Genomic DNA, 115,343 nt, shown 5'->3' with positions numbered 1-115,343 from the left:
TGGAAAGTGAAGAGGAAATGGCCGAAGAAAGAAGGTTGATGTACGTCGGTGCGACTCGTGCGGAACAAAGGCTGTACTTAACATGTGCAGGCTCACGTACAATCTTTGGACGTACTGGTTATAATGCACCGTCTCGCTTCTTGCGTGAAATTGACGAAGATGTAATCGAGCAAGTTTCCAAGTCAGGTGGTGCTTCATACCGCGATACATCTTTACCATTTGCAACGAATCGTTATGATCGAATGCCGACGAAACGTTCATTAGGTGCTGTGCAAAATCCTGCGTCACAAACTTCACGTCTTGCAAACACAGGTGGCAGTCAATTTGATTGGAAAATTGGTGACAAGGCAAGTCACGGAAAATGGGGCATTGGCATGGTCGTTAGTGTAAAAGGTGAGGGAGATGGCATGGAATTGGACATTGCATTCCCAGCACCAACAGGTATTAAACGTTTATTAGCAAAATTTGCACCGATTCAAAAAGCTTAGGAGGATATTAAAATGAATGAAATTGAAAAAAGAATTGCACAGCTAGGTCAGCTTCTTCATGAGTACGGTTATGCGTATTATGTGCAAGACAAGCCACTAGTGGCGGATAGTGTATACGATCAACTTTTGCACGAATTAATCGCACTTGAAGAAGCGAATCCGCAATTCATTTATCCTGATTCTCCAACGCAACGTGTCGGTGGAGCGGTTGTTGAGGGCTTCCAAAAAGTGACGCATCAAACAGCGATGCTTAGTCTTTCCAATGCATTTAATGAAGAGGATTTACGTGATTTTGACCGAAAAATCCGCCAAGCAATTGGAGATAATTTTTCGTATGTATGTGAGCTGAAAATTGATGGCCTTGCTATTTCATTACGCTATGATAACGGTGTATTTGTGCAAGGAGCAACACGTGGCGATGGCTCTGTTGGTGAGGACATTACGATGAACTTAAAGACAATTCATGCCATACCACTACGCTTAAAAGAACCATTAACGATGGAAGTACGTGGGGAAGCGTATATGCCGAAAAAATCATTTGAAAATCTCAATGAAATACGTCGTGAAAATGAGGAAGAGCAATTTGCGAATCCACGTAATGCAGCAGCAGGATCTCTCCGTCAGCTAGATCCGAAAATAGCAGCAAGTCGTAATTTATCAACGTTTATTTATTCGATTGGTGGAGATGGCGAGGCATATGGCATTGATGGGCATGGTGAAATGCTCGATTATTTAGAGCTCCTTGGTTTCCCATCAAATAAAGAAAGACAATCATGTGCAACAATTGAAGAGGTTTTAGCGTTTATAGAAAAGTGGACAGAAGCACGTCCAAATTTACCTTATGAAATAGATGGTATCGTTATTAAAGTGAATTCATTTGCACAACAGGATGAGTTAGGTTTTACAGCAAAATCTCCACGTTGGGCAATTGCCTACAAATTCCCTGCAGAAGAAGTCGTTACAACGCTTGTAGATATCGAGCTAACGATAGGGCGTACAGGCGTCATTACACCAACAGCCATTTTAACACCTGTTCTTGTTGCGGGTACAACCGTGAGCCGCGCATCTCTTCATAATGAAGATTTAATTCGTGAAAAGGATATTCGCATTAACGACACGGTCATTGTAAGAAAAGCAGGGGACATTATTCCGCAAATTGTTGGTGTCGTGCTTGAGCAGCGCCCAGATGATACGATTCCATATACAATGCCAACCCATTGTCCTGCATGTGATGAGGAAGTTGTTCGCGTTGAAAGTGATGTGGCATTGCGCTGTATTAACCCGTTATGCCCGGCGCAAATTGCTGAGGGTATAAAGCATTTCGTGTCACGTAACGCGATGAATATTGACGGCTTAGGTGAAAAAGTGGTCGAGCAACTACTGCGTGAAGGTTCAATTAAAGATGTAGCAGATCTATATTTATTAACGATTGAAATGCTTCTTCCACTTGAAAGAATGGGGCAAAAATCCGCAACCAATTTAGTCGAAGCAATTGAAAAATCAAAGAGCAATTCATTAGAAAAGCTATTATTTGGTTTAGGTATTCGACATGTGGGTGAAAAAGCAGCCAAAATATTAGCAGAGCATTTTGAAACGATCGATCCATTAATGGAGGCGACAGAAGAACAATTAACGGCTATCCATGAAATTGGTGATAAAATGGCGGAATCCATCGTTGCCTATTTTGCGAATGAACAAATTCAACTATTAATAAGCCGTTTAAAAGATGTCGATGTGAATATGAATTATACTGGTAAAAAAGTAGTCGTTGAGGTCGGTGCCAATCCATTTGCAGGAAAAACGATCGTGCTTACTGGGAAACTTCAACAATTGACACGTAATGATGCGAAGGCGAAAATAGAACAGTTAGGCGGTATTGTTGCAGGAAGTGTAAGTAAGAAAACAAATCTTGTAATCGCTGGTGAAGATGCGGGCTCTAAGCTAGAAAAAGCACAAAGTCTCGGCATTGAAATTTGGGATGAAAACCGCCTAATTGAACAATTACACTAGTAAAGGAGGTTTATTCTCATGAAAAAATATCGCTGGGTGCCGGCAATGCTTGCTATTTTGCTTCTCGCTGCATGTGCACCGAAGCCTACACCAAACAATGAGTTAACTCAGGAATCTGATTCGGAAGAAGTAGAAACGACAATAATCCCAAATAAGCAAATAAGCGATAATTACTATAAAACATTGATTCCTTATAAAGAAAGTGCAAGCCGTGGATTAGTCGTATCGAATATTTTTACAAAGTACGATATGAAAGAGGCCGAATTAGGTTTAATGCGTGTGTCTCAAAATAAATTTGATACCGAAAAATACTATTTTCAAGAGGGACAATATTTATCAGAAGAAATGTTAAAGTATTGGCTAGCTCGTCCAAATCAGACGAAAGATAAAGGACCTGAATATCAAGGACTCAACCCATCGAGCATTGATGAAGCGACAGGGCAAGAGATGGAGGCGACGGTTAGAGCAACAGAGGCGCCAGTGTATTTAGCACATTTAATCGAACAAAATTACTTAACAAAAACAGACAACAATAAAATAACGCTTTCAGGTATTTCCATTGGCTTGGCATTAAATTCAGTCTATTACTATCAAAAAGAACAGTATGGAGAATTTTTCGAGCAAAAAATCCCGGATGAAGAGCTAGAAAAAGAAGGGAAAAAGATTGCGCAAGAAGTGATTAATCGACTTCGAGCGCGTTCAGAGTTGGCTGAAGTACCGATTGTCATTGCACTATTTAAGCAAGAAGAGCGTAATTCGATTGTTCCAGGTACATATTTTGCCTACAATTCGGTTGATGCGAACCAATCGGCTTTAGGAGATTGGAAAGACGTTCATGAAAAATACGTGAAATTCCCGATGTCCTCACCGGATGAAATGTACCGTGATATGAACAAGGATTTCTTAAACTTTAAGCAAGATGTAGACAAATATTTCTCGAACTTCACAAGTGTATTTGCAACAGGTTTTTATCAAAATAAAAAAATACAAAAGCTTGATATCGAAATACCCATTCAATTTTATGGGACAGCTGAAATTACAGGATTCACACAATATTTAACTGGATTACTGCTGACTCATTTACCAAAAGATTTATTAATTACGGTTAGTATTACTTCGGTTAACGGACCAGAAGTATTAATCAAAAAGGAACCGAATAACAACGAGCCATTTATTCATATTTATGATTAATGATTGAAAAGAATGGAGAAAACCATTATTTTAATTTTAGGATTAAGATGATGGTTTTTTCACATTTTACTAACTAAAAAAACACTTTAACTGTTTATTGCATTAAATTGGTAAAGAACACCTGTAACTTCCTACAGTTTGCTGAAATTTTCGTCGGATTTGTGATTTTTACAGGGAAAAATGGTATGATTATTGGCATGGTTTATATTCGTTCAGTGGTGTTCTAGCACGCACTGAATGAATATAAAGCCTCGGCGGATGTCACAGATATTTTAACTTAATTCAGCAGAAGTCCCCTACTTCTATAAGTGGGGGATGAATGCCAAAAAGGCAATTCTATTCAGTGGGGGTTCAAACCCCGGCTGAATCAAGTTAAGCCCCGGCGGATGCCACAGATTTTTAAGGGAAGTTTTTCGAGCGAGCTCGAAAAAATCTGGACGCAATTACGCCGAGGCGTAATTGATAGAAATGAACTTAGGGTGTTAGCCAAGTTCGTCGCGTTCATGCGACAACTTCTAACTGACCTGCATCGTGCAGACCCCAATTCTAAATCTGGACAAAAGTTAGCCGTGGCGTAATTGATTCGAAATTTGGAGGTGTAAGAAATGGCGAAAATATCTAAAGAAGAAGTAAAACACGTAGCGCACTTAGCTCGCCTTGCTATTACAGAAGAAGAAGCAGAGAAATTTGCTGAACAACTTGGCAAAATTACAGACTTTGCAGAGCAGCTAAATGAATTAGATACAACGAACGTAGAACCAACATCACATGTTTTACCACTTGTAAATGTAATGCGTGAAGACGTAGCTAAAGAAGGCTTACCAATTGAAAAAGTAATGCTTAATGTAAAGAGCCAAGAAGCAGGTCAAATTAAAGTACCATCAATTATGGAATAATTTAAGGAGGGACATGTCATATGACAGTATTTGAGCGCACATCAGCACAATTACAAGAAGCTTTAAAATCGCGTGAACTGACAATTACAGACTTAACAAGCGAAGCATTTGCTCGCGTGGAAAAGTTGGACGGAGATGTTCAAGCGTTTTTAGCTTTAAATAAAGAACAAGCAACTGCTCGTGCAGCAGAGCTAGATCAAGTTCCTTTCGAGGAGCGCGGACCACTTTTCGGTATGCCGATTGGGGTTAAAGATAATATCGTAACTGAAGGATTAGAAACGACTTGTGCTTCTAAAATTTTAGAAGGCTTCATGCCAATTTACGATGCAACGATTGTACAAAAACTTCGCGATGCGGGTATGGTAACAATCGGTAAATTAAACATGGACGAATTTGCAATGGGTTCTTCAAACGAAAACTCAGCGTACAAAACGACAAAAAACCCTTGGAATCTTAACCACGTACCAGGCGGATCTTCAGGTGCATCGGCAGCAGCAGTAGCAGCAGGTGAAGTACCATTCTCATTAGGTTCTGATACAGGTGGTTCAATCCGTCAACCAGCAGCTTACTGTGGTGTTGTAGGAATGAAACCTACATACGGTCGTGTGTCTCGTTTTGGTTTAGTTGCATTTGCATCTTCTTTAGATCAAATCGGACCAATTACACGTAACGTAACAGACAACGCGTTATTATTAGAAGCAATCTCAGGTGTAGATGAAATGGATTCTACTTCTGCTGATGTGCCAGTACCAAACTACGCAGCAGCACTTGATGGCAACATTAAAGGCTTAAAAATCGCCGTTCCTAAAGAGTTTTTAGGTGAAGGTGTTGGCGAAGTAGCGAAAAAATCTGTATTAGATGCATTAGAAGTATTAAAAGCACAAGGCGCAACAGTAGAAGAGGTTTCACTTCCTCACTCTAAATACGCATTAGCCGCTTATTATATTCTTTCATCATCAGAAGCTTCATCTAACCTTTCTCGTTTCGATGGTATTCGTTACGGTTACCGTTCAGAAAATGCGACAAACTTATTAGAGCTTTACAAACAATCACGCGCTGAAGGTTTCGGTGATGAAGTAAAACGTCGTATCATGCTTGGTACGTATTCATTATCAGCAGGTACGTATGATGCATATTACAAAAAAGCACAACAAGCACGTACATTAATTAAAGCGGATTACGACAAAGTTTTCGAAAACTACGACGTAATTATTGGACCAACAGCACCAACACCTGCATTTGAAGTAGGTGCGAACGTTGAAGATCCAATGACAATGTACGCAAATGATATTTTAACGATTCCTATTAACTTAGCAGGTGTACCAGCAATTTCGATCCCATGTGGATTTGAAAATGGTTTACCACTAGGTTTACAAATTATCGGTAAACATTTCGATGAAGAAACAATTTACCGTGTTGCTTATGCATATGAGCAACAAACAGACTTCAACACACAAACTCCAGCATTATGGGAGGTAAAATAACATGAACTTTGAAACAGTCATTGGTTTAGAAATTCACGTGGAGTTAAAAACAAACTCGAAAATTTTCTCGGCTTCACCTAACTTCTTTGGTGCAGAGCCAAACACAAATACATCTGTAATTGAACTTGGTTACCCAGGTGTTTTACCAGTATTAAATAAGCAAGTAGTAGACTATGCGATGCGCGCTTCTTTAGCGTTAAACATGGAAATCGAACAAGAAACTAAGTTCGACCGTAAAAACTACTTCTATCCGGATAATCCGAAAGCTTACCAAATTTCACAATTCGATAAACCAATCGGTAAAAATGGTTGGGTTGAAATTGAAATTGAAGCAAAAGACGGCAAACCGGGTTACAAGAAAAAAATCGGTATTACGCGCCTTCATATGGAAGAAGATGCTGGTAAATTGACACATGCTGATGGTTATTCATTAGTAGACTTAAACCGTCAAGGAACGCCACTTGTGGAAATCGTATCTGAGCCAGATATCCGTACACCAGACGAAGCGTATGCTTACCTTGAAAAAGTGAAATCAATTATCCAATATTCGGGCGTTTCTGACGTGCGTATGGAGGAAGGTTCTTTACGTTGTGATGCGAACGTTTCGTTACGTCCATACGGTCAAGAACAATTCGGTACAAAAGCTGAGCTTAAAAACTTAAACTCATTCAACTTTGTACGTAAAGGCCTTGAGCATGAAGAAATTCGTCAAGCGCAAGTATTAATGTCAGGTGGCGAAATTGAGCAAGAAACACGCCGTTATGATGAAAAGACTGGTAAAACATTGCTTATGCGTGTTAAAGAAGGAACGGATGATTACCGTTACTTCCCAGAGCCAGATTTAGTGCACCTTTCAATTTCAGATGAGTGGGTTGAGCGCATTCGCCAATCGATTCCAGAATTACCAGATGCACGAAAAGCACGCTATGTAGAAGAGTTAGGTTTAACTGCATATGATGCGACAGTACTTGTTATGAACAAGGAAATTTCTGATTTCTTCGATGCCATGACAGTTGCTGGAGCAGATGCAAAACTTTCTGCTAACTGGTTAATGGGCGATGTTTCAGCTTACTTAAACGCAGAGCAAAAAGAATTAAAAGATACAGCATTAACACCAGAAAACTTAGCAGGCATGGTGAAATTAATTTCTGACGGCACAATCTCATCTAAGATTGCGAAGAAAGTATTCACTGAACTTGTAACAAATGGTGGGGACGCTGCGAAAATCGTAAAAGAAAAAGGCTTAGTCCAAATTTCAGACCCAGAAGTAATCCGTGGTTTCGTAACAACGGTTCTTGATGCGGATGAAAAATCTGTAGCAGACTTCTTAGGCGGTAACGAACGTGCAATTAAAGCACTTTTAGGCCAAATTATGAAAGCTTCAAAAGGACAAGCAAATCCACAATTAACAAATCAAATCTTAATGGAAGAAATTAATAAACGTTAATTTCTTTAAAGGAAAAACGATGGTATAACGCCATCGTTTTTTTTCTGTAATAAATCCGTTATTTAATAGCCAATTGCAACACCCCACCGAAACTTTCTGATGTTTTTCCAATAAAATTAAATCAAAACTTCGAATTCCCAAAATCCACTTTTGAAAGAAATCCAAAATATGCTATTCTAACAATAAATAGGAGGCGATAAAATGAAATTAATTAAGGGAGATGCAATCCGAAAAAATAAGCAGCTGATGAAAAGCTTTTTTCAATTGAGTGAAGAAACGTTTCAACTGCAATTTGAACAATGGGCACAGCTCGGTTATTGGAATGATAGTTACTGTTGCTATGCATTTGAAGACAAGGGGGAAATTGTCGCGAATGTTTCGACGAGTATAGGGACAATGATTTTAGATGGGCGAGCGTATCAATCCATACAAATCGGAACCGTTATGACAAAGCCGGGCTATCAAGGGCAAGGGTTATCTGGAAAATTAATGGAAGTTGTAATAGAAGATGTAAAACAAGCTCAGTTTGTGTACTTGTTCGCAAATGCCACGGTCCTTCAGTTTTATACGAAATTTGGCTTCGAAAAAAGACGGCAGGCGACTTATCATGTGCAAACAGTAGATTTAATATTGCAACCAACAGAAGTGAAGAAGCTTGATATGAATGAACCGAAAGCACGCGAATTATTGTATGAAACGACTAAACACCGGTTGCCAATTAGCGTGAAAATGAGCATGCTTCAAAACGAAGATATTGTCATGTATCATGCATTAACACAATATAAGGACTGTATTTACTATGTACCAAAGTTGCAGGCAATTATTATTTGTCAGGAGGAAGATGGGGTACTCCAACTAATTGATATCATTTCAAAGCAGCCTGTACATATAATAGAAGTATTACAAAGCTTACCGATTACAGCGCCAACGATTCAACTTTTATTCACACCGGATGAACTTTCTATTCCAGTTGTCCAAGGTGTTTTTGAAGATGATGGCGCGATGTTTGTGAATGAACAATGTGATATGCATTATCCGAATGATGTGCTTTATCCTTATAGTGGGTTAGCTTGAGGAAGTTGAGTAGGCTGATAAATTAAACCTTAATTAATGCAATACAAAATCTTTGTAAAGCAGGTGAAGTGAATGTGGATTTTAAGTGGGGATATAGGTGGTACGAAATTGGCACTCGCGATTTCGAAAGTAGAGGAACCAGCAAAGCTCGTAAAACAAATAGAGGTGAAAAGCCCACAGCAGTCTGACGCGTTATTTCAAGCAATGATTGATGGATTTCAGGGCATGCTTGAAAATGAGCTTGGAGAAGTATCAAAGGTTGCGGTCGGTTTACCAGGCGTACTTGATATTGAAAAGGGAATGGTCATCTACCAGCAAAATTTACCGTGGCGCGATTTTCCACTAGTTGCGAAACTGCAGGCACAATACCCGAATGCGGAAGTTAAAATGGAAACGGATATGACGACAGCGGCAAATGGTGAGTATAAAATCCGCCATTTTCAAAAAGAAACGATGATTTATCTGACCGTTAGTACCGGTATTGCTTGTTGTACGATTCATGCGGGAGAAATGTTGCGCGGCGCGGGTATACCAGGCGAAGTTGGATTTTCCTTAACGCGTGATGGCGAGTATTTAGAGTGGATCGGGTCAGGACCTGCATTGCAAAAAATGGTACAAGATAAAACAGGCGATGATGTAACACTCGAACAGTTTTTTAAGCGCTATTATGAAAATGATGCGCGCATTATGCCGATCATCCAAACTTGGCAAGAAGAAATTGCCCATAAGATTCATACATTCTTGATGTTACTCGACCCCCATGCCGTTGTACTTGGTGGAGGTGTCATGAACCATCACCCACAAATGGTACAAGAAATCGCCGAAAAGGTGGATGCTTACTTCACATTACCGTTTTTCGAACATAAAAAAGGACGGATTCAAGCAAGTATTAACAAAGGCAATGCTGGTTTAATAGGGGCAGCGTTACTATAGAAAAGTAGTATTGAAAAGAGGTATTGCATGTATATAGGGGAAAAATGAATCTGCCCAATAGGCCCTTTTGACAGCAAAATAATTTGAAGGAGAAATGCCAAAACGTCGCTAAGTGATACGTTTTGGTATTTTTATTTTGTATACGAGGTGTAATTGATAAATTATAAAATAGTTTGTAACGTTTTCGTATTTCGGAAGTTATATAAGTAGGGAGGGGGAATAGAAGTGGATTTTGAAGAGATTTATAAGCTATATTTTCAAAAAGTATATTTATATCTTATTTCTTTAAGCCGTAATGAAAAAATCGCAGAAGAGCTTACGCAAGAAGTTTTCTTTAAATCGTTAAAAGCTATAAATAACTTCGATGGCTCTAAAGATATTCAAGCTTGGTTATTTACAATCGCCAAAAATACATATTTTACGCACTATAAAAAATCAAAGCGACAAATTGTTTCGGAAGAAGTAGAAGAGTCAAATACTGGCGTATACCTCGTACAGCATTTAATGAACGAGGAAAATGCATTTGCTGTTCATCAATTTTTACATTCGATGGAGGAACCTTATAAAGAGGTTTTTTCCTTACGTGTTTTTGGTGAATTATCATTCGAGAAGATAGGGCAACTTTTTGGTAAAAGTTCGGGATGGGCGAGAGTTACCTTTTTTAGAGCAAGAAAGAAAATTATAGTGCATATGGAGGAAATGAATTATGAACGAGATTAAATGTACAATTATTCAAGATCTATTACCTCTTTATATTGATGAAGTGGTTAGCGACGATACGAACGCAATGGTGGAAGAGCATTTAAAAAGTTGTGAGAAATGTAAAAAGGAATACCAAGCTATGACGCAAGATGTTTATATTCCTTTGCAAACTGAAACGTCTCTATTCAAGCGGATTAAGAAAAAGTGGAATTATAAAAAATGGGTAGTTGCAAGCACATCCATCGCCTTAACAGTTGCTGTATTATTTGGTGGATTCTATTATGTCATGCATTATGAAACAATTATTCCTTATGATGAGAAACTAGTAAAAATTGAATTGGAAGATCAAGTACTGCAAGTACTTTATTACGGAGAAGATTATTATGGTTTTCATGGGGCAGAGCCAAGTTTAATGGAAATTGATGGCGTGGAAAAGAATGTCATGTTTTTTTATTTAACCGAAACAATTGCTAATTCGCCTTCACGTAATCTTTTTAGTAAACACATATCAAACGAACAAAAAGAATCTGTAGTAGGAATGATTTCTCCAGATGACCCACAAATAGTAGATGCCATTTACTATACACCCGTAGATATGGACATATTATCAGAGCCTAGCACGGATTCATGGGATGTATTATTAGAAGGAGCCACGTTAATTTGGGAGAAATAATATGACAAAAGCGAAATCAATAATTGCTTTTTTTATTATCATGTCGGTTTTTTTATTTATTGGAGAAAGCCATACTTTTTTCTTGAAAACTTTCAAGATGAGTATGTGCAGGTAGGCTATTACTTGGAAACTGGTGATTCAGAAATTGAAATGCGAAATTTGATTTTAGCAAAAGCAAACGAGTTTGATACTGAGGTATTTGCGATTCATAAAGAAGATAAAGGGGCTTTTACGAGAAAAATTACGATTTATGGAAATGTAACAATACAAAAGGCATTAGAAAAAGATTGGGGCATTAAGGAGGGAACTGTCACATCCTTTTTCTCTGGAGAAACAACTTTTATTTTTAAGCCGTTCGAATATAACAATTGAAGAAGCATTAAAATCGGTAGGGATGCAGCATGCAATAAAGCAAAAAGTATATTCACTTTCAGGTGGTGAACAGCAACGTATTGCATTAGCAAGGCTCCGTTTAAAAAGTTGCAAGCTCATATTAGCAGATGAACCAACAGGATCCTTAGACCGTAAAAACGGACAAATCGTTATGGATATTTTACACCAACTAAATGCAGGAGGAAAAACAGTACTAATCGTTACGCAAGATGAAAGTTTAATTCGAGAAAGTGATCTAATTATTAAATTGACATGAAAATAGGATATTATTAATTTGATTCCGCAAAGAAACTTTTCTTGAAGTCATCCGTATAAGTTAGTAAGGGCGGTGGGATAATGGAACAACGAGTGACACTTATTATGGATAATTTAAAGAGCGTTGAGAAATTTGCAAAATGGTCAGTGGATAAGCGAATCCAATTTCAAATTGCATCCTATTACTCATCAAAGCAAGTGACGTTTGATGAGAAGGGCTTTAAAGAAGTAATAGACATTATCAAAAAAGAAACAAATTGGTTGTCCTATATACGATCAAGCCAATTATTACAATATTCCTATGCAATGATTTTCAGTGATGATTTACAAAAGGAACAAAAAGTGAAAGAAGCACTACAGAATCAAAAAGTATTGCGAGATGCAAAATTCCCAAACAGCATATTTAATTATATTGCAGCGTTATTTTTGAATGAAGAAAATCCACAAGAACATGCACAAAATGCGCGAAAGCTTTATGATGAAATGCGTAAACAGCACCGTTTCCTAACATCAACGGATGATATCGCGATTGCGGTTTTATGTACGAAAGATGCGGATAGTGATTCTGTAACTCGTGCTACGACGATGCGGAAATACTACGATGAATTACGTAAAAATAAGTTTTCTCAAGGAAATGAATTGCAAGCACTTTCGCAAATTTTAACATTCATTGATGAAAATTATATTGATCATTTAGTGCCGTATATTTTAACAATTCGTGAAAAATTGCAGAAGCAAGGCATTAAAATAAAGCCTCAACTATATGTTCAACTTGGGTTATTAGCTATTTTACGCATTGGTGAAAATCAATTAGAAGAGTTGATCCATATATATCAATTGCTTATTAAGGAAAAACATTTCAAATGGTATAAAAATGAGGCGTTTTTGATTGCTGTACAACAAATGCTAACAACAATGGATCAGCAAGAGGTTGGGCTATTATCGATGGTATCAATCGAAATTATTTTACAAATGCAACAGGCAGTTATGATGGCATCCATTGCAGCAAGTACGGCGGCAGCGAATTCGAGTAATAACTAAAAGAGGGGTATTCAGCAACTAACTGAATACCCCTCTTTAGAATTAATTACGTTCTTCTTTTAAAATGCGTTGTGTTTCATGAAACTCTTTTTCAATTTCTGCATTATGTTTATAAGTAGCTAAACTTACAATAAAGGCAATAACTAAACAAACGATGAAGCCTGGTACGATTTCGTAAAGCATGCCAGATAAGCTCGGTGTACGACCCCAAATGAATGCTACTAATGCACCCGCAACCATTCCTGATAGTGCGCCGTAGTTTGTTAACTTTTTCCAGAATAATGATAGTAAAATAATTGGACCAAAGGCAGCACCAAAGCCAGCCCATGCAAATGCAACAAGTCCTAAAATTGTACTTTCGGGATTCCAAGCAACAAAAGCAGCGAAAATAGAAACGCCCAATACAGCCATACGACCTAAAAATACATAGTGTTTATCTGATGCTGACTTATTGAATAATGCTTTATAAATGTCCTCAATAAGTGCAGAAGATGTCACGATTAATTGAGAAGAAATTGTACTCATAACAGCTGCTAAAATTGCCGCTAAAACAATCCCTGCAATAAACGGATGGAATAGAATTTGACCAAGTACAATAAATACAGTTTCAGGATCCTTTAATTCAAATCCTTGTTGTTGGAAATAAGCAACCCCTACTAATGATGTCGCAAGGGCACCAAGTAAACTGAAAATCATCCAGCCAATTCCGATACGTCGCGCACTTTTTACTTCTTTGATTGAAGAAATGGCCATGAAACGTACGATAATATGAGGCTGACCAAAATAACCAAGACCCCATGCAACCGATGAAATGATCCCAGCAGCCGTAGCAGTAGCTGGTAACAAATTCAGCATGTCTGGATTTACTTCTTTAATCGAATCAAGTGTAGCACCGAAGCCACCTGTTAAAAATATACCAAATGTAGGAACGGCGATTAAAGTAACGACCATGATAAGCCCTTGAATAACATCCGTATAACTAACCGCTAAGAAACCACCGAATAATGTGTAGGCTACAACAACAGCGGAAACGAATAATAATCCCGTATGATAGTCCATTCCGAATGAACTTTCAAAGAACTTTCCGCCTGAAACCATTCCAGATGATACATAGAATGTAAAGAATACTAAAATAATAATCCCGGATGCGATACGAAGCAATTTCGTATTATCGCGTAAACGATTATCTAAATAACTTGGAATTGTAATCGAGTTATTCGAAACTTGTGTATATACACGTAAACGTGGTGCAACAAGTAACCAGTTTAAATAAGCGCCAATTGTTAAGCCAACTGCAATCCATGCTTCAACTAAACCTGAAACATAAATCGCACCAGGTAAGCCCATTAACAGCCAACCAGACATATCCGCAGCCCCAGCACTTAATGCAGTAACCGTAGCACCAAGTCCACGACCACCCAGCATATAATCTGTTAAATTACTTGTTTTACGAAATGCATACCAACCAATGCCAAGCATGACAAGCATATAAATAATAATAGCTAAAAATTGATAGCTGTACTCTGACATAAAAACAGCTCCTTTGTATTTTTCTTTAGCAGAATACCTACATCACTATATGTTATGAAAGAATTGTGAATTTTAACTTGATTCAGCAAATATCTTCTACTTCTATAAGTGGGGATGAATGCATAAGAGATGCAATTCTATTCAGTGAGGGTTCGAATCCTCAGCTGAATCAAGTTAAGCCCCGGCGGATGTCACAGATTTTTAAGGGAAGTTTTTCGAGCGAACTCGAAAAAATCTGGACGCAATTACGCTAAGGCGTAATTGATTTTCTGCTCAGTAGGTGTCAAAAATTTTAAATGAGCTTTCCAATAGAGCTCTGAAAAAAATGAACAAGAGATGCCTAAAGCGAAATAGATTCATAACAATTCATTCATTTTAACATGTAACTTTAGACCCTCTCAACGCAAAATTTAGTAGCACTCTAATATTATTTTTTTCTTTTTGTCACGCGTCCTAGTAAGAAGGCACCAGCTGCAACAGCAAGAACTGTATTTGATTTTTTATTGAAAACTTGCTTTGAAATGAGCGAAAGATTTTGCGGACGCTCTGCAAGTCGGCGCATAAAGTACCCGTACCAATCATGACCAAAAGGAACATACGTACAGAAGTTATAGCCTTCCCCGGCAAGAGATAATTGCAACTCTTTACGGAAGCCATACAGCATTTGGAATTCAAATTTATCGTACGGAATATTATGCGTTTTCACAAATTGCTTTACATGATTAATGACATTGTGATCATGCGTTGCAATTGATGTAAATTTCCCATGTAATAAATGATATTCAATATGCTCGATATATTTGCGGTCAATCTCTTCTTTTGCTTGGAAGGCAACCGAGCTATCCTCCTTGTAAGCACCCTTAACAATGCGTAAACGGTAGTCTTTATAGCGATCTACGTTTTCATCTGACTCAAAGAAATAAGATTGAATAACGGTACCGATGTTGTTATATTGTTCGCTTAATTTTTCAAGTAGCTGGAAAGAAGGATGTAGGCGTGCATAATTTTCCATATCGAAGTTAACGAAAATTTGATAATTATATGCAGTAGCAACGATCTCTTCTAAGTTGTCATAACAAAAATCATAATCAATATCTAAGCCTAATTGAGATGGCTTTAATGAAATATGAGCTTGTAAATTATCACTGTGAATACGCTCAATGACTGTTAAAATTTGTTCCTTTGCTTCAAGTGCAGCAGACTTTTCAAAAACGAATTCCCCTAAATTATCAACTGTACATGAAATACCTTGAGCATTTAATTCTTTAATACTTGCGACTACTTCATCGATATTTGTACCTGCAACGACACTTTGCGCCCCAAGTTTAAAACCGTATTTTTGTGCAACAGAATTTAAAGTTTGGTTCTCTGAAAGAGCAATAAAGAAATCTTTTAACGTCATATTTAAGCAACCCCCTGTGAATTTAATATTATGCTAACGTTGAAGTGAGTATATATTAAAAAAATAAAAAAAGGAAACACTAATTTAGAATTTTCTAACTTCTAAGCGGAGAAATTGAGTTATATCAACGTTTTTTTATACTAAAAAATTTTTACTAGAATAATAAAAAGAGGGAAATTTCGCAAAATTGAGAAATGACGCAAAGAAATTTTGCGGTTCTAAACAAGTATGCTGTACTCTGACGTAAAATTTGCTTCGAAGCACGAAAAAAATCAACATTTTGACCTAAATCAAAATGTTGATTTCATGAAAGTGAAGCATTTTATTTTCGTTTCAAGCGATATTGTAAGCCTTGACGGTGAATGCCGAGCGATTTTGCCGTTTGTGAAATATTTCCATCATTCAATTGTAGCGCATGTTGGATATAATGATCTTCCACTTTTCGCATATATTCATCAAGCGGCTGCAATTCTTGATGGGAAAAATCAAACAGATTAGCTGTATCATGTGAAATCGGCTGTGCTTGATTCAATTTCCACTTGAAATAAGCGGGAACGAGCGTCATATCAACAAACTCCTCATTTGTCAGCAATGCGCTAATATCATCAAGAAGAACTTCAAGCTCTTTTAAATTGCCTGGCCAATCATATGTAAGAAAGAGCTCCTCCACTTCCGGGGCTAATCCCTTCACATGAATCCCGTAGTTGCTACGCCGGCGCGCAAAATAATCATCGATGAACGGCTTAATATCTTCGCGACGTTCACGCAATGATGGTACTTGAATCGTTAAATTTGAAAATAAATAATATAGATTTTTAGAAAGGCGTCCATTTTGAATTAAATCAATCGGATCCTCACCAATACTCGCAATGAAAACATGATGGCGATCTTGATGAGATTCTAATAATTCAATAATGCGTTCCTGAGCAGGCATGGATAAAAATTCAATTCTTTCCGCAAAGAATGTATATTTTTTTTCTTCTGCAATGTATTTTTCGATTTGTGTAAGTAGTGTTTCCTCATTACGACGGCAAATAAGTGTAATAAAGCGATCGTTCTTTTCGACAAGTTCGTGATGAATTCCCTCAGCAATCATATCTTTACCCGTGCCGGATTCCCCAACAAGCATGACCGGAATCCGACCAAAAGCCGCAACTTTCGCTTGTTGAATCACTTGCTTCATCGATTTCGAAACAGCGGTAATAATATCAAACGTTAACGGAGCGCCATAGCGGCTGAGCGGTCGGTCCATTAAAAATTCTTGTTGTGTTACATCGCGCGAAAACTGAATAGCAATTTTTGTTTCGTCATTTAGGGTAAAGGGGTAATAATCATTAATCATGGATACTTCTTCACCTTGTGCATTCCAAAACGTTTGCTTCACATGACTAATTACTTGACCAGAAGCCAAAACTTTTTGCAGCATGTTTTGCTCTAAATTAAAATCCAGTGATTGCGAGACAAAGCGCTGTGTCACTTGTTCAAATGATTCACCAGTAAGATCTCGCATTTTTTTATTAAAGACGATCACACGTCCATTATCATCAATCGCACAAAGGCCGATGTCGATTTTTTCTGTAATAAATTCAAAAACATTCGTAATATCAAGTTGTTTCATACGGTGCAACCTCCTTACATATATCTTAGCATGGAGCATCAAGAGTAAGATATTTTTTTATTATTTTAGCAAATGTATTTGTACCGAAGCAAAGCGACAGGTACAGAAATACCGATGTATAATTGAACTTTTCAGAAAAATGTGTTGATTTTAGCAATGAATTATTGCACAATGAACTTGTAAGCGCTTCATAAGGCGCATAAAAATAATGCACTAACCATCGGAGGTAATGATAAATGATAGATTACAAACATGAACCATTTACAGATTTCTCGGTAGAAGCAAATAAAAACGCATATTTAGAGGCGTTATCAAAAGTAGAAGCACAATTAGGCGCAGAATATCCACTCATTATTGGTGGCGAGCGCATTACGACTGAAGATAAAATCGTTTCATATAACCCAGCAAACAAAACAGAAGTGATCGGTTCTGTTTCGAAAGCTTCACAAGAATTAGCTGAAAAGGCAATGCAAGAAGCGGATAAAGCATTCCAAACATGGAAAAAGGTAAAGCCTGAAATTCGTGCGGATGTTTTATTTAAGGCAGCAACAATCATTCGTCGCCGCAAGCATGAATTTTCAGCATGGTTAACAAAAGAAGCAGGGAAGCCTTGGAATGAAGCGGATGCGGATACAGCTGAAGCAATTGATTTCCTAGAATATTACGGACGTCAAATGTTAACAATGAAGGATGGTCGTAAAGTAGAAAGCCGTCCGAATGAATACAATCGTTATGATTATATTCCACTTGGGATTGGTATTGTCATCTCGCCTTGGAATTTCCCATTTGCCATTATGGCGGGTACAACGGTTGCGGCTGTTGTAACGGGTAATACAGTATTATTAAAACCAGCTTCTACAACACCAGTAGTTGCGTATAAATTTATTGAAGTGCTTGAAGAAGCGGGCTTACCAGCGGGCGTTGTCAATTATGTCCCAGGAAATGGTGCTGAAGTAGGGGATTATTTAGTGGATCACCCGAAAACGCGCTTCATTAGCTTCACGGGTTCACGCGATGTTGGTTTACGTATTAATGAGCGTGCATCAAAATTAAATGAAGGCCAAATTTGGATTAAGCGTGTCATTGCTGAAATGGGCGGTAAAGATACGATGGTTGTGGATAAAGAGGCGGATTTAGAGCTTGCTGCACAATCAATCGTTAAATCGGCATTTGGCTTCTCAGGTCAGAAATGTTCTGCATGTTCACGTGTTGTCATTGTAAAAGATGTGTATGATCAAGTAGTTGAGCGTGTAGGCGAATTAACGAAAGAACTGACAATTGGTGATCCAGTCAATCCATCGAATTTTATGGCGACAGTTATTGACTCGGCGGCATTTAAAAAGATTAGTGAATATATCGAAATTGGTAAAACGGAAGGACGTCTTATTGCAGGAGGAACTTCAGATGATTCAGTAGGTTACTTTGTGAACCCTACAGTATTTGCAGATGTTGATCCAAAAGCGCGTATTATGCAGGAAGAAATTTTCGGTCCTGTCGTAGCGATGACAAAGGCGGAAACATTTGAAGAAGCGATTGCGATTGCAAATAACACAGAATACGGCTTAACAGGTGCAGTTATCACGACAAATCGTATGAATTTAGAATATGCGCGTGATGAGTTCCATGTAGGAAATTTATACTTTAACCGCGGTTGCACAGGTGCGATTGTAGGCTATCAACCATTTGGTGGCTTCAACATGTCAGGTACGGATTCAAAAGCAGGCGGACCTGATTACTTAACATTACACATGCAAGCAAAAACAACTTCGGAAACATTCTAATAAGTAGAAAAGCACATCTCGGTTTAATACGAGATGTGCTTTTAACGTTTATTGCGAATTATTTAGCCCATTCTTTCGCTTGTGCTTCTGTACCGAAGACGAAGTGACCAGGGCGAGCTTCAATTACTTTTGCAGCAGGATCGTGCTCTGTATGTTTGTAAGGGATACGTACACGATTGCGCTCATACTCAGGGTTTGGCTGAGGAACCGCTGATAGTAATGATTTTGTATATGGGTGGATTGGATTATTGTAAATCTCATCCGCAGAGCCAAGTTCTAAAATTTTACCGCGGTACATAACAGCAATACGGTCTGAAATGTATTTAACCATTGATAAATCATGGGCAATAAATAAATACGTTAAGCCGCGTTCTTTTTGCAGTTGCTTCAATAAGTTAACGACTTGCGCTTGAATCGAAACATCCAGCGCTGAAATCGGTTCGTCCGCGATGATGAAGCTAGGGTCTAAGCTAAGTGCACGGGCAATTCCGATACGCTGACGTTGACCACCAGAAAATTCATGCGCATAGCGGTTTGCATGCTCACGCGTTAAACCTACTGATTCAAGTAATGAACCAACTTTCTCACGTCGCTCTGCTTTATTTTTATAAAGACCATGAATGTCGAATGATTCAGCAATAAGTTCACCAGCTGTCATACGAGGATTTAATGATGCATATGGATCTTGGAAAATCATTTGCATTTCTCGGTTAAACTGCATTAAATCTTTACGTGATTTGAGCTCTGAAATATTGCGACCTTTAAACGTAATTTGACCTTCTGTAATGTCATAAAGGCGGATAATTGAGCGACCTGTCGTTGATTTACCACAACCAGATTCTCCAACTAATCCTAAAGTTTCCCCTTCATAAACATCAAAGCTAATACCATCAATCGCTTTAATCGGATCTTTTGCTGTACCGAAATGTTGTTTTAAGCCTTGTACTTCTAAAATTTTATTTGCCATTTGCTTTGCCCTCCAGTTCATAGCCTTTGATGCGGCGTGCGATTGCATCAGGGAGTGGCATTTTTGGTGCATCTGGGTGTAAAAGCCATGTTTTCGCAGAATGTGTATCCGATACTTTAAACATCGGCGGCTCCATTTCAAAATCGATTTTCATTGCATGCTCATTACGAGGTGCAAATGCATCGCCTTTTGGTGGATCAATTAAGTTTGGAGGTGAGCCTGGAATTGCGCGTAATAGCTCGTCCGTACTGTTGTTTAAATCGGGCATTGAACCAAGTAAGCCCCAAGTGTAAGGGTGTTTAGGATTGTAGAAAATATCCTCTACTGTTCCGTACTCAACAATTTGTCCAGCGTACATAACAGCAACACGGTCAGCGATATTGGCTACAACACCTAAGTCATGGGTAATGAAAATAATCGACGTGTTCGACTTCTTTTGGATTTCTTTCATTAACTCTAAAATTTGCGCTTGGATTGTAACGTCCAAAGCTGTTGTGGGCTCATCGGCAATTAATAGCTTCGGATCTGCAGCAAGGGCAATTGCGATAACAATACGTTGACGCATACCACCAGATAATTCATGTGGGTATGCGCGGTAACGCTTCTCCGGGAAAGGAATTCCTACTTGGTCTAGCAATTCAATTGCACGTACTTTTGCAGCATCGCGTGAATTCACTTTTTTATGCTTCAATAACACTTCAGTAATTTGCTTACCAATGCGCATTGTTGGGTTTAAAGCAGTCATTGGATCTTGGAAAATCATCGCGATATCATTTCCGCGAACCGCCATCATTTCTTTTTCAGTTAAAGGAATAATGTCTTTTCCGTGGAAATTAATTTGCCCACCTGCATAAATACCAGGTGGCTGTGGAATTAGCTTCATTAAAGCGTTACTCGTAACAGATTTACCAGAGCCTGATTCTCCAACGATGGCTAAAGTTTCGCCTTCATATAATTCAAAACTTACACCTCGTACAGCTTGGACTACACCAGCGTACGTTTTGAAATTAATACGTAAGTCTTTCACTTCTAATACTTTTTTCTTCATCTCGTACACTCTCCTTATTTACGTAATTTCGGATCAAGTGCGTCACGGAGCCCGTCTCCAACTGCGTTAAACGCAAAAATTGTTACCGAGATTAATAGGGCAGGGAACAATAATCGCCACGGGGCAGATGTTAAAGCTTTAAAACCTTCAGAGGCCATTGTACCCCAGCTGGCTAAAGGAGCTTGAACACCTAAACCTAAATAACTTAGGAAACTTTCTGTGAAAATTGCACTTGGAATTGTCATTGTCATTGTTACTAAAATCGCACCCATCGCATTTGGGATAAGGTGGCGTTTAATAATATGCCAATTGTTTGCGCCTAACGTACGAGCAGCTAAAACATATTCTTGGTTTTTAATTTTTAACACTTCACTTCGAACGATACGCGCCATATTTACCCAACCGGTAATCGACAGAGCAATAATCATTGGCACTAAACCAGGCTCCATTACTACAAGTAAAATAATAACAACAAGTAAATAAGGAATGGCAGTTAACACGTCAGCGATACGCATCATAATATTGTCGACACGGCCACCTGCAAGACCGGCAATACTTCCCCATAACACACCGATAATTAAATCAATGGTAGCAGCAGCAATACCGATAAATAATGAAATTCGAGCACCTTCCCATGCACGAACGAATATGTCACGAGCAAGGTCATCTGTACCAAACCAGTGTGTAGCAGATGGTGCACTATTATATAAACCTACACTTTCTTCATAGTTGTAAGATGAAAATACAGGAGCAAAAGCTGCCATTAATGTAATGAAGATTAATATAATTAAGCCAACAATCGCCAGTTTATTATGAGAGAAGCGATAAAATACTTCCTTCCAAAAGGACACTTGTTTTTTTGCGAGTGCGTCAGATTGTTGCGTTTGATTTCCGACAACTTCAAACATTTCAGGTGCAATTTTTGGAATTTGTTGTTTGTCTAAATTCATTATTTTTTCGCTCCTTTCAATTTAATACGTGGATCAATCACGCTATATAAAATATCTACAATTAATACAGCGAATAATAAAATAAGTGAGTAGAACACAGTAGTTCCCATAATTACTGTATAGTCACGGTTTGTAATACTTGTTACGAAATGGCGACCAAGTCCAGGAACGGCAAAGATTTGTTCAATTACGAAACTACCTGTAATAACTCCTGCAAAAAGAGGTCCTAAATACGTCACTACTGGTAATAGTGCATTACGTAGTGAATGTTTGAACACAACTGTCCACTTTCCAAGACCTTTTGCACGAGCGAGTTTCACGTAATCACTATTGTTTTGCTCAAGCATACTTGAACGCGTCAATTTGGCGATGAAGCCTGCGTGTGTAATGGCAATCGCAAATGACGGTAAAATCGTATAAGCGAAACCTTTCCATCCACTTACCGGGAACCAACCCGCTTTGAAAGATAAATAATATTGAAGTAAACCTGCCAAAATAAATGACGGAACCGAAATTCCTAACACGGCAATGATTGTAGCCGCATAGTCTGGAAGTTTATTGTGATACAGGGCAGATATGACACCTAGTAAAATCCCAAGACCAATTGCTAAGATCATTGCTTGAAGACCTAAAGCAAGAGATACAGGGAAACTTTCAGCAATAATGTCATTCGTTGATCGTCCTGTGTACTTCATGGATTCACCAAAATCAAAAGTCATCGTATCGACTAAATAATCTTTGTATTGGATATACCAAGGATTATCCAGTCCATATTTTGCGTTTAGTTGTTCTTCAATTGCAGGTGGTAGGTCACGTTCACTCGCGAATGGACTACCTGGTGCAAGTTGCATTAAGAAAAATGTCGCAGTAATAATTAAATACATTGCTAGAACGATATAAAGTAATCGTTTAATAATAAATTTTACCAATGTCCGTACCTCCTTTATTAATTACATCTCGGCTTTTTTTAGCCAAGGTTGCTACTATATTAATGGTAGAAACCCGCCGTCAAAAAATGTACTATTTTGAAAATTCTTATATAGCAGGAAAGGCTGCTTGAAACAAATGAATGTTTCAGCAGCCTTCCTACTTGAAAAAGACAAGCATCTCATGTGTTCGCATGAGTTTATTGTATAAAGTTTACGAGAGGTTATTTCTTGCCCTCGTCCTCATCCTCATTTTGAATATCTACGTATTTCAGGTTGATGCTACCAATTGCATTAGGAGCCATATTTTTAACCTTATCCGCAACAACATTTAAGTTTGTTTGGAAGTAGATTGGTGCTACAGGCATTTCTTCCATTAGAATAGCTTCTGCTTCTAATAATTTTTCTAAACGTTTAGCAGAGTCTGTTTCTGTAGTAGATTCTTTCAGTAACTTCGTATACTCTGGATTGCTCCAACCAGTTTGGTTATTGCCGTTCTCTGCACTGCTGTACATTTCTAAGAATGAGTAAGCATCGTTGTAGTCAGCAGACCAACCCATACGACCTACTTGGAAATCGCCATTGTTGATTTTGTCTAAATATACTTGCCATTCAGCATTATCAAGCTTAATTTTGATACCTAAGTTTTTCGTCCAACCTTGTTGGATGAATTGTGCGATTGCAGAGTGTGATTCTGAAGTGTTATAAGAAACTTTAATTTCTAAATCAGCAGCGCTTGCAATACCTAATTCTTTAAGACCTGCATCTAAATACTTTTTCGCTTCATCGTAGTTTGCATCTTGGAAATAACCTTCGTCATCGCCGAAACCTGCAACCGAGTTTGGAACGATACCAAGTGCTGGCTCTTGCTCACCTTTAGTGATGTTTTTAACGATTCCTTCACGGTCGATTGATAAAGATAACGCTTTACGAATGTTTTCATTTTGCATAACCGGATCTTTTGTATTTAGTTTGTACCAGTAAATACCTGATAAATCAGATACATTTAATTTATTTTCAGATTTTAAGCGCTCGATTGAATCAAGAGAGATTCCGCCGAATGGTGCGCCTAAGAAGTCAACTTCGCCACTATCAAACATTGTCATTTGTGTCGTTTCAGACTCAACCATTGCAACGTTTACTGATTCAATCGCTACATTTTCAGCATCCCAATACGTATCGCGTTTTTCTAATACGATTTCGCTTGCGTGTTTCCAAGATGCTAAGTTGTATGCACCATTTGATACATAAGAATCAGCTTCTGTGAACCATTTTGGATTCGCTTCAGCAGTTGCTTTGTTAATTGGGAAGAAAGTTTTGAAAGCTGTTAACTCTAAGAAATAAGGAGTAGGCGCTTCTAAAGTAACTTCAAGTGTTTTTTCATCGATTGCTTTAACTCCTACTTCTTCAGCAGTACCTAAACCGTTATTATAGTTTTCTGCACCTTTAATTGCATAAAGGATTGATGAATATTCAGAAGCGTTTTCTGGATTTAAACCCCATAACCATGCAAAGGCAAAGTCTTCAGCAGTTACTTGTTCACCATTTGACCACTGCGCATCACGCAAAGTAAATGTGTAAGTAAGTAGGTCATCAGAAACTTTATAGTCTTCGGCAGCTGCTAAAATAGGCTCGCCATTTACCATTGTTGTTAAACCTTCAAATGCGTTTTCAATAATTACTCCAGAAGTAGTATCTGTTGCTAATTGTGGATGTAATTTTGGTGGTTCAGATGTAATTAATACGTTTAAATTTTTTGCTGCGTCACCTGATGCATTTTTGTCTGTGTCTTTTGACCCTTCATCGGTACCACAAGCTGCTAAAAATGCAGAAAGAGAAAGAGCCATTGCTGGTAATACTACTTTGTTGTACTTCATTAAATAGTCCCCCTAGAAATTCATGTAAATTAAATTTTCTGATAATATTTTGATGCGTTAATACAATATATCAGAATATTGTTGATAAAAAAAGACTGTTTAAGAAAAAAGTTTTGAAATCAAATAAGTCCAATAATTCCGAATATTATCAAATTTATATTATATTTTAAAATAGTTTACCTATATACTAATTAACCCTTGAATTACTTTGAATTCAAGGGGAATATGCTCGAAAAATTCATTCATTTTGAATTTTCAATCTACTATAGTTTGTAACAAAATAGACACAATTGATCTATTTCATCGAAGATTCAAATTTTATTTAACTTAATTCAGCAAATGTATTTGTACCGAAAGCGAAGTGGCAGGTACAGAAGTTCTCTACTTCTATAAGTGGGGGATGAATGCCAAAAAAGGTAATTTTACTTGCGTGGGGGTTTAAACTCCAGCTGAATCAAGTTAAGCTCCGGCGGATGTCACAGATTTTTAAGGGAAGTTTTTCGAGCGAGCTCGAAAAAATCTGGACGCAATTACGCCGAGGCGTAATTGATTCTGGATATAATAATGTTTAGGCATAAATAATCTTTCACTTTGTCATGAAAAGCGTCAAAATGGACTTAGTATATATAGGGAGGGAATTGAAATGAAAACAGAACAACAATATTTTGAAGAAAGTAAAGAAATGAAAGTTTATATGGAGGATATGTCGCAGCTAAAAGAACAGAGCTTTGCTATTTATGAAAGTTTTGAAGTGGCGCAGGAAGATGCATTTATCGAAAACTTGAAAAATGCAAATGTCCATATTTTAGCGATTACAGAAGATTGGTGTGGAGATGCGATGCTAAACAATCCAATCATCCGAAAAGTTGCAGAAGCTGCAAATGTTGAAATTCGTACAGCATTGCGTGATGCAGACACAGATTTAATCGATCGTTACTTAACGAATGGTGGACGGGCAATCCCAATCTATATCATTTTAAATGAGATGGGCGAAGTGCTAGGAAAGTGGGGACCGCGTGCACCACAGTTACAACAATTCGTTATGGATAATCGCGCGCAGCTACCAGATAAGGAAGATCCTAATTTTGAAGAGGCACAAAAAGCGATGTATGAAAACTTCCGTATACAATATACAGAAAATCCGCAAATGTGGTCATATGTATATGAAGATTTTAAAAAGACTGTAGCAGCAATTTTATAGTTTAAAGAAAAGATTCCAACATAAATTCTAATAAAGTATGTGCTTGCATGGCTGGCTAAGCAGATGAGTCACACAGCTTTGTTGTCACAAATCTGTACGACTCATCTTTGTGCTTTGTGCAAGGCCAGCCATTATAAAATTTTGCCTACTGAAGCTTTCTTTATAAAGTGCGCCGCTACCGTGTGAGGCGGCGTTTACTTAATTAATTGTCCTACTGAATAGAAATTTTAAATCCTTTCTTCATTTTTTTAATATAAATACCGGAACTTAATAATACATATGCAAAATAAAATTTTTTAAAAGTAAAAGCATGCTCAAATGGCATTTTTAGCAAGTATGAATACAAATTTTACTATGGCAATATTTGATTCAGAATGATGAAATAATAACTTAGAATTTATAGAAGCAGATACTTAAATAGAACGAGTTGTGTTTATGTTAGATACTTTAATTGATTATATATAATTTTGTCGTATGAAATCGAGGTTCCTACTATATTATAACGGTAGGAACTTATTTTTGATTGGAACGTATATATTGAAGAGGATTACGCGAATAACTAAGCAACAGTTGCAATTTATAAACATCCAACAGTATAATTTTAACAGGATGAAAAAGTGAATTACGGTGAAAAATAATAAATCAGGATGAGATAATTATGAAACGAGCGCGAATTATTTATAATCCATCTTCTGGTCGCGAAGTTTTTAAAAAACATTTACCAGAAGTATTAGAAAAACTAGAAATAGCAGGATATGAAACATCATGTCATGCCACAACAGGTGCGGGAGATGCAACAAATGCAGCAATAGAAGCTGTAAAACGAGAGTTCGATATCGTGATTGCTGTCGGTGGTGACGGTACATTGAATGAAGTTGTTTCAGGCGTTAGTCAATGTGAGAACCGTCCGAAAATCGGGTTAATTCCAATGGGAACGACGAATGATTTTGCACGTGCTGTTCAAATTCCACGGAAAATTGATGAAGCAGTAGACATTATACTTGCGGGTGAAACAATCCCAGTTGATGTTGGAATATTAAATGATGAACGTTATTTCATTAATATTGCTGCTGGAGGGCGTATTACTGAACTGACCTACGAAGTGCCGAGCAAAATGAAAACAATGCTTGGTCAGTTAGCTTACTATTTAAAAGGAATTGAAATGATTCCTTCCATTAAAGCAACGCATATGAAAATTGAAATGGACGACGAAGTATATGACGGCAATGTCATGATGTTCCTATGTGGATTAACAAACTCTGTGGGAGGGTTTGAGAAAATTGCCCCAGACGCATCGATTAATGACGGCTTATTTACGGTCATGATTTTAAAGGAATGTAATATTGCTGACTTTATTCGAATTGCATCACTTGCGCTGCGAGGCGAGCATTTAAATGATGAACGCGTTATTTATCGGAAAGCAAGCCGTGTCAAAGTTACATCTGAGGAAGAGGTACATTTAAATTTAGATGGCGAGTACGGTGGAGATGCTCCGGCGGTTTTCCAAAATTTAAAGCGTCATATTGAAGTATTTGTGCCAATTGACGAAATTCGCGAAGAAGATAAAATCAAATAAATGAATGAAAGCTTGTAGGGACATAATGTCTTTACAAGCTTTTTTCTATTGAATGAATTTATGGGATGAAATGATTTTTGAGAATTTAAGCGTTCGAAATGTCATGAGATGGGTATAGTAATGAAGATAGTGCCTCTGGACGCAATTACGCCAAGGCGAAATTGATTCGATTGCATGAAAGGAGAAAATAAATTGATCAATGATTCTGCTGTATTTTGGAGCCGTATTTTAACTGAAGTTACGCTATCATTTCATATTATTTACGCAACAATTGGCGTCGGTGTGCCAATTTTGATTATGATTGCCCAATGGATTGGAATTAAAAATAATGATGAACACTATATATTAATGGCAAGACGTTGGGCGAGAGGTTTTGTTATTACCGTTGCTGTTGGGGTCGTGACAGGTACTGTAATCGGTCTGCAATTATCGCTATTATGGCCGAACTTTATGCAAGTGGCAGGTCAATTAATCGCGTTGCCACTGTTCATGGAAACATTTGCGTTCTTTTTTGAGGCAATCTTTTTAGGGATTTATTTATATACATGGGATCGTTTTGAAAATCAAAAAAAGCATATGTTGCTACTCATTCCCGTAGCGATCGGGGCATCCATGTCTGCGGTTTTTATTACCGTGTTAAATGCGTTTATGAATGCACCACAAGGCTTTGATATTGTCGATGGACAATTAATCAATATTCAGCCACTCGTCGCAATGTTCAACCCAGCTATGCCAACGAAAGTAGCGCATGTATTGCTGACTGCTTATATGACTTGTGCGTTTTTATTAGCATCCGCTGCAGCATATCGTTTATTGCGCGGCTCCAACCATGAATATCATAAGAAATCACTTTATTTACTGATGAAATTAGGCTTTATATTTGCGGTAGCAACAGCTATTGTTGGTGACTTTTCAGGCAAATATTTAGCGGAGTACCAACCAGAAAAGCTGGCAGCAGCAGAATGGCATTTTGAAACAACACCGAATGCACCGCTTGTATTGCTCGGTGTGCTGGATGATGGTGAAGTGAAATATGCATTGAAAATTCCATATGCTTTAAGTATTTTGGCGCATAATAATCCAACTGCGGAGGTAATCGGACTTGATCAGTTTCCCGTAGACGAACATCCGCCATATTATATTCACTATTTATTTGATGGCATGGTAATGATCGGCATGTTTATGGTGGCACTTTCGCTCATTTATTTACTTGCACTATGGCGCGGCTGGACATTTATTCAAACGAAATGGTTTAGGTGGATTGTCGTCGCAGGTGGGCCATTATCAGTTCTAGCCATTGAATTTGGGTGGTGGCTAGCAGAAGTAGGAAGACAACCTTGGCTATTACGAGGGATTATGCGTACAGAACAGGGTGCAACAACGAGTGAATATGTTGACCTCATGTTAATTTTATTCTCGTTACTTTATTTTATCCTTGCCATTGGTAGTATTCTCGCATTGCAACGTATGTTTAAAAACAATCCAATTGAAAATGAAATAGCGAAAAGGAAAGAGAGGGACTTCGTATGAGTTTAGAGCTTATTGGAATTTGCGTACTTTGGGCTTTTCTTTTCGGCTACGTTATTATTGCTTCGATTGACTTTGGTGCTGGATTTTATAATGCGTATAGTGTGTTAACGAATCGCTCGGATATTTTAAGTGATGTCATTAAACGTTATTTATCACCTGTGTGGGAAGTAACGAACGTCTTTCTCGTATTTTTCTTTGTTGGGATGGTCGGCTTTTTCCCGCAAACCGCCTTTTATTATGGCACGATTTTACTTGTGCCCGTCAGTATTTCGTTAATTCTTTTATCGATTCGTGGTGCCTACTATGCGTTTGAATCATATGGAATGGCAGGGCATAAAGGCTATGCTACAGCTTACGGTTTAGCTGGATTATTAATACCGGCTTCATTTTCAGTGGTATTCACTATTTCCGAAGGCGGCTTTGTGGAAATGGTGAACAATTATCCACAGTTGAATTATAAGGCTTTGTTTACGAGTCCATTAACGTGGAGTATCGTCGTTTTAAGTATTGTTGCCGTGCTTTATATTTCAGCGGTGTTTTTAACCTGGTATGCGCATAAAGCAAGAGATCATAAAGCATCGATCTTAATGCGCAAGTTTGCATTAATTTGGTCGGCACCGCTCGCAATTGCTGCGGTTGGGATTATTGTTGAGTTTCGCGGACATAATTCATTCCGCTTTGAAAAAATGGCGAATGTATGGTGGTTATTTGCGATTTCGGCCATTCTCTTTTTTATTACGACATGGTTATTATGGATGAAGAGAAACTATGGCATGATGGTTATCTTATTATTTAGCCAATTCGCGCTAGCTTTCTTTGCATACGGCATCTCTCATTACCCGTATTTACTGTATCCGTATTTGACGATTCATGATAGCTTCACAAATAAAGAAATGGCGATTGCGTTAATTATCGTGTTTATATTGGGCGCGGCTTTATTAATTCCGTCACTCGTTTTATTATTCAAACTGTTTGTATTTGATAAAGCCTATGTTCGTGGAATTCATGATGAGCATGTATAGGAGGAAGCAGCAATGAGCGGATTTCTAATTTTTGTCGCACCATTTATTGTCGTTGTGCTCGCATTATTTCTTGCATTTTATACAGCACCGAAAGATAAATTAAGTAACAAACAATAAATAGCGCCTCCCTTCACGCATACATCAAATGTGAAGGGGAGGCGTTTTTTCGATTCATAAATGCGGGTTAAGCGTGCAAAAGGTCGTTCACATGGTACAATAAAAGAATTGAAAAACGAGAGGACGAATATGAAATGACTGCACCAATTAATAAAAATGATCGCACGACTGTCTATATAGAAGATTTAACGCATGATGGCAATGGTGTCGCAAAAATAAATGGTTACCCACTCTTCATCCAGGGAGCGCTACCTGGTGAAACGATGGAAGTGCATGTAGTAAAAACATTAAAAAATTATGGCTTTGCTAAAATTATAGGCATTACCGAAAAATCACCGGACCGAGTAGATGCGCCATGTGACTATTTCGCACAATGCGGCGGCTGCCAATTGCAGCACCTTTCGTATGAAGGACAATTAAAATGGAAGCAAAACATGGTTGCCAACGTAATGAAGCGTTTAGGGAAAATCGATGCGCCGGTACTACCTGTAAAAGGGATGGACGAACCTTGGCATTATCGTAATAAATCACAAATTCCATTTGGATTAGGCGATTCAGGACAAACAGTAGCAGGCTTCTACAAAATGAAATCTCATGCGATTGTCGATATGGAACGTTGCTTAATCCAAACGGGTGAAGCCGATATGATGATGGCTGATTTTAAAGAGAAATTAGCAACTTTAGGCATTCGCCCATATGATGAGCAATCGAACCGAGGCATGCTACGCCATGTTGTAGTACGCAAAGGACGCGCAACAGGGGAAGTCATGATTGTGCTCGTTACCAAATCACGCAAATTCCCACAAGCAGAAGCCGCGATTGAATTGCTTCGTGAGCTTGTACCAAATGTTACGTCGATTGTCCAAAATATTAATGGCGAAAAAACAAATGTCATTTTCGGCAATGAAACACTTACACTTTGGGGCAAAGATACGATTGAAGATACGATTGGCAATGTACGCTTTGAAATTTCGGCACGTTCTTTCTATCAAGTAAATCCGCTCCAAACAGAGGTGCTATATAAGCAAGCATTGGACTATGCACAGCTAACAGGCAATGAACGTGTCATTGATGCATACTGCGGTATCGGCTCGATTTCACTATTTTTAGCGCAGCAAGCAGGGCATGTAATGGGCGTTGAAATTGTGCCACAAGCGATTGAAGATGCAAAGCGCAATGCAGAACTAAACGGCTTTACAAACACCTATTTCGAAGCAGGCCCAGCAGAAGAAGTGATCCCTCGCTGGTATAAAGAAGGTAAGGAAGCAGACGTGTTAGTCGTCGATCCACCACGTAAAGGCTGTGACGAGGCATTACTCAACACAATCATCGAGCAGAAGCCAAAACGTGTCGTGTATGTTTCTTGTAATCCTGCAACACTAGCGCGTGATTTACGTATTTTAGAGGATGGTGGGTATAAGACGCAGGAAGTACAGCCGGTTGATATGTTCCCGCATACGACGCATTGTGAAGCGGTGGCGTGGTTGGAGTTGGTTTGATTTAATATGTAATATAAATAAAAGCTGTGCCGAAGAGCCAATTATTACAATTGGACATTTCGGCATGGCTTTTTTAATTATAATTAATTTGAAGAATTGTATCGATGCTTGGTGCAGGTTGTTCCGATGGTGAAATTTCGTTTTTTTTGCTGTTCTGAAAAGGATTAAATATTTTGACGTTGAAGTTATTGAATTAACGATATAATGAATTTTAAAAATTCAACTATAAAAATAGCGAAATTAAATTATGAGGAGTGAGGCTTGAATGCTAAGTATAGAGGATTATATCTCTCGAAGGAAAAAGGAAGATAAGCTCAACGAATTTGATATTGATGCACGTACTCAAAACATGAAAATTTGCGTTGATTATATATTTGAGTATTTCACTAACTATCTGAATATCACGGAAGCTGAAGAAAAAACGATATTGCATAATGAAAAGCTAGAGAAATATTGTAAGCAGCTTAAGGAGTATGAGCCTGAGGTTAGAGAATGGGCTGTTGGTATTTATAATGAATGTGGGAAACAAATACACAAACATGTTGGAACAATTATGAAGAAGAATGAGTTTTTCTTTCTGTACAATGCTGAAAGTGAATTTAGAAATGCTTCATATGATTGCTATTAACAACTCATTAAAAAGTTGCCGTTTCTTAAGGACCAGACCGAAATGCTATTTCTTTTAATAAGGGATTATCACAAAGTAGAGAGTAAGAAAAATTTTAATATTGAACATTCATCAATATCAGAAGAAATTACTGATTGGATTGATACAACGTGGGAAAAGCATCAGGTTAATCTACTTGCATTTGCTTATAGTTGGATACACCACTTTTTTGATAATGAAGATACTTGGCCAGCAACTCATAGAAAGAAAAGTAATCATAGCTGGAGAAAGTACGATTATAATTACAAGCAAAAAAGCAATCTTTTTAATCTCGATTCCTTGTATAGAAAGATGCCGAAAAAGTCTTTTACTAAAGGCAGGAAACAGGAATTCGAAATATTGTTAATGTATTATTGGCTTCAAGATATAGAAGGAGATAACGATTATTGGCAGGAGTATTTGGAGGTGATATTGCCTGCTTTGAAAAAAAAAATATTGACAAAAGGTTGTACTCTTGAATATATGTCTAAATCAGCTTCAAGAAGATAACTAATTCTGCAATATTTAACAAGGTACATAAAATTTATCGATTAACAAAATTAGAGGATATTTTAGATATTCAAAGATAATTGGGTGTACACGTTGAAAATACAAAAACAATTGTAAATGAAGTACAAGTAGGTAGGGATGAACCTTATAGTTGTTAGAATAGTCAGAAATACAAAGGGGGTATGGGAGGTGAAAAGGTAGGGGTCATTTAATAATTAATAGTGCTATAAGAAAATCCAATTAATAATAAAGACAGTAGCTTTAAATAAAATGACTAGATTTTCTTTTCAATTTAAGGGAATATCCATTTATGTGGATAAGCATTCAATAGACGATTTACTTTTCGTTAAATTTATAACGAAACGGAAGGACAATTGGAGGAGGGACATACGTTGAAAAATAATTCATTCATCAATCGGGCATTTCACTTTATGAAAGTATCACTGAAAGGTATCTCACAAGTTATTTTGATAGAAAACTCCATTACTGGAGCTATTATTCTGCTTGCTATTATGATCTCTTCCTTTTCTTTAGGAGTTATTGCTATATTATCGGCAATGATTGGTACATTACTAGGGAAATTGGGCGGTGCCGATAAAGAGATTATTAATCAAGGATTATTTGGTTTTAACTCTGTGCTTACAGGTATGGCACTGTACTTGTTTCTAACTGGTCCATTCCATTGGATCTTCTGTCTAATCGGCGCCTTCCTTGCTGCCATCATAACTGCCGCATTGATGCATGTTATGAAAAAGACGGACATACCGGTTCTAACATTTCCTTTTATTATATTAACTTTGTTTACCTTGCTCATATCTTACCGATTAAGCGCAGTCCATACGAGTAATGCACTCGTACCTCAAAGCTTATGGCAGTGGGAGTTAGATATTACAGGACCATTTAATTTGACAGAAGGGATCTTTACGGGAATCGGACAAGTATTTTTCCTCGATTATACAATATCTGGGCTTTTGATTTTTATTGCCGTTTTTATTGCTGGTTGGCGACTTGGTCTTTATGCTTTTTTAGGAAATGCAGCCGCTTTATTAACCGCTTTAATACTAGGAGCAGAACGCTCATTAATATTCGTTGGTTTGTACGGCTATAATGGTATTTTAACTGCCATCGCAGTAGCACTTATATTTAATACGAGTAAACAGCGACTTTCTTATGTTACAGGAATTATTGCAGCATGTTTGACTGTTCCAATTGCAGCTAGTCTCCATACATGGCTTCTGCCTTTTGGTCTTCCTCCATTAACCATGCCCTTTGTCTTAAGCACATGGATATTTCTTAGCGCAAGGAAAGTACTGCCGAAATTATAATTTGATTTAAGCATGCAAGAAGAAATGCAGAAAACGGGGTTAATAGATCGCATCCACATAATAGCGACGATATATTGTGAAGCGGTGCTTGGTTGGGGATGATTTAATTTAATAAATCGAAAAAAAAGGGCTGTGCCGAAAATCCGATTAAACATTGAGATTTTCGACACAGTTTTTTAGTTGTATTTGCACTGGATGCAAGTTTAATTACAATGAAGTTTAACAGAGCGAATTATTTAAATGCCTTCATTCCCTAGACATACCTATTAGTTACATATAATTATTATTAGTGATCTTTTTGCTTCGTAATATCCAACGATTTAGGAATTAAAAAGAAAACAATAACTGCTACAATCATCATTATAATTCCACCGATTAAGGCTGTTGTTACAAAAGAGTCGTTAAACGCAGCTATAGCTTCTGTAGCAAGTTGAGTAAAGCCCGTTATTTTAGCTACCTCAACAGCACCTACAACGGATTCGTTAGCAATTTGCGCGAATTCACCAACAATTCCATCGGATGAAAATGCTGTAATATCTAAATAGGAGCGATAAAGCAGTGATGCAAGACTCCCAAGAACAGCGATTCCAAACACGTTACCAAGATCATACATAGATTCTTCAATTGCAGCAGCATTCCCTGCTTTTGATGTTGGTGTTTCCAACATTATGAGAGCAGAAGCAACCGCTAAAGAAGCAGTACCAGCTCCAACTAATATTAGTGCTACAGCTAAAGTTGGATAGGTTAACGGATGTCCGAAGAAATACATAACGAACATACCGATAGCTGCAATTCCAATTCCAATTGGTAGTACAATTTTTGCCCCTAGACGTGCGGCTAACCATGGAGCTAATGGAGCGAAAACCATTGCTCCTAATGCCATTGGTAACAGATAGAACCCTGCTTTAAATGGTGAAAGTCCTTCAACGACCTGTAACCATTGGGCAACTAATAAGAGGACAGATGCCATTGCAAACATAGTCATGAATGCTGCAATCGTACCAGCTGAGAATGATCGACTATTAAATAACCTTACATCAAGCATTGGGTCAGAGCTCGATAAATTACGTCGTACAAATAATATAAGCATAACGAAGGCAGCTACAATAACAATCCATGGTGTTAATTCAGAAAGCCCTTCTTTTGAGAATTCTTTAATACTCCAAACAAATGCAATCATACCTGCGACTGATAAAAAAGTAGACGGTATATCCCAGCTATGAGCTTGTGAAGTGGATACCCGTGACTCAGGTAGTAAAAATAGACCAGCAATGACAGCGATTATAGCGAATGGAACATTAATTAAAAAGGCTGAATGCCATGAAAAATATTCAAGTAAAGCCCCTCCAATAATTGGGCCAAATATAGCACCCACAGAAGAAACAATCGACCATACAGCCAGTGCTGTTGCTCTTTCTTTAGGATTTTCAAAGATTACACGAATCATGGAAAGAGTCGTTGGCATAATTAGAGCACCAGCAATTCCGAGAAGAAATCGAATAGCAATTACATAGGATGCACTTTCCGCAAAAAATATGAGTAAAGATACTAATCCGAATAGAGTGAACCCAGTTAGTAAAGCTTTTTTACGCCCCCATCTATCAGCTAAAGTACTCAATGGAATAATAAAACCAGCTAAAATGAGCGAATATATATCAACAATCCATAACTGCTCGGTAGCGCTAGGCTTTAAATCTCTTACAAGATCAGGTAAAGCCATAATGAGAATCGTCATATCCATCATTACAACGAATAAACTAGCTGCAAGAACAATCAAAGCGGTCCATCGTTGCTTTGGTGTCATCATATCTGATGTTTTCGAAAAAAATGAAGCCATCTTACTTTTCCTCCTTAGATACGCTTTTATAACAAACCGACTGTACGGTCTATAAAAGGAGTGTAACTTATAATATTTAATTTTTCAAGTTAATGATACAAATATTTTTGGGGCAAATAGAAGAATGGAAGGAGGATAAACCATAAAAATGAAAACGTAATTGTATATGTTATAATGGATGATAATTTCTTCATAGTAGGAGTGAAAAAGTTGAGAGAAAAGATATTAAAGGCAGCAAAAGAACTATTTATTAAAAATGGCTATAATGCTACTACAACTGGGGATATTGTGAAGTATTCTGGCAGTAGTAAAGGGAATTTATATCATCATTTTAAAACAAAAGAAAATCTCTTTTTGGAAATTCTAAATAATGAAGATGCACAATGGTATGCAAAATGGCGCGAAGAAGAGAAAAAGTGCCAGAGCAATAGAGAAAAATTTTATCTATATAACGAATTATCCTTGAAAACGGAGTTCTATTATCCGCTGCAAACGGCAATAATGGAATTTTACACTGGAGAACACGAATCAAAACATAGCGAAGAAAAAATAAACGAGCTTGAACAACAATATGTAAATACTTACTATGAGATATTTAGTGCGGGAAATAGAGAAAATGAATGGGCTATTGAAGATGTAGAATCTGTTAGTCAAATTGCTGCGACAACGATCAATGGAATTATTACCTTTACTAATAAAACAGATATCAAAAAGAGAATGGAGCTTATGGAGCGTTTTTCTCAAATATTTTTAAAAGGCGTAGAATAAAACATGCACCGGTGCACAAATAACTCTGATAATAAAAATACAATAAGTGAAGTTGAAGTCCTATGTAGAATTGCATGGGGCTTTTTTAGTTGGATAGAAAAATGTATTGGTACCCGTTACAAGTTGTTTTACATATTCCAACTATGCACTTTAAGAATACATAGAAGTAATAATGTTGCCTATTTAATTATTTTGCAACCAATGTACTTCCTCGTTCGACTTTATTGTGTAACGGAGAGGAGAGCCGAAATGGATATCGCAAAATTAGTACACAAAGCTAAAAAGGGGGAAGATGAAGCATTTGAACAACTGATTAGTTCAGTTCGACAAAAGTTGTATCGGACAGCCTATGCATATGTTAGAAATGAACAGGACGCGCTTGATATTTATCAAGAAACAATTTATACAGCTTTAATTTCAATAAAGACGTTAAAAAAATCTGAAAGCTTTGTTAGTTGGATTACAAAAATTTTAGTTTTTAAAGCGATTGATTTTATTCGAAAAGAGTCTCGCCATTTTTCTACAGATGATGAGAAAATATTTGCTGCATTAATTGCACCTGAAAATGATGATTTTATATTGCATTCAATGGACCTATCAGAAGCCCTAAATTTCTTAAATCCAACCGCAAAAACCATTATTTTATTGAGGTACTATCATGATTTGTCTATTAAGGAAATTGCCACAATCATGAATTCTCCCGAGGGAACGGTCAAATCCCATTTAAGTAGAGCGAAAAAGGAGCTAAGGCCCATTTTAAAGGAGGACTATCTCTTATGAATAAAGACAAATTCAGTAATTCAATCGACAATATAAATGTCCCTATCGAAAAGTTAAAGGAAAGAGAGAAAATAGCTATATCTCATGCCAAGAAAAAAAGAAGAGTTGGAAGTAAAACAAAACGTTCATTGTTAGTTGCATGTGGGTTATGTGTTTCTTTGCTTGGCTCTGGATTTGTTTCCACAGGTATGGCGGGAGCGTTATCCAATATTCCACTAATTGGTCCAATTTATAAAGACTTTAGAGATATTGCTTTTAATAAAATTGAACGTAATCAACTCGCAACAATAATTGATAAACAAGATAGTCAAAACGGTTTAACGATGACCGTAAAAGAAGCAGCCTATGATGGTACTCACTTAATGGTATCCGTTGTTTATACAGGTGAAAAAGTACTTTCGTTGCAAGATGAAAAAGTTGGTTTTTCTTCTTTAACAATCAATGGACAACCCATTGAGGTATCAAATGGTGGAACGGGGCAAGACGATATAAACCCGAATACAATTATTGAGCATCATGAATATACATTTGTTAATTACGATGAATACGGCGATGAAATTGAAGTTGCGGTCCACGGAGAAAATTTATTTGGCTTTGAGGGGGAGTGGGAGGTAGCTTTTCCGCTTGAAAAAGTAGCAGGCGAAATCTTTGAGTTCTCACCACAAGTATCTGCACAAACATTGGATGAAGTGTATACGATAACAGCAGAAAAAGTGACATTTAGTCCTCTCACAACAAGAATTGATTTAAGTGTTGATTATCCTGTTGAAATGAATGCAAATGATACATGGCCGTGGTTTGAAATGTATGTACTAGATGACTCTGGACAAAAGTATGAAGGATTGACGTTACAAACTGGTGTGGTGCCAGGGAATTACGGTCATCAGAATATCCTCACATTGCCTCCATTAGATACGATACCTGAATCATTTACACTTAAACCAGGTCGTCGAAATAGTGAAGGTTATTTGGAAGAAATTAAGGAATTAGAATTGGTAATTCCTTTAAATAAAAATAATGAATGACCTCGTTTGTTTTGTGAATTGTTAAGCGCGGCATAGTTGGGGGCAGTTTGATTTATTAATTAGTAAAATAGCTGTGCCGAAAATCCGATTATTATTGGAATTTCAGGCACAGCTTTTTGTTTGAGACTTATGAATTGTATTCTATTAACTGTATTGATTCTACATCTGGTGCAGGTTGTTTCTCTAACTCCGACCAAACGACTAACATGCAGAAAACAAAAAACAGATTGACAATTCATTTGCCCCCATCATATAATGCAAGTAATTACTTACATGTATAAGAGAGATGTGATGAAAGATTGGAGAAAGAAACAACTTCCGAACGTATTATAGAAGCAGCGATTGAACTGGTAAGTAAAAAAGGGTATAAAGCGACAACCACAAAAGCTATTGCTGATCTTGCTGGGGTCAATGAAGTAACAATTTTCCGCAACTTTGGAAACAAACGTGGCATACTCAATGCCGTTATTCAAAAATTCTCCTATGGGCCCCTGTTACAAAAAGTCATTCAAGAACAGGCAACTTGGGACTTAGAATACGACTTGTATCATTTTTCAACGCAGTATCAAAACTATATGTTTTCCATTAAAGAGTATGTACTTATTTCTTTCAAAGAAGCAGGCGCTTTTCCTGAAATTGATCAAGAAGTTGCCAAAATACCTTTATTCATCAAACAAGAATTGGTCGCGTATTTTTGTGAAATGGAGAAAAGAGGGAAGTTGACGGATGTTGATATTGAAGCTATCGCTATGACATTCATCCATTTAAATTTTGGACATTTTATATCACGCGCGCGACTTGGTTCAAGTGTTACGAAAATTTCAACAGAGGACATTTTTAAAACGTCCATCTCAATTTTTTCTAGGGGTCTAACTCCCTAGAAAAAATTTTATTATATATGCAAGTAAGTACTTACACTCAGGAGGGGTTTAGATGAAATCTTTAAAAGCATTGTTTCACATTCGAGAGACGTATATCGGGATTGCAGCTGCGATTGCTTTTCAAGTTATTTTTTTCAGCGTATGGATGACTGCTTATGATGGAGTTAATGATCGTATGGACCAATTGAAGATCGGTCTTGTTAATGAGGATGAACAATTGGGAATCGAAATTACAAACCAACTGGAAAACCAGCTTCCTTTTCAAATTCAATCATACACATCAATTGAAAATGCAAAATCGATTATGGATGAGCGACAAATTGACATGATTATTCAAATACCTTCATCCGTAACAACATCGCTTGCATCAGGAGAACAAGCACAGATCGTCTATTGGATTAACCAATCAAATGCAACTCTAGTGAAAACAATGATGGAAAACACCGCTGTCCAGCTAACTAATCAAATGAATCAACAATTCTATCCTGTTCAAATCAATGAAGCACGTTCTCAATTCATACAACAGCTTCCTTTATCGGAGGAATCAGCTTTAATAGTGGAAGATGCAGTGCTATTTTTGTTAGACTCCTTAGATAGTCATCCACTGTCTAGCTCCATTAAGAAAACCAATGAAGTAGATGGTTTTGCAGCAAATTTTGTCCCATTGATGATTATTCTATCGTCTTTTGTTGGGGCAATGGTGATGATTATGCAACTGGAATTAGCTACCCAATCCATTCAGGAAACAATTTCAAAATGGAATATCTTCATAGGTAGACAAATCATTCAGGTTGGGGTCGCATTATTACTCCCTTTGTTGACGATTGGGTTAATGACTGCCTTTCACATCACAAGTCAATTAAGCATTCCAACACTCTATCTATTCCAGTTCATTTTATTTTGGGCTTTCTTATCTTTTGCACAAGTTTTTGTTGTGTTGTTCGGCAATGCCGGCATGGTTTTCAATATTTTGGCGTTGTCGCTACAGCTTGTAACATCTGGCGTACTCGTCCCACGAGCTGTGTTATCCGATTGGTATATGAAAGTCGGCTCTATACTTCCTGCTACTTACGGGGCTGATGGCTATTATACAATTATTTTCGGAGGCAGTGACACAAATATTTATGAGAATATGTCATCGCTTTTTGTAATAATTATCGTGACTTTGTTGCTTTCAATTGGAGCTGTATTTTTGAAAAAACAAACGAGCTTGAACAACAATATGTAAAAACTTACTATGAGATGTTTAGTGCGAGAAATAGAGAAAATGAATGGGCTATTGAAGATGTAGAACCAGTTAGTCAAATTGCTGCGACAACGATCAATGGAATTATTACCTTTACAAATAAAACAGATATCAAAAAGAGAATGGAGCTTATGGAGCGTTTTTCTCAAATATTTTTAAAAGGCGTAGAATAAAACAACATGTCTAAGTTTACCTTGAATAAAACATGCACCGGTGCTCAAACGATCTAAACTATAATAAATACTTCAAATAACGATTAAATGATATACCTTACTTCCTCTGTTAGAGATTTCACCCAATTATTAAGCGTCTTTTTAAACTTTTCATTTTCTAAAAACCTTTGAGGTGAAGCATGCATGAAACCGACCTCCAAAATGATTTGCTATTTGATTTAGTTGGGCGAATCATCTGATTGTCTATATAATTAATTTTAGAGGGGGGAGGAATCCATATCAATATTAAACTTTCACCTAAAATAATAGTTATAATGATTACTTCGCTCATAGTCATACTTAGTGGTGGCTTTTTAATTTTGTATAATAACAAATTGTCGGCAACTGATGTATTAGAAAACGCTAATTTCGATGCGGAAAACCGAACTGTAACAATTCATACGATCAATACGGATAAAGAGGATATATTTACAGAATTTAAAATTTCAGAAGAGGCACAGCGAGAAGTTTTAAAGGCTTTTGAAAACGCAAAATTTGAAAAAATAACAAGTTTAAACCCGGTTGATTACGATTATCGAATTACCATTTCATTAAACAGGGGTTACCCTATGTACCTTGATTCAACTAAGAAATCATTAACTCTGATTGATACAAAAGAAAACTATACGATAATAAATGAGACAGATCTTTTTGATATTTTAAAAAAAGCAACAAAATAACAATGGCTGTGCCGAAATTCTGATTATTATTGGAATTTCAGGCATAGCTTTTTGTTTGCGACTTTGGAATTGTAATCAATTATCTGAATTTCCCCACACCTGATGTAGGGTATTTGAAATAGATTGAAAATCGGAATCATCTCATATAAAGTTTGTTGTGGTGTTTACACTTCGTATTTCGGGCAACATTCATTTATAATCAAACATCATAAGGAATGGAGCGAAACAATATGTCAGAACCAACAATTTTAGTCGTAGATGATGAGGCGGATTTAGCTAATCTTCTAAAGGCGAGTCTCCAAAAAGAAGGTTTCAAATCTATTCACACAGCTGGTACGATCTCAGAGGCGTGGATAAGCTTTCAAAAGGAATCGCCAGACATCGTGTTACTTGATGTCATGCTGCCAGATGGGGAAGGGTATGATTTATGTCGTCGTATTCGTGAAATTTCGCATGTACCAGTACTCTTTATGTCAGCCAAAACAGAAGAAATCGATAAAATTTTAGGTTTAGCAATTGGTGGAGATGATTATATTCCCAAACCTTTTAGCCCAAAAGAAGTTGCTTATCGTGTTAAAGCGCAACTCCGAAGAGCAGGCTATCAGACTCAAGATACTACATCTATGCTTGTTACAAAAAAGGACGTACTTGAAGTTGGTCCATTCTTGATGAATGCAGATGAAACGGAAGTACATAAAGAGGAGATATTGCTAGAACTAACTGCTAAAGAGGTTGGTTTAATGGCTTGCTTCATGCGCAATCCAAATCGAATTTTAAGTAAAGAAACTTTAGTTGAACGTGTATGGGGAGAAGATTTTTTTGGCTCGGATAATACAGTCATGGTGCATATTCGACGTCTACGTGAAAAAGTGGAGAGCGCCCCTTCTAATCCAATTTTCATTACTACTGTTAAAGGGTTAGGCTATAAATTTGTTGTTCCAAAGTAAGGAGGCTCACTATTTATGAAATGGAGACTTACTGCACAGTTTTTATTAACTGTGTTATCCATCGCGGTCATTGTGATTTTCGTTAATACAGCTATTTTCATTAGCCTGTTCTTTTTTCAGCAGTCAACCAATTTTCAAGCACCTGAAGTGACGAATAACGAGCAATTTACGCGGGATTTTGAGCAATACATTCAATACCATAATGGCGCTATTTCCTTTGATGCCAAGGGTTTGCAGCTATTGAAGGAACATAATGCATGGGTCCAAGTATTAAACGAAGACGGCGATATGATCGGCGGACATACTGTGCCCGACAATGCATTATCCCACTACTCACCGCTCGATTTAATCCAAACTTATAAATACCGAGAAATCGATTCATCGACAACTATTTATATTGGAGGAAATGATGAATTAAACTATTTAATCGGTATTCAAGATAGAAATGTGTCGCGTATAGTATGGAATTTTTCAATGTCATCTTTTTTGCAGATTATTGGAAAGTACGGCTTAGCTATTGTCATTGCTGATTTACTTGTGACTGCGCTTGTTGGTTGGCTTTTTGGTCGTGCACTGACAAAACCACTCTATGCGCTAATTGAACAAATCCAGCATTTAAAAAATCGCAAACATACACAAATAAAAACGCCAAAAGGGCTGTATAAACCAGTTGTCTCTAATTTAAATGAGGTGTCGAGGGAACTCGCTGCGCATGACTTGGAGCGAAAACGTCTTGAAATAATGCGTGAGGAATGGATCAGTAATGTGTCACATGATATGAAAACGCCACTCGCTTCTATCCGTGGCTATTCTGAACTATTACGTGAAGGCAATATTACGAAAAGCGAGCAAGCAGAATATGCACGTATTATTGAAAAACAGTCACTCCATATGCAGCATTTACTAGATGATTTAAATTTAACTATGAGACTACGCCATCAGCAACTACCATTGCAACTGCAAGACACGAATATCGTGCAGTTTGTACGTGAAATTGTAATCGATATACTGAATATGCCACAGTACGAGCAGGCAAATATACAATTTGATGCATCTTCACAAATCATTACACATAATATCGATGCTCATTTTATGCGACGTGCGATTGTGAACTTTTTATCGAATGCATTGTTACACAATTCACATGATGTGGAGATAAATGTCCATGTGGATACGGATTCTATCATCATTTCTGATAACGGCAAAGGGATAGCAGAAGAAGATCTTGAGCATATTTTCGAACGCTATTACCGTGGCACAAATACGGAGCATACTTTAGGCACAGGTCTTGGCACTGCTATCGCCCGAGATATTATTGAAGCGCATGGTGGTAAAGTTTCCATCACCTCAAAAGAGAATGAAGGTACTACCGTTAATATTTACTTTAAAAAGAATTAAGTTACTTACAAAAAAAGATGCCTCGAAATGTCCGGGGCATCTTCATTTATTATTTTAACTTTTCTTGTGCTTTCTTTGGTATCTCATCAAATTGTACTTCATTATAAGACGATACTTCCTTTTCTTTTTTAACATACAGCTTTAAATAGGCATCTTTACGTAAGTTTTTAGTAGCTGAAAACTTCAATATTACTTCTTTTCCACTCTCATCGTAAGACGGTAGCTCGTACCAATAAGTGTGGGCTATTTCACCTGTATTTAATTTATATTCTTCTACTTCACCGTCTGTTGCTATTTGGACGTAGTATGCATCCTTGTTTATTCGGTTAAAATCGACTGTGATTAATGCTACTAGCGCTGCAACGAATAGGAGAAGTGTAGCTCCTATTCCAGTATATACCTTTTTCATATTATTTCGCTCCTTGTTTTACAATTTTATAAAATGAACGCACCGTAAAAATGTAGTAAATTGCATAGATTGCTGTGTACGCAAGCATCCATATAATTACAGGCTTTGTAATATCCATGTTAAATAGCTGTGAAAGTGCTATTAAAGCAAATATGCTATGCAATATCCCGACTAGAAGTGGTGCACTAAAAATTACTGCTACTTGCCCTGCAATGGTTTTGACCATTTGCTTCCCACTAACGCCGATTTTATTTAAAATCGCATATTTTGCTTGGTCTTCTTCTGCTTCGGTTACAATTTTGAAATAAATAATGCTACCTGTAGCCGCTAAAAATACAAGCCCTAAGAAACTGCCCACGAATAGTAATGAACCTAAACTAGCGATGCTTTCTTCATAGCTTTTAGGGACGCTTGTAAACGTTCCTTGTTGCTCAGGTGACAACTGATCATAAATGAGTTTAGATATGTCTTGCTGCTTTAAATCATTTTTCATGCCGACAACTTGCAAAACCATATGTTCCGCGTTTGTCTTTGCAAATTCCTGATCATTTACTACAAGTACTGTGCCTGCTGGGTAAAAATTCAGCACACTTTCCGTATTCATTTTTTTGACATGGAATGATTCCCCGTTTTCTAATTGAAGTGTCTCACCCGTAAAATTATGTGAAAAACGTTCGTCATACATCGTGTCTAGTAATACCGTTGCACCATCCGCTACATGAAGCTCACGGTCTACACTTTGCAACTTCGCTAACTGATTGTAATCCGATTCTTTCATCAATGTGTATTCAAAAAATGCAAATTCATTATTGACCCGTAGACTTTTCACGTTTAGCGCTTCGTTATATACGACATCTTTTTGTGGGAAATCAACTGTTTCTCCTTCCCACATGAATGTATTAGGCATTGTGAGTCGCATAGAACTTTCCGTATTGTAGTAAATCCCAAACACTGCACCACCTGCTGTAATCGTTGTGGCACTTAAAATAGCAATAATTGATAGAGATTTTGCGTTGCCACGAATGCGGTAAAGTAATTGAGACACCCCAATTAAATTAAGCCCTTTCCATGACCATGCCGTCGCCTTTTTCAATGCGGTTAACACGAAAACACTTACACTATGGAACAATAAATATGTCCCGACAATTGTTATGCCAATTACGAATAACGGTGTGCCGAGTATTGTGAGAAAACGCCAAATCGAGCTTGTAAAAATATCTGCAACGGATGTATAGTAGCCAAATCCGACAAGTAACGTACCTACTATTGCTGCAAAAATAGATGCACGTGGCATTTTTTCACCCTGCTTTTCAGCATGAAATAAATCGATTAGCTTGAATTGATAGATTGTACGATACCCTTGTAATGAGGTGAATAGGAATAATAGAGCGAAAACGATTGCTGTATTCAGAACAGCTTGTCCTGAGAAGGTGAAATTTGCCACAACTTCATAGCCCATCAATCGCACTAAAATGGTTAGTAAAATTTTCGACATAAAAAATCCCATAGCAACACCTAAAACAAGTGATATTAGCCCAATCACTAGGTTTTCAAAAAAGAGCATTAAGCCAATTTTTTGCTTACGTACTCCGAGTAATGAATAAAGGGCCACTTCTTTTTTGCGCTTCTTCATAAAAAATGAATTGGAATACGCTATGAAAATAACGATGAAGAACAATAATATAATGGATGATGCATTCATTAGCCCTTGAATTTTTTGCGATGTCCCGGTTAATGATGAAATTTCATCATTGTATTTAAGCGTCACAAACGTAAAGTAAATGACAATACTGAATACCATAGAGGCAATATATAAAAAGTAATTCGATAAATTTCGTTGTATATTTTTTTGTGCAAGACTAAATAATGTCATTAACCTCACCTCCGATACTTGCTAGCACTTGCAAGATTTCTTGGAAAAATTGCTTGCGTGTTTGTGTACCACGGTGAATTTCCTTTGATAACTGTCCATCTTGGATAAATAAAATACGCTGACAGAAACTTGCAGCAAATGCATCGTGCGTCACCATCATAATTGTTGAAGCTTGTGTTTTATTTAAATCACTTAGTCTTTCCAGTAAATCTGTTGCTGATTTTGAATCGAGCGCACCTGTTGGCTCATCCGCGAAAATAAGCTGTGGTTCTGTGACAAGTGCACGAGATGATGCAGTACGCTGCTTTTGTCCACCTGATATTTGATAAGGGTATTTATCGAGCAAATTACTAATACCGAATCGTTCAGCAATATGCGCTACACGCGTATGAATTTCTTTTGCCGGCACCTTGGCGATTGCTAATGGCAAGACGATGTTTTCGCGTACTGTTAACGAATCGAGCAAGTTATAATCTTGAAAAATAAACCCTAAATGATCGCGACGGAAATCCGCTAAGTCCGCATCTTTCATTTGTGATAAATTCGATTCGCCAATTACGATATTACCTGTTGTCGGTGTATCAATTGTTGCGAGCACATTTAGTAGTGTTGATTTCCCAGCGCCTGAAGGACCCATCACACCTACAAATTCACCTTTTTTCACTTCAAATGATATATTCGAAAGCGCAGTAAATTTGTTTGCGCCGTTTCCATAAACTTTTCCTACATTTTGTACTTTTAATAATGGAGTCATTTGTCGCTCACCTCTTCTTTGTTTTGCATTTGACTACAGTATACCCACCCAAACTTACATAAAAATTGTCGCAAGCTTACAAGAACCTTAAATTTTTTCGAACAACTTACAAACAGCTTTACAAAAACGACAAAAAGGGTTCATACACAATGAGTGCACGAACCCTTCATTTTTTTGCTAATACTCTCATTAAAATGCCCTAAATAATAATATAAGCAACAACCGAAACTAAAACAGATGTAATCAGCATGGCAATTAATGGTCTAGCTGCTTTTGTGCGGAGATCTTTTAAACTGACATTCAAGCCGAGACCAACCATAGCGGATGTCAAAATAAAGGATGTAAAAATCGAAATACCTTCTAATGTCCCTGTTGATACGGGAATGGACTTTCCAAGAACATAGCTTCCAAACAGACTCATAAAAATAAAACCAATAAGGAACCATGGAAATTCAATTTTTGTTTCCCCCGATTTACCGGCATTTTTTCGTTGCATCCAATACATAAGGATAAAACATAACGGGATAAGTAGGAGAACGCGCCCCAATTTTGCTAAAAGCGCAATGGCTAAAGCATCTTGGCCTGCTGGTGCCCCCGCTAAGGCGACATGGGCAATTTCGTGAAGACTAATACCGCTCCATATTCCGTATTGAATGTCTGACAAAGGGAGAAACGGTCGAATAATTGTATAGGTAATAGAAAAAATGGTTCCGACTAAAGCAATAATTCCTACTCCTATTGCAGTATCTTCATCTTTCGCCTTAATGATTGGCGAGACGGCTGCAATCGCAGCGGCTCCGCAAACTCCTGTACCGACACCAAGTAGAAGGGATAAAGTTCCATCGGCTTTCAAACGTTTTCCCAACCACACTGTCATGAATATAGCGAAGGCGATAATGCCAATATCACGGATTAGTAGGCCCATCCCTTGATGCAAAACAACATCGATGTTTAATTTTAATCCGTATAAAATAATCGCAAATCGTAAAAAGCGCTTGGCTGAAAATTGAATACCTTGACGGATCTGTTCTGGATATCCAAAAAATTGCCGATAAATGACCGCGATAACAATCGCACATGCCAGCGGTCCCACACGATCAAAGCCGGGAACGACCGATAATGCATACCCAAGTGCCGCAATGACGATAGTAAAGGCGATTCCTGCTAACCAAAGCTTTGTAGATGGTTTTGGCGACGGCTTTTTTTGCTGCAGGCATTCTTCTTCATTTAAACTTAATGATTTTGCCATTTGCCCTCCCATTCAAATCACTCCTCTTTGCTTCTGTCCTTTCAGCGTACTCCTGTTTTATACATAAGAAAAATAACGATTCTTAATGAGGATGATAAGGAAAAGGGAATAGATCAATTAGTCATTGCTATTCAAACGATAAGTAATCCCATTTTTTACATGGAATGAATGTTTTTTTGCTAGATATATTTAACTAAAGAATCCAGCTTTTAAAAATCCTTTTTGAAAAGGTGGAATTTCCGCTCGTGCTGTTCCCGCAGAAGTCGTCTCCGCTTCATTCCAATCAACTCTTTCTATTCAAGTTTATGCCTCTAGCATGTCCATTCCCATTTTTCCATATAGATAAAGTTGTTTTTATCGCTTTAAATCGACTATTTCCATCGTTGGTCAATACTAAAATATCTATTTTTGGTCAATTCGTATTTGTGAAGAATTCCGTTTTGCTTAAATGTTGTTGAAATGCTACTCCTATATCGCTAAAAAATGAAGTTGGATTTGAATTTCCAATTCAGAGGACAACCTATTTCCAGATGACGTCGCCTCCCACGGCAGCGACGCACTCAATTGAGGAAGCTTTTTTAGAACGGCAAATCTTTGTACAGGGCTGGCCTCGCACAAAGCACACAGATGAGTCGTATAGATTTGTGCAACAAAGCTGTGCGCCTCATGTGCTTAGCCAGCCCAACCTAGCGAATACTTAATTAGAATTTATCTAATGAAAAGATAGAAACTTTTGTTCAATTTATATAGATAAAAAACAATCATTGTTATAAGGTTAATCTTAATAAGATTGTGTTTTGGAAGGAGGGCAATTACATGGATTTTCATTTACAAGTGTTTGTCATGGTTGCTGAAAAGAAAAGTTTTTCAAGAGCTGCTGAGGAACTTCACCTAACACAACCAGCCGTCAGTCAGTATATTCGCGCATTGGAAGATTCAGTTGGTACGAGGTTATTGGAACGGACAAATAAATATGTTCGCTTAAATCAAGCAGGAGAAATTGTCTTTCGTCATGCAAAGGAAATTTTAAATCTTTATACAAACATGCAGTGTTCAGTGGATGATTTAACAAATAAAGCACGCGGTCCCATTTCGATTGGTTCTTCTTTTACATTTGGAGAATATATTTTACCTCATATTATTGCTCGATTACAAAATCATTATCCGGAAATTACCCCATCGATCACCATACATAATACAAAGGAAATTATCGATTTAGTTACGAACCATCAATTGGATATAGGGATTATTGAAGGGATTTTTAAGCAAGACAAATTGTTGACCGAGATTGTGGCAGAGGATCATATGGTCATCGTAGCTTCCCCTAATCATCGCTTAATCCAAAGGGAAGGGGACGTAACTATTTCTGAATTAGAAGAAGAAACGTGGATTGTAAGAGAACAAGGGTCAGGTACAAGAGAAGCAACAGAAAATCTTTTTAAAACCTATGGAATCACACCGAAAAAACTAATGGAGTTTGGTAGTACCCAACTGATCAAAGAATCCGTTCAAGCTGGAATTGGCATTACGTTATTATCACGCTGGACGATTGAGAAGGAACTACACAATCATTATGCTGAGTTAATTAATGTAAGTGGATTGCCTTTCAAACGTAATTTTTCGATTGTCACGAATACCGTGTATCAGACGAAAGCGTTAAAAACATTTATCGAAACACTACGGCAATATCTTTCCCAATAGAAACGCTTTTGAAAAAGAATTCTTGAAAACAACGTGAAGGTGAACTATAAACATTCATTTATAACAATTGAATCCAATTACTTAAACCGACCATTGTCCATTCGGTTGAGTGTGTTGCTTGGTTGGAGTTTGATTGACTAGCGTTAAATAAATGAATTGAAATGTGCCAGTGTTAAAACAACTTTGAATTGTTTAAACACTGGCATTTTAGGTTTAATGTTTTTTGTACACAGTCACGCATTTAAACAAAGCTAGAGTGACTGAATTAGTACGACTTATATATTTAAAGAATCATTTACAAAAAATGACTACTGTAGTAGTATTTAATTGGAAGTAACTATTGCAGTAGTCAGGAGTGAGTTTTATCGGCATTAAATTATTTGATTCGGAACTGAAAGTCATGGAAGTCTTGTGGGAAGAAGGGGATGTAACAGCAGGGCAGTTGGCTAAAATTCTAACTGAAGAAACAGGTTGGAATCGCAACACGACGTACACGGTTATTAAGAAGTTGATTGACAAGGGCGCAGTAGAGCGTAGGGAACCAAACTTTACTTGTAAGGCTTTGATTACTAAAGGGCAGGTGCAGGAACAAGAAACTACGGAACTAATCAATAAAATTTTTGATGGGTCAAATGAATTGTTTTTTTCGGCATTTATCAATGACAAAAATCTTACCAAATCAGAGATTGAAAAGCTTAAAAAAATCGTAGAAAACCTACAGTGAGGTGAGGGTATGAATATTATTCAAATGAGTATGTCGGCAGGTGTTCTCATACTCATTACCGTGACCATTAGGGCGCTGGGCTTAAACAAGCTACCTAAGATTACCTTTCTCGCACTTTGGGGCGTTGTAACTTTTCGTTTGTTGATTCCATTTTCGATTCCCTCCAACTTAAGCATTTACAACATAACGGATGGTGTTGGGACTTTCATAAACCCGAAAGCCCAAATGCCCAGTGGAACGAACCCTTTTGCAGATGGCAGTATTTCTACAGTAGATACCCGGATTTTACCGATACAAGAAGGGATATTCTTAGCATCCTCTATACAAATAATTTGGATGATTGGCGCGGTATCTTTAGCCTTATTCTTTTTGGTTACATTTCACAAAAATAATAAAGAGCTAAAAACAGCACTTCCGATTCGAGGAAATACGATTATCGACGATTGGAGCCGCAAACATAAATTGCATCGTTCCATACAAGTTCTTGTCTCAGATAAAATTTCAACGCCCATTGTGGTTGGGATACTGAAGCCACGCATCCTACTTCCAAAGACAATGGATGTTCATGATAAGCGACTTATGCGATATGTACTTGCGCATGAATATCAGCACATTAAACATTTCGACATGCTTTGGAAGCTCGTCTTACTACTTACGCTGTGTCTTCATTGGTTTAACCCGCTTGTATGGATCATGTATGTGCTGGCGAATCGTGATTTAGAAATTGCCTGTGACGAGAAAGTTCTTACGATATTTGGTGAGGGAAAGAGATCTGAATATGCCCTGGCTCTGATACAAATGGCGGAGAAGAAAAGTAAGTTTACCCCACTTTATAATGGGTTTAATAAAAATTCGACTGAAGAAAGGATTATATCCATTATGAAATTTAAAAAAAGTTCCGTTTTTACGATAGCATTAGTTGTTTTAGTGGTAGTAGGTATAACAACAGTATTCATCACGTCTTCAAATGGGTCGAACATTGATAATGTAGCATCATTTATAGATAATGATGTAAAAGAAGAAGTTACGGATTCTTTTAAGAGAAGTCATGAAAAAAAGGATTTTGCGGAGTTTTTGGATTACGATGATACTAGGAATATATACCTTTTTGAGGGCAAATGGATACATGTTTTGTACGATGAAAATAATTGGGACGGTGAGTCCTACAGTACCTATAGTAGAAGCGAGATTGTTAGTGATCCCGATTTTTGGGGTGAGCCAGTTGACCTTAAAACTGTAAGAAACCCTAAAACAAACAAAGTAGAAAAATTGGTTGAAATGACAGAAGAAGAGGCAAAAGAGATTATCAGTCTATTGGACTTAGAGAATTAATGAAAAACCTCATATTTGTGTTAGGTTCTATACAGTTAAGAACTGTTTAGAACCCTTTTTTATTTTTCTTACTTCGTATTCTATAAGAGAATAACGTGGTGGGGGGCCAGTTAAAAAGCAGTTTGCCCTAATATTTCGGGCAAAAGTTTGATTGAATGGCACCTTTTTTAGGTTTTCATCATAAAAATAAGAATAAGACAATGATGGAAGGATGAAGCTTTGAGTAGTACAATTACCCATTTCTTTGGGCAGGCAATGACGGGGCAGGGCATGAAAAATGTATATAAAGAAGTAATGAATGAAGCGAAAACAGTGTATCTTCTTAAAGGTACGCATGGGTTTAAAGTTTCTGAGCTACTCCAAAAACTGGGCACCTACTATCATGATAAAGGTGCTGAAATCGAATATTTTCATGACCCTTTATTTGAACAGTCCATTGAAGCGACTTTTGTAAAAGCTCCTTATGGCATTTTATTTCTTGCGGCATCAAATCCATCGATTGAACCAATAATTATTGGTGACCGGGATGTTGTCATTTCTTTATATGATTGTGTAGATGTACAAAAGTTTTCTTCGACTATACCGATTACTTCAATCACCGAATTAAAGCAAACATATTTTGATAAATGCTTTGCCTCACTTTCGAAAGCCATCCACATTCATGATGATTGGGAAGTAGAGACGAGGAAAAGTATGGATTGGAATGGATTAAATGAGCAGTATGAGGATTTAATAAATCAGCTTTTTGGGGAGACCCAATATGAGAGGTCTGCAAAGTTAACCCATCGCTTGCTTGGGACATTAACACCTGAAGGAGCGCGTGATACACTTCAAAGTATCACGCATAATATTGAAAAACGCCTGTTCATCAAGGGCTATCCAGGTACAGGAAAGTCTTCGATGATGAAAAAATTGGCGAAAGAAGCATTGCAGCGGGGGTATGACGCACAACTTGTATGGTGTGGTTTAGACGCCAATTCAATAGATATGGTGATTATACCTGAATTAAAGTTTTGCATATTTGATAGCACGGAGCCACATGTATATTTCCCAGACGAAAACCGTTCGGGCGATGAAATTTTTGATATCGCCAAGCATTGCCACCCAACAGAAATAGAAGAAAATAATATTAATGAAATTACAGTTAAATATAAAGCAGCAATCGCTGAGGCAAGACATTACGCAAGATTATTTGCTGTGGAAGAAAGAAAAGTTCGAGAAGCGATTGATGATGCGCTAAATATAGAAGAATTTAATAAGCGAACAGCTAAGTTATTTCAGTATTAATAAGGTTGAAAATGGAAAGTAGCAGATTTAACTGTACTGTGTTAAAAATTCCGATTATTATCGGAGTTTTTGGCGCGGTTTTTTATTGTTCAAAAAAATAAGGTCTAGATTGAATTCGGCTAGTAAATGATGAAATTTGGCGAGTAAAACGTGGTTTGGCTAGTTTAGGTGTTAGTTCGGCTAGTATTCAATATATTTTGGCTAGTTCCGCTTGTAAATTGGCGAGTTTACGGAAGAATTTGGCTAGTTTCAGCGAAAAAGCGTACTTTTATAGTAGATTATTTTATCTATAAATGTTGAACATATGAAACTAACATCTCATTAGAATGAAAATCTGACTGAGAATACGTCGCCTCCCACGGCAGCGACGCACTCAATTGAGGAAGATTTATTAGAACGGAAAACTTTATACAGGGCTGGCCTCTCTACATACGCACACAGATGAGTCGTATAGATTTGTGCTAACATTGTCTGTGCGGCTCATGTGCTTAGCCAGCCTAAAATAGCAAATACTTTATTAGAAGATTTATTAGAACACTTACATCATAAGGATAGAATTTTTTGATTAACTTATTTAGATTTAATGAATCCCCTAATATTCTCAAGTACTATATATAAAGTAAATACAAAAAACATTAGAGCAAATAATTTAGAAACAATTTGTTCCCTAATTAAAAATTGCGAAAATGATAGGTACAAAGCCAAAAATAAAAGGATAAATACAAATATTCTTCTGAAAGTCATCTTTTAAACTCCTTTATAAATTCTTCAATTTATGTACCTAACCCAATCTAATACAAATCGATTATTCTAATTATCTTTCCTTATAAGCTAAAGGTTTTTCAGGTCGATTCGGGCAATACCTACAATTCGGGTCACTGCATTTTGATTCAGTCCAATAATTACATTTCGGGCAAAAATACGTATCAAAAATATCGTAATAAATTAAGTTAGATTTGCAAGTAGAACAAAGTTGCTCTTGTTGAATTACGCCGTAAAACTCAAAACCATCTATTGTCACTTTGCCATTCTGTTCTGTTATTTTCATAAATACCTCCATTAAATTGTCTACCCCCTACATATGTAACAAATAACAATTTTAACATATAATTAATTCATTTATTACGCCAGGTAAATAATAGCAAATATTTATCCTGAAATTGTTTATTCTAAATCGGATATTATATAGAAATATATATAAGATTATAATTTTATTTATATTGGAGTAAAGGGGGAAATAGGATTACGATAGGAATAGAAGAAAAGTAGGAGCAATTATTTCTAATGTAAATTGAAGGAGGGGTTAGAATGGCTAATATAGTAGGGAGTATGTTATTTGAAACAGAAATGTTATCGGACATTCGAGACAAATTTGCATATATTGACTATGATCCATATTTGCAAAAGAATAGATTGTTTTTTGATAATGCGGGTGGTTCTTTAAAGTTAAAGAGATCGATTGAAGCATTTAGAGAGTTTGATTACTTCCCAGATCATGCACAAAGAAAACATGCAACGGCAAAATATTTAGCAGATGTTGAGAAAAAAGGTTTGGAAGATATTCGAACACTTTTTAATGCTAAAGATGGCAGTATCTCAATGTATTTAACAGCTTCCCAAGCAATTTTTGATGTAACAAGAGTAATTGTAGAAAATATTCCTGGAAATAATATTGTGACTACTCAATTAGAACACCCATCTGCGTATGATTCAGCAAAATTTTATGCTGATAGTTTAGGAAAAGAGTTGCGCGTTGCAAAGACGAACCAAACTACTGGTGGCGTTGACGTAGAAGAAATCATTAGTTTAATAGACGAAAATACTTGTTTGTTGTCGGTAATTTATGCTTCTAACATTTCAGGTGCAATACTGGATATCGAAAAAATCGTATCGGAAGCAAGAAAGATCAAACCAGATTTATATATTGTTGTAGACTCTGTTCAGCACGCACCACATGGACTCATTGATTTAGAAAAAACGCCAGTCGATGCAATGAATTTTGCCCCCTATAAATTCTTTGGTGTGCGTGGCTGTGGCATAACATACGTATCTAATAGAACTGCTAAATTGCCTTTACACCGATTATTAGGGAAGGATGATGGTGACATTCAATTAGGCAGTCCTGTTCCTGCACATTTTGCTGCAATTAGTGAAATCGTAAATTATGTATGTTGGATTGGAAGTAAATTTTCAAATGATACAGACCGCCGAAAGTTGTATGAAGAAGGTATTGAAAGAATTGCTATGCATGAGCGTGCGTTACTAGAAGCATTATTGGATGGTACTTCGAATGTAGAGGGACTCAGACATATCCCAAGAGTTACTGTTCATTTAGATTATGAAGATTTAACTAAAAGGGACTTTATTATGGCCATTAGTATTGAAGGAATTGATTATAATAGGGCGATCAATTTATATGAAGAAAAAAATGTAATAGTATATGAACGTGTAGCTACAAGTATCTATTCTAAACGAATGTTAGATTCATTTGGATTGGAAGGTGCGATTCGAGTATCTCCACTGCATTGCAACTCGATAGAAGAAATCGAAGCATTTTTAGAAGTGACAAAGAAAATAATAGAAGAAAACTAAATCGCTCTAGGGTAGGTGAAATACCTACACTGGAGCTTTCTTAATGTATATTCACAAAAGGAAAAGTAAATTAGTAATGATTAATCTCATTTTTAATAAATGAAATAAATTGTTCTTGTGAAGTAGAAGGTTTATTTGACTTTTTATAATATAACATTATATTTTGGAAAGCTAATGCATCATCGATTTTATAAAAATATAATTTGTCCGTTGAAGACAAATACCGAGTGATACTAGCTCGAATGAAAGTTATTCCAATACCTTTATTCGCAATTTCATAGGAAGTTAATAATTGATCTAAATACATAGAAACTTTAGGAGTAAAACCAGCGTTATTGCATATTTTTAAACTTCTTTGATGCAAATCATGCCCCTTTTTTAAAAGGATGAAGGTTTCATTTTCGAAAAACTTCATAGAAATAGTAGAATGTTTTTTCTTTTTATAAGTGCCGTCTGTAATGTCTTGAAATGTTAGCCGACTTTCTTTTAGCTCTTCATTTACTTTTAGGTGGGAAGGAACTGCTAATAATAAATCTTCTCTACTCCAAACAACGGAATTAAACAATTTCGATTCAGATTTGTTTTCTACGTCAATAATTAAATCGACATCCCCTTCACGTAAATACTTTATTAGAAGATCTGTATTCCCTTCAGTTAAATTAACCGTGTAATTCGAATATTTCATATTGAACTGCTGTACTAATTTGGGAAGTACATATGTACAAAAGAATGAGGTACCACCTATATTGATTGTATTTTGATGTTGTTCTTTTAACTGATCGAAATATGAACGCATCTCTTTTTCTAAATGCATTATATTTTCAATTGTGTTTATATAATGTTGTCCAGCAGGAGTTAATTTAATTGGATTATTGCTCCGATCAAAAATAGGTAATCCAATTGTTTCCTCTACCTTTTTTATCGTAGAACTTAAGGCTGGTTGGGAAATATAGAGTGCCTCAGCCGCTTTAGAGAAGCTTTTATACGTATATACTGCATATACATAACTCATGTTTTTAAGCATAATATTTCCTCATTTCACTTGAAATATTTCTAGATGGAGTATGTTTAAATCAATTATGCCTCGGCGTAATTGCGTCCAGATTTTTTCGAGCTCGCTCGAAAAACTTCCCTTAAAAATCTGTGGCATCCGCCGGAGCTTGGGTCAACACGATGTTGATCACAAAGGCGTTGTCACAGGACGTGACGGGTTTTAGCCTTTGTTCCCCAATTCCGCCGGGGTTTGAACCCCCACTGAATAGAATTGCCTTTTTGGCATTCATCCCCCACTTATAGAAGTAGGGGATGAATGCTGAATTAAGTTAAATTGTATTCTAAAATTACGCAATATTCAAATATTAGTAGGTTATAAGTAAAAATATATATCTTTATTTATTTTTAATATTGGAATTCAGAGGCATTTACATCTAACATTGTAATTAATCATAATTTTCTGAAATGTGGAGGCGGATAGTAATGCAATCAGTTGAACAGAAGTTTTTAAAATTAGGAGCAGAATATGCACCAGGACAAGAGGCAAGACAAGTTACAGAAGAGCTTGAAGTAAGTTCTAAAGTGTATTCGGGAATTCCGGTTGATTTCTCACATGGTGATGTCGATGCATTTGAACCAATCCCAGGCTCATTAGAAATTTTTAATGAAGGCGTACACGTCGGCGGAAGCCAAGCATATACGGAATATCGGGGGAGCAAGGAAATTCGGGAGGAATTAGCAACAAAGCTGTCTAATTTTACAGGGGCTGAAATTAATGCAGATAACAATTTAATTATCACCCCTGGTACACAAGGTGCCTTATTTTTAGCGATGGGCTCTACTGTTTCTAAAGGAGATAAAGTAGCTATTGTTGAGCCGGATTATTTTGCTAATAGAAAATTAGTTGAATTTTTTGAAGGCGAGATCATTCCGATTCAATTAGAATTTTTTGAATCGGATGAAAAGGCGGGACTTAATTTATTTCAACTAGAAGAAGCATTTAAAGCGGGGGTTAAATTATTTTTATTCTCAAACCCTAATAATCCAACAGGGGTTGTTTATTCTGAAGAGGAAATTTTGAGAATTGCAAACTTAGCACAAGAATATGATGCAACACTAATTGTAGATGAATTATATTCACGACAAATTTTCGATAATCGAACTTATACACACTTAAGTGCACAAAAAATTGTATCACCAGAAAATGTGATTACAGTAATCGGTCCATCAAAAACAGAATCATTAAGTGGCTATCGTTTAGGTGTAGCTTTTGGATCAGCTAAAATAATCGATAGAATGGAAAAATTGCAAGCTATCGTTTCCCTTCGAGCGGGAGGGTATAGTCAAGCCGTTTTAAAATCATGGTTTTCAGAGCCAGAGGGATGGATGAGAGATCGAATTTCACAGCATCAACTAATTCGCGACGATTTAATTGCTAAGTTACAAGCAGCAGATGGTTTTAAAGTTAGAGCTACAGAAGCAGGTAGCTATTTGTTCCCGGAAATTCCAGAATTAAAAATTTCTATTCAAGAATTTGTCAAGGCATTAAGGGTACAAGCAGGCGTTACAGTAACACCAGGTACTGAATTTGGTCCACAATACGTAAACAACTTTAGAATTAATTTCTCACAAGATCATCAAGCAGCAGTAGCCGCGATGGATCGAATTATTCAAGTAGTAGAGGAATATCGCAAATGATGAGTGTAAAAAGTCCAATTCCTCAAGGTAAGTACGTACCTGCAAAAAGAGTAGGGAATCTTATTTTTACTGCAGGTATGACGCCACGTGAAAATGGTGTACTAATTCAATCAGGAAAGATTAAATCTGATTTTGAAATAGAACATGTCAAACCGGCAATAAGATTAGCTGCTATGAACACATTAAGTGCTTCTGAAAAGCTTTTAAATGAAAATGAAAAAATTGAAAGTGTTATCTCAATGACGGTTTATATTAATACAGAAGGTGACTTTGAGCTGCATTCTAGTATTGCTGATATTGCATCGGAATATTATGTTGAACTTTTAGGCGAGGCAGGAATAGGAAGTAGAGCGGCTATTGGAGTAGCTAGCTTACCTGGAAATGCGCCAATCGAAATACAATTAGTAGTGAGTGTGACTGAGGTGAAAACTATTGAGTAAGTTTCTATTTACTTAATATAGGGAATTAATGTGAGCGTTTTTATACTCATCCGATCTTATAAATAAAATTAGTAAGCTTGACAATAATTTTGTAAACGGAGGTATAACACTATGAAATGGTGGTTGAGTCGTCCACTCTATGCTCAAATTTTTGTTGGGGTAGTAGCTGGTATAATACTAGGTTTAATTTTTAAAGAGAATATTACTGTAATCAAGCCGATAGGAGATATTTTTCTTGCCCTTTTACAATTTTTAGTTGTTCCTTTAACTTTTTTCTGTTTAATAGCGGGTATTTTAAAAATGGAAGACATTCGCTCATTAAGACAAGTTGGTGTTAGAATTGGATCTTACTTTATCGTAACAGGAATTTTAGCGACAGCAATGGGTATGATTGTAGCGTTAATATTAAATCCAGGTAAAGGGACTACAGGGTTATTAGAAGGTGCTGAAGCGGTCGAAGCAGTCGAATTTAGTTTTATGAATCAAATTGTAGGCTGGTTTCCGAAAAATATTGTACAAGCAATGGCTGAGACGAATATGCTTCAAATTATTATTGCCTCTTTAATTATTGGTATTGCTTTATTATCATTAGGCAATAAGGTACCAGGCCTAAAAAAGTTAGTAAATGAAGGTTCAGACTTAATGATTAAAATCACAGAATTCATTATGTATTTATCGCCAATTGGTATTTTAGCTTTAGTAGCAAATATGGTAGGTACATTAGGAACCGATTTATTAAAAGAGGTAGGAAGATTTATTTTAGCTGACTATATTGGACTAATACTCGTTTTAGGTGTAGTTTACCCGTTAATTATTAAATTTTTAGCGAAAAGAAATCCATTTGTATTTTATAAGAAAGTATCACCTTCGCTATTAGTTGCTGCTAGTACGACATCTAGTAATGCAACATTGCCAGTTTCGATGAACGTAGCTAGAAAAAATCTAGGTATTCCTGAAAAAGTATATGGATTTACATTACCGTTAGGTGCTACTGTTAATATGGATGGCATGGCTGTAAGTTTAGGCGTAATTTCTGTTTTTGCAGCAAATTTATATGGGCTTGAAATCACCTTCACATTAATGTTGCAGTTTGTATTTTTAGGACTAGTGTTATCAATTGGGGCAGCAGGTGTTAAAGGTGCGGGAATCATCATGTCTACTATTTTATTATCTACATTAGGCTTGCCATTAACGCTTGTGCCGATTTTAGCAGCGATTTGGCCAATTATCGATATCGGGCATACGACGACAAATATTGCAGGCGATTTAACTGGTACGATGATGGTAGCTTCCCAGTTAGATATGGTAGATGAAGCTGTATATGAAGGGTTAATTGAATTAGAGGATGAAATCGAACCGCAACCTGAACATGAAAAAGCGATTAATGAGGGTTATACAATTAATAAAGATGAAGAATTTAGTATTTAATTAAAAATGAGCAAAGTATATTGAATCATTTTCTTATTTACTTTTTTGAAGCAGTAAATGCTAAGTTCAATTTGATTGATTAATAAAATGGCTGTGCCGAAATATCCAATTCTCATTGGAATTTTCGGTACAGCTTTTTGAATTGTAGCTAATTTGAAGAGGTGCCGTTATATCCAAGTTTGATAAAAGTCTACTGCAATATCTCCCGGTAAAGTGGCTTTAATTCCTCTGGCGCGCTGTCAATTACCATCTCAGCTAGCTTACTAAAACAAACGCCCCAAATAGCATAAATGACATTTTGCCAGACGTAATCAATCATACCGTCAAGATCATCTTTCCACGCATCTTTTTGGCTTTCGCTTAAATAGTCCACAAAATTATTTTTGCATGACAGCAGCAGTTCTAAAGTAGCTTTGTCATTCATTTTTTCTTCAAAAATCGTGTGTGGTTCATGTTCTTGAACAGAAAGCACGCAACTTATGAAAATTGGAAGTGTTTCATAAGTAAAACCAAATTTTTTAATGAATTCTGGTGTGAAAGCTGTTTGGATAGATGAATGTTCATCATCACAAGTATCCATATATGTTTGTACTAAAGGCCAATATTCTGAGGAAATTAATCCTAGCCCTAACACGGCAAATGTGGAAGGCATCGCACAATTTTCATCTTCTAAATCCGTATACCATGAATAGGTTCTCATCGATTTTTCAGCGTACACTTCAATTTTCGGATGCAGTTCTGGATACGCAAGTGCATTGGCAAAAAAATGATGAACAGGCGCATCCGGTAAATTTTCAATTGGTAAGCATTCATTTACAGAGCTTGAAAATTGAATTTGATAACTTCTTGGGAAATCTAAATCGAGTAACTGATTCATAAAATCCAAGGAATTCTCATAGGCATTCAAGTTTTCATTCTTAATTTTAATATCAATTATGGCAAAAGCGTCATTCGCAAAACAATCCACATCAATGTCAAGATAAGAACACTCGTTTAAAGAAAGATCACCCGAACCATTTTCTCGAAGATTCGCGACTTTGCTTGATCCAGTTGCTTCCACCAAGTTATAAAGTCGCTCGGCTGAAATCGAATCAAAATCAGCGCCAAACTTCATATAACAAACAGCGACATAGCAAACAAAATCGAGCAACTCCTCACGAATATATGATGGCTCTATTCCTTCTATTAAAGAATATGTAGTTTCCCAATTTTTCTTTTCTGTAGTGAAATTGGGCTTTTGAATATTATCTTCTATCCAAACTTGCAAAGTGTAACGAATCGGTTCGAACCCAATATTCTGGCGTATTTTTTCACAAAAAGCTCTTGATTCCGCATAACTAAATGGCATTTTTAGTTGATGATTTAAGTAAAATTGTAAGGCAGCATCAGCTAAAATACTTTCCCCCGTAGATAACTTAATTGTAGTAGGGTACTCCTTAATAAACTTACAGCGATCTGTTTGAATTTCAGTAATGGCTTGTTGAAAGACCGCTTCATGCGTAGTGAAATTAGAAGATTTTAAGTACTCCATTTTCATCCCATCCTTTATTGTTCGTGTTTTTCTAAATCATTTTGTGCTATCCACGATAAAAAAGCTGTGTCTGCTCCACCGATTTCAACAATGCGGTCTTTGTAAAGCATGGCGCCAAAAGCATGTTCGTCATCCCATGTACAAGAAAAGATACAACCGATATATGGGTGGTCATCTTTTGATACATCCAAAATATACATTGTTAATGGTGAAAGTAAGGATGCGAAATCTTGAATACGTGAAACATCGGGCATATATTCGTTTTTTTCATCTTCGTCATAGCCGTATTGCGCTTGCATGTTAGGATATTGATTCAGAAGTTCATTCAAAATGGCATGCAGCATGTTCGTTTGATTTTGATGGATATAGTTATAACCATTCAAATGTTCAGGTAATAAATCTTCAAAATTAATATTTTCTTCAAGCATTATGGATAAACAGATGGCATTCTCTTTATTAAAAAAAGCATTCCATTCATTTAATAAAATCTCACCTTCTAAAAAGTCCTCATCGATGTCAAAATCCTCTAGATGAATTGTTTTAGAATTAATTTCTTCCATAGAATCTCAGCTCCATTCAAAAATTCTTTACTTCTTTTATAACTAAAAATAATTGTCAATTGCTTTGTACGGGTCTGTAATGAACTGTTTGAATGATCCAATTTCGTGTAACTCTAAATGTTCGACATCATAAAAATACAGTTTCCTTTTAGATGGATGCCAAAGAATTAATAAATCGGAATAATTATCTATAACTTTGCTTATTTGAATAAACTTTTTCCTCTTTATTTGATATGAAAAAGTATTTATTGCTGGTAGAAACTCAATGAATGAAATGTGAAGATCATTTTCGGGAAGTTTGACATTTAATTGATCGCTTTGAAGAAAGGAAATCATTTCTGCAGACATATTGGCCTTTCTTAATTCGTACAATTTATTTTCTAAATTATGATATTCATCAGGCTCTAGCGATTTTAAATGCTCTGCAATTGCTACTTTATTTTCTATAACAGCAACTGTATAGGGGCGTTCGCCATTTTTATTAGGCTTCTTAAAATCAGCACCGTGCTCTATTAAATGCGTCACTAAATCTGAAGAATGATTATATCTAATGGCTACTTCAAGTGGCGTCGGTCCCCACGGAAAAACCATATTAGGCTCGTTGTAATTAATATCTACCTGATTTTCAAGAAAGAAATCAACTGCCTTTTTATTGAATTTAGATACAACGTTTCTAAATGCAGAGCCACCATATTTTTCAACGGAAAGCCCAAATGATTTGACGAGTTCTAACTTATTGAATTGCCTACTATGAACGGCTGCATCATAAGCATTTGTTTTTAGATGATTATGCAAATGAATTTTTGCCCCATGCTCCACTAAATATTTTACATCCGATTCACTTAAATGTTGCACAGCTGCTACAAATGCAGGGCAACCTTTGTCATTTAAGTTTGCCCCATGCTCCACGAACCAACGAACGGCTTTTGTTGCTTTACTATCAATAGCAAATATTAGTGGTAATTCAGGAGTATAGTCTGCTTCATAACAACGGATTTTTTCATTAATATTCCAACCATTTGATTTGTAATTTTCTAGAATCGTTATATCATTATTTTTTATCGCTGTTACGAGTTTCTTATCAAACATATGTATAGCTCCCTTTAAATAATTTATGCACAATCTGCATATAAGCAATATTTCCCGCATTCTAAACATTGGAATAAATAACCTTGTAAATCACCGTCATTTGTTAAATAGAGCTTTAAATCTTCTAACGTCATTTCAGTGAAGTTTTCTATTTCACTATCAATCCCTCTTTCAACTAACTCCGCCCAACCTACATAGCCAATAAACTTACAATAATCCGTACAATGTGCAAACCAGTCATTCCCTTGCCAGCTCACATAACCTGGTGTTCGATGTAAAATTTCATCTACAAATGACTCATCTACTACTTGCTCATCATTAAATAAATCGGATTGAAATGTACCATCATACTTTTTCGCTGCTTTCCCACTACTTATACAATTTGGGCAAAGATACTCGACAGATGCAATCGCATATAGTCCACTTTCAATGTAAACTTCCACTTCTTGTTCACAACAATCACAAACTACTTTTTTATCAATTTTAAAAATACCCGATTTAATGGGATTCTCTAAATACTTAAATTTAGGTAATGTTAATTCTAATTCTTCAAGTGTTTTTTTACACATATTAAATTCTCCTTTACCTCGTTAGTTCTCTAGTGAAATGTATCTTAAAGATTAAAGCGTAGTTTTCTAGAAATTCAATAAATTAACAATGTGGTGTAAAATAAAAGCGAAAATTTAAATATCGTAATTGTTAATGAGACTAGCCATGATAAGAGTTTTCGCTATTTACTTTAAGTTTATCAAATTGATTTAAGCATGACTATATTTTGGAATTAAATTTCCAAAGGTAACCGCATTAAAGCGTAATAAAATTATTTTACATAAAACCTCACCAAATGGGAATTTCAAGTGTGTTATTAGTGAGAGGAGTTGATGGAAGGTGCAACAATTAGTTTGGTCGCCGGAACGAAATATAGAACGAGTTGTTGATACATATGGAAATATGTTATTTAGACTATGTCTCGTTATTCTGTGTAATGAACAGGATGCAGAGGATGTTGTACAAGACACATTCATAAAATATTTAACGAAATCCCCGATATTTAATGACTATGAACATGAGAAAGCATGGTTAATTACGATTACTACGAACCGCTGTAAAAATATGAGAAGGTATAATTTTATTCGGAAGCATATGGATATTAGTGAATTGCAGCTATATTGTCAGGATGAAGAAAACTATGGTTTGCTTGATGATTTGATGAAATTAACAGATAAACATAAGTTTGTACTATTACTATATTATGTCGAGGGTTACAAAGTAGATGAAATCGCAAAAATTCTTAGCATTACTTCCTCAGCTGTAAAAAAACGATTACAGCGTGGGAGAGAACTGATTCGAGGTCGATATGAAGAGGAGAATGAATATGGACTCAGGTAAAATGAAAGCTGCCGTTAAATCGATTGAAATGTCAAAAGCAATGGAAGACCGTGTGAAAGCGAACTGCAAAAACGTGGAAATGGCGAAAAAGAAGCAATTTTATTTTAAAAGTTGGATTTCTGTTGCGTGTGCATTTGGAATCGTTATGTTAATGATAATTGGCATTCCTTTTTTCAAAAACAGTGGGGACCTGCAAGCCGCAAATTTTACATTTACAGCTTATGCAGACCGCAATGATGATGCTCAGAACTATGCTAATCTTTCAGAGGAAAAAGCTATATTCGAATTAGCAACTGAAAATCGACTAAATGGTTTAAGTGGTGTAGGGGGAGACGGTGCTAATTTCATTTTTACAAATGTTATGTTAAAACTAACTGGAGAAAACATCGAATCCATTACTTATACGATGAACAAAGGGAAGTTTATAGAGGATGTTACTCTTACAATAGAAGAGAAGAATAACAGAGACCAGTTAGTATTAGACAAAATCTATATTCTTACCCGTGAGCCTAGTTCAGATATATATCAGGGAATAAAGGAAATCGGTAAAACCTACACAGTTCCGTATAATGAACAAAATCAATATGCCTATTCACTCGCACTTCCGCATGATGATTGGGTAGTAGAGGATGACATAATCATCAGTGCAATTGTAAAATATACAGACGGCAAAATGGAACAACAAGATATTATTGTGAAGCAGGAGTCCGATTCGATATCACTAATGCTTAAATAAACGATGGACGAAAAAAGCGAATTTCCAGAGGGAGTTCATTTATTCATCTGTTAAAAAGATTAATAAAGACTTACATAATGTAGGGAGTTGGGGAATGTAATCGTACATCAAATGGGGCTATACGGAGAATATTTTAACGCAATTAAAGAAGGCAAAAAGACGGTTGAGGTACGTTTAAACGATGAGAAGAGGAGAGCAATTAAAATAGGGGATACAATTGAATTCATAAAAGTACCTGAACAAAATGAAGCATTACAAGTACACGTTATAAATTTGAGGAAGTACGATACATTTGAAGAGATGTATGAAAATATTCTGTTTCAAGATTTTGATTGTGAAGGTTGGTCTATGAAGGAAATGGTAGAAGGAACCTATGAAATTTATACACCTGAACAAGAAAAACGATGGGGCGCATTGGCGATTACAATAAAGTACTTAAAATAAATAGCATTATGAAAAAGAGCGAGTTCCCAATGATGGAGTTCGTTCTTTTTTTTATTGGTTTAAATCCTAAGCATTAAAGGTAAAACTAATGAAAGGATTAAAAAAGCTAAGCAATTTTTCAAGAAGAGTTTTGCGGAGAATTTTAAGGATCTTTGGAAATCTGAAATTTGGATAGCTTACATCGGTAAAAAATCATTACGGAAGGTGGTATTATATGAATACGATTGCGTTGAGATTGTTAAAAATAGTTGTACTATTACTTGCGGGGCTCTTTGGGCTATTTGTATTCGCGGGAAATTTAATGGATTATAATTCAAATTATGAATTTGTGCATCATGTACTATCAATGGATACAACTTTTGAAGGAAATGCCTTAATGTGGCGTGCGATTGAAAGCTCGACTCTATATACGATTGCCTATTGGGGATTAATTATAGCAGAGGGGACTTTTAGTTTACTTGCTTTCATCGGTGTATATCATATGTTAAAAAATATTCGAGCAACGGGAAGTCAATTTAACCGAGCTAAATCATTTGGATTTTATGCATTTATGCTTGGCTTTGCGATTTGGTATTTAGGCTTTATCGTAATTGGTAGCGAATGGTTTGCAATGTGGCAATCTCAAATTTGGAATGGCAAAGAGACGGCAATGGATATTACGATTGTGTGGATTGGATTTGCTATCTTATTGGCATTAAAGGATGAAGATTTAACTTGATTCAGCAAAATCAAGTTAAGGCCCCGGTGGATGTCACAGATTTTTAAGGAGGTCTGCGTGATGCAGGTCAGTTAGCCGTTGTCGCATGGACGCGACGAACTTAGGCTAACATCCCTAGTGAGCGAGCTCAAAAAAATACTTTTCACTATGTGAGAAAAAACATAGCTGTGCCGAAAAACCAATTTTCATTGGACGATTCAGCACAGTTTTTTTGTATTGCAGTTAATGTTCTGAAATGTTTTGTACTTAAAATAACTTCTTTATCAAAATTCCTTTGTTACTAAAATGCTAAAAAAGGGTAACCATAATTATGATTACCCTAAGAAGGTTAGTGCTCTGTTGGAGTAAATGTTTTACAATCTGTTTCTTCGCTATTGGATGCAGAGTCTCCTTTTTGACTAACAACATAAATAGCCTCTGCTGTGCATTTGTTACCTGTACCCCAATGCGTACAGTTATTCACTTCACAAAGAATTTCTTGAGCCATAGTGTCACACCTCCTCTTTTGTTATTCTTAACAAATTTGGATGAGTTAATACTATAAACATGTAACAGTGGGCATGCTAGCTTTGTAGGGGATTTTCAAGGGATTTTTATTATTTTATAAAAATGACTAAAAAGGACCATAGTAAAAGTTGTATATAACAAGTGGATTTCATACATGTGTAAGTAGATTTTTGACAGTTTAAAAATGGAAAATTAGTGGAGGATTATATGTAACTTCTTGACTATAATAAAAGCTTTAATATCAAAATTCTGTACATTGCGTTAAACTTTTCCTTCATTTATACTTGTGTTAAAATTCTATAGGAAGGTTAAAGTATTGGGCTTTTAGAGAGGATAAGTAAAGGTTAATTTATTTGTTTCGGTAAATAAAACCCCCTTTCTTCCAAATGTAAAGAATTTTATTTTGAAATTTAGTAGGAGGAACGAACTATGCATTTATTGCCGCGAGAAATTGATAAGCTAATGATAGTGGTTGCAGCAGACCTTGCAAGACGCCGGAAAGACAGAGGATTAAAGTTAAACCATCCAGAAGCTGTCGCCCTCATCACATATGAGGTAATGGAAGGGGCAAGGGACGGAAAAACTGTTGCCGAACTAATGGAATATGGAGCTTCTATTTTGACGCAAGATGATGTGATGGAAGGTATACCTGCAATGATTAATGATATTCAGGTTGAAGCTACTTTCCCAGATGGGACGAAATTGGTGACGGTTCATAGCCCAATACGATAAATAGGAGGGATCGCTAAGTGTTACCAGGTGAATATATTTTAAAAGAAGAAGACATTATTTGTAACGAGGGTAGTGTTGTTTCTACTATCTCAGTTACAAATACAGGTGACCGCCCAATCCAGGTAGGATCACATTTTCATTTTTATGAAGTAAATGATGCACTCCAATTTGATAGAAAAGAAGCTTACGGTAAGCGTTTAAATGTACCAGCCGGAGCAGCTGTTCGTTTTGAACCAGGAGATGAAAAAGAAATACAGCTAATTGATTTTGCTGGAGAACGTCGTATTTATGGATTCAACAATAAAGTCGACGGTAAATTAGAAAGTGGGGATGAAGTATGAGTTTTAGAATGTCCCGAAAGCAATACGCTGAAATGTACGGACCAACAACAGGTGACTCTGTCCGCCTTGCAGATACAGAGTTATTTATTCAAATAGAAAAAGATTACACTTCATATGGAGAAGAGGTAGTCTTTGGTGGCGGGAAAGTTATTCGTGATGGTATGGGGCAACATCCACTTGCAACACGTGAAGATGGTGTACCTGATACAGTTATAACAAACGTCATTATTTTAGATTATACAGGCATTTGTAAAGCCGATTTAGCCCTTCGCGATGGCAAGATTTTTGGCATTGGTAAAGGCGGTAATCCATTAATTACAGATAATGTAGATTTCATTATTGGTACATCAACAGAAATCATTGCTGGTGAAGGCCTAATTGTAACTGCTGGAGCAATCGATACACATGTTCACTTTATTAATCCAGAACAAGTACAAGTAGCACTAACAGCTGGTACAACAACATTAATCGGTGGTGGAACAGGTCCTGCAGCAGGTTCTAAGGCTACTACTGTTACACCGGGTGAGTGGAATATTCACCGCATGTTAGAAGCGGCTGAAGGTCTTCCGATTAATATTGGTTTTACAGGTAAAGGACATGCCGCATCTGTTGAACCTTTAATCGAGCAAGTAAAAGCAGGTGTCATCGGTTTAAAAGTCCATGAAGATTGGGGAGCTACTGGTTCATCTCTTGACTATGCATTACAAGTTGCAGATGAATACGATATTCAGGTGGCATTACACGCAGATACATTAAATGAAAGCGGCTTTATGGAAAATACGATGGCAGCAGTAAAAGATCGCGTTCTTCATATGTACCATACTGAAGGAGCGGGCGGAGGACATGCACCTGATCTAATCAAATCAGCGGGTTACTCGAACATTTTACCATCATCAACGAATCCAACGCTTCCTTATACAGTAAATACAATTGATGAACACCTTGATATGGTTATGGTTTGCCATCATTTAAATCCTTCTGTACCGGAAGACATCGCTTTTGCTGATTCTCGAATTAGAAGAGAAACAATTGCTGCGGAAGATATCCTTCATGACATGGGTGTATTTAGTATGGTGAGCTCCGATTCCCAAGCAATGGGTCGTGTAGGGGAAGTCACGTTACGCACATGGCAAGTTGCCGATAAAATGAAGAAACAAAGAGGGCCATTAGAAGGGGATAGTCAATATGCTGACAACAACCGAGCTAAGCGCTATGTTGCTAAATACACGATTAACCCAGCTATTACGCACGGTATTTCGAAATATGTAGGCTCTATTGAAGTTGGAAAAATGGCCGATTTAGTTCTTTGGAATCCGAAGTTCTTCGGTGTGAAGCCAGAAATGGTCCTAAAAAATGGTCTTGCAGTTACTGGGTTGATGGGTGATGGCAATGCATCTATCCCAACACCACAGCCTTATATTTATCGTCCAATGTACGCTCAATTTGGGAAAGCATTGGCGAAAAGTTCTGTTACATTCATTTCTCAAGCAGCATATGATGCAGGTGTCCATGAAAAATTGGGACTTCAAAAGACAGTTTTACCAGTTGGTGGCATTCGAACACTTACGAAAAAAGATATGAAATTAAATGCTGAAACGCCTAATATTACGGTTGATCCGCAAACATACGAAGTAAAAGTAAATGGAGAGTTGCTGACATGTGACCCGGTTGATACGGTACCTATGGGGCAGCGTTACTTCCTATTCTGAGGTGAATATATTGATAATAGAGAAAATTGTCACAAACATTGAACAAATGAATTCAAATGAAATAAAAAAACGCCATATGGAAAAAGTTTATTTGGAAAGCGCCCATTTAATGAAGCGAATTCAACGTGTTAAAACAGATCACGGTAATGAACTGGGCATTCGCTTAAAAGAGCATAAAGATCTTGTTGCAGGCGATGTTTTATACATGGATGAAAAAAATATGATCGTCGTTGATGTACTTTCAGATGATTTAATTGTAATCAGTCCTAGAGACATTAAGGAAATGGGGACAATCGCTCACCAATTAGGTAACCGCCATCTTCCTGCGCAATTTGAGGACAATGATATGTTAGTTCAGTATGACTATTTAGTTGAAGAATTACTGCAACAAATGGAAATTCCATATAAACGAGAAGATCGAAAAGTGAAACAAGCCTTCCGTCATATAGGCCATAGTCATGACTAATAACATTCTCTCTTTGTTTCAACTATGCGACTCGAACCTTCCTACAGGCGCTTTCAGCCATTCTTTTGGCTTGGAGAGCTATATACAGGAAGATAAAGTACATGATCAAGAGTCATTTTTTCAATGGCTTAAAGTTTATTTACATGAGCAGCTCATCTATACAGATGGGCTAGCTTCTCGCCTTGTTTATGAAGCACTTACGGAAGGCGATATTGAACAAATATGGCACTTGGATCGCTTATTAACGGTCCAAAACTTGCCGCGAGAGACGCGAGAAGGGACTCAAATGATTGGTGATCGTATGTTAAAACTTACTGAATCACTATACGAGCTACCGATTCTCACGCAATACAGAGCGGAAATTAAGAAAAAGAATGCATTTGGTCATCCAGCTATCGTATTTACAATAGTAGCTCATGGGCTTGCGGTAGAAAAACAGGATACAATCCGCTACTATTTGTATTCTTCTATTTCTAGTCAAATTCAAAATGCAGTTCGTGCGATTCCTCTTGGACAAACAGCTGGACAAAAAATTACGCATAATTTCATACCAGAATTAAACGCGGCAGTAGACAAAATTATGCAACTATCGAAAGAGGATTTCGGTATTGTATCACCAGGAATTGAGCTGTCACAAATGCAACATGAACGTGTAAATATTCGAATATTTATGTCGTAAATCAATCAATTACGCCTTGGCGTAATTGCGTCCAGATTTTTTTTCGAGCTCGCTCGAAAAACTCCCCTAAAAAATCTGTGACATCCGCTGGGGCTTAACTTAATTCAGCTAGGGGTGAATCCCCACTGAATAGAATTGCAAATTCGGAATTCACCCCCAACTTATAGATGTAGGGGACTTCTGCTGAATTTAGTTAAAGAAATGTAAAGGACGTGTTCTAATGGAACCAATAAGAATTGGTGTTGGAGGACCTGTTGGAGCAGGTAAAACAATGCTCGTAGAAAAATTAACTCGCCATCTTCAAGATGAAATCAAAATGGCAGTTGTTACAAATGATATTTATACAAAAGAAGATGCAAAGTTTTTAATACAGAATGGTGTTCTGCCTGAGGACCGAATTATTGGTGTTGAAACAGGTGGTTGCCCTCACACTGCTATTCGTGAAGATGCTTCTATGAACTTTGCTGCAATTGATGAATTAGTTGAGCGTCATCCTGATGTGGAGCTAATCTTTGTAGAGAGTGGCGGAGATAATCTTGCGGCTACATTTAGTCCGGAGCTAGTTGATTTTTCTATTTATATTATCGACGTTGCGCAAGGGGAAAAAATTCCTCGTAAAGGTGGACAAGGGATGATTAAGTCTGACTTATTTATCATTAATAAGACAGATCTTGCTCCTTATGTTGGTGCGAGCCTTGAAGTAATGGCAGAGGATACGAAAGTATTCCGCGGTAATAAACCTTTCGTATTTACAAACTTAAAAAATGATGATGGTCTTCCTGAAGTAATTGAATGGATTAAGCAGCACGCTTTATTAAAAGGATTAGATTAATATGAATAATTGGACTGGCTCATTATCTCTGGACCTTGAAGATCGAAAAGGAAAGACGGTCGCTAAAAGAGTTTATTTTCAAGGCGCACTCAAAGTGATGCGACCGATTTACTTGGACGATTCTGGGCAAGTTTGCTATTATCTTCTAAATCCCGGTGGTGGTTATTTAGATGGAGATCGATACAAACTGGAGTTCACTGCAGATGAAGGGGCGAAAGTTACATTAACTACGCAATCTGCAACAAAAGTATATAAAACACCAAAAAGCCATGCCTATCAAGAAACAACCATTCATTTAAAAAAAGACAGTTATTTAGAATACCTACCAGATCCTCTCATTGCTTATGAAAATGCACATTACAAGCAAAAAAATATAGTGCATATGGATCGTGGTGCGACGTTTCTCTCAACGGATATTTTGACACCTGGGTGGTCGCCAAGTGGTGGGAAATTTAGTTATGATACGATTCAGTTAGTTAGCGAGATTTATGTAGACGGACAAATTGGTGTGTTCGACCATATTAAGTTAGTACCGAAACAACAATCAGTGTCGGGATTAGGATTTATGGAAGGATATACGCATTTAGGTTCGATGCTTGTAGTTAGTGAATATACAAATAATGCGCTTATTGATGAATTGTACGAAGTGATTCAACAGGAACAAGCAGAGTTTAAAGCGGGTATATCGAAGCTAGCAGTATCAGGTTTTAGCATACGTATTCTTGCAAACTCTACCCAAGTCATCGAGCGCATTTTAAATAATTGCCATAAATTGATTAGTGAAAAATGGTTAAATCGCACACCAAATTCTTTACGAAAATATTAAACTTGTTTTAATATGAGTTCAAATCCTGGCTGATTAGTGGAACACTGTCTAAGAACGCCAAGGCTTAATTGATATAGAAACTTTCATGAGAGGGGAAAACGTATGCCTGATAATAATAATGCAAAACCCAAACTTGAAGATTTTGAAGTTGAAACCGTGTTTGAGGACCGTGTTCATGAACGACTTGCATTTACGTTTAAAGTTGAAGGAAATGAGTTCAAGGGGCATTTTCATGAAGATGAGATTTTATGGCTCCATCCTCATCCGAAACAATTAATCGATGAAAGCAAAGTAGATTCAATAGAAGCAATGATTCAATTAACGATGAGACAACACGGCATTTCAAAAGAGATTAAAGACCTTGAACTAAAACCGGCATTCGAAGACCGGATTCATGAGCGCCAGCAATTTACTTTGCAAGTGCAAGGTGATGAGTACAAAGGATTTGTCCATGAGGGAGAAATTCAGTGGTTCCATCCGCAACCTCATCAAAAGCATGAAGAGGATATTATAACGGCGATAGAATCTGAAATTCATGAAAAGGTAGCAGAACAAGAACCAAGTAGTAAAGAAGAAAACTAAATACGATAAAAAGGAGGCCTCTAATTAAAGAAGCCTCCTTTTTTAATCGAATTGATTGAAATCGATCACACGATGACAAAGTCTTTGCATAAGCTTCGATTCATGTGTGATAACAAGTACACCCATTTCTCTCTTTTTGGCGATTTCCATAATGGCATGCCAAATTTGCGCTTGTGTGTTTGCATCGAGCATTGTCGTCATTTCATCAGCAATTAAAAAACGCGTATTCGGTCCTAATGCTCTAGCGACACAAAAGCGCTGTAATTCGCCCCCAGATAACTCGTGTGGCCAACGAGTTAACCATTCTTGCTCAATTCCTAATAAGTCTAATAATTCCTGATCTGGTTGATATCCTTCGTTAAGAATTTTATGCATTTTCCATTTTGGATTAATCGCTTTTTCAGGATGCTGAAGAACCATTTGAACAGGATGATAGCCATTTTTCGGTAACGGAGTACCATTAACATGCACGGCGCCTTCAATCGGTGACTCAAAACCTGCTAATATTCGGCAAAATGTCGTTTTTCCACGCCCACTTGGACCAGTAATCCCAACAATTTCACCGGGTTGTAGCGTAATATTAACACCTTGGAATAACCATGGTCCATCCCCGTAACGGAAACCAATGTCCTTTGCTTCAAGTTGCATGAATACACCTCACCATTCCATCTCTTAGTTCTCGCATCTCAGGTGGTGCTTGCTGACATTCAGGCGTTGCCATTTCACAACGAGGTGCAAACAAACAACCTGGTGGCAATGAGCTTGGATGTGGTTGCGAACCGGGAATTGGGACAAATTCATTTTGAGGTAATGCTCTCCATAATGCCTTCGTATAAGGATGTCGTATCGCTTCTCCTTTTCCTAAAAAGTCTTTTACAGAAGCGATTTCTACCGTCGTTCCGGCATAAAATACAGCGATTTTATCTGCAATTTGAAGAGCTGACTCAATATCATGCGTGATTAACATGACCGCGCATCCATTATCAGCAAATTCCCGAAAGTTATTTAATGCTTCTTTAATGACTACCGGATCGAGTCCTGGCGTCGGTTCATCCGCAATAATTACTTTCGCGCCACTTACCATAGCGGTTGATAAAAGCGTCCTTCTCGCCATACCACCTGAAAGTTGAAATGGATACATCCTTTCCACTTCTTTGCCAAGATGATAACGTTCAAAAACTTTGCGTTGCGCTGCTACAGTATCTTCGCTATTTGCAGCGGTACGAACTTGGCTCCCTACACGCATTAGTGGGTCTAAAAAGTTGACGGATTGTGGTACAAGCGCCAGTTCCTTACCTCTTAATGTAGCTAAACGAGCTGCTGTTAGTTCCTCACCTTTATACTTGATGGAGCCACTTATACTTGCGTTGCTAGGGAGAATTCCAAGAATGGCATGTGCAAGCAAACTTTTCCCAGATCCACTCGCACCAACAACCGCTAGAATTTCACCAGCTTCGATCGCGACACTTAAACTTGATATCACTTTATGATTCATTTCTTTAAATCCATCTGTATATTGTTTAAAAGATACAGATAAATTTTCTACTTCAAGAATAGACATTCGTTCACCTCCTAATAGTATTCGTGACTAATCATGATTTCTAGTAGGATCCATGAGCACGCGTAAATTTTCCCCAATCTGGTCAAATGTTCTCACCACGATTAACAAACAAAGCCCTGGGAAGAAGGCCAGCCACCACATACCTGAGGATAAATATTTCATTGATTCCGATAAAATAATACCGATTGCTGGCTCATGTGGTGATAAACCTAAACCTAAAAATGTCACGGCTGCTTCATGTAAAATGACATGAGGGAAAAGTAACATAAAACCGATTAGCAGTTGCGGAACGATATGCGGAAGAATATGATGAACAGCAATCCACCATCTAGATTTCCCCATCTTCTGCGACACTTGAACAAATTCAGCCGAACGAATTTGCATGACCTCTGCCCGAATAACTCGTGCAAGGCTTGGCCAATGCGTTAGCGTAAGTCCGATAACAATGCCTTTAAATCCTCCACCAAGTGTAAAAGCAATAAGAATAAGGGTCACTAAATGTGGCACACTTAGAAATAGGTCAATAATCCACGAAATAATTCGGTCTGCCATTTTGCCCATCGTTGCTGCAGCCATACCTAGTAGTAAAGCAATTGAAGCACTGCCAATTGCTCCAATCAATCCGACACCAATACTTAAAGAAAGCCCCATCACGGTTCTTGTAAACATATCTCGCCCTAACCAATCCGTACCAAAAAGATGATCTAACGATGGCGCGGAATTTCGTTCACTTAAATTCGTTACAATTCGTTCTTCATCCAGTAGAACACCAGCCAATATAACGGTAACTAAGAAAATAATCGAAATGATTATTTTAACGAGTGTTCGTTGCTTTCTATTTAGAGGAAATTTCTTAATCATCATTTCCTCACCTCTCTAGTCCGTGGATCTAATACGCGATAACTTAAATCCGCTAATAAATTACCAACAAAAACAAATATCGTACTAAATATTACGAGCCCTAATAAAAGAGGGACGTCCCCTCTAAGCCCTGCCTCTACAGTTGCTTGTCCTAAACCTGGATAAGAAAATACTTGCTCAGCCAGTACTGCGCCGCCAAACAATTCACTAAAAGCAGCGAATTGTAATGTGATCGCAGGTAACGCAACATTGCGTAATCCATGTCGCCAAAATAACACAAAACCCTTTTCGCCTCTTGCTCTAGCAAATAACACATAATCACTTGCCATAACATCAATCAGTTTTTGGCGTGTGTGTAGCGCTACATTCGCAACACCTAATATACTGAGCGTCAGTACCGGTAAAATAAGATGTTGAATTCGATCTAACAAGGTAACATCTTCTGCAAGCACCCCAGCAGGAACACCCATTCCAATAGGGAACCATCCTAGCCATACGGCAAAAACCATTAGAACAAGGAGCCCCATCCAAAAAGTAGGGGTAGAAGCTAATGTAAAGCAGTACCACTTGATGATGCGGTCAATCCACGTACCTTTTTTCATCGCAGCTACAATACCCATGACAAAGCCAACAACACCTGATAATAGCCATGCGGATAACATGAGCGCTAAGGAATTAAAAAACCGTTCGCCAATCACTTCAATTACCGGTCGTCGGTAAATCATTGAAGTTCCTAAATCACCTGTAAGTACAGCTGAACCCCAGTTCATAAATTGCACCATAACGGGCTCATTCAATCCCCAGTACTCGGCTATCTTTTCCCGTTGTTCAGGACCTACCTTTAACATATCTGCACCAATATACGCTTGAATTGGATCAATCGGAGAGTTTTTTACTAAGAGAAAGGAAATAAAACAAATGGCCACTAATAACGTGACCATTCTTATACCTTTCATCAATATAAATAATCCAAGTTTCCCACCATTAAATTTCTGCACAGTTAGTTAGCCCATTTCCATTCCACAATATTATCTGTAGCTGGCCAACCATGCCCGTGAACGTGAATTCTTTGATCTCCGATATCAAGTTCATCCTTCACTAAGTACAAGTGATCAATATTTACTAACCACGCCCATGCGGCATCACCTTTTGAACTTAAACCAGTTGTGCCATCCCACTGTGCCTTTTTCCAAAATTCAATGGCATCTTGTTCGCTAGTAGCACTGAGCGCTTTGGCGAAATATTCATCGACCGTTTTATTTTGATAAAATCCTGTATTGTAATACTCTATACCAGCAGATTCACTACTATAAATATTGTACATTTCATGAGGGTCATGACTTCCCCAGCCCATTAAAACTGGATTGGAATACATTTTTTTAGCAATCATATCCCAGCTTCCGCCTTCTAACTTAATATGAATGCCTAATGGTTTCATCATATCTACAATAGAAATGGCGAGCGATTGTCTAATTGCGTCATTTGCTAAGTAATAAAGTGTAAACTCCGCCTTTAAGGAACCTTTGTCCAAAATTCCATCCCCATTTGTATCTTTCCATCCCGCTTCTTTTAATAGCTTCTTTGCACCTTCTAAATCAGCATCCTGAATGACTGTATCTGGATTCCACCAAGGTAAGCCATCGACCGACGTATAAGCTGGGGTACCGTGCCCCTCTAATACGCCATCCACTAAGGCTTGTCGATCTACACCCATATTAATAGCATGTCGAATTGCTGGATCAGCGGTTACATCATTTCCGATAGGTAAGCCATCTTTTGTTACACCACCAGATTTTACAAACGGAAAGACAATTCCGCGATTATCTACTGTTTGTACGGATTCTAATTTCAACCCAGGTACTTTTAGATTACTAAATGCTGCTGGAATATACGCAAGATCAACCGTGCCTGCTTGTGCGGCAGCAAATGCAGCATCCTCGTTTAAAAATAAGAACGTAATTTTTTTGAAAGCCGATTGTTTATCATAGTATTCTGGATTAGGTTGTATAATTAGTTGCTGTCCCTTGTCCCATTGCACAAGTTGGAATGGTCCTGAACCTATAGGCTTTTCTGCATAGTCAGCACTATAAGCATGTTGAGGGACAATACCTGTTGCAACTAAAGAATTGACAAATGTAGATTGTGGTTCTTTTAATGAAAATTTCACCGTGTAGTTATCCACAGCTTCGACCTTTTCCATGCCATTAAGATCTACAACTGATCCATTGTTTGTAGCGGTTTCAAATGTAAATACAACATCATGTGCTGTTAATGGTTCACCATCAGAAAATTTTACATCTTCACGTAATTTCACTGTCCAAACCTTACCATCTTCACTTACTTCATAGTTCGTCGCAAGATCATTGACGATACTCAGTTCGTCATTTCTTTTGAGAAGCGTACTTTGAAATAAAGGTGATCCATAACGCCCCCAACCTGTTGTTGGATCAAATCCAGCTGCTGGCTCAGAGTCAAAAGCCAACACAAGTTCATCCTTACTTTTTTCATCCTTTGATTGATTCCCTTTAGAAGAATTACATCCAACTAACAAAAGAGAAGCAATTAGCGTTATAAACGCGATTTTTTTAAATAATTTCATCGTCTCACCTCATTATTAATTTTCCTACCGAAAAACCCCGTACTTATATCATAGAAATAAGGGGGAAATTGACAGGTTTACATATCGACCAACAAACAACCGAAAATCTTTATTCAATAAATAAGCGAAATCGCTCTTATATAAATGCTGATAAAAGAGGCATTATTAATTGTTCCTACATCGAAGAAAAAACTTTTACAGGATGAAAAGCGAGGAAGAGGTTGACTAGTGCAAAACTATAATTTGTTTCAGACAAGCAGAATATACGGTTGATTACGTATCACTTTACGTCTATCCTATTTTAAATGTTCGACCAGTAGTTGGCAAATTTAATGACAAGAAAGGGGAGGGGATATAATCACCTTTTTCTAAAGGAAAAAGTTTAAAGGGAATGGAGATTTCTAACTTTACTTACAAAGAAGTGTAAACTATATCGATCTAAACCGCAGCATTCCTATAAAATTTTATAAAATTATTAATCTATTCGCATTTAATGTAGACTTAATGATTTTTATCCCCTATAATAAGCCCTATTCTTTATTAAATACGAACATTAAGGTGGATTATATGTCTGAATATACGCAAATTTTCCGTGGGACTGCTTTTTCAAGTAAGTCGCCTAAAGAAATACAAGTTTTAGAAGATTATCTGTTTTGTATTAATGCTGACGGAATGATTGAAAAAGCCGTTGCACCAGAGCATGAGGGCTATCAATCTTTATTAAATAAATATCAAGGGAAAGAAAATTTTCATCAATTAGCAGCAGGGCAGTATTTCTTACCGGGCTTTATCGATTTACATGTCCATGCACCACAATGGGCTCAATCTGGAACTGCATTAGACATACCTCTCTATGATTGGTTGAATACGTATACGTTCCCGATTGAATCTAAGTTTTCAGATTTAAATTTTGCCAAAGAAGTGTATGAGGATTTAGTTAATACGCTACTAGCAAATGGCACAACGACAACACTTTATTTTGCAACGGTTCATAAAGAAGCGAGCCTATTGTTAGCTAAAATTTGTGCAGAAAAAGGTCAACGTGGTTTAGTTGGGAAAGTTGTGATGGACGAACCTGAACAAACGCCGGAATTTTACCGTGATTTGAATACGCAAACGGCATTAGCGGATACTGAGGAATTTATTATAGCTGTCAAAGAATTAGCGAAATCGACGAAGCAAGGGGTTTATCCAGTTGTCACACCGCGCTTTATCCCAAGTTGTACGGATGGTGCTTTAAAGGGATTAGGGGAATTAGCTGCTAAGTACGATACGCATATCCAGTCTCACTGCAGTGAAAGTGATTGGGCTCATGGGTATGTACAAGAGCGCTTCAATAAAAATGATGCGTTTGCATTAAATGAATTCGGTTTATTAGGCGACAAAGCGGTTATGGCACATTGTAATTTCTTAAATGACGAGGATGCGGAACTATTTGCCACAACAGGTACTGCTATTGGTCATTGCCCGATTTCTAATGCTTACTTTGCCAACAGTGTTCTTCCGGTTGTACATCTACATGAAAAAGGTGTCGATATTGGTTTAGGTACAGATGTTTCAGGTGGGTTTTCACCAAGTCTTTACGACAATGCGCGTCAAACAGTTATGTCTTCTAGAATGTTAGAAGACGGTGTAGATCCAAACCTTTCTGCTGACAAGCGCGGATTACCAAATTCACGTGTGACAATTAATGAAGCCTTCTATTTAGCGACAGCTGGGGGCGGGGAAAGTTTAAGCTTACCAATCGGTCGTTTACAAGAAAGTTATACATGGGATGTACAAATTATCGATACAAAAATCTCATCTGCCAAACTACCGATTTTTGATGCGAACGAAGATTTAAATGATATTTTCCAAAAAATAATGTATCTTGTACGACCAGAAAATATTCGTGAAGTTTGGGTGCAAGGAAACAAAGTTCACAGTAGATAAAATCAATTACGCCTTGGCGTAATTGCGTCTAGATTTTTTTCGAGCTCGCTCGAAAAGCTCCCCTTAAAATCCGTGACATCCGCCGGGGGCTTTAATTTGATTCAGAGGGGTTTAGTCCCCCTCTGAATCAAATTAATCAAACTACAACTTAGAGGTGTGCAATTCAGTGGAAACGCAAAAAAACATGCAAGCGAACGATAAAAGCAATACCCAAGGATTAACCGTTTTACCCGATGAAAAAGTTCCATTTGGTCAAACAGCCCTACTAGGTTTACAACATGTAATGGCAATGGACGTCTATGTAGTACCTTTCCTTATTGCGATGTTAATCGGTTTACAATCAGGGCAATCCAGTGCATTAATACAAGCGACATTTATTGCAGCAGGGATTGCAACGATTATTCAAACTTACTTCTGCATGAAATTACCGATTGCCCAAGGTCCGTCTTATGTTCCACTTGGCGCCATCGTTGGTATTTATGCTGCTAGTGGTGGGGGCGACCTAGGTTGGAGTACCGTGTTAGGCGCAAGTTTAGTTGGTGCTATTTTAGTCATCATTTTAGGCTTTACAGGACTTTTCAATAAGATTGTGAAAGTTTTCATTCCGCCAATCGTTGGAGGTACGATTATCTTTGTCGTTGGTCTTGCATTAATGCCAGTTGGTTTAAGTAGTAACATTTATAATGGTGCAGGTGCTACAATCAACCAAAATATCTATTTAGCGCTAACTACAGCTACTGTATTAATCATTTGTGTTATGTTAGGTTCTTTCTTTGGACGAAAAGGTCGCGTATTCCGTATTGGATCGGTCCTTATCGCCTTAATCACAGGGAGCATTGTAGCAAAATTTATGGGAATATTAGACTTATCGGCTGTTTCACAAGCGAAATGGTTTAGCATGCCACAAATTCCTTTTGCAGACTTTGGGTTCACTTTTAATGCTTCTGCAATCATCACTATGGTCATTATTTACATTGTATTAATGGCTGAAACGACAGGGACTTGGTTTGCTGTTAGTAATGTTATTGATCAACCATTAACGGACAAACAAGTGAATCGCGGGGTTATTGGTGAGGGGATTGGTTGCTTTACTGCTTCTTTAATAGGATCTACACCAGTAACAGGATACTCAACAAATGCAGGTGTTATTTCGATCACCGGTATTGCAAGTCGACGTGTTTTTATAGCTGCAGGAATTTGGTTTGTATTATTCGGATTTTCGGGTAAACTAGCAGCCTTAATTACAGCTATTCCAGCAGCAGTAATTGGTGGTGTGTTCGTTATCGTGTGTGGCATTATCGCGATTAGCGGCTTACAAGTCATCAAAAATGAACGAATCGGTGAAAAAGAAATGTATGTCATTGCTGTTCCAATGATTTTAACACTAGCACTAACATTATTACCTAAAGACTTCTTATATACTTTACCAACAACCGTACAATATTTATTCGGCTCTCCAATAGCAACAGCTGCAATTGTAGCGATTGTGCTGAATAAAATATTGCCTAGTGCTAAGTAATATATAGTATAAACAAAGTAAAAAACTAGTTAGAGATTAAAATCTAGCTAGTTTTTTTGTTGCTATTTAATTGTTGTTTTATCAAAGTCGCATAGATCAATCCATTTTTGGATAGAGTTAATAACTTCTTGAAAAGCTACTCCGTTTGGTGTTAACTCATATTCTACTTTTTTTATAGAAGAATCTATGAATTTCTTCTTGATGAGACCTGCATTGGCAAGCTCATTTAAACGTTCTGTTAATAAACGATCAGAAATCCCCGGGATAGATGCGTGAATTTCATGATACCTTTTTGGTCCAGGCAATAAGGTATAAATAATCATACCCATCCATCGTTTCCCTATAAATTCAATCGCTTGGTGATAGTTACTGCATATATGTGTGCAATTCGGTTGAGTCATGTGATAACCTCCCGCATGTGAATTCTTTTTCTTGTATTGTAACATAGATTATTTTTTATTTGACGTTAAAACTTACTAATGGTAAGATTCTATTCGTCAACTTATTATAAGTAAGTTTATTAGGAGGAAATACAATGACAACAACAACTAAAGATTTATATACAATTATGCATGAAAGAAAATCTGTTCGTAAATACGAATCTACTTTTAAAATGACGCAAGCACAACTTGAGGAAATTATAAAAGAAGCGACGAGTGCGCCATCTTCAAGTAACCTACAACCATGGCGTTTCCTTGTCATTCAAGATGAAGAAACGAAAAAGGAACTTCGCACAATTGCCAATAATCAAGAACAAATAGAAACATCATCAGCAGTTATTGCCGTTTTAGGTGATGCTGAAATGTATAAAAATGTAGAGAAAATCTACACGCAAAACGTATCGGAAGGTCATATGGATGATACGTTAAAGGATTTAACGATTAACAATACGCATCGTTTATATCCATCATTGCCTTTAGCAGTAAGACAAAACATCGCTTCTTTTGATGCGGGGCTTATTTCAATGCAGCTTATGCTGATTGCGAAAGAAAAAGGTTTTGATACCGTACCAATGGGTGGCTTTGATAAAGTGAAATTTGCGGAGCGATTTGAATTACCAGAAAATCAATTCCCTATCGTACTTATTGCTATTGGTAAAGCCGCTGCTCCAGCATACGGTTCATCACGTTTACCATTGGAAGATATTGCTCGTTTTATCTAAATAAGTGGTCACTAAAAAAGAACGAGTTCCACTAGCAGGAATTCGTTCTTTTTGTTATTCACAAAAGGAGCAAACATATTTTTTCGTACGCGGATCTTTTAATTCAGTCACGGGATTATATTTTAACCATGAAATTAAATAAGGTTGTGCAGCTTTTGTGAATAGGGCCTGTAATTCATCACTAAGCGAGTCCACAGTTTGCCCTAATTTTAGTGTTGAAAATATTGACTGACTTTCTTCTAACAAAGAGGGTGTTAGATGAGCACTTAGCTGTTCAAGCATTACCCCCATATGTGGAACTAAACTTAACGAAGACCATTTTTTCTAGGAAACAAACCTTGAGTTAGAAACTGTCCCTACAAATCAAGAGATTCTACAGCGTGTTGAGGAGTTAATCGGTTGGATTGGAATATTATAGTTTAATACTTTGAATGTAGCATGCCTGGCATTGTATTGTTTGCGCATCAGGTTCAGAATCAGATAAAAAGCATTAAAGGTACTATGGCTGAAATGGGGTATATAGATTTTTTGTTTTGCGTAGAATACATGTTACTAATCGGAAAGGAAAGAATTCCCTTAATAAGTATAAATAGCTCTTGAAACTGACAACTATGTCATTTTATAATAATGACACAGTTGTCGTTTTAAATTTACTTTCATTAATGGGGGAATGAGGATGAAGAGTGGTTCGGATTCAAAACGGCTATATAAAAATAAAGCTTATTTGTATTTGATTGCCTCCCAGACAGTTTCAGCTATTGGGAACTGGTTGGATATTTTAGCTGTCATCACATTAGTTGCTGTAAAATGGAGTGCTTCACCGCTAGCCGTGTCTGGTGTAATGCTTGTGTTTGTAGGTCCTATGGTTTTATTTGGTCCTTTTAGCGGTGTGCTAAGTGATCGCTATGACCGACGTCTAATTATGTTGATTTCCGATTTGTTCTGTGTGGTTCTTGTTTTAGGAGTGGCATTTTCAACCGAATTATGGCATGTTTATGCTTTGTTATTTTTAAAAAGTTCGTTTGTAGCACTATTTATTCCCGCGAAAAATGGTAAATTAAAAGAAATCGTAAAAGATGATCAAATGCAAGCGGCAATGGGTATCAGTGGGATGATTGATAATGGTGCAAAAATCATTGGTCCAGTATTAAGTGGGATAATTGTTGCGACGGTAGGTATCCAATGGGCATTTTATATCGATGCTCTGACATTTGCTTTATCGGCGCTCTTTTTACTTGGCATTCCAAAGGACAATCGAAAGACTAAGGTTGCAGAAAACGAACAGCAAAAAACGAATATTATGTCTAATTTGCTAGTGGAAATGAAAGAAGGTTTCACTTTCTTAAAAACCATCCCTATCATTTTAATTAGTTTAATTATTACAACCTTGTTACTTCTTGTTTTACAGATTGCTGATACTCAATTCATGGTTCTTTTAAGGGGTATCTTTAAAGATCCTGTAACCGTAGCGGGATATAGTATGGCTGCTAGTGGCGGTGGTATGTTTTTAGCATCAGCTATTTTCACAAAAATGCATATCCGTTCGACATTAAGTTGCATGTTTTTCGGAGCATTAGGGCTTGGTATTTCACTTGTAGCGCTTGCTCTAATGGTTCAATATCCCCCTTCATTTCTTTCAATTGCATACCCCATGCTATTTTTTCTAGCTGGTTTTTCTTTTGGATCTGCCATTATACCTTTAAATATAACTGTACAAAAAAGTACTCCAGTGGATAAAACGGGCCGTGTCTTCGGAATAATCAATAGTATGACTACGCTTGGGACATTGATCGGAATGATTTCAGGTGGAGTGCTTTCCGAATTGTTTGGTGTTGAGATGACATTTACTGTGTCCGGCGCATCTTTAATTGTAGTCAGTTTGTTAACGCTCATCATAAAATTTCCTATTGAAAGAAGGTACGCTATGTCACCTAAAGTAACGAAACAATACAAAGAAAATCGAAAGCTCGAAATATTAAAAGCTGCAGAAACAGTATTCTGTCAAAAGGGTTTCGAACCTACAACGATGAAAGATGTTGTTGAAATTTCAGGTATGAGCCGAGGTGGTGTATATCAATATTTTTCTAGTACAGAAGAGATGTTGAAGTGCATCTTAAATGAAAGAGATGACCAGTTTGAAAACAAAATTCAACAACTGATTCAAAGCAATCAACCGGTATGGGAAACGATAGAATCTATTTTGGATGGGTACAATAAAGAGTCGTTTCATAAAATAAGTGCAGTTACTTATGAATATTTCGTCACAGGATGGCGTAGCGAAGGAGTAGAGCGAATTCCGTATTTACTTACACGTTTTAATCGTGCGAGGGAAAACTATATTCAATTGCTTCAAAAGGGAGTAGATAGTGGGGAATTTTCTCCAAACCAGTCCCTTCACACAATCGCTACCTTTATGATTAATGTTACAGATGGAATCTTATTGGAAACGAATCTTGCTGGAAAAAAGGAAGCTGATACAGAGGGACAGATAAATGCCTTAAAAATATATCTAAAAACTGCGCTGCAAATTTAAACTTAATTTGTGTTTCAGATGCAGAATGTTAATAGCGTTTATAGTTAAATTTATTCTAGGCAGGGAGTATATTAATGAATGCATTTCTAATTTATGTAACACCAGTTGTTGCTTTTATATTTTTTCTGAATTTCATCGGGATTCTTCGCAATATTAAAGATGGAGAAAGAGAGCTAACGATACAGGTGCTATTAGGAGGATTTATGTTTGCGTTTCTTGTATTTGCAATAGTACTAGCTGGAATAGCGAACTAAATAAAAACTGTGGCGAAATCGCCACAGTTTTTATTGTTTTTAAAAATAATAAGCCCATACTCTAAAGATTATTAAAACCTTGGTAATACATTTCTAGCAGCCAACAGCAACCATGTACAGAGGACGAATGGCATAGTGAAAACTGGAAGGCCATATGGTATAAGCCAAGTTGTGACAGTTGCAGTGAGCGGCACACTTATGCAGGCTCCAAAGATTCCCGTTATATAGCCAAGACTATTATGAGACTCTTTAAAAGCAACAGCTACTGCTAAAATTATTAAAACACCATTAAATCCGTATAGGCCAGTATGTATTAATTCATGTGCACCGCCTAAAGCAAAGGCTGTTAGAATCGCAATTACATTCCCGATTAACGCAAATAAGCCAAATTTCCAACTTGCAAAGAATAATCCAATATAAAGTAAAACGGATGAAAGGGGATTTTGTAGAAAGAATATTTGCCCTAAACCATTTAATATCGCTTGGAACCAGTTGACTGTACCTTCAATATCTAAGCTCCAATGTGTTAAATCTTGAGGAGCGAGAAGGATTGATAATTGAATGAAGTCAAGCTGATAGGATGCTAATAATGTAACCCAACTTACGATAATAAATGGAAAGCTTAGTACTGGGATTTTAGTATTTCGCATGAGATGCATCATTGCAGCTGTAATAAATGCAGCAACTACTGCTCCAATAAGAGCAATAACCCAATGGTACGGTCCCGTTAAGGATAAGGTAAGTGCCATACCAGTTAAAACAGGATTAAACCCAAGTAAACCTTTCTGGATTATGTCTTCATTTGCTTTTCCAACGATCCCGATGAGTACGGCAATAAAAGAAGATAGCCATGCAATCGCACCTACTAGAGGGGATGCGATAGTTATTGCGAGTAAAAATAAAATCCCTGTAATCGTATTTTCGATGAAAACTACTTGTGAAATTCCTTTGAATGATGCAACTAGAACTTTTTTCCAATCTAACTGGTTATTTAGAATACTCATAAAAAACCTCTCTTTTGGTGTGACATATTAGTTGCGTAATTAAATGGATTTATAGAGGAAGAGTAATCTTTCTGGAATGATCCAATTCACTATAACTTTTTCAAAGAAAAGGGAAAATCATTATAAATCAGTTTACAACAAGGTGCATTGATGTACTAGTAAAAAAACTATGTATATCGTATTCATTTACATGTAGTAATCAACGCACTTTCAACTATGAAATTACCAGTTTTTTAAATATAATTGTATCGACTTTTATTAAAATAATCCACTGATGACGCTAATTTTGCAAATGTGACCGAAAAGGCTGCTTAAAAGGCAAATAACATGTAAAAAAAAGTTAGAATTGCAAACTTTACAATTCTAACTTTGGAACAGCAATACGATTCATTTGCCGCAAATTTTTTAAGTTTTAAACTTACTATTTATTAATACGCTCCGCATAAAACAATAATACGGTACGGTGTGGTTTGGGCAGGAATACTCCTTGTCGTAGGACCGTAGTATACAACTAAATCATGGTTCCCTGGATATTCCGAAAAGAATTGCCCATTTGTTAAAAGGATATGTGTATTAGCAGACAAATTTAATTGTAATTGCCCGTCACTGCTTTGCAATTGGCTATTGAAGAAATCAACTTTTACATTTTGATTTAAATTATCTTTTACCATAACGAGCGCTTGATATTGTGGTGGATAAATAAGGATAGCGGGTGCATTTGCATCATAATACCCTGTCACGCGATCCCCCACGACTAACGTTTCATGGTCAACGAAGTAAGTGGAAGGTGAAACGGCGAAATTTACGATGACCCCCATATTATTTCTTAATGTAAACAGTTTATTACAACCTTTTTTCCCACCCTGACCTACATTGAGATTAGTAATCTCCGTTATCGTTCCATGAAATGAATGAAAACTTGTCATATTATACCTCCGTATTTTAAGATAGAGTCCTTTTTTCAACGCTTTGAAAAAACATGTGAAAGCTGCTCAAGATAGCTCCTCACCATTATATGTAAGGCGGAAGAAAAAGGACTCTTTCATTGGGCAATGAAACGTACAACAATTACTTTTATCCATGAAGCAAAACTATTCCCCAAATTCTCCAATATACAAGGTATACAAAAATAGTAAGTTATTAGGTATAATTAGAATTTGAAAATGGGTGAATGACCTCATTTTATAGTGAGTAGCAAATATTATTTAGTATTCGAAAAAAAATATCTATAAACGAAAGGAAGATAAAACTGAATTGACAAATAACAATAAAACAGTTGTCCGCTCAATGGACATCTTAAATCTATTTATCGATCATATAGAACTGTCATTTCAAGAGGTAATTGAGTTATCAGGAATCCCGAAAACGACTGCTTTCCGCATGTTAAAATCATTAGAGGAAATGGAATTGTTAGAAAAAGGGGCAGATGCAAAATATAGATTAGGGATTCTGTTTTTAAAATTTGGACACCTCGTTTCCATACGTTTAGATATAAGAAAAATTGCCTACCCGATTATGAATAATTTACATAATGATACAAAAGAAGCGATTAATTTAATTGTCCGTGATGGTGATGAAGCCATTTATATCGAAAAAGTGGATATGAAGCAAAAAGTTCGACTTTATACAGCGATTGGTAGAAAAAGCCCTCTTTATGCAGGGGCGTGTCCTCGTGCAGTCTTATCTTTTTTACCAGATAGTGAAATAAAGGATTACGTTGAATCGTCAGAACTCAAATCATTTGCAAATGGGACGATTACCGATAAGGAAAGACTTTATGAAACGATTGCACATGCAAGAGAACATGGTTATACAATTAGCCATTCAGAATTAGAAAATTATACATCCGCGATTGCAGCGCCGATTTTTGATCATAAGGGAGAAGTCATCGCGGCCATGAGTATCGCAGGTTTAGAAGCCAATTATAAAGGGGAAAATGCTGAAATCTTCGTTGAAAAATTAAAGAAGGCTACTGCAGAAATATCTAGGCAATTGGGTTATGTTTAACTAAAAATAATGGGGAGCCTCAAATTCAATTGAGACTCCCCATTTTGCTCATAGTTGATGCAATCTTTTTATACGTAGCCCAAATGCCAGCTCATTCATTTCTCTCTCTTGGTGGATTAATGCCCACTGCGCTTCTTCAAGTGTAACCTCTTTAAAGAATACATGACTATTTGCTTGCATTTGTGCTAATGCTGGTAAATCTGCAGAAATGACTTGTCCTATTTTCGGATAGCCGCCAGTCGTTTGACGATCCGCCATTAAAATGATCGGTTGCCCATTAGAAGGGACTTGGATTGTTCCAAATGTAACCCCTTCAGATAATAATTCAAACGGCTCTTTTAATCGGATATCTTGTCCTTCTAACCGATAGCCCATGCGATCTGATTGAGTCGAAATCGTGTAAGGTGTTGAAAAGAATTTTTGTAAACCCCCTTCATCGAACCGCTCATATTCAGAGCCTCTGATGATACGGATTGTTTGTGTTTTTTTGAATGTAACAAAGGGTGTGTAATGAACGGACCAAGAAAGGTAAGAGGTTTTCTTTTGTAATTGATTAAAAAGGTCCTCTCCTGATTCTGTTCGAGTATTGCATTCAAGAACATCATTTTTTTGCAGTTTTCTACCTTGAAAGCCACCAATACCAGCACGTATGTAAGTGCTTTTACTGCCCATCACTTCAGGTACTTGAAAGCCACCGCCAAATGCTACATAAGCGCGGCTACCACTAATCGCAGCATTAAATTTTAAAATAGACCCTTTTCGAATTAACAGTGGTTGCCACATAGGGACTTCATTTCCATCCACGGTAGGTTGTAGATTACCACCTGTAATTGCAACGAGTTCATCACTTTCAAATAACAGGCTAGTGCCGAAAAGTGTCACCTCAAGAGCCCCTTCTCCTTCAGCATTTCCAACGAGTAAATTCGCAATTCGTAAGGAATTTGAATCCATCGCTCCTCCTACAATAACACCAAACTTCTGTAGTCCATATCTCCCTAAATCTTGAATCGTTGCCAACATTCCTGGCTGTAATACTTTTACGCTCATGTTTTCATCTCCCAATCTCTCGTGTACTCATCCAATGAAATGGGTACAAATTGAATTCGATCGCCTGGTTGTAATAACGTCGGAGGTAATTGTTCAGGTAGAAATAAACGAGATGGTGTTCTTCCGATAATTTGCCATCCACCAGGTGTTTCTAATGGGTAAATCCCTGTTTGGCTACCCGCAATTCCAACAGATCCAGGTGGAATTGCTAAACGTGGCGATTCTTTTCGTGGTGTTGCAATTTTTTCGTCCATTCCGCCCATAAAAGGGAACCCTGGAGCAAAGCCTAGCATGTAGACAAGATATTGTGTAGAAGAGTGGATTTTAATAACTTCACTCGGTGTTAAACCGTTATAAGAAGCTACAAATTCCAAATCTGGACCCATGTCACCGCCATATGCTACAGGTATCTTTACTAACCGTTCCTTCGCTGTTTCACCGTTATGAGTAGGGTTCATCAAAGAAAGAATTGTCATTTTCACATTTTCATAAGGCGTTTTTACACCTTTATCTAAATTTGAGAAGTAGACATCGATTGGGTTGTAGTAAACCGTCACATTGTTATAAGCAGGTACAGCCTCTATAAATCCGCTAAATGGATGATTATCTAATAAATTTAATATGCTCTTTACTTTTATATGTGTTGCCTCATTGATTCCTTCGCCTATTTGAATAACAAGTGCAGAATCACTCAGAGGTCTTATTTGCAAATTTTCTGTTAAATTCGGCATAAAAACTACCTCCCTAGTTTCGTAAATCGGTATTTAGGTTTTAAAAAACGGATTATTAATATTATATTTTAAGAATGAACAAAAACAAGTTGAATTTTAATAAAAGTTAAAAAATTTTATTATTTCTCAAGATTTAAAAATTATTCTTTCCTACAATAATAAAATATGCTAAGATTTTTTTACATTTCAAAACTTGAGTTCCGAATGTCGGTACCAAATAAATGGAAACGCATTCATTGTTATTCGTTCTTAAAAAGAAAGTGGGGAAAGAAAATGTTTCGTGTTGATTTAAACTGTGATTTAGGGGAAAGTTTTGGTCGCTATCAACTTGGTGAGCAAGAGGAAATTTTAAAATATGTGACATCTGCTAATATTGCTTGTGGTTTTCATGGCGGAGATCCTACCGTTATGCGTGAAACAGTTAAGCTAGCGATTGCTAACGGTGTGAAAATTGGAGCACACCCAGGATTGCCGGATTTAAATGGTTTTGGGCGACGTGAAATGAAAATTACGCCACAGGAAGCTTACGATATGGTCGTGTATCAAGTTGGAGCATTGCAAGGTTTTTTAACAATCTACAATGAACCGATGCAGCATGTGAAACCACATGGAGCACTTTATAATATGGCAGCTAAAGATCCAGCAATTGCAGAGGCCATTGCACAAGCTGTTTATGATATTTCACCTTCCATTGTGTTATTCGGTTTGTCAGGTAGTGAATTAACAAAGGCTGGAGAAAAAATTGGACTTCAAACGGCGCATGAAGTGTTTGCAGATCGTACGTATCAGCAAGACGGTTCGTTAACATCACGTAACCAACTGGATGCACTGATTACGGATAATGGACAAGCTGTCGGGCAAGTTGTGAAAATGGTGAAAGAAGGCAAAGTACTATCACAGCAGCAAATCGAAGTCTCATTACAAGCGGATACAGTTTGCATTCATGGAGACGGGGAACATGCGGTACAATTCGCAAAAGAGATTCATGCAAAATTAACGGAACAGCAAATTTCTGTACGTGCAATCAAGGAGGAACTAAATGGGAGCTAACAAAGTAGTAGTGAGTAAAGAGGAACTAGAGCAAAAGAATAAAAGCAAATTTGTGAAAAAAACAGCTAGTAAAAGTGTATTATTAGGCGCAGCATTTTTAATGGCTACGTCATCAATTGGACCAGGCTTCTTAACACAAACAACAATATTTACACAGCAATTAGCTGCTAGTTTTGGGTTTGTCATTTTAATTTCTTTAATTTTAGACATTGTTGCACAAGTTAACGTTTGGCGAATTATCGCTGTTTCGGGTTTGCGCGGGCAAGAGATTGCCAATAAAGTATTGCCAGGATTAGGTGTTGTTCTTGCCTTACTAATCGTTATTGGCGGTTTAGCATTCAATATTGGGAACGTAGCCGGAGCGGGTCTAGGGCTAAATGCAATGATTGGTTTAGATCCGATTACCGGAGCCGTTGTAAGTGCATTATTTGCCGTTTTTATCTTTATTTATAAAGAAGCAGGAAAGGCAATGGATAAAGTAGCGCAAGTAGCTGGTGTTATTATGGTTTTACTCATGCTATTTGTTGCTTTTAAAACAACACCTCCTGTAGGGGAAGCGGTTGTGAGAACCTTTATGCCGCTAGAAATTAGCTGGTTTGCAATCGTGACGCTAGTTGGGGGATCAGTTGGCGGATACATAACATTTGCTGGTGGTCATCGCCTGTTAGATGCGGGCATTAAAGGTCAAGAGTCCTTGCCAGAAGTAACGAAGAGCTCTGTCACAGGAATTTTGATTACGGGCGTGATGCGTATTGCATTATTTTTAGCAGTTCTTGGCGTTGTATCACAAGGTTTAGCGATTGACCCTGATAATCCACCAGCATCTGTTTTCCAACTTGCTGCTGGTAATATCGGTTATCGCATGTTCGGTATGATTATGTGGGCGGCAGCGATTACTTCTGTTGTAGGTGCTGCTTATACATCTGTTTCATTTATTCGTTCATTCCATCCGAAGATTGAAAAATATCATAATTGGGTCATTATCGGATTTATTCTCGTTTCAACAGCGACTTTTACCTTCATCGGAAAGCCTGTGAATGTATTGATCATTGTTGGCGCATTAAATGCATTAATTTTACCATTGGCACTTACGATTATATTAATTGCAGCACATAAAAAAGATATTGTGGGCACATATAAACATCCACGTTGGTTAACTGTAACTGGCGCAATAGTAGTTGTTCTTATGGGATACTTGAGCGTTATTACTTTAATAGAACAAATGCAAAAATTATTCAGCTAATCTAACAACCATTCATGAGTAACCTTATCATGGATGGTCGTTTTAAAAGGAGAGAATTGAAGATGACACTATATAGTACATTAGATCCGAATGAAATGCGCAAACTTATTCGAAATCAAGAAATTACTGGACCGACTTCTGGTATGTCGATTGGATTTACACAAGCAAATTTAGTAATTTTGAAAAAAGAGCATGCTTTTGACTTTCTTCTTTTTTGTCAGCGTAATCCAAAGCAGTGTCCACTATTAGACGTGACAGAACCAGGATCATTTATACCTGCTACGATTGCGAAAAATGCGGACATTCGTAAGGACATCCCGAAATATCGCATTTATCGCGACGGTGTTTTTACAGAGGAAGTATTAGATATTACGGATTTTTGGGAAGATGATATGGTTGGCTTTTCAATTGGGTGTAGCTTTACATTTGAAACACCGCTTCTTGAAGCAGGTATTCCAATTCGACATATTCAAGAAAATTGTAATGTACCAATGTATAAGACAAATATCGCATGTGAAAAAGCTGGTATGTTTGAAGGACCAACCGTTGTCAGTATGCGACCAATGACACCTGAAGATGCAATTCGTGCAATTCAAATTACTTCTCGTTTCCCGAATGTCCACGGCGCACCGATACATATCGGTAATCCAGAACAAATAGGGATTATGGATATTTCAAAACCAGATTTCGGGGATGCAGTGTCCATTAAGCAAGGAGAAATACCAGTATTCTGGGCTTGTGGCGTAACACCACAAGCGGTAGCAATGGAAAGTAAACCAGCTATTATGATTACGCATGCACCAGGGCATATGCTAATCACGGACATAAAGGAAACAAGTTTGAGCATACTTTAAAGATAATCACCTGAAATTAGCTACCTCTTCTATAAATAACCACCAGATGTTTTATAGAAAGATGTTAATTGATACATTAAAATAGGCTAATAGATTCGGGTTTTGGATTCAAAATGAGGACTATTGACTATGTTTTAGAGTTGTGTTAGTTTTATGATTGGGAAAAGATTTCGAGTATATCTTTTTAAAGCCTATTCTTCTTTAGAAGTAGGCTTTTTTTGTTAAATAAAATAAAAGGTAGCAATGCGAAAAAGGTGGAGAGATTGAAAGTGAAGTTTTTAAAGAATGTATCATTAAAGTACAAACTGTTAATTACAGTTTCTATAGTTGTGTTTATGCTTCTCGCTGTTATTACAACTCAAAATATTAATGAATTGCATAGCCGAATGAATACCGACCTTGAAAAAGAGTTGGAAAGTGTTGGTTTATTAACAGCTATGAATTTAGATAATGATGAGGTAAAAAAACTATTAACGGCTAAAGGGGAAGATGATGCTGACTTCCTAAAGGTACAAAATCAATTAAATACGATACTTGAAGAACAAGGCACTATGAGTTGGAGTTATATTGGGATTATGAGTGATGAAGGTATTAATCCTATCGGGTATACAAGTAATATGAATGATATTTTCGAACCGGGAGAAGTACTCTCGGGACTTGCACCTGAACATATAGCAGTCGCGGAACTTGCCGTTAAAAATAATGAGACAAAAGTAACCGAAATTTATGAAGATAATTATGGCACATGGAGATCTGTTTATAGTCCGATTGAAGATGAGAATGGCGAAATAATAGCGCTATTGGGCATCGATTATTCAGCAGATTATATAGAAACAATCCTTAAAGGGAGTATTTTTAAACAGTTTGTGATTGCAGCAATTGGGCTAGTTGTGTTATTAACTTTACTGTACATAGTTATTGGTCGCATTTTGAAACCACTTGAAAAATTAGTAGTTGTCGCAAACCAAGTCGCAAATGGAGAATTGAAAGATGTGGAGTTAGAAATTACACATGATGAAATAGGGAAGCTATCCGAGTCGATCAAAACGATGGTTTCAAATTTACAACATGTCATACTCAATATCCGAAATACATCGAATCATGTATCTTCAGCAGCAAATCAGCTAACAACGAATGCCATTGAATCGTATAATAGCTCAACGCATATTGCGAAGGATATGGAACAGATTAATCAAAATGCAGAAGCATCATTAATCATGACGGAGGAAACTGCTGCTGCAATGGAAGAAACTGCATTTGGTATTCAACAAATTGCTGAATCAGCAAATACAGCAGCCGAATCGTCTATTTCTGCTTCTAAAGCGTCGGAGCAAGGAGATACCGTTGTTCAACAAGTGATAGCACAAATGCAGTTAATTAATGAATCTGTTGAACAAATTAGTACAACAATTAATGGCTTGCATGTGAATACGAATAAAATTAGCGACATTGTGAATATTATTACTGCGATAGCCGATCAAACAAACTTGTTGGCGCTTAATGCAGCGATTGAAGCAGCAAGAGCGGGGGAACATGGTAAAGGCTTTGCTATCGTGGCAGATGAAGTAAGAAGGTTAGCTGAACAATCAGCTCAATCAGCAACAGAAATTTACAATTTGATAAGCGCAATTCAATCCGATTCAAACGCATCAATCGTTGTGATGGAAAAAGGGAAAACTGACGTGAAAGTTGGAATGGATTATACGAATGAAGTTGGGGTAATCTTTAAAAACATCCTTACTTCATCAGAAGAAGTGGCGAATCAAATACGTGAAATATCAGCAGCATCCGAGCAAATATCCGCTTCTTCAGAGGAAGTAGCTGCGTCTGTAACGAACATCAAAAATACATCCGAACAATCTTCACAATTTGCGTCAAATGTATCGCAGTCTACTCAACAACAATTGTCTACGATGCTGGAAGTAAAGGAAGCTTCTACTTCGTTAGGGAAAACAGCAGAGGAACTGCAAACGCTTGTTGCGAAATTTAAGTTAGACAATGATCGTTAAGTAAGGCGTTGCTCAAATAACTATAATTGAAATAAAAATGACGAGTAACTATTCATAAATAGCTGCTCGTCATTTTTTTGTTTCCTTTACCAAACAGGTGACCAAGTTTTTAAAAATTGAATGGTGCGCTCTCTCCCAATATTAATGAGTTTCTTCTTTGTTGCCTCATCCACATCAAATTGAGTAGCGCTATAATTTTCGACAGGAATAAAAATGATATCCTTCTCATGTTTTCGTGCAATATAGCGATTGTCATGCGCATCTTTCATTGTTGAAAACAGCGCTTCAAATAACTGAATGGCATTATTGATTTTATGTGGTGACATTTCATCACTGGCGCTACTTAATTTCATGCCGAGAACAGGTCTTACTTGTTTTTTATTATCATAAATCCAAAGAGGGAAATTACTCAAAACCCCACCGTCCACAATGACGCATTCTTCCTTGCCATTCTTCAAATACGCAGGCTCAAAGAAAAATGGAAGACCACAGCTCATGCGCAGTGCACGGGAAATCGGGAATGTACTACCATCAATTCCGTAATCCTTTAAATCATCAGGCAACACAATAATTTTCCCGTTTGTTAAATCGGATGCAACGAGCTTTAATGAATCCTTTGGTAAATCGCCGAAATTTCGGATGCCTTTTGTTGCTAATTTTTGATGGAACCATTTTTCTAACGCTTTCCCTCGGTACAAGCCAAGCCGCTTATATAAATTTACCCATTTTAAAAAAGGCATATTAATCAAAAACTTTGGAGGGTCGAGCAATACTTTTAAGTTGAGCTCATCAAATATTTCTTCTAGCTCTTTTGCATTAAAACCCGCTGCAATAAAGGCTGCCAAAATAGCCCCAGCACTCGTACCGGCAACGCGTCTAAATTGTATTCCGCGCTGCTCTAACACTTGTATTGCCCCTACGTAAGCAAATCCTTTAATACCACCGCCAGAGAACACCCCATCAACAATCATTTGTTCTCTCCTTTAACGCTTTTATACACTGTAAGAATAAAAGGAAGCATTTAGAACAAATTAATCGAGAAGATTGTAATAACGGGTTGGATTTTACTAGTGAAAAAATATTTGCATAAAAAAAGACCCGGAAATTAAATTCCGGGTTTGATTCGCACTTACATTGAATACTCCATGACACACTGCCTCGCTTTCGCATGGAATCTTAAGAATGTCCTAAGAAAACGTTGCTTAGCTGCACCCAGTAATGATGGGCCTTCAGAGATATTGATCATTCGCACTCATCGGGTTAACCCTCCAAGTCATTTAGATTCGAAGTGAAATCTTTAATAGTATGGAATGCTTTTTATTTTTTATACATGGATTAGTAATTATTTTTTTGCAGTAGTTCAAATTTAGCAGAAAAATATGCGTTTCGAGGACATTGGGGAACATAAATGAATAAAGCTAGGTTATAATTTAACTTGATTCAGCGGAAGTCTCCTATTTTCTATTAGTAGTGAATGAATGCGAAATAGGCAATTTTACTCAATGAAGCGCTGCTGAACTATATTTATTAATTTTAGGACGAGCATTTAACTATGTACCAATAATGAGAGGGTTTGAATATATAATGAAAGAAAATTTTTGGACTGATTTACCGAAACCATTCTTTGTGCTTGCACCAATGGAGGATGTAACGGATGTTGTTTTTCGTCAAGTAGTAAGTAAAGCGGGACGACCGGATGTATTTTTCACAGAGTTTACAAACTCGGATAGCTATTGTCATCCAGAGGGCATGAAAAGCGTGCGTGGGCGTTTGATTTTTACAGAAGATGAACAGCCAATGGTAGCACATATTTGGGGGGATAATCCCGAATACTTCCGTCAAATGAGTATTGGTATGGCTGAGCTGGGATTTAAAGGAATCGACATTAATATGGGTTGTCCTGTACCAAATGTGGCGACAAGAGGGAAAGGGAGTGGCCTAATTTTGCGTGCAGAGGTTGCAGCAGAACTTATACAAGCAGCAAAAGCGGGCGGACTACCTGTCAGCGTGAAAACACGACTTGGCTATAGTGATTTAGCGGAGTGGGAGGAGTGGCTAACGCATATTTTAAAACAAGATATTGCGAACCTTTCTATTCATTTGCGTACAAGAAAAGAAATGAGTCAAGTTGATGCGCACTGGGAGCTAATACCGGAAATTAAAAAATTGCGTGACCGTATAGCACCAAATACGCTACTAACAATCAATGGAGATATTCTTGATCGTCAAATGGGGTTAGAGCTTGCTGAGAAATATGGTATTGATGGTGTAATGATTGGACGCGGTATTTTTAAAAATCCTTTTGCTTTTGAAAAAGAGCCAAAAGAGCATAGCAGTAAAGAATATTTGGATCTTTTAAGATTGCAGCTAGACCTTCAAGATCAATATGCAGAAGTGCTACCTCGTTCAATTACAGGACTTCACCGCTTTTTCAAAATTTACGTCAAAGGGTTCCGTGGAGCTGGTGAATTAAGAAATCAATTGATGAACACGAAATCAACAGATGAAGTACGCGCATTGCTTAATAATTTTGAAATGAATGATGATGAAGTGGAGCAGTGAAATGATTTAATTTTTTAAAAGTTAAAGCAAAACGGAATCACATCATTATATTTAGACTTATGTTCATCCAATTTTAATAAGAGTGATTCTCTGCAAATTTATTTTCTACATAAAAATGCGGAGAATCACTCTTTTTTATCTCTAAAGGGTTTGTCTCTATAATTACCCACTATTATAAATATTTCACAGTACACATTTTTTGCCTTTCGAACGAAATATTCCGTCATTTCAATAATTATATGATGGTTGAATCTTGTAAATTTTCATAAAATTGTTGATATTGAAATTGTTTTAAGTGTATAATTTCGCAAGGGGGAGATATAATATGAAATTAAAAAAATACGGGATTATCTCTAGTTTATTACTTACAGGTGCAATTTTAACGGCATGTGGAGGAGATGAAAAATCTTCTGGAGATGCAGAATCTACAGATAGTTTATCAACAAATATCGTAACAATTGCTACTGGTGGTTCTTCAGGTCCATATAATATCATTGGCACAACATTAGCAAATGAGTACTCTGAAATTTACGATGTAAACTCAAAGCCTCAAGCTACTGGTGCATCAGTAGAAAATATTAACTTAATTAAAGAAGGTAAGGTTGAAATGGCCTTTTTAATGAGTGATGTTTTAACTGAAGCTGTTAATGGAACTGGAAACTTTAAAGAAAAAGTGGATAAAGTACAACAAATTGCAGCGCTATATCCAAACTACGTACAAATTGTTACGACGAAAAATTCTGGTATTAAAACAATTGAAGATTTAAAAGGTAAACGTGTAGCAGTGGGGGATCAAAACTCTGGGGTAGAAGTTAATGCACGCAACTTACTGAATGGTCATGGTATTACATATGATGACGTTAAAGTGGATTATTTAGGTTATGCAGAAGCGGCAGATGGGCTGAAATCTGGTAGTATTGATGCAGCATTTTTAACTTCAGGTTTACCAAATTCAAGTGTATTAGAATTAGCTAACAGTATCGAACTTACTCTAGTATCTGTTGATCCGAATAAGATTGCTGAAATTGCGAAAGAACAACCATACTTTATTGCGCTAGATATCCCAGCAGACACTTACGGGAATACGGAAGCAATTCCAACTGCGGCAATTATGAATGCACTAGCTGTTTCATCAGAGTTAAGTGAAGATGATGTTTATAAATTGACAAAAACATTCTTTGAGAGCTTAGGGAAGCTTACAACATCTCATCAAGCTGCAGCAGATATATCTCTTGAAAATGCACAAAAAGGTATGGTAGCACCAGTACACCCAGGAGCTCAAAAATACTTCGATGAGCAGTAAGAAATATTGGCAAGTAGTAGCAATTATAATTATTGCGCTAGTATTGCCTTTGTTTCTGATTCGCAAAGAAATTGTCCTTGTGAAATATGAACAAGGGCAATTTTTAATTGAAGATGAATTTACTATTGGTTGGATTCATTCAGTGGAGAAAGAACCTTGGTTTGAAATATATACAGTACATAATAATCAACTACTTCTGAGAGAAACTTATTTTAAAACATTTGGTGCAGGTACACCTTCTGAAGGGACAATTATTGAAACAGACGATGGATATGTACATTTTATGTTAAACAAACCTTTTCAAGAGGTAAATATGGTTGTTTCAGAAAATGTGAAAACTACTTTGTATACTAAAAATGAAGAAATAAAATTATATGAATTAGCGGATAATTATTCTAATCTTTCATTCAAAGTTCAAAAAATACCATTATGGAAGTATATTAGAGGTGAGAAATATGGATAAAGAAAATAAGAATGCTGCATCAGAAGTTTTATCTGAAACACAACAGCAGGAAATCTTAGAGAAGTTTGATACGGAATCGAATGTTCGGAAATTTACGGGCAAAAAAATAATGTTCTTCATATCATTAATTGCGATTATTTATTCTGTTTATCATTTATATGTGACATTTAATCCGCTGCCAACTTTACAACAGCGTGCTCTTCACGTATCCATTGGGTTAGCATTAATTTTCTTAATCTATCCAACTTATAAAAAGCAAGATCGTAGTAAAGTCGCTATCTATGACTGGTTATTATTTATTTTAGCCTTTGTTTCAGCTGGTTATTTAATCATTGAGTACGATGCTATTATGACAGAACGTGGCGGTATTCCTAATACGGCAGATATTATATTCTCCATTATGACTGTTATTTTAGTGCTAGAAGCAGCTCGACGGGTAACAGGTTGGATTTTACCTATGTTAGCCATGGTCTTTTTAATCTATCCATTTATTAGTCATTATAGCTGGATGCCTCGTCGAATGATGACACGATCTTATGATTTAGGGGATATTTTTGGTCAAATGTATTTAAAAACAGAGGGGTTATACTCCACGGCTATTGGTTCTTCTGTGCAATTTATTTTCCTATTTATCTTGTTTGGTGCCTTCCTTGCGAAATCGGGTATGGGACAATTATTTAATGATTTAGCTCTAGCACTTGCAGGACATCGCCAAGGTGGACCGGCAAAGGTGGCGGTAATTTCTAGTGGTTTCATGGGAAGTATTAATGGTGCTGCAGTGGCTAATGTTGTAGGAACAGGCGCTTTTACGATTCCATTAATGAAAAAGGTTGGGTATTCAAAAAACTTTGCGGGTGCTGTTGAAGCAAGTGCGTCTATCGGTGGACAAATTTTACCACCAATCATGGGTGCTGCTGCATTTATCATGGCTGAAACTACAGGAGTTGCGTATGGGACGATTGCCCTTGCTGCATTAATTCCAGCAGTACTCTATTTCTTAGGTGTTATTATGCAAGTCCACTTTCGAGCAGGACGTGATAATTTACGTGGTATACCTAAAGCAGACTTACCACTTGTGAAGGAAGTATTAAAGGCACGCGGTCATTTGTTATTGCCAATTGTGTTTTTAGTTTACTTACTCTATGTAGGTGTACCGATTGGTCAAACAGCTATCTATACAATTGTAGCAACTGTTATTATTGCAGCAATTCGTAAAGAAACACGTATGGGCTTTAAAGATATTTTAGCTGCATTAGATAGCGGTGCTCGCCAATCGTTAGCAGTTATGGTTGCTTGTGCGGTTGTGGGCATTATTATTGGTGTAGTTAGTTTAACTTCATTCGGTAATGTTATGACTTCATCAATTGCTAGCTTAGGTGCAGGATCTTTATTCTTAACATTATTCTTTACTATGATAGCATCGATGATTTTAGGGATGGGGTTACCATCAATTCCAGCGTATATTATTACGGCAACAATGGCTGCACCAGCTTTAGCTGAATTTGGTATTCCAATTTTAGTAGCGCATATGTTTGTTTTTTACTTCGGTATTTTTGCCAACATTACACCGCCTGTTGCTTTAGCGGCATTTGCAGGAGCGGGCATTTCTGGTGGAGATCCAATGAAAACAGGTTTTGCTGCATTGAAACTTGCATTAGCAGGATTTATCATTCCATATTTATTTGTTTATAATCCAGCTATGTTAATGATTGATACGACAAATATTGCGGTCAATGCTAAGGAATTCCCAATGGCGCCAATTTCATCTATTATTATCATAACAATAACGGCTATTATTGGCATCATTGCATTAAGTGCTGCGGCAGAAGGATTCTTCGTGACAAAGCTAAATTGGATATTGCGTATTATTTTAGGCGCAGGTGCAATCTGTATGATTATACCTGAAACATATACAGATATCGTTGGCTTAGTAATTGTGTTTGCAATTTTAGGTTACGATTTTGTAAGAAGTAAAAAGAGTAATATAGTAGCAGTTTAAATACTTGTAAAAGGTCACTCAAAAATTAGGGTGACCTTTTCTTTTGTTTTTTTTATAATTAATTCAACTAATTGGCAGCATTAGCTACTGAATAATTATAATTAACCAACTATTTCTATTCTCTTTCAAGAAAATCCTGAATTAATACAATATGTACTAGATGAAAGTACTAAAGTTGAAAAGATCTTACAAGTAATTTATACTGTTATAGTATTAATAATGTGTGAAATTTTACTTAGATACCTTTAAATTGAAAAAGGCAAACTTATTGAAAGGTAAGGACGCAAAGCTACGAGTCTAAAATCCTCTTGGATCATGACAGTCGGGTTGCCAAAAAAGAAGTGGTTATTTTGCTACCTCAACTTTTTTTGTTGTGGTAGTTTTTTATTTGAAAGAAATGTTGTAATGAATAACGGTGCACGCTATGAAGCCGCAGATGATAAAGAAATAGTAGCTAAAATATAGTTAGAGAGAAGGAGATTTAAGATGATAGTTGTTGATGAACCACGATATAAAATGGCTATTTATGAAGCAAAGAAAGAAGTACATGTTCAAGTAATTGGGTTTATTAAAGAGGATCTTGTTGAAGGCTTTTTAAACAATTTAGAAAAAACAAGTGGGATGGTACAGAAGAGAAATTATCGATTAGTTGTTGATGCAACTCATCAATCACCGCTTCCTTCGAAAGTTTCGGCAGGACTAGGAGAGACATTCATGTTCTACGCGTCTCTTGGATTTAAAGATATTGCCATTGTAAGTTCTATATCTAAAATTTCAGCAGTACAAATTCGAAATGCACTAGAGACAGTTGATTTCCCAGGTAGACTAGTTAATCATGTTTCTGAAACGACTTCAAACTAAATTTTAAATACACAGCTTTAAATGAGAGAGGAATAATATCACGATGCAAACAACAGCAGATTTATATACAATCGAAATTCTTACAAAGGATCAACCTGAATTAATTGAAAAAACAGCGGAATGTTTAGCGAAGACATTTGTTGGGGTAGAAGTTGGTGGAAGATGGATACAAGAGCCGATCATCGGATACGCTTTAAATTTACCTTATGAAGATTGGTATCAGTTTACGAAAGAATATATCGAAACATTTGCCCACCAAGGTTATTGTGCAATAGCGCTAGATAATGAACAAAATGTTTTAGGTGCACTAGTTGGGGATACAAATGCCTTTGAAATTATTGAAGAAGACATTTTTGGTGGAACATTTGCTGATATGAACGTTGTAATGCGTGTATTAGCGGATATTGATCAACGTTTCTTAGATGATTATAAAATACGTAACGGTAAAGATTTGGAAGACGGAGAAGCGTTACATATCTTTTTACTAGGGATCATTGCTGAACATAGTCGTCATGAAATTGTACAAGGCTTAGGTGACGCATTAATAAACAAGGCGAGAGAAGAAGGCTTAAAACTTGTACTAGCTGAAGCGACAAATCCGAAATCAATGCGCGTCTTGGAGAAGTATCATGGTCTAACAAAATATGTAGATGTAGAAGGAAATTTTATTGTTCATAAATATGAAGACAATGAAAGACTAAACAAAATTCCATCGACTACAGCAGATGGAATTTATATTGTTGTAAAGGAACTTTAAAACTTCATTATTAAATAAATTAGAAGAATAGGAGATTTTTCATGGGAGTTATTATGATGGTAATTATTGTCGTTTTATTGTGTACCTCTTTGTATTTTGCGTACCAATATTTTACGCTTAAACGCCAATCTCATATAAATAATGAGGTTACAAGTGAAATGACCGGACATTCTGCAAGTGAAGAAAATGAGCAAATTCAGTCGTTTGCAAAACTTGTAAATGAAAAAGGCGAAAAGTTGACGGAACATGGAGAATACGCCGCTGAAAAGGCTGATATTGTAAGGGCTGCAATAGATGAGGTAGGTAAAGGATTAAAAAAACAATTAATCGCTACTGAAGAAAGTTCTACTTCAATTGAAGATATGACAGTGGCTATTGAAGAGCTATCGATTAGATCAAACCAAATTTCAGAAAAATCGAATACGACATTAGAATTGACACAAGACGGTAATGATAAGTTAAAAGATTCGATGATAAAAATGGAAAAATTTAATGAAACAATTAATACAACATCTGGTGCGATTAATATTCTTGGTGAAAGATCACATGAGATTGGAAAAATTGTTAAAGTAATTACGGGAATTTCAGAGCAAATCAATTTATTAGCTTTGAACGCAGCGATTGAAGCAGCTCGTGCAGGTGAACACGGTAAAGGGTTTGCTGTAGTTGCTGGGGAAGTTCGTAAATTAGCTGAACAATCACGTCAGTCATCTTCTGAAGTATCGAATATTGTAAGAAACATTCAAGAAGAGACGGATAAAGTTGTATTTTCAATGAAGCAAGGTACAGAAGAATTTGCTCAAACGAATACAACAATTGTAGAAATTGGCGAGATGTTTGAAAAGATTGTAGAAATTACAAAAGTGATTGCTGAAAATAATGCGAATTCATCTGCAAGTACCGAAGAATTATCTTCAAGCTCACAGCAAATTTCGGCAGCAATGCAAGAGATTTCTTTCATTTCTCGAGAATCAGTTGAAATGTTTGAAGAACTAGTAGAAATTAGTGACGATGAATCAAGTACAATGGAAAAGTTAGTCCAGGAAGCCAAAAGTATTGCGGAATTAATAAACGACAAATAAATTAGTCATTAATTCAAGATACTGAAACTAGTAAAAGCAGACGGTTCGAAATGTGATCATGCATTTTCAATAACCGCCTGCTTTTTTGTATAGAGGTATCTGAAATAAAATAGAAATATTAAAAATTTCATGCGTATAGGATTGCGTTTTGCACATATCATAAACCCTTTGATATAGTATTACTAAATACGCAAAAACAAGCAAAATATTATTGGAGGTTTCGTATGGAAAACAGAAAATTATCACTAGAACAACAAGGAGAACTACTTGCCTTATTGAAAGCCCGTTTTGAGAAAAATATGAATCGTCATCCAGAGCTTGAATGGACAAACGTTCAAGAAAAGCTAGAAGCGAATCCTGAAAAACTATGGTCTCTTTGTGAAATGGAAAGAACTGAGGGAGAACCTGACGTAGTGTCCTTTGATGCACAAACAGGGGAGTATACTTTTTATGATTGTTCAGCGGAAAGCCCTAAAGGTCGCAGAAGTATTTGTTATGATCGTGAAGCATTAGAATCAAGAAAACAACATAAACCGAAAAATAGTGCAATCGATATGGCGAATGAAATGGGAATTGAGCTGTTAACAGAAGAACAATACCGAGCGCTACAAAATCTTGGGGAATTTGATAAGAAAACATCGAGCTGGGTAGCAACACCATCCGATATTAGAAAACTAGGTGGGGCGATTTTCTGTGATCGTCGCTACGACAAAGTGTTTTTATACCATAATGGAGCAGATTCGTACTATGCAGCGCGAGGCTTTCGTGGCTCGTTAAGCGTTTAGTATTTCTGGATGAAACGTTAAAATAATTAATATTGAAGGGGATGTCCAAAGAAATTATTTGGGTATCCCCTTTTCGTATATATCCAACTTGCTGACGCAATTACGCCGAGGCGTAATTGATTAAGGAACTTCATATACATATTGTAAAAGCAAATGGGGAGTGGGGATCATTGGACAAACGAAATAGCAAATACAGATGGCTTGTATTTGGATCCGTATTATTTACTTATTTGTTAATGGCGAGCCAACGAACCGCTCCAGGACTAATAACAGATCAGCTGATGAGGGATTTTCATGTGACGGCATCAACGATTGGATTATTGACGAGTATTCAATTTTTCGTTTACACAAGTTTGCAAATTCCGATGGGGATATTGGCGGATCGTTATGGACCGAACTTCTTTCTCATTGTCGGGGCAACACTTACAGGTTTAGGAACGATTATTTATAGTGTTGGGACACATGAAGTCGTCTTATTTTTTGCCCGAATACTTACAGGTGTAGGCGATGCAACGATTTGGGTGAATATGGTGCTCATTTTGGCTGGATGGTTTCATACGAAGGAATTTGTTCGATTAATTGGTTTGGCAGGTATGACAGGTAGTCTTGGTTTCTTATTGGCAACCGTACCTTTCTCGGCATGGATCCATTTACTCGGTTGGAGAACAGCATTTTTCTCTGCGGGAATATTATTATGTTTATGTGGCATATTGCTTTATTTTGTACTAGTTAAAAAAGCGAAGAAAATTTTCGTGGAGGAACCAGTAATAATTATAGAAGAGGTTCAACGCGAAAAAACATCTGTTATACTCCTAAGAATATTTTCGAGTCGGCAAGCGTGGGCTTTATTTTTTTGTCATTTTGGCGTAGTTGGTGGTTATGTTGGATTTATTAGTTCGTGGGCAGTTCCATACGGGATGAATATGTATGACATGACACGTTCCGAAGCGAGCCAGCTCATTATGGTTGGTTTGATTGGAGCGCTAATTGGAGCCCCTCTAGCTAGCTGGATTTCAAGCCGAATCGGAATGATAAAAAGACCGTATATTGTTATACAATTGACGGTGTTAAGTGGATGGTTTACATTCCTTATATGTAAAGGGTATCCATCACTTTACTTGCTCATCCTTCTTTTTTTTATTATAGGTATTGGTTACGGGGCAAGTGCATTAACTTTTGCAGCTGTACGTCAATCTTTCCCATTGAAAGAATCCGGCATCGTTTCGGGTTTTGCCAATACGGGTGGCTTTTTAAGCGCGGTATTACTGCCCATCATTTTTGGTTATATATTAGATTATTTTCAAGCTACTTCAGGCAATGTTGGGAATGGTTATTACTATGGTTTCATCGCACCAGTTATTTTTTCCGTTATAGGCTTATTGGGGGTATTTTTTATGAAGGAAAAACCGCAACCTTCATAATTATGGGGATACAAATTGTATAGCCCCCTTTCAAATTGCCCATGCTTACTAAAAAGGAGTGAGTGAGCATGGAAGAGATGGAAGAGGAAATTTTAACGAATGGGCAAGGGCATCCGATAACAAATAACCAGCAACTTAGGTCTGTTGGTGATCGAGGTCCTGCTACATTAGAAAATTATGATTTTATTGAAAAAATTAGTCACTTTGATAGGGAGCGTATTCCAGAGCGTGTTGTTCATGCAAGAGGTGCGGGAGCCCATGGCGTTTTTGAAGCATATGGAACAGTTGAAGATGAGCCGATTGCTAACTTTACGAGGGCAAAGTTATTTCAAGAAAAGGGCAAGAAAACGCCTGTATTTGTACGATTTTCTAGTGTGATTCATGGTGGACATTCGCCGGAAACATTACGTGATCCGCGCGGGTTTGCGGTGAAGTTTTATACGGAAGATGGCAACTGGGATTTAGTAGGGAATAACTTGAAAATCTTTTTCATTCGGGATGCGATGAAGTTTCCGGATATGATTCATGCCTTTAAACCAGACCCAATTACGAATCGACAAGACGCAGAACGCTTTTTTGACTTTTGCGCAGCATCACCAGAAAGCTTCCATATGGTAACGCTAGTTTATTCACCATGGGGGATTCCTGCCAATTATCGGATGATGCAAGGTTCAGGAGTGAATACGTATAAATGGGTTAATGCAGAAGGGAAAGCAGTCCTCATCAAATACCATTGGGAACCGAAACAAGGTATTCGCAATTTAACGCAGCAGCAGGCACAAGAAATTCAAGGGAAAAACTTTAATCATGCGACACAAGATTTGTATGAAGCGATTGAAAAGGGAGAGTATCCAGAGTGGGAGTTATTTGTGCAAATAATGGAAGACGGCCCGCATCCAGAGCTTGATTTTGATCCGCTTGATGATACGAAACTTTGGCCAAAAGAACAATTTCCTTGGAAAGCAGTTGGCAAAATGACATTAAACAAAAATCCTGAAGATTATTTTGCAGAAGTAGAGCAAGCTGCATTTGGAACAGGGGTGCTTGTCGATGGGCTCGATTTTTCCGATGATAAAATGTTGCAAGGTCGTACATTTAGTTATTCGGATACGCAACGACATCGCGTAGGGGCGAATTATTTACAATTGCCTATCAATGCACCGAAAAAGCATGTTGCAACGAATCAGCGCGGTGGTCAAATGCAGTACATCATTCAAAAAAACGGCAATCCACATATTAATTATGAACCATCTTTGTTAGGTGGACTTAAAGAAGCGCAGCAAGCCGGCAAGGAATATACACCATTTGTTGAAGGAAATCTCGTACGTGCCCCACTTGACCGAACAAATGATACGAAACAAGCGGGTGAATCGTATCGAGAGTTTGAAAAGTGGGAGCAGGATGATTTAATTTTGAATTTAACAACCGATTTAGCGAAATGTGCCCCAGCCATTCAAGAAACAATGATTCGTTATGCTGAGCAAGCAGATGCTGACTATGGGAAACGTTTGCGAGAGAATTTGAAAACAAGTAGTGAAAATGCAGGACCCCTTGGCAATGCAACGAGTGATGAAGGCGTTCAGCAAGCAATTGATGAAAGTAAAGAAACCGACCCACTGTAAAAAGTCCAATGTTGCAAGCTAACATTCATAGCGTAACCTCTGTTATAATATGTGCTAGTAGAACTGTGGAGGTTTGTAATGGATAATAATGATATTTTAATTCGCGTGCGCTATGCATTGGATTTAAAAAATAGAGAAATGGTTGAGATTTTTGGATTAGGTGGCGTAACAGTAAAGCCTGAGGATATGCCGAAAATGTTAACGAAATCTTTAGAAGAAGATGAAGAAGTACCAGCAGATTATGAGCAAGTAAAAGTGAATCACAAAACATTAGAAGCTTTTTTTAATGGACTGATTACGCAAAAGCGTGGGCCAATGCCGAAAAAAGAAGGGCAAGCTTCACCGCCTGTGCAAGAAAAGCCTGATCATATCAATAACATGGTATTAAAAAAGCTAAAGGTTGCTTGTCAACTGACAGCTGAAGAAATGCTTGATGTTCTCGATGATGGTGGGATTGCTGTTTCTAAAGGAGAGCTTGGCGCGATTATGCGTAAGCCTGGTCATCGCAATTATAAAGAATGTGGCGACAATTTTGCGCGTAAATTTATTAAAGGGCTATCGATTCGCTATCGCGGTCAAAATAAATAAATTATCACAATGGTAACCCATCATTTCCGCATTTGTTGGAATGGTGGGTTTTTGGCGTATTGGGTATATATAAGTTCAAGAAAAAATTCTATCCTCATGATGCGCGTTTTCTAACAAAGCTTCTAATAAAAATAGATCCTTTAATTAATTATATAGCTAATACTTTCAATTCGAGATAAATTCAATGTATGATATATGGAAAAAGGGAGAGATGTAGGATGGAACTAGGAATTACAACGTTTGTTGAAACAACGAAAAATGCAGTGAATGGTGGGACAATCCCACATGATGTTCGTATTCGGGAAGTAGTCGAGGAAATTGTACTAGCTGACCAAGTTGGGCTTGATGTATTTGGTGTTGGTGAACATCATCGAGAGGATTTTGCAGCATCTGCACCAGAAATGATATTAGCAGCAGCGGCATCACAAACGAAAAATATTCGTTTGACAAGTGCTGTAACGGTTTTATCCTCTGCTGATCCTGTACGCATATTTCAAAACTTTTCAACATTAGATGCGATTTCCAATGGACGAGCAGAAATTATGGCTGGGCGCGGTTCATTTATCGAATCTTTCCCGTTATTTGGCTATGATTTAGACGATTATAATGAATTATTTGATGAAAAGTTAGAGCTATTATTACAACTTTGTAAAAATCAAGTCGTCAATTGGCAAGGGAAACACCGCGCATCGATTGAAAATTTACAAGTGTTTCCGCGCTCTGTGCAAAATCCATTACCTGTGACGATCGCAAGTGGAGGAACGCCGCAATCCGTTGTTCGTGCAGGATTATTAGGATTGCCACTTGTACTCGCTATTATCGGAGGAAGTCCACTGCAATTTGCACCGTTAGTAGAATATTATAAACGCGCGGCAACTAAGGCAGGACATGATGTAAGCAAGCTAACTATTGCTTCTCATTCGCACGGTTTTATTGCTGAAACAAATGAACTGGCGAGAGAGAAATTTTATCCATCTACAGCGCTTGTTATGAACCAATTAGCTAAAGAGCGAGGTTGGGGTCCTTATACTCGCCATACATTCGATTCGATGGCTGAGTTAGAAGGAGCACTTTATGTTGGCGATCCAGAAACAGTTGCGGAAAAAATCATTTATCTAAGAAAGCATGTCGGTATTGATCGCTTTATGATTCATATGCCTGTTGGTTCGATGCCTCATGAAGAAGTCATGCGTGCAATCGAGTTATTTGGGAAAGAAGTTGCGCCTATCGTCCGTGCAGAAGTGGCAAAATTAGAGCGTGAGCAATAAGTCGCTTCTATCCTTTTTTTTATCAATTACGCCTTGGCGTAATTGCGTCCAGAGTTTTTCGAGCTCGCTCGAAAAACTCCTCTATAAAATCTGTGACATCCGCCGGGGCATAACTTGATTCAGCTGGGGTTTGAACACCCACTGAAAAGGTTTGCCTATTTAGCATTTATCCCTTTTTATAGAAATAGGGGACTTTTTGCTGAATTAAGTTAAAAATTTGATACAATAAAGAGTACTGAGTAGAAAAAGGATTGGTGAACGAGCGTTGAAAACATTTAAGAAAGTTTATATAGAGATTACGAGCGTTTGTAACTTGGCATGTAGTTTTTGTCCGCCAACTGAACGTGCAAAAGGATTAATAAAAGTTGATCAGTTTGCTAATATCCTTGATGAAATTAGAGGCTATACGAAATATATTTATTTACATGTAAAAGGAGAGCCATTACTCCATCCGCGTATCGGACAGTTACTAGATATTGCGCATGAAAAAGGGTTCAAAGTGAATATTACGACGAACGGTACTTTAATTAAAAAAAATCGTGAAAAATTATTAGGTAAGCCTGCATTACGTCAAATTAACTTTTCACTGCATAGCTTTGATGGACATGAAGGTTCTGAAAACCGCGAAAAATATTTAGATGATATATTACAATTCGTTCGTGAAGTACGTGAACACAATGTTATTATTTCGTATCGTCTGTGGAATTTACAGCGCAATCATCTTTCTGAGGAAGCGAATCGTAGAAATCGTGAAACGCTTGAAATTCTTGAAAAGGAATATGAGCTTGATTATGAAATTCAAGAGCGTGTTGAGATGGGATCAGGCGTTAAAATCGCGAAAAATATTTATTTAAATCAGGATCATGAATTCCGCTGGCCAAGTTTGCTTGAAAAAGCAGATGAAGGAAAAGGCTTTTGCCATGCGCTGCGTACCCATGCGGCGATTTTAGTAGATGGCTCCGTAGTACCATGTTGCTTAGATGGTGAAGGGGTTATTAATTTAGGAAATGTCCATGAGCAAAAATTTGGAGATATTGTTGGAAGTGAGCGTGCGCAAAATTTAGTAGATGGCTTTTCACGCCGAGAAGCAGTGGAAGAACTATGTAAAAAATGCGGCTTCCGTCAAAAGTTCGGATTGGACCATGAGTTACCAGAAATGTAAAATTGGTGAATTACGTTAAGTGGACCATCTATTTGACTAGAGAATATAGTAAAATAGATTTAGTACTTTCGGGTAAAGGTATTTATCCTCACGACAGATTGAAATGGGGAGAATTACTATATTTATTTTACTTCTATTGAATAGATGGGATCATTCGTAGAAGTCCATAGGGAGAGAAAATCATGTTTGGTAAGAAGAGAAATAATAATTACAAATATTTTAACGAACACTCTGAATCAGATATTCAAACAAATGAACGTTTTAAAGAGAAATTAGATTTCCTTGCATTATCAAAAGTGCGCCGTGACTCCGTAACATTACTACATAAAATTTATGATGAAAACCGCCACGAAATTTTAGATAGTTTCTATGACCGCTTATTAGCTATTCCAGAATTCAAAAAAATTATTGATGAAAACTCAAGCGTAGAACGTTTAAAAATATCATTTGATCGTCATTTTACGAGTTTATTTTCAGATGAGCTGACAATTGAATATGTGTTTAAACGTCGTCAAATTGCGTATACCCATGCAAGAATCGGAGTACTTCCAAACTGGATGATTTCTGCGTATACATTAATTAATCAGCTAATTATCCCGTTAATCGCAAAACAATGCGGCAAAGATAGCAAAAAACTATTAGATACATTATTAGCTTACGATAGTTTAGTGACAGTAGATTTACAAATTATTGTTGAGACTTATATCGAAATCCAAGGTGGCTCGGTTGTAAACGGTTTAGGCGAAATTATTCAGTATAATACACAGCTAGATCAAATTAAAGAGCTCATTCAGTTCCAAGAAGTTCAACATAATGATGTGAAATTAGCAAGTGATTTAATGCTAGAGCTCGATTCAAGTATTGAGGAAATCGCTGCATCGGTTGGGGATATTTCGACCCATACACAAGTTTCACTAACTGAATTGAATGATGATTTAAAATCATTGGAGCAAGTTTCGATAATTTTACAAAATACAGATGAAGGGCAAAAGTCCGTTCGTCAAAATGTCGCCAATTTAGTAGATCGTGTGCACAGCGTGTCAAAAGTAATAGGGCTTATTCAAGGAATTGCCGATCAAACGAATCTACTTGCATTAAACGCGTCGATTGAAGCGGCCCGTGCAGGAGAAGCAGGAAAAGGTTTTGCGGTAGTGGCAGAAGAAGTTCGTAAATTAGCAGATGAAACAAAGCGTTCGGTACAATCGATTCACACAGATATTCAAGAATTGTTGAAAATTACAGGAAATATCGATGAGTTAACGGAAAAATCTACAGAAGAATTACATATAGGCGTAACAGATGTCATTCAAATTACGAGAACACTTTCGGAGCTCAACCAAACGTTACAAATACAAGGCGCACGATTTGAAGAAATTGCTGCAACAACGAAGCATCAAGCGCAATCAGCAACTGAAATTACAGAACGTAACCGCAGCATGACAGAAAGTACGATTCGTAGTAAAGATATCGCATTTGAAACAGGAACGGCGATTTATCGTTTAAGTAAAATGATTGATGACTATCGATCGCAAACGATTTCGAAAAATATGATCATTAGCCAAGAAGATATTATCGAAGTGGCGATTACAGATCACTTATTATGGCGCTGGAAAATTTACAATTTACTACTAGGTTTCGAGGAAATGGATAATTTAAATATAGAAACACCACGCGAATCTAATTTAGGACAGTGGTATTACGGAAAAGGTCGAGAGCTTTTAGGCGATGAAAGACCATATCGCGAATTAGAAGCACCGTTTTTAGAAGTATATGAAATTGCAAGAAATGCAGTTCAAGCCCATGTTCAAAATAAAAATGAACTGGCAGAAACGTATTTAGAAGATTTGACGATCACTTCACGAATTGTTATTGATAAGCTGCAGCAATTGCAACAAGTTTTAGTAAATAATAAATCTCAATATATAAAAAAGTAATTTTTTAGCGAGCAATACGCAGTCAAAGTGGCTACGTATTGCTCGCTTTTTCATGCTTGCATAAAAGTAACAGTCATTTTCTCACTATCATAAAGACACCATTCCTTATTTTCGACAACGGCACCGACATTAATTTGATAACATTTTTCATCAAGTGCAAATGGAGTATGATAAGGAACAGTTTGTCGTTCGCCATTTATATATATTGCTGAACGATGACTATGTCCAAAAAATAATAACGGTGTTTGAATCGCAGGAAATGTTGGATTGAAGTCTTCATCCCATTCGAATTGATGCCCATGCATTAATGTAGCATGTTCTATTTTATACACTTCTTCATACTGTAAAAAGCGTTCGTCTCCCGTCACGAGGGCGATGCGTTCTTCCTGATTTCCAATAATTGAAGGGAACGTTAATAAATTGACGAACCTTTTTTCGATAATCGCCGCATCCTTTACTTGTGCATTACGAATTACTTGCGCTTTCTTTTTGCCGATAGTGCATTCAAATAAATCACCTAATCCAATAATTTGAGCTTGGGGAGCGACTTCCTTTATATGTTCGAGCACTGATTTTGTACGTTTGTAATTTGAATGTAAATCACCTAATAATGCATATTGCATAATTGCCACCACCATTGTTAGAAAATCTAATTTGAAGTATAGCAGAAATAATAGGAAAAAGTAGATGAAGTGAATTTCAATTGTTATAAAATTCGAAAAAGTAATAAGTAAGTTATTGACAAAAAGTTACTTGTCATAATAATATGTAATAAAACTCCCTATTATCAGAATTTTCGAGAAACTTTATTACAATTATAAATGAAGTAGGTGTATTTAAATGATCGAAAATGGGATAGAAAGAATTTACTCTAGAATAGGGCTATTAAAGCCAGCTGAAAAAATTGTAGCAGAATTTATTGTAAAAAATACGGCAGCAATTATACATATGCCAATTGCGCAACTCTCTTTAGAAACAAAAACGAGTGAAGCAACAATCATTCGTATGTGTCGCGCACTACATTTCACAGGATTTAAGGATCTAAAGTTAAGCATTGCGGCTTCTCTAGGTCAATCTAAAGATAGCGTTGCTTATTCAGAGCTAGAAAAAAATTCAACAATTACCCAAATGATTCAAACAATTAGTGTTCATAACATACAATCTATAAAACAAACATTAATTGCAAATGATAAACGTGAACTTAATAAAGTGATTCAACAGCTTGATAATGCTAGAAAAATTATAGTGATTGGTGTAGGTGCATCGGCAGTAGTGGCACTTGATTTTGAACACAAGTTTAAGAGAATTGATAAATGGTGTGAAGCCATTACAAATAGTCATGGGCAATTGATTGCAGCAACACATGTAAAAAAAGAGGATATTATTTTTGCCATCTCCTATTCAGGAGAGACGAAGGAAATTATTAATACGGTATGTGAAGCAAAAAAAAATGGCGCTATCATTATTACGATGACGCAAAATCAAAGAAATACATTACAAACTTATGCGGATAGTTCATTATTTACAGTTTCAAACGAAGCAATGATTCGCAGTTCAGCAACTGCATCAAGAATTGCACAATTAACATTGATTGATATTTTATTTACTGGCGTAGCTACTTTAAACTTTGAGCAATCGATAGAAGTGCTAGATCGCACGAGAA

110 protein-coding genes and 1 riboswitch (2 of these 111 running past the window's edge) are annotated in these 115,343 nt (G+C 36.9%); of the genes, 77 read left to right on the top strand and 33 right to left on the bottom strand.

Going from position 1 to position 115,343, the window contains the following annotated elements; all coding sequences use genetic code 11:
* The 13 genes from pcrA to MHI10_RS19110 all read left to right on the top strand — a co-directional run.
* Positions 1–488 carry the end of a DNA helicase PcrA gene (gene pcrA, locus MHI10_RS19170; RefSeq protein ID WP_340788310.1) on the top strand. It extends 1,774 nt beyond the left edge of the window, so 488 of the gene's 2,262 nt are visible here — the last part of the coding sequence; the start codon falls outside the window, past its left edge; it ends in the stop codon at positions 486–488.
* 12 nt (positions 489–500) lie between these two features.
* On the top strand, positions 501–2,498 hold the full coding sequence (gene ligA, locus MHI10_RS19165; RefSeq protein ID WP_340788307.1) for an NAD-dependent DNA ligase LigA: 1,998 nt from the start codon (positions 501–503) through the stop codon (positions 2,496–2,498).
* 18 nt (positions 2,499–2,516) lie between these two features.
* Positions 2,517–3,689, top strand: a complete 1,173-nt coding sequence (locus MHI10_RS19160) for a CamS family sex pheromone protein (protein WP_340788305.1) — start codon at positions 2,517–2,519, stop codon at positions 3,687–3,689.
* A 605-nt stretch (positions 3,690–4,294) separates the two neighbouring features.
* Positions 4,295–4,585: an Asp-tRNA(Asn)/Glu-tRNA(Gln) amidotransferase subunit GatC gene (gatC, locus tag MHI10_RS19155; protein ID WP_340788304.1), complete on the top strand. Its 291-nt coding sequence runs from the start codon at positions 4,295–4,297 to the stop codon at positions 4,583–4,585.
* A gap of 20 nt (positions 4,586–4,605) precedes the next feature.
* Positions 4,606–6,069 carry an Asp-tRNA(Asn)/Glu-tRNA(Gln) amidotransferase subunit GatA gene (gene gatA / locus MHI10_RS19150; protein WP_340788302.1) on the top strand — a complete coding sequence of 488 codons (1,464 nt, stop codon included), beginning with the start codon at positions 4,606–4,608 and terminating at the stop codon, positions 6,067–6,069.
* Position 6,070: 1 nt separating this feature from the next.
* On the top strand, positions 6,071–7,516 hold the full coding sequence (gene gatB, locus MHI10_RS19145; protein ID WP_340788300.1) for an Asp-tRNA(Asn)/Glu-tRNA(Gln) amidotransferase subunit GatB: 1,446 nt from the start codon (positions 6,071–6,073) through the stop codon (positions 7,514–7,516).
* A 201-nt stretch (positions 7,517–7,717) separates the two neighbouring features.
* On the top strand, positions 7,718–8,590 hold the full coding sequence (locus MHI10_RS19140; RefSeq protein ID WP_340788298.1) for a GNAT family N-acetyltransferase: 873 nt from the start codon (positions 7,718–7,720) through the stop codon (positions 8,588–8,590).
* A gap of 72 nt (positions 8,591–8,662) precedes the next feature.
* Complete coding sequence (locus tag MHI10_RS19135) at positions 8,663–9,523, top strand: ROK family protein (protein ID WP_340788296.1); 861 nt, start codon at positions 8,663–8,665, stop codon at positions 9,521–9,523.
* Positions 9,524–9,748: 225 nt separating this feature from the next.
* Entirely contained in the window at positions 9,749–10,243 is a 495-nt protein-coding gene (locus MHI10_RS19130; protein ID WP_340788294.1) for an RNA polymerase sigma factor, read from the top strand.
* The gene (locus MHI10_RS19125; protein WP_340788292.1) at positions 10,230–10,898 is read left to right on the top strand and encodes a zf-HC2 domain-containing protein; all 669 of its coding nucleotides are present in this window, start codon (positions 10,230–10,232) and stop codon (positions 10,896–10,898) included. Before MHI10_RS19130 ends, MHI10_RS19125 begins: the two co-directional genes overlap by 14 nt.
* 123 nt (positions 10,899–11,021) lie before the next feature.
* The gene (locus MHI10_RS19120) at positions 11,022–11,270 is read left to right on the top strand and encodes a hypothetical protein (protein ID WP_340788289.1); all 249 of its coding nucleotides are present in this window, start codon (positions 11,022–11,024) and stop codon (positions 11,268–11,270) included.
* Between the two features lie 22 nt (positions 11,271–11,292).
* On the top strand, positions 11,293–11,547 hold the full coding sequence (locus MHI10_RS19115; RefSeq protein ID WP_340788287.1) for an ATP-binding cassette domain-containing protein: 255 nt from the start codon (positions 11,293–11,295) through the stop codon (positions 11,545–11,547).
* Positions 11,548–11,627: 80 nt separating this feature from the next.
* Positions 11,628–12,587: a DUF4003 family protein gene (locus MHI10_RS19110; RefSeq protein WP_340788285.1), complete on the top strand. Its 960-nt coding sequence runs from the start codon at positions 11,628–11,630 to the stop codon at positions 12,585–12,587.
* A gap of 42 nt (positions 12,588–12,629) precedes the next feature.
* Here MHI10_RS19110 and putP read toward each other — a convergent pair whose 3' ends face one another.
* From putP to MHI10_RS19095, 3 genes are all read right to left on the bottom strand, one after another.
* The gene (gene putP / locus MHI10_RS19105) at positions 12,630–14,117 is read right to left on the bottom strand and encodes a sodium/proline symporter PutP (RefSeq protein ID WP_340788284.1); all 1,488 of its coding nucleotides are present in this window, start codon (positions 14,115–14,117) and stop codon (positions 12,630–12,632) included.
* Between the two features lie 427 nt (positions 14,118–14,544).
* Complete coding sequence (locus MHI10_RS19100) at positions 14,545–15,519, bottom strand: proline dehydrogenase family protein (protein WP_340788283.1); 975 nt, start codon at positions 15,517–15,519, stop codon at positions 14,545–14,547.
* Positions 15,520–15,841: 322 nt separating this feature from the next.
* Positions 15,842–17,137 carry a sigma 54-interacting transcriptional regulator gene (locus MHI10_RS19095; RefSeq protein WP_340788280.1) on the bottom strand — a complete coding sequence of 432 codons (1,296 nt, stop codon included), beginning with the start codon at positions 17,135–17,137 and terminating at the stop codon, positions 15,842–15,844.
* A 236-nt stretch (positions 17,138–17,373) separates the two neighbouring features.
* Between MHI10_RS19095 and pruA the strand changes: the two genes are divergently transcribed.
* Positions 17,374–18,918 carry an L-glutamate gamma-semialdehyde dehydrogenase gene (gene pruA / locus MHI10_RS19090; protein ID WP_340788278.1) on the top strand — a complete coding sequence of 515 codons (1,545 nt, stop codon included), beginning with the start codon at positions 17,374–17,376 and terminating at the stop codon, positions 18,916–18,918.
* Between the two features lie 58 nt (positions 18,919–18,976).
* Here the strand turns inward: pruA and MHI10_RS19085 are convergent, their stop codons facing one another.
* The 5 genes from MHI10_RS19085 to MHI10_RS19065 all read right to left on the bottom strand — a co-directional run bounded on the left by MHI10_RS19085 (position 18,977) and on the right by MHI10_RS19065 (position 24,686).
* Positions 18,977–19,885, bottom strand: a complete 909-nt coding sequence (locus tag MHI10_RS19085; protein ID WP_340788276.1) for an ABC transporter ATP-binding protein — start codon at positions 19,883–19,885, stop codon at positions 18,977–18,979.
* Complete coding sequence (locus MHI10_RS19080; protein WP_340788273.1) at positions 19,875–20,933, bottom strand: ABC transporter ATP-binding protein; 1,059 nt, start codon at positions 20,931–20,933, stop codon at positions 19,875–19,877. Before MHI10_RS19080 ends, MHI10_RS19085 begins: the two co-directional genes overlap by 11 nt.
* Before the next feature lie 14 nt (positions 20,934–20,947).
* Positions 20,948–21,883, bottom strand: coding sequence for an ABC transporter permease (locus MHI10_RS19075; RefSeq protein ID WP_340788272.1), 936 nt, complete (start codon positions 21,881–21,883; stop codon positions 20,948–20,950).
* A complete protein-coding gene (locus tag MHI10_RS19070; protein ID WP_340788268.1) occupies positions 21,883–22,812 on the bottom strand; it encodes an ABC transporter permease in 930 nt (309 codons plus the stop codon). Before MHI10_RS19070 ends, MHI10_RS19075 begins: the two co-directional genes overlap by 1 nt.
* Before the next feature lie 221 nt (positions 22,813–23,033).
* Complete coding sequence (locus MHI10_RS19065) at positions 23,034–24,686, bottom strand: peptide ABC transporter substrate-binding protein (protein ID WP_340788266.1); 1,653 nt, start codon at positions 24,684–24,686, stop codon at positions 23,034–23,036.
* Between the two features lie 643 nt (positions 24,687–25,329).
* Here MHI10_RS19065 and MHI10_RS19060 point away from each other — a divergent pair.
* The 9 genes from MHI10_RS19060 to MHI10_RS19025 all read left to right on the top strand — a co-directional run bounded on the left by MHI10_RS19060 (position 25,330) and on the right by MHI10_RS19025 (position 34,112).
* On the top strand, positions 25,330–25,887 hold the full coding sequence (locus MHI10_RS19060) for a thioredoxin family protein (RefSeq protein WP_340788264.1): 558 nt from the start codon (positions 25,330–25,332) through the stop codon (positions 25,885–25,887).
* Positions 25,888–26,545: 658 nt separating this feature from the next.
* On the top strand, positions 26,546–27,463 hold the full coding sequence (locus MHI10_RS19055) for a diacylglycerol kinase (RefSeq protein ID WP_340788262.1): 918 nt from the start codon (positions 26,546–26,548) through the stop codon (positions 27,461–27,463).
* A 192-nt stretch (positions 27,464–27,655) separates the two neighbouring features.
* Complete coding sequence (locus tag MHI10_RS19050; RefSeq protein ID WP_340788259.1) at positions 27,656–28,993, top strand: cytochrome ubiquinol oxidase subunit I; 1,338 nt, start codon at positions 27,656–27,658, stop codon at positions 28,991–28,993.
* Positions 28,990–30,015, top strand: a complete 1,026-nt coding sequence (locus tag MHI10_RS19045; protein WP_340788258.1) for a cytochrome d ubiquinol oxidase subunit II — start codon at positions 28,990–28,992, stop codon at positions 30,013–30,015. Before MHI10_RS19050 ends, MHI10_RS19045 begins: the two co-directional genes overlap by 4 nt.
* A 12-nt stretch (positions 30,016–30,027) precedes the next feature.
* Positions 30,028–30,132, top strand: coding sequence for a cytochrome bd oxidase small subunit CydS (cydS, locus tag MHI10_RS21455; protein WP_445683198.1), 105 nt, complete (start codon positions 30,028–30,030; stop codon positions 30,130–30,132).
* 134 nt (positions 30,133–30,266) lie between these two features.
* Positions 30,267–31,631 carry a 23S rRNA (uracil(1939)-C(5))-methyltransferase RlmD gene (gene rlmD / locus MHI10_RS19040; RefSeq protein ID WP_340788255.1) on the top strand — a complete coding sequence of 455 codons (1,365 nt, stop codon included), beginning with the start codon at positions 30,267–30,269 and terminating at the stop codon, positions 31,629–31,631.
* Positions 31,632–31,896: 265 nt separating this feature from the next.
* Positions 31,897–32,259, top strand: a complete 363-nt coding sequence (locus MHI10_RS19035) for a hypothetical protein (RefSeq protein ID WP_340788252.1) — start codon at positions 31,897–31,899, stop codon at positions 32,257–32,259.
* Between the two features lie 42 nt (positions 32,260–32,301).
* Positions 32,302–32,787, top strand: a complete 486-nt coding sequence (locus MHI10_RS19030; protein WP_340788249.1) for a hypothetical protein — start codon at positions 32,302–32,304, stop codon at positions 32,785–32,787.
* Between the two features lie 392 nt (positions 32,788–33,179).
* Complete coding sequence (locus tag MHI10_RS19025; protein ID WP_340788247.1) at positions 33,180–34,112, top strand: urea transporter; 933 nt, start codon at positions 33,180–33,182, stop codon at positions 34,110–34,112.
* A gap of 286 nt (positions 34,113–34,398) precedes the next feature.
* Here MHI10_RS19025 and qac read toward each other — a convergent pair whose 3' ends face one another.
* A complete protein-coding gene (gene qac / locus MHI10_RS19020; protein ID WP_340789291.1) occupies positions 34,399–36,030 on the bottom strand; it encodes a QacA/B family quaternary ammonium compound efflux MFS transporter in 1,632 nt (543 codons plus the stop codon).
* A 129-nt stretch (positions 36,031–36,159) separates the two neighbouring features.
* On the opposite strand from qac, the gene MHI10_RS19015 reads away from it, so the two are divergent.
* The 9 genes from MHI10_RS19015 (at position 36,160) to MHI10_RS18975 (ending at position 43,886) form a co-directional block, all read left to right on the top strand.
* A complete protein-coding gene (locus tag MHI10_RS19015; protein ID WP_340788243.1) occupies positions 36,160–36,717 on the top strand; it encodes a TetR/AcrR family transcriptional regulator in 558 nt (185 codons plus the stop codon).
* Positions 36,718–36,966: 249 nt separating this feature from the next.
* Positions 36,967–37,497: a sigma-70 family RNA polymerase sigma factor gene (locus MHI10_RS19010; RefSeq protein ID WP_340788242.1), complete on the top strand. Its 531-nt coding sequence runs from the start codon at positions 36,967–36,969 to the stop codon at positions 37,495–37,497.
* On the top strand, positions 37,494–38,522 hold the full coding sequence (locus MHI10_RS19005; RefSeq protein ID WP_340788240.1) for a DUF4179 domain-containing protein: 1,029 nt from the start codon (positions 37,494–37,496) through the stop codon (positions 38,520–38,522). The genes MHI10_RS19010 and MHI10_RS19005 overlap by 4 nt, the downstream gene beginning before the upstream one ends.
* 299 nt (positions 38,523–38,821) lie before the next feature.
* Positions 38,822–39,403, top strand: a complete 582-nt coding sequence (locus MHI10_RS19000) for a TetR/AcrR family transcriptional regulator (protein WP_340788237.1) — start codon at positions 38,822–38,824, stop codon at positions 39,401–39,403.
* Positions 39,404–39,455: 52 nt separating this feature from the next.
* Positions 39,456–40,631 (top strand): YhgE/Pip domain-containing protein, encoded by a 1,176-nt coding sequence (locus tag MHI10_RS18995; protein WP_340788236.1) that lies wholly within the window; start codon positions 39,456–39,458, stop codon positions 40,629–40,631.
* Positions 40,632–40,645: 14 nt separating this feature from the next.
* The gene (locus MHI10_RS18990; protein WP_340788234.1) at positions 40,646–40,822 is read left to right on the top strand and encodes a TetR family transcriptional regulator C-terminal domain-containing protein; all 177 of its coding nucleotides are present in this window, start codon (positions 40,646–40,648) and stop codon (positions 40,820–40,822) included.
* Between the two features lie 359 nt (positions 40,823–41,181).
* Complete coding sequence (locus tag MHI10_RS18985; protein ID WP_340788231.1) at positions 41,182–41,541, top strand: hypothetical protein; 360 nt, start codon at positions 41,182–41,184, stop codon at positions 41,539–41,541.
* Between the two features lie 230 nt (positions 41,542–41,771).
* Complete coding sequence (locus tag MHI10_RS18980) at positions 41,772–42,488, top strand: response regulator transcription factor (protein WP_340788228.1); 717 nt, start codon at positions 41,772–41,774, stop codon at positions 42,486–42,488.
* Positions 42,489–42,503: 15 nt separating this feature from the next.
* Positions 42,504–43,886 (top strand): sensor histidine kinase, encoded by a 1,383-nt coding sequence (locus MHI10_RS18975; protein ID WP_340788225.1) that lies wholly within the window; start codon positions 42,504–42,506, stop codon positions 43,884–43,886.
* A gap of 49 nt (positions 43,887–43,935) precedes the next feature.
* On the opposite strand, the gene MHI10_RS18970 is transcribed toward MHI10_RS18975, so the two are convergent.
* From MHI10_RS18970 to MHI10_RS18955, 4 genes are all read right to left on the bottom strand, one after another.
* Positions 43,936–44,295 carry a YxeA family protein gene (locus MHI10_RS18970; protein WP_340788222.1) on the bottom strand — a complete coding sequence of 120 codons (360 nt, stop codon included), beginning with the start codon at positions 44,293–44,295 and terminating at the stop codon, positions 43,936–43,938.
* A 1-nt stretch (position 44,296) separates the two neighbouring features.
* Positions 44,297–46,168 carry an ABC transporter permease gene (locus tag MHI10_RS18965; RefSeq protein WP_340788221.1) on the bottom strand — a complete coding sequence of 624 codons (1,872 nt, stop codon included), beginning with the start codon at positions 46,166–46,168 and terminating at the stop codon, positions 44,297–44,299.
* Complete coding sequence (locus tag MHI10_RS18960; RefSeq protein ID WP_340788219.1) at positions 46,155–46,922, bottom strand: ABC transporter ATP-binding protein; 768 nt, start codon at positions 46,920–46,922, stop codon at positions 46,155–46,157. Before MHI10_RS18960 ends, MHI10_RS18965 begins: the two co-directional genes overlap by 14 nt.
* Positions 46,923–47,121: 199 nt before the next feature.
* The gene (locus tag MHI10_RS18955; protein ID WP_340788217.1) at positions 47,122–48,183 is read right to left on the bottom strand and encodes a YeiH family protein; all 1,062 of its coding nucleotides are present in this window, start codon (positions 48,181–48,183) and stop codon (positions 47,122–47,124) included.
* Between the two features lie 804 nt (positions 48,184–48,987).
* Between MHI10_RS18955 and MHI10_RS18950 the strand changes: the two genes are divergently transcribed.
* The 4 genes from MHI10_RS18950 (at position 48,988) to MHI10_RS18935 (ending at position 53,215) form a co-directional block, all read left to right on the top strand.
* Positions 48,988–49,872 carry a LysR family transcriptional regulator gene (locus MHI10_RS18950; RefSeq protein WP_340788213.1) on the top strand — a complete coding sequence of 295 codons (885 nt, stop codon included), beginning with the start codon at positions 48,988–48,990 and terminating at the stop codon, positions 49,870–49,872.
* A 355-nt stretch (positions 49,873–50,227) separates the two neighbouring features.
* Positions 50,228–50,596 (top strand): BlaI/MecI/CopY family transcriptional regulator, encoded by a 369-nt coding sequence (locus MHI10_RS18945; RefSeq protein ID WP_340788211.1) that lies wholly within the window; start codon positions 50,228–50,230, stop codon positions 50,594–50,596.
* Between the two features lie 9 nt (positions 50,597–50,605).
* Positions 50,606–51,928 carry a M56 family metallopeptidase gene (locus tag MHI10_RS18940; RefSeq protein WP_340788209.1) on the top strand — a complete coding sequence of 441 codons (1,323 nt, stop codon included), beginning with the start codon at positions 50,606–50,608 and terminating at the stop codon, positions 51,926–51,928.
* A 219-nt stretch (positions 51,929–52,147) separates the two neighbouring features.
* The gene (locus MHI10_RS18935; protein ID WP_340788208.1) at positions 52,148–53,215 is read left to right on the top strand and encodes a nucleotide kinase; all 1,068 of its coding nucleotides are present in this window, start codon (positions 52,148–52,150) and stop codon (positions 53,213–53,215) included.
* Between the two features lie 814 nt (positions 53,216–54,029).
* Here the strand turns inward: MHI10_RS18935 and MHI10_RS18930 are convergent.
* The gene (locus tag MHI10_RS18930) at positions 54,030–54,263 is read right to left on the bottom strand and encodes a hypothetical protein (protein WP_340788206.1); all 234 of its coding nucleotides are present in this window, start codon (positions 54,261–54,263) and stop codon (positions 54,030–54,032) included.
* A gap of 260 nt (positions 54,264–54,523) precedes the next feature.
* Here MHI10_RS18930 and MHI10_RS18925 point away from each other — a divergent pair, with 260 nt between their 5' ends.
* A complete protein-coding gene (locus tag MHI10_RS18925) occupies positions 54,524–55,807 on the top strand; it encodes an aminotransferase class V-fold PLP-dependent enzyme (protein WP_340788205.1) in 1,284 nt (427 codons plus the stop codon).
* A 70-nt stretch (positions 55,808–55,877) separates the two neighbouring features.
* On the opposite strand, the gene MHI10_RS18920 is transcribed toward MHI10_RS18925, so the two are convergent.
* The gene (locus tag MHI10_RS18920) at positions 55,878–56,831 is read right to left on the bottom strand and encodes a LysR family transcriptional regulator (RefSeq protein ID WP_340788204.1); all 954 of its coding nucleotides are present in this window, start codon (positions 56,829–56,831) and stop codon (positions 55,878–55,880) included.
* A 452-nt stretch (positions 56,832–57,283) separates the two neighbouring features.
* Between MHI10_RS18920 and MHI10_RS18915 the strand changes: the two genes are divergently transcribed.
* The 3 genes from MHI10_RS18915 (at position 57,284) to MHI10_RS18905 (ending at position 60,366) form a co-directional block, all read left to right on the top strand.
* On the top strand, positions 57,284–58,498 hold the full coding sequence (locus MHI10_RS18915; RefSeq protein WP_340788202.1) for a pyridoxal phosphate-dependent aminotransferase: 1,215 nt from the start codon (positions 57,284–57,286) through the stop codon (positions 58,496–58,498).
* Positions 58,495–58,938 carry a RidA family protein gene (locus tag MHI10_RS18910; protein WP_340788200.1) on the top strand — a complete coding sequence of 148 codons (444 nt, stop codon included), beginning with the start codon at positions 58,495–58,497 and terminating at the stop codon, positions 58,936–58,938. The genes MHI10_RS18915 and MHI10_RS18910 overlap by 4 nt, the downstream gene beginning before the upstream one ends.
* A gap of 111 nt (positions 58,939–59,049) precedes the next feature.
* Positions 59,050–60,366 carry a dicarboxylate/amino acid:cation symporter gene (locus MHI10_RS18905; protein ID WP_340788197.1) on the top strand — a complete coding sequence of 439 codons (1,317 nt, stop codon included), beginning with the start codon at positions 59,050–59,052 and terminating at the stop codon, positions 60,364–60,366.
* A gap of 190 nt (positions 60,367–60,556) precedes the next feature.
* Here MHI10_RS18905 and MHI10_RS18900 read toward each other — a convergent pair whose 3' ends face one another.
* The 4 genes from MHI10_RS18900 to MHI10_RS18885 are packed head-to-tail and all read right to left on the bottom strand — an operon-like array spanning position 60,557 to position 64,115.
* Entirely contained in the window at positions 60,557–61,897 is a 1,341-nt protein-coding gene (locus tag MHI10_RS18900; protein ID WP_340788194.1) for a DUF6138 family protein, read from the bottom strand.
* Between the two features lie 14 nt (positions 61,898–61,911).
* Complete coding sequence (locus MHI10_RS18895; protein WP_340788191.1) at positions 61,912–62,457, bottom strand: DUF6985 domain-containing protein; 546 nt, start codon at positions 62,455–62,457, stop codon at positions 61,912–61,914.
* Between the two features lie 42 nt (positions 62,458–62,499).
* Positions 62,500–63,546, bottom strand: coding sequence for an ankyrin repeat domain-containing protein (locus MHI10_RS18890; RefSeq protein ID WP_340788189.1), 1,047 nt, complete (start codon positions 63,544–63,546; stop codon positions 62,500–62,502).
* A 23-nt stretch (positions 63,547–63,569) separates the two neighbouring features.
* Positions 63,570–64,115, bottom strand: a complete 546-nt coding sequence (locus MHI10_RS18885; protein WP_340788187.1) for a CbrC family protein — start codon at positions 64,113–64,115, stop codon at positions 63,570–63,572.
* Between the two features lie 319 nt (positions 64,116–64,434).
* On the opposite strand from MHI10_RS18885, the gene MHI10_RS18880 reads away from it, so the two are divergent.
* From MHI10_RS18880 to MHI10_RS18865, 4 genes are all read left to right on the top strand, one after another.
* The gene (locus MHI10_RS18880; protein ID WP_340788186.1) at positions 64,435–64,935 is read left to right on the top strand and encodes an RNA polymerase sigma factor; all 501 of its coding nucleotides are present in this window, start codon (positions 64,435–64,437) and stop codon (positions 64,933–64,935) included.
* Entirely contained in the window at positions 64,922–65,671 is a 750-nt protein-coding gene (locus tag MHI10_RS18875; RefSeq protein ID WP_340788184.1) for a hypothetical protein, read from the top strand. Before MHI10_RS18880 ends, MHI10_RS18875 begins: the two co-directional genes overlap by 14 nt.
* A gap of 87 nt (positions 65,672–65,758) precedes the next feature.
* A complete protein-coding gene (locus tag MHI10_RS18870) occupies positions 65,759–66,115 on the top strand; it encodes an ASCH domain-containing protein (RefSeq protein ID WP_340788181.1) in 357 nt (118 codons plus the stop codon).
* Between the two features lie 214 nt (positions 66,116–66,329).
* Entirely contained in the window at positions 66,330–66,833 is a 504-nt protein-coding gene (locus MHI10_RS18865; RefSeq protein ID WP_340788178.1) for a DUF2165 family protein, read from the top strand.
* A gap of 328 nt (positions 66,834–67,161) precedes the next feature.
* On the opposite strand, the gene MHI10_RS18860 is transcribed toward MHI10_RS18865, so the two are convergent.
* Positions 67,162–67,320: a DUF1540 domain-containing protein gene (locus MHI10_RS18860; protein WP_340788176.1), complete on the bottom strand. Its 159-nt coding sequence runs from the start codon at positions 67,318–67,320 to the stop codon at positions 67,162–67,164.
* A gap of 449 nt (positions 67,321–67,769) precedes the next feature.
* On the opposite strand from MHI10_RS18860, the gene MHI10_RS18855 reads away from it, so the two are divergent.
* The 8 genes from MHI10_RS18855 (at position 67,770) to MHI10_RS18820 (ending at position 73,507) form a co-directional block, all read left to right on the top strand.
* Positions 67,770–68,072: an urease subunit gamma gene (locus tag MHI10_RS18855; protein WP_340788174.1), complete on the top strand. Its 303-nt coding sequence runs from the start codon at positions 67,770–67,772 to the stop codon at positions 68,070–68,072.
* 17 nt (positions 68,073–68,089) lie between these two features.
* Entirely contained in the window at positions 68,090–68,413 is a 324-nt protein-coding gene (ureB, locus tag MHI10_RS18850) for an urease subunit beta (RefSeq protein ID WP_340788171.1), read from the top strand.
* Entirely contained in the window at positions 68,410–70,122 is a 1,713-nt protein-coding gene (gene ureC, locus MHI10_RS18845; protein WP_340788170.1) for an urease subunit alpha, read from the top strand. The genes ureB and ureC overlap by 4 nt, the downstream gene beginning before the upstream one ends.
* 10 nt (positions 70,123–70,132) lie before the next feature.
* Complete coding sequence (gene ureE / locus MHI10_RS18840) at positions 70,133–70,588, top strand: urease accessory protein UreE (RefSeq protein WP_340788168.1); 456 nt, start codon at positions 70,133–70,135, stop codon at positions 70,586–70,588.
* The gene (locus MHI10_RS18835; RefSeq protein ID WP_340788167.1) at positions 70,581–71,267 is read left to right on the top strand and encodes an urease accessory protein UreF; all 687 of its coding nucleotides are present in this window, start codon (positions 70,581–70,583) and stop codon (positions 71,265–71,267) included. The genes ureE and MHI10_RS18835 overlap by 8 nt, the downstream gene beginning before the upstream one ends.
* 220 nt (positions 71,268–71,487) lie before the next feature.
* Positions 71,488–72,099 carry an urease accessory protein UreG gene (gene ureG / locus MHI10_RS18830; protein ID WP_057984751.1) on the top strand — a complete coding sequence of 204 codons (612 nt, stop codon included), beginning with the start codon at positions 71,488–71,490 and terminating at the stop codon, positions 72,097–72,099.
* 1 nt (position 72,100) lies between these two features.
* Entirely contained in the window at positions 72,101–72,925 is an 825-nt protein-coding gene (locus MHI10_RS18825) for an urease accessory protein UreD (protein ID WP_340788161.1), read from the top strand.
* A 102-nt stretch (positions 72,926–73,027) separates the two neighbouring features.
* Positions 73,028–73,507: a hypothetical protein gene (locus MHI10_RS18820; protein ID WP_340788160.1), complete on the top strand. Its 480-nt coding sequence runs from the start codon at positions 73,028–73,030 to the stop codon at positions 73,505–73,507.
* Positions 73,508–73,549: 42 nt separating this feature from the next.
* Here the strand turns inward: MHI10_RS18820 and MHI10_RS18815 are convergent, their stop codons facing one another.
* From MHI10_RS18815 to MHI10_RS18795, 5 genes are read right to left on the bottom strand one after another with little or no spacing between them, the layout of a single operon-like run.
* Positions 73,550–74,155 (bottom strand): ABC transporter ATP-binding protein, encoded by a 606-nt coding sequence (locus MHI10_RS18815; protein WP_340788158.1) that lies wholly within the window; start codon positions 74,153–74,155, stop codon positions 73,550–73,552.
* On the bottom strand, positions 74,145–75,068 hold the full coding sequence (locus MHI10_RS18810; RefSeq protein ID WP_340788155.1) for an ABC transporter ATP-binding protein: 924 nt from the start codon (positions 75,066–75,068) through the stop codon (positions 74,145–74,147). Before MHI10_RS18810 ends, MHI10_RS18815 begins: the two co-directional genes overlap by 11 nt.
* A 27-nt stretch (positions 75,069–75,095) precedes the next feature.
* Positions 75,096–75,929, bottom strand: a complete 834-nt coding sequence (locus MHI10_RS18805; RefSeq protein WP_340788154.1) for an ABC transporter permease — start codon at positions 75,927–75,929, stop codon at positions 75,096–75,098.
* Positions 75,929–76,870 (bottom strand): ABC transporter permease, encoded by a 942-nt coding sequence (locus MHI10_RS18800; RefSeq protein WP_340789289.1) that lies wholly within the window; start codon positions 76,868–76,870, stop codon positions 75,929–75,931. The genes MHI10_RS18805 and MHI10_RS18800 overlap by 1 nt, the downstream gene beginning before the upstream one ends.
* A 59-nt stretch (positions 76,871–76,929) precedes the next feature.
* Positions 76,930–78,528 (bottom strand): ABC transporter substrate-binding protein, encoded by a 1,599-nt coding sequence (locus MHI10_RS18795; protein WP_340788153.1) that lies wholly within the window; start codon positions 78,526–78,528, stop codon positions 76,930–76,932.
* A 567-nt stretch (positions 78,529–79,095) separates the two neighbouring features.
* Between MHI10_RS18795 and guaD the strand changes: the two genes are divergently transcribed.
* On the top strand, positions 79,096–80,460 hold the full coding sequence (gene guaD, locus MHI10_RS18790) for a guanine deaminase (protein ID WP_340788150.1): 1,365 nt from the start codon (positions 79,096–79,098) through the stop codon (positions 80,458–80,460).
* Positions 80,461–80,644: 184 nt separating this feature from the next.
* A complete protein-coding gene (locus tag MHI10_RS18785; protein ID WP_340789287.1) occupies positions 80,645–81,979 on the top strand; it encodes a uracil-xanthine permease family protein in 1,335 nt (444 codons plus the stop codon).
* 62 nt (positions 81,980–82,041) lie between these two features.
* On the opposite strand, the gene MHI10_RS18780 is transcribed toward MHI10_RS18785, so the two are convergent.
* Entirely contained in the window at positions 82,042–82,380 is a 339-nt protein-coding gene (locus MHI10_RS18780; RefSeq protein WP_340788148.1) for a winged helix-turn-helix transcriptional regulator, read from the bottom strand.
* A 134-nt stretch (positions 82,381–82,514) separates the two neighbouring features.
* Between MHI10_RS18780 and MHI10_RS18775 the strand changes: the two genes are divergently transcribed.
* Entirely contained in the window at positions 82,515–83,141 is a 627-nt protein-coding gene (locus tag MHI10_RS18775; protein ID WP_340788147.1) for a nitroreductase family protein, read from the top strand.
* Positions 83,142–83,195: 54 nt separating this feature from the next.
* On the opposite strand, the gene MHI10_RS18770 is transcribed toward MHI10_RS18775, so the two are convergent.
* Positions 83,196–83,423, bottom strand: coding sequence for a hypothetical protein (locus MHI10_RS18770; RefSeq protein ID WP_340788145.1), 228 nt, complete (start codon positions 83,421–83,423; stop codon positions 83,196–83,198).
* A 388-nt stretch (positions 83,424–83,811) separates the two neighbouring features.
* Here MHI10_RS18770 and MHI10_RS18765 point away from each other — a divergent pair, with 388 nt between their 5' ends.
* Positions 83,812–85,674, top strand: a complete 1,863-nt coding sequence (locus MHI10_RS18765) for an MFS transporter (protein WP_340788142.1) — start codon at positions 83,812–83,814, stop codon at positions 85,672–85,674.
* A 74-nt stretch (positions 85,675–85,748) separates the two neighbouring features.
* Positions 85,749–85,928 (top strand): hypothetical protein, encoded by a 180-nt coding sequence (locus MHI10_RS18760; protein WP_340788140.1) that lies wholly within the window; start codon positions 85,749–85,751, stop codon positions 85,926–85,928.
* 71 nt (positions 85,929–85,999) lie between these two features.
* On the opposite strand, the gene MHI10_RS18755 is transcribed toward MHI10_RS18760, so the two are convergent.
* Positions 86,000–86,932, bottom strand: coding sequence for an urea transporter (locus tag MHI10_RS18755; RefSeq protein WP_340788138.1), 933 nt, complete (start codon positions 86,930–86,932; stop codon positions 86,000–86,002).
* A gap of 428 nt (positions 86,933–87,360) precedes the next feature.
* Positions 87,361–87,858, bottom strand: a complete 498-nt coding sequence (locus MHI10_RS18750) for a hypothetical protein (protein WP_340788137.1) — start codon at positions 87,856–87,858, stop codon at positions 87,361–87,363.
* 328 nt (positions 87,859–88,186) lie between these two features.
* Here MHI10_RS18750 and MHI10_RS18745 point away from each other — a divergent pair, with 328 nt between their 5' ends.
* On the top strand, positions 88,187–88,939 hold the full coding sequence (locus MHI10_RS18745; protein ID WP_340788134.1) for an IclR family transcriptional regulator: 753 nt from the start codon (positions 88,187–88,189) through the stop codon (positions 88,937–88,939).
* Between the two features lie 48 nt (positions 88,940–88,987).
* On the opposite strand, the gene MHI10_RS18740 is transcribed toward MHI10_RS18745, so the two are convergent.
* Both MHI10_RS18740 and pxpB read right to left on the bottom strand, forming a co-directional pair.
* Positions 88,988–89,986: a 5-oxoprolinase subunit C family protein gene (locus MHI10_RS18740; protein ID WP_340788132.1), complete on the bottom strand. Its 999-nt coding sequence runs from the start codon at positions 89,984–89,986 to the stop codon at positions 88,988–88,990.
* Positions 89,983–90,717 (bottom strand): 5-oxoprolinase subunit PxpB, encoded by a 735-nt coding sequence (pxpB, locus tag MHI10_RS18735; RefSeq protein WP_340788130.1) that lies wholly within the window; start codon positions 90,715–90,717, stop codon positions 89,983–89,985. The genes MHI10_RS18740 and pxpB overlap by 4 nt, the downstream gene beginning before the upstream one ends.
* Positions 90,718–90,990: 273 nt before the next feature.
* Between pxpB and MHI10_RS18730 the strand changes: the two genes are divergently transcribed.
* From MHI10_RS18730 to MHI10_RS18715, 4 genes are all read left to right on the top strand, one after another.
* The gene (locus MHI10_RS18730) at positions 90,991–91,767 is read left to right on the top strand and encodes a LamB/YcsF family protein (protein WP_340788128.1); all 777 of its coding nucleotides are present in this window, start codon (positions 90,991–90,993) and stop codon (positions 91,765–91,767) included.
* Positions 91,757–93,010, top strand: coding sequence for an NRAMP family divalent metal transporter (locus MHI10_RS18725; RefSeq protein ID WP_340788125.1), 1,254 nt, complete (start codon positions 91,757–91,759; stop codon positions 93,008–93,010). The genes MHI10_RS18730 and MHI10_RS18725 overlap by 11 nt, the downstream gene beginning before the upstream one ends.
* A gap of 62 nt (positions 93,011–93,072) precedes the next feature.
* Positions 93,073–93,864: a putative hydro-lyase gene (locus MHI10_RS18720; protein WP_340788123.1), complete on the top strand. Its 792-nt coding sequence runs from the start codon at positions 93,073–93,075 to the stop codon at positions 93,862–93,864.
* A gap of 218 nt (positions 93,865–94,082) precedes the next feature.
* Positions 94,083–95,873: a methyl-accepting chemotaxis protein gene (locus MHI10_RS18715; RefSeq protein WP_340788122.1), complete on the top strand. Its 1,791-nt coding sequence runs from the start codon at positions 94,083–94,085 to the stop codon at positions 95,871–95,873.
* Between the two features lie 86 nt (positions 95,874–95,959).
* On the opposite strand, the gene MHI10_RS18710 is transcribed toward MHI10_RS18715, so the two are convergent.
* Positions 95,960–96,844 carry a patatin-like phospholipase family protein gene (locus MHI10_RS18710; RefSeq protein WP_340788119.1) on the bottom strand — a complete coding sequence of 295 codons (885 nt, stop codon included), beginning with the start codon at positions 96,842–96,844 and terminating at the stop codon, positions 95,960–95,962.
* 592 nt (positions 96,845–97,436) lie between these two features.
* Between MHI10_RS18710 and MHI10_RS18705 the strand changes: the two genes are divergently transcribed.
* The 14 genes from MHI10_RS18705 (at position 97,437) to MHI10_RS18640 (ending at position 113,680) form a co-directional block, all read left to right on the top strand.
* Positions 97,437–98,435 carry a tRNA dihydrouridine synthase gene (locus MHI10_RS18705; protein WP_340788117.1) on the top strand — a complete coding sequence of 333 codons (999 nt, stop codon included), beginning with the start codon at positions 97,437–97,439 and terminating at the stop codon, positions 98,433–98,435.
* A 325-nt stretch (positions 98,436–98,760) separates the two neighbouring features.
* Positions 98,761–99,738, top strand: a complete 978-nt coding sequence (locus MHI10_RS18700; protein ID WP_340788114.1) for a TAXI family TRAP transporter solute-binding subunit — start codon at positions 98,761–98,763, stop codon at positions 99,736–99,738.
* Positions 99,728–100,201 (top strand): DUF1850 domain-containing protein, encoded by a 474-nt coding sequence (locus tag MHI10_RS18695; protein WP_340788111.1) that lies wholly within the window; start codon positions 99,728–99,730, stop codon positions 100,199–100,201. Before MHI10_RS18700 ends, MHI10_RS18695 begins: the two co-directional genes overlap by 11 nt.
* A complete protein-coding gene (locus MHI10_RS18690) occupies positions 100,194–102,200 on the top strand; it encodes a TRAP transporter permease (protein ID WP_340788110.1) in 2,007 nt (668 codons plus the stop codon). The genes MHI10_RS18695 and MHI10_RS18690 overlap by 8 nt, the downstream gene beginning before the upstream one ends.
* Before the next feature lie 248 nt (positions 102,201–102,448).
* Positions 102,449–102,535: riboswitch (cyclic di-GMP riboswitch) on the top strand.
* 151 nt (positions 102,536–102,686) lie between these two features.
* A complete protein-coding gene (locus MHI10_RS18685) occupies positions 102,687–103,061 on the top strand; it encodes a hypothetical protein (protein ID WP_340788109.1) in 375 nt (124 codons plus the stop codon).
* Between the two features lie 43 nt (positions 103,062–103,104).
* Positions 103,105–103,818, top strand: a complete 714-nt coding sequence (locus MHI10_RS18680) for a hypothetical protein (protein WP_340788108.1) — start codon at positions 103,105–103,107, stop codon at positions 103,816–103,818.
* Between the two features lie 41 nt (positions 103,819–103,859).
* Positions 103,860–104,900: a methyl-accepting chemotaxis protein gene (locus tag MHI10_RS18675; protein ID WP_340788106.1), complete on the top strand. Its 1,041-nt coding sequence runs from the start codon at positions 103,860–103,862 to the stop codon at positions 104,898–104,900.
* 224 nt (positions 104,901–105,124) lie between these two features.
* Positions 105,125–105,685 carry a DUF4256 domain-containing protein gene (locus MHI10_RS18670; RefSeq protein ID WP_340788104.1) on the top strand — a complete coding sequence of 187 codons (561 nt, stop codon included), beginning with the start codon at positions 105,125–105,127 and terminating at the stop codon, positions 105,683–105,685.
* 170 nt (positions 105,686–105,855) lie between these two features.
* Positions 105,856–107,106, top strand: a complete 1,251-nt coding sequence (locus MHI10_RS18665) for an MFS transporter (protein WP_340788102.1) — start codon at positions 105,856–105,858, stop codon at positions 107,104–107,106.
* 68 nt (positions 107,107–107,174) lie between these two features.
* On the top strand, positions 107,175–108,728 hold the full coding sequence (locus tag MHI10_RS18660) for a catalase (RefSeq protein ID WP_340788099.1): 1,554 nt from the start codon (positions 107,175–107,177) through the stop codon (positions 108,726–108,728).
* 78 nt (positions 108,729–108,806) lie between these two features.
* On the top strand, positions 108,807–109,316 hold the full coding sequence (locus MHI10_RS18655; RefSeq protein ID WP_340788098.1) for a YehS family protein: 510 nt from the start codon (positions 108,807–108,809) through the stop codon (positions 109,314–109,316).
* Between the two features lie 218 nt (positions 109,317–109,534).
* Entirely contained in the window at positions 109,535–110,584 is a 1,050-nt protein-coding gene (locus MHI10_RS18650) for an LLM class flavin-dependent oxidoreductase (protein ID WP_340788096.1), read from the top strand.
* 265 nt (positions 110,585–110,849) lie between these two features.
* Complete coding sequence (locus tag MHI10_RS18645; protein ID WP_340788094.1) at positions 110,850–111,746, top strand: radical SAM/SPASM domain-containing protein; 897 nt, start codon at positions 110,850–110,852, stop codon at positions 111,744–111,746.
* A gap of 182 nt (positions 111,747–111,928) precedes the next feature.
* Complete coding sequence (locus tag MHI10_RS18640) at positions 111,929–113,680, top strand: methyl-accepting chemotaxis protein (protein WP_340788093.1); 1,752 nt, start codon at positions 111,929–111,931, stop codon at positions 113,678–113,680.
* Positions 113,681–113,730: 50 nt separating this feature from the next.
* Here MHI10_RS18640 and MHI10_RS18635 read toward each other — a convergent pair whose 3' ends face one another.
* Positions 113,731–114,303 (bottom strand): metallophosphoesterase family protein, encoded by a 573-nt coding sequence (locus MHI10_RS18635; RefSeq protein ID WP_340788091.1) that lies wholly within the window; start codon positions 114,301–114,303, stop codon positions 113,731–113,733.
* 217 nt (positions 114,304–114,520) lie between these two features.
* On the opposite strand from MHI10_RS18635, the gene MHI10_RS18630 reads away from it, so the two are divergent.
* Positions 114,521–115,343, top strand: partial view of a MurR/RpiR family transcriptional regulator gene (locus MHI10_RS18630; protein ID WP_340788090.1) — the 5' portion only. It continues 26 nt past the right edge of the window; 823 of the gene's 849 nt are visible here — the first part of the coding sequence; the start codon lies at positions 114,521–114,523; its stop codon lies off the right edge, out of view.

Origin of the sequence: Solibacillus sp. FSL K6-1523, assembly GCF_038005225.1 — a bacterium.
Taxonomy (GTDB): Bacteria; Bacillota; Bacilli; order Bacillales_A; family Planococcaceae; genus Solibacillus.
The sequence above is the reverse complement of the archived record's forward strand: the minus strand, read 5'-3'. Positions and strand labels throughout refer to the sequence as shown.

What these genes read in the sequence shown, in the direction of transcription:
- ligA (WP_340788307.1), top strand. Translation starts at nt 501, where the DNA reads ATGAATGAAATTGAAAAAAGAATTGCACAGCTAGGTCAGCTTCTTCAT.
- MHI10_RS19160 (WP_340788305.1), top strand. Translation starts at nt 2,517, where the DNA reads ATGAAAAAATATCGCTGGGTGCCGGCAATGCTTGCTATTTTGCTTCTC.
- gatC (WP_340788304.1), top strand. Translation starts at nt 4,295, where the DNA reads ATGGCGAAAATATCTAAAGAAGAAGTAAAACACGTAGCGCACTTAGCT.
- gatA (WP_340788302.1), top strand. Translation starts at nt 4,606, where the DNA reads ATGACAGTATTTGAGCGCACATCAGCACAATTACAAGAAGCTTTAAAA.
- gatB (WP_340788300.1), top strand. Translation starts at nt 6,071, where the DNA reads ATGAACTTTGAAACAGTCATTGGTTTAGAAATTCACGTGGAGTTAAAA.
- MHI10_RS19140 (WP_340788298.1), top strand. Translation starts at nt 7,718, where the DNA reads ATGAAATTAATTAAGGGAGATGCAATCCGAAAAAATAAGCAGCTGATG.
- MHI10_RS19135 (WP_340788296.1), top strand. Translation starts at nt 8,663, where the DNA reads ATGTGGATTTTAAGTGGGGATATAGGTGGTACGAAATTGGCACTCGCG.
- MHI10_RS19125 (WP_340788292.1), top strand. Translation starts at nt 10,230, where the DNA reads ATGAACGAGATTAAATGTACAATTATTCAAGATCTATTACCTCTTTAT.
- MHI10_RS19115 (WP_340788287.1), top strand. Translation starts at nt 11,293, where the DNA reads ATGCAGCATGCAATAAAGCAAAAAGTATATTCACTTTCAGGTGGTGAA.
- MHI10_RS19110 (WP_340788285.1), top strand. Translation starts at nt 11,628, where the DNA reads ATGGAACAACGAGTGACACTTATTATGGATAATTTAAAGAGCGTTGAG.
- putP (WP_340788284.1), bottom strand. Translation starts at nt 14,117, where the DNA reads ATGTCAGAGTACAGCTATCAATTTTTAGCTATTATTATTTATATGCTT.
- MHI10_RS19100 (WP_340788283.1), bottom strand. Translation starts at nt 15,519, where the DNA reads ATGACGTTAAAAGATTTCTTTATTGCTCTTTCAGAGAACCAAACTTTA.
- MHI10_RS19095 (WP_340788280.1), bottom strand. Translation starts at nt 17,137, where the DNA reads ATGAAACAACTTGATATTACGAATGTTTTTGAATTTATTACAGAAAAA.
- pruA (WP_340788278.1), top strand. Translation starts at nt 17,374, where the DNA reads ATGATAGATTACAAACATGAACCATTTACAGATTTCTCGGTAGAAGCA.
- MHI10_RS19085 (WP_340788276.1), bottom strand. Translation starts at nt 19,885, where the DNA reads ATGGCAAATAAAATTTTAGAAGTACAAGGCTTAAAACAACATTTCGGT.
- MHI10_RS19080 (WP_340788273.1), bottom strand. Translation starts at nt 20,933, where the DNA reads ATGAAGAAAAAAGTATTAGAAGTGAAAGACTTACGTATTAATTTCAAA.
- MHI10_RS19075 (WP_340788272.1), bottom strand. Translation starts at nt 21,883, where the DNA reads ATGAATTTAGACAAACAACAAATTCCAAAAATTGCACCTGAAATGTTT.
- MHI10_RS19065 (WP_340788266.1), bottom strand. Translation starts at nt 24,686, where the DNA reads ATGAAGTACAACAAAGTAGTATTACCAGCAATGGCTCTTTCTCTTTCT.
- MHI10_RS19060 (WP_340788264.1), top strand. Translation starts at nt 25,330, where the DNA reads ATGAAAACAGAACAACAATATTTTGAAGAAAGTAAAGAAATGAAAGTT.
- MHI10_RS19055 (WP_340788262.1), top strand. Translation starts at nt 26,546, where the DNA reads ATGAAACGAGCGCGAATTATTTATAATCCATCTTCTGGTCGCGAAGTT.
- MHI10_RS19045 (WP_340788258.1), top strand. Translation starts at nt 28,990, where the DNA reads ATGAGTTTAGAGCTTATTGGAATTTGCGTACTTTGGGCTTTTCTTTTC.
- cydS (WP_445683198.1), top strand. Translation starts at nt 30,028, where the DNA reads ATGAGCGGATTTCTAATTTTTGTCGCACCATTTATTGTCGTTGTGCTC.
- rlmD (WP_340788255.1), top strand. Translation starts at nt 30,267, where the DNA reads ATGACTGCACCAATTAATAAAAATGATCGCACGACTGTCTATATAGAA.
- MHI10_RS19035 (WP_340788252.1), top strand. Translation starts at nt 31,897, where the DNA reads ATGCTAAGTATAGAGGATTATATCTCTCGAAGGAAAAAGGAAGATAAG.
- MHI10_RS19030 (WP_340788249.1), top strand. Translation starts at nt 32,302, where the DNA reads ATGCTATTTCTTTTAATAAGGGATTATCACAAAGTAGAGAGTAAGAAA.
- MHI10_RS19010 (WP_340788242.1), top strand. Translation starts at nt 36,967, where the DNA reads ATGGATATCGCAAAATTAGTACACAAAGCTAAAAAGGGGGAAGATGAA.
- MHI10_RS19005 (WP_340788240.1), top strand. Translation starts at nt 37,494, where the DNA reads ATGAATAAAGACAAATTCAGTAATTCAATCGACAATATAAATGTCCCT.
- MHI10_RS18995 (WP_340788236.1), top strand. Translation starts at nt 39,456, where the DNA reads ATGAAATCTTTAAAAGCATTGTTTCACATTCGAGAGACGTATATCGGG.
- MHI10_RS18990 (WP_340788234.1), top strand. Translation starts at nt 40,646, where the DNA reads ATGTTTAGTGCGAGAAATAGAGAAAATGAATGGGCTATTGAAGATGTA.
- MHI10_RS18980 (WP_340788228.1), top strand. Translation starts at nt 41,772, where the DNA reads ATGTCAGAACCAACAATTTTAGTCGTAGATGATGAGGCGGATTTAGCT.
- MHI10_RS18975 (WP_340788225.1), top strand. Translation starts at nt 42,504, where the DNA reads ATGAAATGGAGACTTACTGCACAGTTTTTATTAACTGTGTTATCCATC.
- MHI10_RS18970 (WP_340788222.1), bottom strand. Translation starts at nt 44,295, where the DNA reads ATGAAAAAGGTATATACTGGAATAGGAGCTACACTTCTCCTATTCGTT.
- MHI10_RS18965 (WP_340788221.1), bottom strand. Translation starts at nt 46,168, where the DNA reads ATGACATTATTTAGTCTTGCACAAAAAAATATACAACGAAATTTATCG.
- MHI10_RS18960 (WP_340788219.1), bottom strand. Translation starts at nt 46,922, where the DNA reads ATGACTCCATTATTAAAAGTACAAAATGTAGGAAAAGTTTATGGAAAC.
- MHI10_RS18955 (WP_340788217.1), bottom strand. Translation starts at nt 48,183, where the DNA reads ATGGGAGGGCAAATGGCAAAATCATTAAGTTTAAATGAAGAAGAATGC.
- MHI10_RS18950 (WP_340788213.1), top strand. Translation starts at nt 48,988, where the DNA reads ATGGATTTTCATTTACAAGTGTTTGTCATGGTTGCTGAAAAGAAAAGT.
- MHI10_RS18940 (WP_340788209.1), top strand. Translation starts at nt 50,606, where the DNA reads ATGAATATTATTCAAATGAGTATGTCGGCAGGTGTTCTCATACTCATT.
- MHI10_RS18930 (WP_340788206.1), bottom strand. Translation starts at nt 54,263, where the DNA reads ATGAAAATAACAGAACAGAATGGCAAAGTGACAATAGATGGTTTTGAG.
- MHI10_RS18925 (WP_340788205.1), top strand. Translation starts at nt 54,524, where the DNA reads ATGGCTAATATAGTAGGGAGTATGTTATTTGAAACAGAAATGTTATCG.
- MHI10_RS18920 (WP_340788204.1), bottom strand. Translation starts at nt 56,831, where the DNA reads ATGCTTAAAAACATGAGTTATGTATATGCAGTATATACGTATAAAAGC.
- MHI10_RS18915 (WP_340788202.1), top strand. Translation starts at nt 57,284, where the DNA reads ATGCAATCAGTTGAACAGAAGTTTTTAAAATTAGGAGCAGAATATGCA.
- MHI10_RS18910 (WP_340788200.1), top strand. Translation starts at nt 58,495, where the DNA reads ATGATGAGTGTAAAAAGTCCAATTCCTCAAGGTAAGTACGTACCTGCA.
- MHI10_RS18905 (WP_340788197.1), top strand. Translation starts at nt 59,050, where the DNA reads ATGAAATGGTGGTTGAGTCGTCCACTCTATGCTCAAATTTTTGTTGGG.
- MHI10_RS18900 (WP_340788194.1), bottom strand. Translation starts at nt 61,897, where the DNA reads ATGGAGTACTTAAAATCTTCTAATTTCACTACGCATGAAGCGGTCTTT.
- MHI10_RS18895 (WP_340788191.1), bottom strand. Translation starts at nt 62,457, where the DNA reads ATGGAAGAAATTAATTCTAAAACAATTCATCTAGAGGATTTTGACATC.
- MHI10_RS18890 (WP_340788189.1), bottom strand. Translation starts at nt 63,546, where the DNA reads ATGTTTGATAAGAAACTCGTAACAGCGATAAAAAATAATGATATAACG.
- MHI10_RS18885 (WP_340788187.1), bottom strand. Translation starts at nt 64,115, where the DNA reads ATGTGTAAAAAAACACTTGAAGAATTAGAATTAACATTACCTAAATTT.
- MHI10_RS18875 (WP_340788184.1), top strand. Translation starts at nt 64,922, where the DNA reads ATGGACTCAGGTAAAATGAAAGCTGCCGTTAAATCGATTGAAATGTCA.
- MHI10_RS18865 (WP_340788178.1), top strand. Translation starts at nt 66,330, where the DNA reads ATGAATACGATTGCGTTGAGATTGTTAAAAATAGTTGTACTATTACTT.
- MHI10_RS18860 (WP_340788176.1), bottom strand. Translation starts at nt 67,320, where the DNA reads ATGGCTCAAGAAATTCTTTGTGAAGTGAATAACTGTACGCATTGGGGT.
- MHI10_RS18855 (WP_340788174.1), top strand. Translation starts at nt 67,770, where the DNA reads ATGCATTTATTGCCGCGAGAAATTGATAAGCTAATGATAGTGGTTGCA.
- ureC (WP_340788170.1), top strand. Translation starts at nt 68,410, where the DNA reads ATGAGTTTTAGAATGTCCCGAAAGCAATACGCTGAAATGTACGGACCA.
- MHI10_RS18835 (WP_340788167.1), top strand. Translation starts at nt 70,581, where the DNA reads ATGACTAATAACATTCTCTCTTTGTTTCAACTATGCGACTCGAACCTT.
- ureG (WP_057984751.1), top strand. Translation starts at nt 71,488, where the DNA reads ATGGAACCAATAAGAATTGGTGTTGGAGGACCTGTTGGAGCAGGTAAA.
- MHI10_RS18825 (WP_340788161.1), top strand. Translation starts at nt 72,101, where the DNA reads ATGAATAATTGGACTGGCTCATTATCTCTGGACCTTGAAGATCGAAAA.
- MHI10_RS18820 (WP_340788160.1), top strand. Translation starts at nt 73,028, where the DNA reads ATGCCTGATAATAATAATGCAAAACCCAAACTTGAAGATTTTGAAGTT.
- MHI10_RS18815 (WP_340788158.1), bottom strand. Translation starts at nt 74,155, where the DNA reads ATGCAACTTGAAGCAAAGGACATTGGTTTCCGTTACGGGGATGGACCA.
- MHI10_RS18810 (WP_340788155.1), bottom strand. Translation starts at nt 75,068, where the DNA reads ATGTCTATTCTTGAAGTAGAAAATTTATCTGTATCTTTTAAACAATAT.
- MHI10_RS18805 (WP_340788154.1), bottom strand. Translation starts at nt 75,929, where the DNA reads ATGATTAAGAAATTTCCTCTAAATAGAAAGCAACGAACACTCGTTAAA.
- MHI10_RS18800 (WP_340789289.1), bottom strand. Translation starts at nt 76,870, where the DNA reads ATGGTCACGTTATTAGTGGCCATTTGTTTTATTTCCTTTCTCTTAGTA.
- MHI10_RS18795 (WP_340788153.1), bottom strand. Translation starts at nt 78,528, where the DNA reads ATGAAATTATTTAAAAAAATCGCGTTTATAACGCTAATTGCTTCTCTT.
- guaD (WP_340788150.1), top strand. Translation starts at nt 79,096, where the DNA reads ATGTCTGAATATACGCAAATTTTCCGTGGGACTGCTTTTTCAAGTAAG.
- MHI10_RS18785 (WP_340789287.1), top strand. Translation starts at nt 80,645, where the DNA reads ATGCAAGCGAACGATAAAAGCAATACCCAAGGATTAACCGTTTTACCC.
- MHI10_RS18780 (WP_340788148.1), bottom strand. Translation starts at nt 82,380, where the DNA reads ATGACTCAACCGAATTGCACACATATATGCAGTAACTATCACCAAGCG.
- MHI10_RS18775 (WP_340788147.1), top strand. Translation starts at nt 82,515, where the DNA reads ATGACAACAACAACTAAAGATTTATATACAATTATGCATGAAAGAAAA.
- MHI10_RS18770 (WP_340788145.1), bottom strand. Translation starts at nt 83,423, where the DNA reads ATGCTTGAACAGCTAAGTGCTCATCTAACACCCTCTTTGTTAGAAGAA.
- MHI10_RS18765 (WP_340788142.1), top strand. Translation starts at nt 83,812, where the DNA reads ATGAGGATGAAGAGTGGTTCGGATTCAAAACGGCTATATAAAAATAAA.
- MHI10_RS18760 (WP_340788140.1), top strand. Translation starts at nt 85,749, where the DNA reads ATGAATGCATTTCTAATTTATGTAACACCAGTTGTTGCTTTTATATTT.
- MHI10_RS18755 (WP_340788138.1), bottom strand. Translation starts at nt 86,932, where the DNA reads ATGAGTATTCTAAATAACCAGTTAGATTGGAAAAAAGTTCTAGTTGCA.
- MHI10_RS18750 (WP_340788137.1), bottom strand. Translation starts at nt 87,858, where the DNA reads ATGACAAGTTTTCATTCATTTCATGGAACGATAACGGAGATTACTAAT.
- MHI10_RS18740 (WP_340788132.1), bottom strand. Translation starts at nt 89,986, where the DNA reads ATGAGCGTAAAAGTATTACAGCCAGGAATGTTGGCAACGATTCAAGAT.
- pxpB (WP_340788130.1), bottom strand. Translation starts at nt 90,717, where the DNA reads ATGCCGAATTTAACAGAAAATTTGCAAATAAGACCTCTGAGTGATTCT.
- MHI10_RS18730 (WP_340788128.1), top strand. Translation starts at nt 90,991, where the DNA reads ATGTTTCGTGTTGATTTAAACTGTGATTTAGGGGAAAGTTTTGGTCGC.
- MHI10_RS18725 (WP_340788125.1), top strand. Translation starts at nt 91,757, where the DNA reads ATGGGAGCTAACAAAGTAGTAGTGAGTAAAGAGGAACTAGAGCAAAAG.
- MHI10_RS18720 (WP_340788123.1), top strand. Translation starts at nt 93,073, where the DNA reads ATGACACTATATAGTACATTAGATCCGAATGAAATGCGCAAACTTATT.
- MHI10_RS18710 (WP_340788119.1), bottom strand. Translation starts at nt 96,844, where the DNA reads ATGATTGTTGATGGGGTGTTCTCTGGCGGTGGTATTAAAGGATTTGCT.
- MHI10_RS18705 (WP_340788117.1), top strand. Translation starts at nt 97,437, where the DNA reads ATGAGAGGGTTTGAATATATAATGAAAGAAAATTTTTGGACTGATTTA.
- MHI10_RS18700 (WP_340788114.1), top strand. Translation starts at nt 98,761, where the DNA reads ATGAAATTAAAAAAATACGGGATTATCTCTAGTTTATTACTTACAGGT.
- MHI10_RS18695 (WP_340788111.1), top strand. Translation starts at nt 99,728, where the DNA reads ATGAGCAGTAAGAAATATTGGCAAGTAGTAGCAATTATAATTATTGCG.
- MHI10_RS18690 (WP_340788110.1), top strand. Translation starts at nt 100,194, where the DNA reads ATGGATAAAGAAAATAAGAATGCTGCATCAGAAGTTTTATCTGAAACA.
- MHI10_RS18685 (WP_340788109.1), top strand. Translation starts at nt 102,687, where the DNA reads ATGATAGTTGTTGATGAACCACGATATAAAATGGCTATTTATGAAGCA.
- MHI10_RS18680 (WP_340788108.1), top strand. Translation starts at nt 103,105, where the DNA reads ATGCAAACAACAGCAGATTTATATACAATCGAAATTCTTACAAAGGAT.
- MHI10_RS18675 (WP_340788106.1), top strand. Translation starts at nt 103,860, where the DNA reads ATGGGAGTTATTATGATGGTAATTATTGTCGTTTTATTGTGTACCTCT.
- MHI10_RS18670 (WP_340788104.1), top strand. Translation starts at nt 105,125, where the DNA reads ATGGAAAACAGAAAATTATCACTAGAACAACAAGGAGAACTACTTGCC.
- MHI10_RS18660 (WP_340788099.1), top strand. Translation starts at nt 107,175, where the DNA reads ATGGAAGAGATGGAAGAGGAAATTTTAACGAATGGGCAAGGGCATCCG.
- MHI10_RS18655 (WP_340788098.1), top strand. Translation starts at nt 108,807, where the DNA reads ATGGATAATAATGATATTTTAATTCGCGTGCGCTATGCATTGGATTTA.
- MHI10_RS18650 (WP_340788096.1), top strand. Translation starts at nt 109,535, where the DNA reads ATGGAACTAGGAATTACAACGTTTGTTGAAACAACGAAAAATGCAGTG.
- MHI10_RS18640 (WP_340788093.1), top strand. Translation starts at nt 111,929, where the DNA reads ATGTTTGGTAAGAAGAGAAATAATAATTACAAATATTTTAACGAACAC.
- MHI10_RS18635 (WP_340788091.1), bottom strand. Translation starts at nt 114,303, where the DNA reads ATGCAATATGCATTATTAGGTGATTTACATTCAAATTACAAACGTACA.